This is a genomic window from Bacillus sp. Leaf49 (assembly GCF_001426125.1).
Classification (GTDB): Bacteria; Bacillota; Bacilli; order Bacillales; family Bacillaceae; genus Bacillus; species Bacillus altitudinis.
The window spans coordinates 1-115343 of record NZ_LMRK01000024.1 but is presented as its reverse complement, the minus strand read 5'-3'; the positions used below and the strand labels follow the sequence as shown (position 1 = coordinate 115343).

General features: G+C 41.7%; 122 protein-coding genes, 20 tRNA genes, 1 riboswitch and 2 other annotated features (1 of these 145 running past the window's edge). Of the genes, 43 read left to right on the top strand and 99 right to left on the bottom strand.

Annotated elements, in window-relative coordinates:
* A protein-coding gene (brnQ, locus tag ASG46_RS18195) for a branched-chain amino acid transport system II carrier protein (RefSeq protein WP_035391117.1) crosses the window boundary here: on the top strand, nt 1-355 show its final stretch. 989 nt of this gene lie to the left of the window's left edge; the window shows 355 of its 1344 coding nt (coding positions 990-1344); the start codon falls outside the window, past its left edge; the stop codon is at nt 353-355.
* A gap of 40 nt (nt 356-395) precedes the next feature.
* Here the strand turns inward: brnQ and ezrA are convergent, their stop codons facing one another.
* The gene (gene ezrA, locus ASG46_RS18190; protein ID WP_035391116.1) at nt 396-2099 is read right to left on the bottom strand and encodes a septation ring formation regulator EzrA; all 1704 of its coding nucleotides are present in this window, start codon (nt 2097-2099) and stop codon (nt 396-398) included.
* Between the two features lie 336 nt (nt 2100-2435).
* On the opposite strand from ezrA, the gene hisJ reads away from it, so the two are divergent.
* Nucleotides 2436-3251, top strand: coding sequence for a histidinol-phosphatase HisJ (gene hisJ / locus ASG46_RS18185; protein ID WP_035391115.1), 816 nt, complete (start codon nt 2436-2438; stop codon nt 3249-3251).
* Here hisJ and refZ read toward each other — a convergent pair.
* Nucleotides 3221-3886: a forespore capture DNA-binding protein RefZ gene (gene refZ / locus ASG46_RS18180; protein WP_008343081.1), complete on the bottom strand. Its 666-nt coding sequence runs from the start codon at nt 3884-3886 to the stop codon at nt 3221-3223. The genes hisJ and refZ overlap by 31 nt on opposite strands.
* A gap of 126 nt (nt 3887-4012) precedes the next feature.
* On the opposite strand from refZ, the gene ASG46_RS18175 reads away from it, so the two are divergent.
* Entirely contained in the window at nt 4013-4513 is a 501-nt protein-coding gene (locus ASG46_RS18175; protein WP_017358302.1) for a GAF domain-containing protein, read from the top strand.
* 310 nt (nt 4514-4823) lie between these two features.
* On the top strand, nt 4824-5426 hold the full coding sequence (rpsD, locus tag ASG46_RS18170) for a 30S ribosomal protein S4 (protein ID WP_007501777.1): 603 nt from the start codon (nt 4824-4826) through the stop codon (nt 5424-5426).
* 302 nt (nt 5427-5728) lie between these two features.
* Here the strand turns inward: rpsD and ASG46_RS21385 are convergent, their stop codons facing one another.
* Complete coding sequence (locus ASG46_RS21385; RefSeq protein ID WP_231493310.1) at nt 5729-5788, bottom strand: putative holin-like toxin; 60 nt, start codon at nt 5786-5788, stop codon at nt 5729-5731.
* Nucleotides 5789-6082: 294 nt separating this feature from the next.
* Here ASG46_RS21385 and ASG46_RS18165 point away from each other — a divergent pair, with 294 nt between their 5' ends.
* Nucleotides 6083-6646, top strand: a complete 564-nt coding sequence (locus ASG46_RS18165; RefSeq protein WP_056705513.1) for a hypothetical protein — start codon at nt 6083-6085, stop codon at nt 6644-6646.
* An 8-nt stretch (nt 6647-6654) separates the two neighbouring features.
* On the opposite strand, the gene ASG46_RS18160 is transcribed toward ASG46_RS18165, so the two are convergent.
* The 3 genes from ASG46_RS18160 to ASG46_RS18150 form a co-directional block, all read right to left on the bottom strand.
* Nucleotides 6655-7254 carry a cysteine hydrolase family protein gene (locus ASG46_RS18160; protein ID WP_138826271.1) on the bottom strand — a complete coding sequence of 200 codons (600 nt, stop codon included), beginning with the start codon at nt 7252-7254 and terminating at the stop codon, nt 6655-6657.
* Nucleotides 7255-7303: 49 nt separating this feature from the next.
* A complete protein-coding gene (locus tag ASG46_RS18155; RefSeq protein WP_035702043.1) occupies nt 7304-7516 on the bottom strand; it encodes a hypothetical protein in 213 nt (70 codons plus the stop codon).
* 95 nt (nt 7517-7611) lie between these two features.
* Nucleotides 7612-8190, bottom strand: coding sequence for an esterase/lipase family protein (locus ASG46_RS18150; RefSeq protein ID WP_410551929.1), 579 nt, complete (start codon nt 8188-8190; stop codon nt 7612-7614).
* Nucleotides 8191-8461: 271 nt separating this feature from the next.
* On the opposite strand from ASG46_RS18150, the gene ASG46_RS18145 reads away from it, so the two are divergent.
* Complete coding sequence (locus ASG46_RS18145) at nt 8462-8803, top strand: antibiotic biosynthesis monooxygenase family protein (RefSeq protein ID WP_007501790.1); 342 nt, start codon at nt 8462-8464, stop codon at nt 8801-8803.
* 128 nt (nt 8804-8931) lie between these two features.
* Here ASG46_RS18145 and tyrS read toward each other — a convergent pair whose 3' ends face one another.
* Nucleotides 8932-10200, bottom strand: coding sequence for a tyrosine--tRNA ligase (tyrS, locus tag ASG46_RS18140; RefSeq protein WP_056705501.1), 1269 nt, complete (start codon nt 10198-10200; stop codon nt 8932-8934).
* A gap of 53 nt (nt 10201-10253) precedes the next feature.
* Nucleotides 10254-10489 (bottom strand) — a binding site (T-box leader).
* A gap of 59 nt (nt 10490-10548) precedes the next feature.
* A complete protein-coding gene (gene acsA / locus ASG46_RS18135) occupies nt 10549-12273 on the bottom strand; it encodes an acetate--CoA ligase (RefSeq protein WP_056705497.1) in 1725 nt (574 codons plus the stop codon).
* Nucleotides 12274-12428: 155 nt separating this feature from the next.
* Between acsA and ASG46_RS18130 the strand changes: the two genes are divergently transcribed.
* From ASG46_RS18130 to ASG46_RS18120, 3 genes are read left to right on the top strand one after another with little or no spacing between them, the layout of a single operon-like run.
* Entirely contained in the window at nt 12429-13061 is a 633-nt protein-coding gene (locus ASG46_RS18130; RefSeq protein ID WP_056705495.1) for a GNAT family N-acetyltransferase, read from the top strand.
* A gap of 38 nt (nt 13062-13099) precedes the next feature.
* Entirely contained in the window at nt 13100-13741 is a 642-nt protein-coding gene (locus tag ASG46_RS18125; protein ID WP_047945275.1) for a CBS and ACT domain-containing protein, read from the top strand.
* Nucleotides 13738-14898 (top strand): acetoin utilization protein AcuC, encoded by a 1161-nt coding sequence (locus ASG46_RS18120; protein WP_008343057.1) that lies wholly within the window; start codon nt 13738-13740, stop codon nt 14896-14898. Before ASG46_RS18125 ends, ASG46_RS18120 begins: the two co-directional genes overlap by 4 nt.
* A gap of 43 nt (nt 14899-14941) precedes the next feature.
* Here the strand turns inward: ASG46_RS18120 and ccpA are convergent, their stop codons facing one another.
* The 11 genes from ccpA to ASG46_RS18065 form a co-directional block, all read right to left on the bottom strand.
* Complete coding sequence (gene ccpA, locus ASG46_RS18115) at nt 14942-15943, bottom strand: catabolite control protein A (protein ID WP_008343056.1); 1002 nt, start codon at nt 15941-15943, stop codon at nt 14942-14944.
* A 450-nt stretch (nt 15944-16393) separates the two neighbouring features.
* A complete protein-coding gene (locus tag ASG46_RS18110; RefSeq protein WP_017358315.1) occupies nt 16394-17470 on the bottom strand; it encodes a bifunctional 3-deoxy-7-phosphoheptulonate synthase/chorismate mutase in 1077 nt (358 codons plus the stop codon).
* Nucleotides 17471-17684: 214 nt separating this feature from the next.
* Nucleotides 17685-18008: a bacillithiol system redox-active protein YtxJ gene (gene ytxJ, locus ASG46_RS18105; protein WP_007501805.1), complete on the bottom strand. Its 324-nt coding sequence runs from the start codon at nt 18006-18008 to the stop codon at nt 17685-17687.
* A 30-nt stretch (nt 18009-18038) separates the two neighbouring features.
* Nucleotides 18039-18509: a YtxH domain-containing protein gene (locus ASG46_RS18100; RefSeq protein ID WP_017358316.1), complete on the bottom strand. Its 471-nt coding sequence runs from the start codon at nt 18507-18509 to the stop codon at nt 18039-18041.
* Between the two features lie 29 nt (nt 18510-18538).
* Nucleotides 18539-18955 (bottom strand): DUF948 domain-containing protein, encoded by a 417-nt coding sequence (locus tag ASG46_RS18095; RefSeq protein WP_017367864.1) that lies wholly within the window; start codon nt 18953-18955, stop codon nt 18539-18541.
* A 222-nt stretch (nt 18956-19177) separates the two neighbouring features.
* The gene (gene murC, locus ASG46_RS18090; RefSeq protein WP_008343047.1) at nt 19178-20476 is read right to left on the bottom strand and encodes a UDP-N-acetylmuramate--L-alanine ligase; all 1299 of its coding nucleotides are present in this window, start codon (nt 20474-20476) and stop codon (nt 19178-19180) included.
* A 302-nt stretch (nt 20477-20778) separates the two neighbouring features.
* The gene (locus ASG46_RS18085) at nt 20779-23535 is read right to left on the bottom strand and encodes a DNA translocase FtsK (protein WP_056705492.1); all 2757 of its coding nucleotides are present in this window, start codon (nt 23533-23535) and stop codon (nt 20779-20781) included.
* 196 nt (nt 23536-23731) lie between these two features.
* Nucleotides 23732-24337 carry a YtpR family tRNA-binding protein gene (ytpR, locus tag ASG46_RS18080; protein ID WP_007501813.1) on the bottom strand — a complete coding sequence of 202 codons (606 nt, stop codon included), beginning with the start codon at nt 24335-24337 and terminating at the stop codon, nt 23732-23734.
* 16 nt (nt 24338-24353) lie between these two features.
* Nucleotides 24354-25166: a DUF1444 domain-containing protein gene (locus ASG46_RS18075; protein WP_008343044.1), complete on the bottom strand. Its 813-nt coding sequence runs from the start codon at nt 25164-25166 to the stop codon at nt 24354-24356.
* Between the two features lie 18 nt (nt 25167-25184).
* The gene (locus tag ASG46_RS18070) at nt 25185-25505 is read right to left on the bottom strand and encodes a thioredoxin family protein (protein ID WP_003217665.1); all 321 of its coding nucleotides are present in this window, start codon (nt 25503-25505) and stop codon (nt 25185-25187) included.
* On the bottom strand, nt 25492-26520 hold the full coding sequence (locus ASG46_RS18065; RefSeq protein ID WP_019743715.1) for a PTS transporter subunit IIC: 1029 nt from the start codon (nt 26518-26520) through the stop codon (nt 25492-25494). The genes ASG46_RS18070 and ASG46_RS18065 overlap by 14 nt, the downstream gene beginning before the upstream one ends.
* A 200-nt stretch (nt 26521-26720) precedes the next feature.
* On the opposite strand from ASG46_RS18065, the gene ASG46_RS18060 reads away from it, so the two are divergent.
* Nucleotides 26721-27167: a YtoQ family protein gene (locus ASG46_RS18060; protein ID WP_007501817.1), complete on the top strand. Its 447-nt coding sequence runs from the start codon at nt 26721-26723 to the stop codon at nt 27165-27167.
* Nucleotides 27168-27210: 43 nt separating this feature from the next.
* On the opposite strand, the gene ASG46_RS18055 is transcribed toward ASG46_RS18060, so the two are convergent.
* On the bottom strand, nt 27211-28284 hold the full coding sequence (locus ASG46_RS18055) for a M42 family metallopeptidase (protein WP_017358321.1): 1074 nt from the start codon (nt 28282-28284) through the stop codon (nt 27211-27213).
* 199 nt (nt 28285-28483) lie between these two features.
* Between ASG46_RS18055 and ASG46_RS18050 the strand changes: the two genes are divergently transcribed.
* Nucleotides 28484-28798: a PepSY domain-containing protein gene (locus ASG46_RS18050; RefSeq protein WP_003217759.1), complete on the top strand. Its 315-nt coding sequence runs from the start codon at nt 28484-28486 to the stop codon at nt 28796-28798.
* Between the two features lie 40 nt (nt 28799-28838).
* On the opposite strand, the gene ASG46_RS18045 is transcribed toward ASG46_RS18050, so the two are convergent.
* The 3 genes from ASG46_RS18045 to trmB form a co-directional block, all read right to left on the bottom strand.
* Entirely contained in the window at nt 28839-30536 is a 1698-nt protein-coding gene (locus ASG46_RS18045; RefSeq protein WP_056705489.1) for an NAD-dependent malic enzyme, read from the bottom strand.
* Nucleotides 30537-30609: 73 nt separating this feature from the next.
* Nucleotides 30610-31458: a YtnP family quorum-quenching lactonase gene (locus ASG46_RS18040; protein ID WP_035391091.1), complete on the bottom strand. Its 849-nt coding sequence runs from the start codon at nt 31456-31458 to the stop codon at nt 30610-30612.
* A 116-nt stretch (nt 31459-31574) separates the two neighbouring features.
* Nucleotides 31575-32216 (bottom strand): tRNA (guanosine(46)-N7)-methyltransferase TrmB, encoded by a 642-nt coding sequence (trmB, locus tag ASG46_RS18035; protein ID WP_025207815.1) that lies wholly within the window; start codon nt 32214-32216, stop codon nt 31575-31577.
* A gap of 188 nt (nt 32217-32404) precedes the next feature.
* Between trmB and ASG46_RS18030 the strand changes: the two genes are divergently transcribed.
* Nucleotides 32405-32680 carry a YtzH-like family protein gene (locus ASG46_RS18030; RefSeq protein WP_017358323.1) on the top strand — a complete coding sequence of 92 codons (276 nt, stop codon included), beginning with the start codon at nt 32405-32407 and terminating at the stop codon, nt 32678-32680.
* Here ASG46_RS18030 and ASG46_RS18025 read toward each other — a convergent pair.
* The 4 genes from ASG46_RS18025 to thpR all read right to left on the bottom strand — a co-directional run bounded on the left by ASG46_RS18025 (nt 32677) and on the right by thpR (nt 36251).
* Entirely contained in the window at nt 32677-33477 is an 801-nt protein-coding gene (locus tag ASG46_RS18025; protein ID WP_026050132.1) for a phosphotransferase family protein, read from the bottom strand. The two genes, ASG46_RS18030 and ASG46_RS18025, sit on opposite strands and share 4 nt — an antisense overlap.
* Nucleotides 33478-33761: 284 nt before the next feature.
* Nucleotides 33762-34691: a YegS/Rv2252/BmrU family lipid kinase gene (locus ASG46_RS18020; protein WP_050827575.1), complete on the bottom strand. Its 930-nt coding sequence runs from the start codon at nt 34689-34691 to the stop codon at nt 33762-33764.
* Between the two features lie 47 nt (nt 34692-34738).
* A complete protein-coding gene (locus ASG46_RS18015; RefSeq protein WP_056705485.1) occupies nt 34739-35674 on the bottom strand; it encodes a hypothetical protein in 936 nt (311 codons plus the stop codon).
* Between the two features lie 25 nt (nt 35675-35699).
* The gene (gene thpR, locus ASG46_RS18010) at nt 35700-36251 is read right to left on the bottom strand and encodes an RNA 2',3'-cyclic phosphodiesterase (RefSeq protein WP_056705564.1); all 552 of its coding nucleotides are present in this window, start codon (nt 36249-36251) and stop codon (nt 35700-35702) included.
* Between the two features lie 93 nt (nt 36252-36344).
* Here thpR and cysK point away from each other — a divergent pair, with 93 nt between their 5' ends.
* Nucleotides 36345-37274 carry a cysteine synthase A gene (gene cysK / locus ASG46_RS18005; RefSeq protein WP_056705481.1) on the top strand — a complete coding sequence of 310 codons (930 nt, stop codon included), beginning with the start codon at nt 36345-36347 and terminating at the stop codon, nt 37272-37274.
* Nucleotides 37275-37330: 56 nt separating this feature from the next.
* On the opposite strand, the gene ASG46_RS18000 is transcribed toward cysK, so the two are convergent.
* Both ASG46_RS18000 and pepV read right to left on the bottom strand, forming a co-directional pair.
* Nucleotides 37331-37951, bottom strand: coding sequence for a Type 1 glutamine amidotransferase-like domain-containing protein (locus ASG46_RS18000; RefSeq protein WP_046344245.1), 621 nt, complete (start codon nt 37949-37951; stop codon nt 37331-37333).
* A 27-nt stretch (nt 37952-37978) separates the two neighbouring features.
* Complete coding sequence (gene pepV / locus ASG46_RS17995; RefSeq protein WP_056705478.1) at nt 37979-39379, bottom strand: dipeptidase PepV; 1401 nt, start codon at nt 39377-39379, stop codon at nt 37979-37981.
* A gap of 94 nt (nt 39380-39473) precedes the next feature.
* Between pepV and ASG46_RS17990 the strand changes: the two genes are divergently transcribed.
* Entirely contained in the window at nt 39474-40772 is a 1299-nt protein-coding gene (locus tag ASG46_RS17990) for an NCS2 family permease (RefSeq protein ID WP_056705477.1), read from the top strand.
* Between the two features lie 369 nt (nt 40773-41141).
* Entirely contained in the window at nt 41142-41363 is a 222-nt protein-coding gene (locus ASG46_RS17985) for a DeoR family transcriptional regulator (protein WP_008356419.1), read from the top strand.
* Between the two features lie 270 nt (nt 41364-41633).
* Here ASG46_RS17985 and ASG46_RS17980 read toward each other — a convergent pair whose 3' ends face one another.
* Both ASG46_RS17980 and ASG46_RS17975 read right to left on the bottom strand, forming a co-directional pair.
* The gene (locus tag ASG46_RS17980) at nt 41634-42350 is read right to left on the bottom strand and encodes a pseudouridine synthase (RefSeq protein WP_041093418.1); all 717 of its coding nucleotides are present in this window, start codon (nt 42348-42350) and stop codon (nt 41634-41636) included.
* A 16-nt stretch (nt 42351-42366) separates the two neighbouring features.
* A complete protein-coding gene (locus ASG46_RS17975) occupies nt 42367-43989 on the bottom strand; it encodes a putative polysaccharide biosynthesis protein (RefSeq protein ID WP_017358331.1) in 1623 nt (540 codons plus the stop codon).
* 175 nt (nt 43990-44164) lie between these two features.
* On the opposite strand from ASG46_RS17975, the gene ASG46_RS17970 reads away from it, so the two are divergent.
* The 4 genes from ASG46_RS17970 (at nt 44165) to ASG46_RS17955 (ending at nt 47961) form a co-directional block, all read left to right on the top strand.
* Nucleotides 44165-45436 (top strand): NAD(P)/FAD-dependent oxidoreductase, encoded by a 1272-nt coding sequence (locus tag ASG46_RS17970; protein ID WP_056705474.1) that lies wholly within the window; start codon nt 44165-44167, stop codon nt 45434-45436.
* Entirely contained in the window at nt 45433-45630 is a 198-nt protein-coding gene (locus tag ASG46_RS17965) for a hypothetical protein (RefSeq protein ID WP_056705471.1), read from the top strand. The genes ASG46_RS17970 and ASG46_RS17965 overlap by 4 nt, the downstream gene beginning before the upstream one ends.
* A gap of 140 nt (nt 45631-45770) precedes the next feature.
* The gene (opuD, locus tag ASG46_RS17960) at nt 45771-47303 is read left to right on the top strand and encodes a glycine betaine transporter OpuD (protein ID WP_056705466.1); all 1533 of its coding nucleotides are present in this window, start codon (nt 45771-45773) and stop codon (nt 47301-47303) included.
* A 133-nt stretch (nt 47304-47436) separates the two neighbouring features.
* Entirely contained in the window at nt 47437-47961 is a 525-nt protein-coding gene (locus ASG46_RS17955; RefSeq protein ID WP_017358334.1) for a CbrC family protein, read from the top strand.
* A gap of 31 nt (nt 47962-47992) precedes the next feature.
* Here the strand turns inward: ASG46_RS17955 and ASG46_RS17950 are convergent, their stop codons facing one another.
* The 7 genes from ASG46_RS17950 to ASG46_RS17920 form a co-directional block, all read right to left on the bottom strand.
* Entirely contained in the window at nt 47993-48175 is a 183-nt protein-coding gene (locus ASG46_RS17950) for a sporulation protein Cse60 (protein WP_003217582.1), read from the bottom strand.
* Nucleotides 48176-48276: 101 nt separating this feature from the next.
* Entirely contained in the window at nt 48277-48588 is a 312-nt protein-coding gene (locus tag ASG46_RS17945) for a rhodanese-like domain-containing protein (RefSeq protein ID WP_017358336.1), read from the bottom strand.
* Nucleotides 48589-48642: 54 nt separating this feature from the next.
* Nucleotides 48643-49326 carry a YesL family protein gene (locus ASG46_RS17940; protein WP_035702083.1) on the bottom strand — a complete coding sequence of 228 codons (684 nt, stop codon included), beginning with the start codon at nt 49324-49326 and terminating at the stop codon, nt 48643-48645.
* Between the two features lie 24 nt (nt 49327-49350).
* The gene (locus tag ASG46_RS17935; RefSeq protein ID WP_056705463.1) at nt 49351-50640 is read right to left on the bottom strand and encodes a Gfo/Idh/MocA family protein; all 1290 of its coding nucleotides are present in this window, start codon (nt 50638-50640) and stop codon (nt 49351-49353) included.
* Nucleotides 50641-50658: 18 nt separating this feature from the next.
* Nucleotides 50659-51183, bottom strand: a complete 525-nt coding sequence (locus tag ASG46_RS17930; RefSeq protein ID WP_056705460.1) for a hypothetical protein — start codon at nt 51181-51183, stop codon at nt 50659-50661.
* On the bottom strand, nt 51180-52292 hold the full coding sequence (locus tag ASG46_RS17925) for a glycoside hydrolase family 88/105 protein (protein WP_056705458.1): 1113 nt from the start codon (nt 52290-52292) through the stop codon (nt 51180-51182). Before ASG46_RS17925 ends, ASG46_RS17930 begins: the two co-directional genes overlap by 4 nt.
* Nucleotides 52293-52310: 18 nt before the next feature.
* Nucleotides 52311-53276, bottom strand: coding sequence for an ABC transporter permease (locus ASG46_RS17920; protein ID WP_008343019.1), 966 nt, complete (start codon nt 53274-53276; stop codon nt 52311-52313).
* Nucleotides 53277-53507: 231 nt separating this feature from the next.
* On the opposite strand from ASG46_RS17920, the gene ASG46_RS17915 reads away from it, so the two are divergent.
* A complete protein-coding gene (locus ASG46_RS17915) occupies nt 53508-55808 on the top strand; it encodes a helix-turn-helix domain-containing protein (protein ID WP_019743703.1) in 2301 nt (766 codons plus the stop codon).
* 35 nt (nt 55809-55843) lie between these two features.
* Here the strand turns inward: ASG46_RS17915 and ASG46_RS17910 are convergent, their stop codons facing one another.
* Nucleotides 55844-56215, bottom strand: coding sequence for a winged helix-turn-helix transcriptional regulator (locus tag ASG46_RS17910; RefSeq protein WP_008343017.1), 372 nt, complete (start codon nt 56213-56215; stop codon nt 55844-55846).
* 154 nt (nt 56216-56369) lie between these two features.
* Between ASG46_RS17910 and ASG46_RS17905 the strand changes: the two genes are divergently transcribed.
* A complete protein-coding gene (locus ASG46_RS17905; protein WP_056705455.1) occupies nt 56370-57557 on the top strand; it encodes an MFS transporter in 1188 nt (395 codons plus the stop codon).
* A gap of 13 nt (nt 57558-57570) precedes the next feature.
* Nucleotides 57571-58410, top strand: a complete 840-nt coding sequence (locus tag ASG46_RS17900) for an aldo/keto reductase (RefSeq protein ID WP_056705452.1) — start codon at nt 57571-57573, stop codon at nt 58408-58410.
* A 44-nt stretch (nt 58411-58454) separates the two neighbouring features.
* Here the strand turns inward: ASG46_RS17900 and ASG46_RS17895 are convergent, their stop codons facing one another.
* From ASG46_RS17895 to ASG46_RS17870, 6 genes are all read right to left on the bottom strand, one after another.
* Entirely contained in the window at nt 58455-59954 is a 1500-nt protein-coding gene (locus tag ASG46_RS17895; protein ID WP_056705449.1) for an extracellular solute-binding protein, read from the bottom strand.
* 25 nt (nt 59955-59979) lie between these two features.
* Nucleotides 59980-60840, bottom strand: coding sequence for a carbohydrate ABC transporter permease (locus ASG46_RS17890; RefSeq protein WP_098680761.1), 861 nt, complete (start codon nt 60838-60840; stop codon nt 59980-59982).
* Between the two features lie 218 nt (nt 60841-61058).
* Nucleotides 61059-61811, bottom strand: a complete 753-nt coding sequence (locus ASG46_RS17885; RefSeq protein ID WP_056705446.1) for an NAD-dependent epimerase/dehydratase family protein — start codon at nt 61809-61811, stop codon at nt 61059-61061.
* A 52-nt stretch (nt 61812-61863) separates the two neighbouring features.
* Nucleotides 61864-62766 carry a dienelactone hydrolase family protein gene (locus ASG46_RS17880; protein WP_056705443.1) on the bottom strand — a complete coding sequence of 301 codons (903 nt, stop codon included), beginning with the start codon at nt 62764-62766 and terminating at the stop codon, nt 61864-61866.
* Nucleotides 62767-62896: 130 nt separating this feature from the next.
* Nucleotides 62897-65311 (bottom strand): leucine--tRNA ligase, encoded by a 2415-nt coding sequence (gene leuS / locus ASG46_RS17875; protein ID WP_056705439.1) that lies wholly within the window; start codon nt 65309-65311, stop codon nt 62897-62899.
* A 97-nt stretch (nt 65312-65408) separates the two neighbouring features.
* Nucleotides 65409-65630, bottom strand: a binding site (T-box leader).
* 102 nt (nt 65631-65732) lie between these two features.
* A complete protein-coding gene (locus tag ASG46_RS17870; RefSeq protein WP_008343006.1) occupies nt 65733-66062 on the bottom strand; it encodes a DUF4257 domain-containing protein in 330 nt (109 codons plus the stop codon).
* Between the two features lie 425 nt (nt 66063-66487).
* On the opposite strand from ASG46_RS17870, the gene ASG46_RS17865 reads away from it, so the two are divergent.
* The gene (locus ASG46_RS17865; RefSeq protein WP_041507632.1) at nt 66488-67291 is read left to right on the top strand and encodes a PAS domain-containing protein; all 804 of its coding nucleotides are present in this window, start codon (nt 66488-66490) and stop codon (nt 67289-67291) included.
* Nucleotides 67292-67375: 84 nt separating this feature from the next.
* On the top strand, nt 67376-68074 hold the full coding sequence (locus ASG46_RS17860; protein WP_045034181.1) for a sunset domain-containing protein: 699 nt from the start codon (nt 67376-67378) through the stop codon (nt 68072-68074).
* Nucleotides 68075-68134: 60 nt separating this feature from the next.
* On the opposite strand, the gene ASG46_RS17855 is transcribed toward ASG46_RS17860, so the two are convergent.
* From ASG46_RS17855 to ASG46_RS17820, 8 genes are all read right to left on the bottom strand, one after another.
* Nucleotides 68135-69445 carry an ABC transporter permease gene (locus ASG46_RS17855; protein WP_045034182.1) on the bottom strand — a complete coding sequence of 437 codons (1311 nt, stop codon included), beginning with the start codon at nt 69443-69445 and terminating at the stop codon, nt 68135-68137.
* Nucleotides 69435-70133, bottom strand: coding sequence for an ABC transporter ATP-binding protein (locus ASG46_RS17850; protein WP_007501890.1), 699 nt, complete (start codon nt 70131-70133; stop codon nt 69435-69437). The genes ASG46_RS17855 and ASG46_RS17850 overlap by 11 nt, the downstream gene beginning before the upstream one ends.
* A gap of 21 nt (nt 70134-70154) precedes the next feature.
* Entirely contained in the window at nt 70155-71150 is a 996-nt protein-coding gene (locus tag ASG46_RS17845; RefSeq protein ID WP_045034183.1) for an ABC-2 transporter permease, read from the bottom strand.
* A complete protein-coding gene (locus ASG46_RS17840; protein ID WP_007501894.1) occupies nt 71144-72022 on the bottom strand; it encodes an ATP-binding cassette domain-containing protein in 879 nt (292 codons plus the stop codon). Before ASG46_RS17840 ends, ASG46_RS17845 begins: the two co-directional genes overlap by 7 nt.
* Complete coding sequence (locus ASG46_RS17835; protein WP_024719312.1) at nt 72015-72407, bottom strand: GntR family transcriptional regulator; 393 nt, start codon at nt 72405-72407, stop codon at nt 72015-72017. Before ASG46_RS17835 ends, ASG46_RS17840 begins: the two co-directional genes overlap by 8 nt.
* Before the next feature lie 17 nt (nt 72408-72424).
* Complete coding sequence (locus ASG46_RS17830) at nt 72425-72604, bottom strand: hypothetical protein (RefSeq protein ID WP_008342991.1); 180 nt, start codon at nt 72602-72604, stop codon at nt 72425-72427.
* Between the two features lie 265 nt (nt 72605-72869).
* Nucleotides 72870-73202, bottom strand: a complete 333-nt coding sequence (locus ASG46_RS17825) for a hypothetical protein (RefSeq protein ID WP_056705436.1) — start codon at nt 73200-73202, stop codon at nt 72870-72872.
* Between the two features lie 150 nt (nt 73203-73352).
* Nucleotides 73353-73628, bottom strand: a complete 276-nt coding sequence (locus ASG46_RS17820; RefSeq protein ID WP_019743687.1) for a YtzC family protein — start codon at nt 73626-73628, stop codon at nt 73353-73355.
* A 152-nt stretch (nt 73629-73780) separates the two neighbouring features.
* Here ASG46_RS17820 and ASG46_RS17815 point away from each other — a divergent pair, with 152 nt between their 5' ends.
* Together ASG46_RS17815 and ASG46_RS17810 are read left to right on the top strand one after the other, a co-directional pair.
* Entirely contained in the window at nt 73781-74746 is a 966-nt protein-coding gene (locus tag ASG46_RS17815) for a TIGR01212 family radical SAM protein (RefSeq protein WP_056705431.1), read from the top strand.
* A complete protein-coding gene (locus ASG46_RS17810; protein WP_056705428.1) occupies nt 74743-75321 on the top strand; it encodes a tRNA (mnm(5)s(2)U34)-methyltransferase in 579 nt (192 codons plus the stop codon). Before ASG46_RS17815 ends, ASG46_RS17810 begins: the two co-directional genes overlap by 4 nt.
* A 19-nt stretch (nt 75322-75340) precedes the next feature.
* On the opposite strand, the gene ASG46_RS17805 is transcribed toward ASG46_RS17810, so the two are convergent.
* From ASG46_RS17805 to ASG46_RS17795, 3 genes are all read right to left on the bottom strand, one after another.
* Nucleotides 75341-76117 (bottom strand): sporulation protein, encoded by a 777-nt coding sequence (locus ASG46_RS17805; protein WP_035702113.1) that lies wholly within the window; start codon nt 76115-76117, stop codon nt 75341-75343.
* A 265-nt stretch (nt 76118-76382) separates the two neighbouring features.
* Nucleotides 76383-77462, bottom strand: coding sequence for a tetraprenyl-beta-curcumene synthase family protein (locus ASG46_RS17800; RefSeq protein WP_041507625.1), 1080 nt, complete (start codon nt 77460-77462; stop codon nt 76383-76385).
* A 29-nt stretch (nt 77463-77491) separates the two neighbouring features.
* A complete protein-coding gene (locus ASG46_RS17795) occupies nt 77492-78271 on the bottom strand; it encodes an alpha/beta hydrolase (RefSeq protein WP_007501904.1) in 780 nt (259 codons plus the stop codon).
* A 45-nt stretch (nt 78272-78316) separates the two neighbouring features.
* Between ASG46_RS17795 and ASG46_RS17790 the strand changes: the two genes are divergently transcribed.
* Entirely contained in the window at nt 78317-78832 is a 516-nt protein-coding gene (locus ASG46_RS17790) for a gamma carbonic anhydrase (protein ID WP_056705425.1), read from the top strand.
* Nucleotides 78833-78973: 141 nt separating this feature from the next.
* Here the strand turns inward: ASG46_RS17790 and asnB are convergent, their stop codons facing one another.
* On the bottom strand, nt 78974-80872 hold the full coding sequence (asnB, locus tag ASG46_RS17785) for an asparagine synthase (glutamine-hydrolyzing) (RefSeq protein WP_008342976.1): 1899 nt from the start codon (nt 80870-80872) through the stop codon (nt 78974-78976).
* A 148-nt stretch (nt 80873-81020) separates the two neighbouring features.
* On the bottom strand, nt 81021-82223 hold the full coding sequence (metK, locus tag ASG46_RS17780; RefSeq protein WP_008342973.1) for a methionine adenosyltransferase: 1203 nt from the start codon (nt 82221-82223) through the stop codon (nt 81021-81023).
* 195 nt (nt 82224-82418) lie between these two features.
* Nucleotides 82419-82553, bottom strand: a riboswitch (SAM riboswitch).
* 226 nt (nt 82554-82779) lie between these two features.
* Here metK and pckA point away from each other — a divergent pair.
* The gene (gene pckA / locus ASG46_RS17775) at nt 82780-84366 is read left to right on the top strand and encodes a phosphoenolpyruvate carboxykinase (ATP) (RefSeq protein ID WP_007501908.1); all 1587 of its coding nucleotides are present in this window, start codon (nt 82780-82782) and stop codon (nt 84364-84366) included.
* A gap of 40 nt (nt 84367-84406) precedes the next feature.
* Here pckA and ASG46_RS17770 read toward each other — a convergent pair whose 3' ends face one another.
* From ASG46_RS17770 to ASG46_RS17745, 6 genes are read right to left on the bottom strand one after another with little or no spacing between them, the layout of a single operon-like run.
* A complete protein-coding gene (locus tag ASG46_RS17770; RefSeq protein WP_017358362.1) occupies nt 84407-84649 on the bottom strand; it encodes a DUF2584 domain-containing protein in 243 nt (80 codons plus the stop codon).
* Between the two features lie 39 nt (nt 84650-84688).
* Nucleotides 84689-85483 carry an alpha/beta hydrolase family protein gene (locus ASG46_RS17765; protein ID WP_056705422.1) on the bottom strand — a complete coding sequence of 265 codons (795 nt, stop codon included), beginning with the start codon at nt 85481-85483 and terminating at the stop codon, nt 84689-84691.
* Between the two features lie 26 nt (nt 85484-85509).
* Nucleotides 85510-86991 (bottom strand): phytoene desaturase family protein, encoded by a 1482-nt coding sequence (locus tag ASG46_RS17760; protein WP_056705420.1) that lies wholly within the window; start codon nt 86989-86991, stop codon nt 85510-85512.
* Complete coding sequence (locus ASG46_RS17755; RefSeq protein ID WP_056705418.1) at nt 86988-88115, bottom strand: glycosyltransferase; 1128 nt, start codon at nt 88113-88115, stop codon at nt 86988-86990. Before ASG46_RS17755 ends, ASG46_RS17760 begins: the two co-directional genes overlap by 4 nt.
* On the bottom strand, nt 88100-88846 hold the full coding sequence (locus ASG46_RS17750; RefSeq protein ID WP_008342962.1) for a lysophospholipid acyltransferase family protein: 747 nt from the start codon (nt 88844-88846) through the stop codon (nt 88100-88102). The genes ASG46_RS17755 and ASG46_RS17750 overlap by 16 nt, the downstream gene beginning before the upstream one ends.
* Nucleotides 88815-89543 (bottom strand): carotenoid biosynthesis protein, encoded by a 729-nt coding sequence (locus ASG46_RS17745; RefSeq protein ID WP_017358367.1) that lies wholly within the window; start codon nt 89541-89543, stop codon nt 88815-88817. The genes ASG46_RS17750 and ASG46_RS17745 overlap by 32 nt, the downstream gene beginning before the upstream one ends.
* Nucleotides 89544-89716: 173 nt before the next feature.
* Here ASG46_RS17745 and ASG46_RS17740 point away from each other — a divergent pair, with 173 nt between their 5' ends.
* Genes ASG46_RS17740 through ASG46_RS17730 form a run of 3 tightly spaced genes read left to right on the top strand, consistent with a single transcriptional unit; the run spans nt 89717 to nt 92285 of the window.
* Nucleotides 89717-90718: an ABC transporter substrate-binding protein gene (locus ASG46_RS17740; protein WP_046527566.1), complete on the top strand. Its 1002-nt coding sequence runs from the start codon at nt 89717-89719 to the stop codon at nt 90716-90718.
* Between the two features lie 15 nt (nt 90719-90733).
* Nucleotides 90734-91504 (top strand): ABC transporter ATP-binding protein, encoded by a 771-nt coding sequence (locus ASG46_RS17735; protein ID WP_046527567.1) that lies wholly within the window; start codon nt 90734-90736, stop codon nt 91502-91504.
* A gap of 34 nt (nt 91505-91538) precedes the next feature.
* Nucleotides 91539-92285, top strand: coding sequence for an ABC transporter permease (locus ASG46_RS17730; RefSeq protein ID WP_370648334.1), 747 nt, complete (start codon nt 91539-91541; stop codon nt 92283-92285).
* Between the two features lie 30 nt (nt 92286-92315).
* On the opposite strand, the gene ytkD is transcribed toward ASG46_RS17730, so the two are convergent.
* Nucleotides 92316-92792 (bottom strand): RNA deprotection pyrophosphohydrolase, encoded by a 477-nt coding sequence (gene ytkD, locus ASG46_RS17725; RefSeq protein WP_008342951.1) that lies wholly within the window; start codon nt 92790-92792, stop codon nt 92316-92318.
* A 246-nt stretch (nt 92793-93038) separates the two neighbouring features.
* Here ytkD and ASG46_RS17720 point away from each other — a divergent pair, with 246 nt between their 5' ends.
* Together ASG46_RS17720 and ASG46_RS17715 are read left to right on the top strand one after the other, a co-directional pair.
* Nucleotides 93039-93692: a TerD family protein gene (locus tag ASG46_RS17720; RefSeq protein ID WP_056705416.1), complete on the top strand. Its 654-nt coding sequence runs from the start codon at nt 93039-93041 to the stop codon at nt 93690-93692.
* 22 nt (nt 93693-93714) lie between these two features.
* Nucleotides 93715-94497 (top strand): AIM24 family protein, encoded by a 783-nt coding sequence (locus tag ASG46_RS17715; protein WP_045034187.1) that lies wholly within the window; start codon nt 93715-93717, stop codon nt 94495-94497.
* A 193-nt stretch (nt 94498-94690) separates the two neighbouring features.
* On the opposite strand, the gene ASG46_RS17710 is transcribed toward ASG46_RS17715, so the two are convergent.
* The 4 genes from ASG46_RS17710 to ASG46_RS17695 all read right to left on the bottom strand — a co-directional run bounded on the left by ASG46_RS17710 (nt 94691) and on the right by ASG46_RS17695 (nt 96358).
* On the bottom strand, nt 94691-94999 hold the full coding sequence (locus ASG46_RS17710; RefSeq protein WP_017358369.1) for a hypothetical protein: 309 nt from the start codon (nt 94997-94999) through the stop codon (nt 94691-94693).
* A 43-nt stretch (nt 95000-95042) separates the two neighbouring features.
* A complete protein-coding gene (locus ASG46_RS17705; RefSeq protein WP_008342944.1) occupies nt 95043-95447 on the bottom strand; it encodes a phage holin family protein in 405 nt (134 codons plus the stop codon).
* Between the two features lie 157 nt (nt 95448-95604).
* Complete coding sequence (locus ASG46_RS17700) at nt 95605-95796, bottom strand: hypothetical protein (protein ID WP_008342942.1); 192 nt, start codon at nt 95794-95796, stop codon at nt 95605-95607.
* Nucleotides 95797-95920: 124 nt separating this feature from the next.
* A complete protein-coding gene (locus ASG46_RS17695) occupies nt 95921-96358 on the bottom strand; it encodes a Dps family protein (protein WP_056705413.1) in 438 nt (145 codons plus the stop codon).
* Between the two features lie 131 nt (nt 96359-96489).
* Here ASG46_RS17695 and ytzI point away from each other — a divergent pair, with 131 nt between their 5' ends.
* Nucleotides 96490-96636 (top strand): YtzI protein, encoded by a 147-nt coding sequence (ytzI, locus tag ASG46_RS17690; RefSeq protein ID WP_017358370.1) that lies wholly within the window; start codon nt 96490-96492, stop codon nt 96634-96636.
* Between the two features lie 8 nt (nt 96637-96644).
* Here ytzI and ASG46_RS17685 read toward each other — a convergent pair whose 3' ends face one another.
* Nucleotides 96645-97082 (bottom strand): FixH family protein, encoded by a 438-nt coding sequence (locus ASG46_RS17685; protein WP_056705411.1) that lies wholly within the window; start codon nt 97080-97082, stop codon nt 96645-96647.
* A 123-nt stretch (nt 97083-97205) separates the two neighbouring features.
* Entirely contained in the window at nt 97206-97679 is a 474-nt protein-coding gene (locus ASG46_RS17680) for an S-ribosylhomocysteine lyase (RefSeq protein WP_008342935.1), read from the bottom strand.
* 128 nt (nt 97680-97807) lie between these two features.
* Here ASG46_RS17680 and yidD point away from each other — a divergent pair, with 128 nt between their 5' ends.
* Complete coding sequence (yidD, locus tag ASG46_RS17675) at nt 97808-98032, top strand: membrane protein insertion efficiency factor YidD (RefSeq protein WP_008342933.1); 225 nt, start codon at nt 97808-97810, stop codon at nt 98030-98032.
* Nucleotide 98033: 1 nt separating this feature from the next.
* Here yidD and ASG46_RS17670 read toward each other — a convergent pair whose 3' ends face one another.
* Nucleotides 98034-98600 (bottom strand): beta-class carbonic anhydrase, encoded by a 567-nt coding sequence (locus ASG46_RS17670; RefSeq protein ID WP_056705408.1) that lies wholly within the window; start codon nt 98598-98600, stop codon nt 98034-98036.
* A 213-nt stretch (nt 98601-98813) separates the two neighbouring features.
* On the opposite strand from ASG46_RS17670, the gene ASG46_RS17665 reads away from it, so the two are divergent.
* Nucleotides 98814-99806, top strand: coding sequence for a metal ABC transporter solute-binding protein, Zn/Mn family (locus ASG46_RS17665; RefSeq protein WP_056705406.1), 993 nt, complete (start codon nt 98814-98816; stop codon nt 99804-99806).
* A 77-nt stretch (nt 99807-99883) separates the two neighbouring features.
* Here the strand turns inward: ASG46_RS17665 and ASG46_RS17660 are convergent, their stop codons facing one another.
* Nucleotides 99884-100126 (bottom strand): type B 50S ribosomal protein L31, encoded by a 243-nt coding sequence (locus ASG46_RS17660; RefSeq protein ID WP_017358374.1) that lies wholly within the window; start codon nt 100124-100126, stop codon nt 99884-99886.
* 175 nt (nt 100127-100301) lie between these two features.
* Between ASG46_RS17660 and ASG46_RS17655 the strand changes: the two genes are divergently transcribed.
* The 4 genes from ASG46_RS17655 (at nt 100302) to ASG46_RS17645 (ending at nt 103146) form a co-directional block, all read left to right on the top strand.
* Nucleotides 100302-101633 (top strand): cytochrome ubiquinol oxidase subunit I, encoded by a 1332-nt coding sequence (locus tag ASG46_RS17655; protein WP_017358375.1) that lies wholly within the window; start codon nt 100302-100304, stop codon nt 101631-101633.
* A 22-nt stretch (nt 101634-101655) separates the two neighbouring features.
* Complete coding sequence (locus ASG46_RS17650) at nt 101656-102702, top strand: cytochrome d ubiquinol oxidase subunit II (protein ID WP_169476099.1); 1047 nt, start codon at nt 101656-101658, stop codon at nt 102700-102702.
* A 68-nt stretch (nt 102703-102770) separates the two neighbouring features.
* Nucleotides 102771-102929, top strand: coding sequence for a DUF1540 domain-containing protein (locus tag ASG46_RS20785; RefSeq protein WP_008360682.1), 159 nt, complete (start codon nt 102771-102773; stop codon nt 102927-102929).
* A 25-nt stretch (nt 102930-102954) separates the two neighbouring features.
* Entirely contained in the window at nt 102955-103146 is a 192-nt protein-coding gene (locus ASG46_RS17645; protein WP_017358376.1) for a hypothetical protein, read from the top strand.
* Nucleotides 103147-103251: 105 nt separating this feature from the next.
* Here ASG46_RS17645 and menC read toward each other — a convergent pair whose 3' ends face one another.
* The 6 genes from menC to ASG46_RS17615 all read right to left on the bottom strand — a co-directional run bounded on the left by menC (nt 103252) and on the right by ASG46_RS17615 (nt 110695).
* Nucleotides 103252-104376, bottom strand: a complete 1125-nt coding sequence (gene menC, locus ASG46_RS17640) for an o-succinylbenzoate synthase (RefSeq protein WP_008342917.1) — start codon at nt 104374-104376, stop codon at nt 103252-103254.
* Nucleotides 104363-105823 (bottom strand): o-succinylbenzoate--CoA ligase, encoded by a 1461-nt coding sequence (locus ASG46_RS17635; protein WP_048003422.1) that lies wholly within the window; start codon nt 105821-105823, stop codon nt 104363-104365. Before ASG46_RS17635 ends, menC begins: the two co-directional genes overlap by 14 nt.
* A 70-nt stretch (nt 105824-105893) precedes the next feature.
* Nucleotides 105894-106712 carry a 1,4-dihydroxy-2-naphthoyl-CoA synthase gene (gene menB, locus ASG46_RS17630; RefSeq protein WP_008342913.1) on the bottom strand — a complete coding sequence of 273 codons (819 nt, stop codon included), beginning with the start codon at nt 106710-106712 and terminating at the stop codon, nt 105894-105896.
* Between the two features lie 14 nt (nt 106713-106726).
* Nucleotides 106727-107557: a 2-succinyl-6-hydroxy-2,4-cyclohexadiene-1-carboxylate synthase gene (gene menH, locus ASG46_RS17625; protein WP_019743670.1), complete on the bottom strand. Its 831-nt coding sequence runs from the start codon at nt 107555-107557 to the stop codon at nt 106727-106729.
* Nucleotides 107542-109284: a 2-succinyl-5-enolpyruvyl-6-hydroxy-3-cyclohexene-1-carboxylic-acid synthase gene (gene menD / locus ASG46_RS17620; protein ID WP_056705402.1), complete on the bottom strand. Its 1743-nt coding sequence runs from the start codon at nt 109282-109284 to the stop codon at nt 107542-107544. Before menD ends, menH begins: the two co-directional genes overlap by 16 nt.
* Nucleotides 109277-110695, bottom strand: coding sequence for an isochorismate synthase (locus ASG46_RS17615; protein WP_008342907.1), 1419 nt, complete (start codon nt 110693-110695; stop codon nt 109277-109279). Before ASG46_RS17615 ends, menD begins: the two co-directional genes overlap by 8 nt.
* 383 nt (nt 110696-111078) lie before the next feature.
* Here ASG46_RS17615 and ASG46_RS17610 point away from each other — a divergent pair, with 383 nt between their 5' ends.
* The 3 genes from ASG46_RS17610 (at nt 111079) to ASG46_RS17600 (ending at nt 113433) form a co-directional block, all read left to right on the top strand.
* Complete coding sequence (locus ASG46_RS17610) at nt 111079-112017, top strand: 1,4-dihydroxy-2-naphthoate polyprenyltransferase (protein ID WP_017358382.1); 939 nt, start codon at nt 111079-111081, stop codon at nt 112015-112017.
* Nucleotides 112018-112134: 117 nt separating this feature from the next.
* A complete protein-coding gene (locus ASG46_RS17605; RefSeq protein WP_017367914.1) occupies nt 112135-112869 on the top strand; it encodes a TraR/DksA C4-type zinc finger protein in 735 nt (244 codons plus the stop codon).
* Between the two features lie 87 nt (nt 112870-112956).
* Nucleotides 112957-113433, top strand: a complete 477-nt coding sequence (locus ASG46_RS17600) for a TspO/MBR family protein (RefSeq protein ID WP_008342900.1) — start codon at nt 112957-112959, stop codon at nt 113431-113433.
* A gap of 76 nt (nt 113434-113509) precedes the next feature.
* Here the strand turns inward: ASG46_RS17600 and ASG46_RS17595 are convergent.
* The 20 genes from ASG46_RS17595 to ASG46_RS17500 all read right to left on the bottom strand — a co-directional run bounded on the left by ASG46_RS17595 (nt 113510) and on the right by ASG46_RS17500 (nt 115321).
* Nucleotides 113510-113581, bottom strand: a tRNA-Glu gene (locus tag ASG46_RS17595).
* Between the two features lie 7 nt (nt 113582-113588).
* Nucleotides 113589-113679, bottom strand: a tRNA-Ser gene (locus ASG46_RS17590).
* A gap of 3 nt (nt 113680-113682) precedes the next feature.
* Nucleotides 113683-113757 (bottom strand) — tRNA-Asn (locus ASG46_RS17585).
* A gap of 6 nt (nt 113758-113763) precedes the next feature.
* Nucleotides 113764-113840, bottom strand: a tRNA-Ile gene (locus ASG46_RS17580).
* A 16-nt stretch (nt 113841-113856) separates the two neighbouring features.
* Nucleotides 113857-113930: transfer RNA gene (locus tag ASG46_RS17575), tRNA-Gly, on the bottom strand.
* An 11-nt stretch (nt 113931-113941) separates the two neighbouring features.
* Nucleotides 113942-114017 (bottom strand) — tRNA-His (locus tag ASG46_RS17570).
* A gap of 24 nt (nt 114018-114041) precedes the next feature.
* A tRNA-Phe gene (locus ASG46_RS17565) sits at nt 114042-114114 on the bottom strand.
* Between the two features lie 16 nt (nt 114115-114130).
* Nucleotides 114131-114207, bottom strand: a tRNA-Asp gene (locus ASG46_RS17560).
* A 15-nt stretch (nt 114208-114222) separates the two neighbouring features.
* Nucleotides 114223-114299, bottom strand: a tRNA-Met gene (locus tag ASG46_RS17555).
* Nucleotides 114300-114308: 9 nt separating this feature from the next.
* Nucleotides 114309-114401: transfer RNA gene (locus ASG46_RS17550), tRNA-Ser, on the bottom strand.
* 7 nt (nt 114402-114408) lie between these two features.
* Nucleotides 114409-114485 (bottom strand) — tRNA-Ile (locus tag ASG46_RS17545).
* 4 nt (nt 114486-114489) lie between these two features.
* Nucleotides 114490-114563, bottom strand: a tRNA-Met gene (locus ASG46_RS17540).
* A 26-nt stretch (nt 114564-114589) separates the two neighbouring features.
* Nucleotides 114590-114662: transfer RNA gene (locus ASG46_RS17535), tRNA-Ala, on the bottom strand.
* An 8-nt stretch (nt 114663-114670) separates the two neighbouring features.
* Nucleotides 114671-114747 (bottom strand) — tRNA-Pro (locus ASG46_RS17530).
* Nucleotides 114748-114754: 7 nt separating this feature from the next.
* Nucleotides 114755-114831, bottom strand: a tRNA-Arg gene (locus ASG46_RS17525).
* A gap of 11 nt (nt 114832-114842) precedes the next feature.
* Nucleotides 114843-114928: transfer RNA gene (locus ASG46_RS17520), tRNA-Leu, on the bottom strand.
* 12 nt (nt 114929-114940) lie between these two features.
* Nucleotides 114941-115012 (bottom strand) — tRNA-Gly (locus tag ASG46_RS17515).
* 30 nt (nt 115013-115042) lie between these two features.
* Nucleotides 115043-115125 (bottom strand) — tRNA-Leu (locus tag ASG46_RS17510).
* Nucleotides 115126-115132: 7 nt separating this feature from the next.
* A tRNA-Lys gene (locus ASG46_RS17505) sits at nt 115133-115208 on the bottom strand.
* 37 nt (nt 115209-115245) lie between these two features.
* Nucleotides 115246-115321 (bottom strand) — tRNA-Thr (locus tag ASG46_RS17500).
* Nucleotides 115322-115343 lie beyond the last annotated feature (22 nt).

The window sequence follows — 115343 nt, the reverse complement described above, 5'->3', positions numbered from 1 at the left end:
CATTTCAAATTTTGGACTTGCTCATATTATCGCTTTTTCAGTACCTGTGTTAACTGCGATTTACCCGTTAGCAATTGTGATTATCGTTTTATCACTTGCTGACAAATGGCTTGGTCATAGAAGACCTGTGTATGTCCTTACTTTGATTTTAACTGGCTGCGTCAGTCTGTTTGACGGTTTAGCAGCGGCTAAACTGCCTATCGGTCCTGTGAAAGATCTCTTTCAAACGATCTTGCCGCTATATGACCTTGGCATTGGCTGGATTGTACCTGCCATACTCGGAATCGTGATTGGATTTGTCATCTCTCTATTCACTTCTTCTGCTTCAGAAGAACGCCAAAAACAAGTTTCATAACATGGAAAAAGCTGAAGTCCATTTTAGGACTTCAGCTTTTTTATTGATGCTGATATTCTTTTTCTTGCTGAGTTAAAAGCTTCTGGACGGCTCCAGGTGATGCTTTTTCGACAGCAGCTGCTGCCACTTCAAATGAATCGTTATAATCATAGGCATAAAATCTTCGTTCTGCCTCTTTTAATTGCTCTGAAAGAATGTGGTTTTGACTTCTAAACCGGTTGCCGTATTGTATAATCCGTTCAATTTGATCCACTTTACGAAGCATGTCATGTGTTTCATCAACGACATGTCTGACTGTTTCAGAGGCTTCTTTTAATTGCTGGTTCACTGCTGGCATATTCAGCGGCAAATTCTCTAGCTGCTCCTGCACTTGCTGAACCATCTCCTGCGCTTTTTCAGCACGGTCTTTGATGTCAGCAGGTACACCTGGAATGTTGCTTTTGTGCAGCTGGCGCACTGTATCTGTCAGCATGGTTTTAAGTTCAGCCAATGTTTCTCTTGCCTGTAATTCTTCTTTTCGTAACGATTGAAGGTGATCTTTAAACGCTTCATGAAGCGTTTTGGCATCCTCAATAAAGGTCTCAAGCTGATTGATTTCATCCATTAATAATGTGTATGCGACATGGTCACGATCAAGCTTCTCTCGTATTTGCTTCATGAGCTTTTCAATTTCTTCTAATCGTTTTTCGAATGCTTTCTGCTGATCCAGCTCTCCTGCTGTAAGCTTGTAGCTTTCTTTCACAAGAGCCGTTTCTGCCTTTGTCTGCGTGTGGTCTTGTTCAAGTTTTTCAAATGCTTCGGTCAGCTCAGGCATTTTGCTCTTGATTTCCTGACCTGCTTCTACTTCTGCTTCTAGCTGATCATACAGCGTCTGAATCGCATCATCAATCATTTGCAGAATGCTTGATGCTTCATCTAAATTGAGTTCATCAATCAGCAGTTTCTCCGCCCGGGTCAGCTGTTTATTCAAGTTCTCCAGCTCTTTTGTGATCTGGATGTGCTCTAGCTTGTAGCCTTTGTCTGTCATTTCTTTATAACCGTCTTTCAGCTTCGTCAGCTGACCTGGCACCGTTTGTTTGCAGTCTGCGATGAGCTTCGGTACATCATTGATATATAATTGTAGCTGATCGAGTCTGCGGTCTTGCTCAAGCAAAATTTTCCTTGCTGTCATGTAGTTTCCGTTTTCTGTCTCTTCTTCATACTGCTTGATCCCTTCCCAGGCCTCGTCCAAGTCCTGCTCCATTTTGTCATAAAGGGTGCCATATAAATGGCTGTAAGCAAGTAGATTTTTTCGTACCGTTTGATATTGCTCTTTGACCTTCTCGATGTCTTTTCGGTTTTGCTCTTCACTTGTGACAAGGTCTGCAATCTCTTTTAAAATGTCTTCGATGTTTGAATCAGCAGCGGTGAGCAGATCTCCTATATGTGCAAGAACTTGCTTCGCTTTGGAGAATCGATATTTATCAGAATACTCCTCTGCATCATATAATAGCTCCTCTACCTTTGGAAGATGGGCTGTGACGATATCGTCCCACTCTGCACGCCATCTTTCAAAAAACTGCTCTGTTTCTCCGGTCATTTTTAAATGTTTGATTTTTGAAATTTCTTCTACAATTGATCTGTTTAAAATTTCAATTTTCCATGCTTCCAATCGGTCAATCTCTTTATATATATTTTTTCTGAGGAAATAACCGACTGAAAACAAAGCAAGCAAAATGACAATTAAACCGATGATAAACTCCATAATGAGCCCCCTTGTTGTGATCTAAGTGATGTCAGGGTAGTGTCCCGAGTAGACCTGAGAACCCTTTCGTGTCCGCTTTGCATTTGTTTTTTATAAGCAGGATTGTATTTTTGCCAATACGATCCATTCACGGTTTTATGTATGTTTTTTCAAGAAAGTCATTCAGGCTTTCTATCATTTGATCACATGTATTGATGTGACCTGTTTTTATGTATGCGGAAGCTGTCGTTTTCATTGTTATTATGATACCATGTAACCAGCATTTTTGGTCATGATTTTTCATTATTTTCGCTGATAAACATGACGTTTTTCAAAATATCGACAAGAGGTGACGACATGTTGAAACAAGATGCACATTTACATACGCCATTTTGCCCGCACGGTACGCTTGATCCTTTTCATTCTTATATTGAAAAAGCAATCAAAAAGGGATTTGATTCCATCACCTTTACCGAGCATGCCCCGCTGCCTCCTTCGTTTCGAGATCCAACGCCTGAGCAGGATAGTGCCATGAAGCTTCAAGACCTTGAAGCCTATTTGACGAAGCTGGATCAGCTGAAACAGGAATACAAAGGACAGTTAATAGTAAAAACTGGGCTTGAGGTCGACTATATCAAAGAGTATGAAGAGGAAACAAGTGCCTTTTTAGACTGCTACGGCCCTGAACTAGACGATAGCATTTTATCTGTTCACTTTCTTCCTGCTGGCAATGATTATATTTGTCTTGATTTTGATGAGCACGCCTTCAAGCAGCTGATCAGCATCTATGGCAGCACCGAACACGTCTATCAAAACTACTATGAACAAATTCATTCTTCTATTCTATCATCTTTAGGTCCATATAAGCCAAAGAGAATCGGTCATATCACCCTTGTCCAGAAATTCAAACAACTTTTCCCATACGAAATGTCGCCAGAACTATGTCAAAGGGTTACCCTTTGTCTTGAAGAAACGGCAAAAAAAGGCATGTCCTTAGATTTTAATACATCAGGTCTTCGTAAAACATATGCCAGAAGTATCTATTTAGATCAATGGATGATTGATCTTGCAAAACAGAAAAAAATTCCGCTCATATTCGGGTCTGATGCCCATCAAGCGGAAGATCTCGGGTATGCATATGATCAATTTGAAGACATCATGAGTTTCAGGTGAGGATCAAGTGCGGGTTCATTTGGTTCTAACAGATGATGAAGCGACCGGCTCAGTTCCTTATAGTACGTTTGATAAAAGTAAGGCTCATTTGGGTTGATATAAAGCACCTCTGTTAAATATTGCGGCTGCAGATAAGGCATCATCAGAAGTGATTTTAGCTGGATCATAAATGATGAGAGTGACAGCTGCTTACAAATCACATGGGTGCTTTTTCCTTTTTCAATGATAAGCTGAAACAAGTATTTTTCCTTTGTTAAATAGGTGGACATGATTTCCCTGATCAGCGTTGAATCAATGGTCACTTCTCGATAAACGAAACGGGTTAATTGACGATTTTCATGCTGATAAGATAAAATATCAAAAACCACATGAAGTAAACATTCTTTTGCATGACGGGTTTCCATGTGCTGGATGTGCGATTCAATCATCTGAATATAGCCTTCATAAAAATCGGATACGAGCTGCTCAAGCAGCCCTCCTTTTCCTTGAAAGTAATAAGATATATGGGCAACGTTGACGTTTGCTTCCTTCGCAATCTCACGGACAGAGGTTCCAGAAAATCCTTTTTGGTTAAAAAGTCTGATGGCAGCTTCAATAATACGGTCTTTTGTTTGCACGGTTGTTGATGTTTTCATCCGCTCACCCCTCTTCATGTGTACATACTTCAAGGTGAAGGCGGAAGTTCCTTTAATCATTGCTCGACAAATCCCACATGCGAAGCGCAAGTTATGTATTTTTGAGATAGAAAGTAGGAGATTTTCATGTTTCATGTCGAAAAACAGTCTGGTGATCCATCGAAAGACTATCAATTACTCATCAAGCAAGTAGAAGCGATTACGGATGGTGAACCTGATCTCATTGCCAACCTAGCCAATGCTGCGGCGCTGCTTTATCACTCGCTTCCTGAAGTCAATTGGGCAGGATTTTATTTAGCAAAAGGCGGAGAGCTTGTGCTTGGTCCATTCAACGGACTGCCCGCATGTGTACGCATTCCTTCTGGAAAAGGGGTTTGCGGTACAGCATTTGCGACAGGTGATGTACAGCGTATCGCTGATGTGCATGCATTCCCTGGTCATATTGCATGTGATGCCGCATCGCAGTCTGAAATCGTGATCCCTCTTAAAGTAAATGGACAAATCATTGGGGTACTCGACATTGACAGTCCAGTGAAAGATCGTTTCAATGAAATAGATGAAACGTACTTAGTTCAATTTACAGAGGTTCTCCAAAATGCGTTATCAGCCTCTACTGATGCGTCATGATGCTTGAAAAGCAGACAATGTGTCTGCTTTTTTATTTTGCTTTCTTCCCGGATGAATGCCGACCACGTTTGACATTCTCCTCTTTAAATAGGTTGACTTCTCCTATCTGGCGTCATATAATAGAGTTTGTGTGAAATATGGCAGCCTTTTTGTTCGGCTTTTTTGTATCATTTTGTTCCTTCTATATGGAGGTGCATCTTGTAACTCCCTGCTGCTGGAGCGAGGATGCATGAAAACATAATGACGGAAAAGACAAAGAACAGACGGTTTTTATTTTTCACAAATAAAAACAATAAGGAGGAGTCACATTATGGCTCGCTATACAGGTCCAAGTTGGAAGATTTCCCGCCGTTTAGGCATTTCATTAAGCGGAACAGGTAAGGAACTTGAAAAACGCCCTTACGCTCCAGGCCCACATGGTCCAGGACAACGCAAAAAACTATCTGAATACGGTTTACAATTACAAGAGAAGCAAAAGCTTCGTCACATGTACGGTGTCAACGAACGTCAATTCCGTACACTATTTGACAGAGCTGCTAAACTTCCTGGTAAACAAGGTGAAAACTTCATGATCCTTCTTGAAACTCGCCTTGACAACCTAGTATACCGTCTTGGCCTTGCTCGTACGCGCCGCCAAGCTCGTCAGCTAGTAAACCATGGTCACATCCTTGTTGATGGAAGCCGTGTAGACATCCCATCTTTCTCTGTGAAACCAGGTCAAACGATTGCTCTTCGTGAGAAATCTCAAAACCTTGCAGTTGTGAAAGAATCAGTTGAAGTGAACAACTTCGTACCTGAATACCTTACTTTCGATGCTGAAAAGCTTGAAGGAACTTTCACTCGTCTTCCAGAGCGTTCTGAATTAGCGCCTGAAATCAGCGAACAACTAATCGTTGAGTTCTACTCTCGTTAATTTCATTGCTCTCTCAGAGAGTGATCAAACAAACCCTAGAGACCTTGATTGTTCAAGGATTTCTAGGGTTTTTTGTTTGTATTCCATCATGTTCTAACACCTAACTAGATGAGAGTGGATGTATGACAGTGTTTAACAAAATCCTTTTTATGTTATAATACAAATAGATGTAGCGTAAATTAAAAGAAGCCAGGATGCTGTCACATCCCGGCAATGCACAAATGCTTGGCTCAAAGTGAGCTGGCTAGAAGGTACACAATAAATGGACCTACCCTACAAGTTGTCTAGGCTCAAAGGGTGGTCTATTTCTTTTTGTCTATATACGTCAACAAAGCAAGAATAAACATCCCAAATAAAAACATAAGGGACAACGCTTGAAAAGTTGACATAGGCTGCACCCCCTTTCAAGGGGATTTAGCCAAGACCACCTTTGAGTACGCCGTACATTTGTACGCTCTCTATTATACATGAAAACATTGGAAGTTACCTTCCATATTTAAAAACCTTTCTTTGCAGCATAACCACCTTCACGCTTCATTACGTGATTGTCATTCCCACATGCAACTATAGGAAAAAAATATCATTTAGCTGCCGTTTGTCTATTGGTACAATGATGATAGAGATTTTTTTCTAACGCACTAAGCTGGAGGAATTCCATGTTTTTTACCATAGTCATGATTTTCGTTCTCTTTTTCTTGTCTATTTTCGCCTATTCTCTTTTAAGAAAAAAGCAGGTCATAGATGCACCCCCAAACCTACTGGCTACGATATCGTTCATATTACTGCTTTATTTTTCTCTCTGTCTCGTGATCGCTGTTCCAAGTGTCATTCTGTGCATCGTTGCTTTAGGGATAAACTATCTTTTTGGAGATTACATCACATATGATTCATTTTTCTCTTTCATCTCGTTCTCTTTATTGGTGAGTGGAATCGTGGTTTTTTGGTCGCCTTTTCTTCTTTTCATAGGCAAAGGGCTGGCTTATTTACTCAAATTCCCTTCATGGCTGACTTTTGCTTTGGAGTGGATCAGTTCTTGGATCGTTTTACACCTCTCGATTAAGTATGTCCTTTACATAAAACTAGTAAATATCTCCATTTTGGAGCACGGCACACTCATTTTATCTTTCTTTGTCAGCTTCTTATTTATTGGAATAGATCTCATATACTCAAGTATTGAACAACGAAAACAGCCGCTGGATGAACAAGCAAAAAGCTCCTAGAGATGATTCTAGGAGCTTTTGCTTGCCCAATTTGTGATGAGCTGCTCTGTTGTCAGGACAGTCGCAAATTCATCATGCAGTGTTGCAAGTGAAAGGCGATGGATCATTTCTGGATCATAGTATGTACCGGTTTGATCTGCGAGTCCAAAGGCGGCTGTTGCATCCGACATGAGGTATGTCTCAAAGCCTAGGTTTCCACTCATTCTTGTTGTGGTAGATACGCAGTGCGGTGTTGTAAGTCCAGCAATCACAACAGTGTCGATCTCGTTTGATCTTAGTTGTTCCTCTAAGTTTGTACCTATAAAGCTACTGTTGACTTTCTTTTGTATGACCGTTTCTTCATCTAGCGGTTTGGCGATCTCTTTGAAGGAGTGCCCTTCATTTGCTGGATGAAATAAGGAGTGCGGCTGATCCGATGTATGCTGAATATGAATGACTGTCCAGCCTTTTTCTCTCCAAAACGTCAATAGACGACTGATATTCTTCTCTGCATCTAGGTTATTCCGTTCTCCCCATTTTTCGTGCTCGAATGCTTTCTGTACATCAACCATAATCAAAGCCTTTTGATGTTGTTGCACAAATCCCCACCTCCAAAGAATCTGAATCATTACTTGTAGTGTAAGGAATGGTGGTTGATTTGTACATGTTTTTATTTGGCTATGTACGATGTTTTGTCTGTTTTTGCAGTAAAAAGACAAACCACACACTGGCTATTAAGTAATAGATACCAATGATGGATGTACAATTAGATATGACTTCTGCCCATTGCACTGATTTGACGATTGCCATCCAGATCATATAGATAATCAGAAATGAACATGGGAAATAGAGAAAGTAGCCTAAGAAATATTGTTTGAGTTTTTGCGTCATCTTTTATCCTCCTAAAAACCTTCTGCAACACCTAGTAGACCCTATATAACCATGACATCAAAAAAGACAGCACAAATCGCTGTCTTTTTCATTTTTTAATTCGTATTCTGTCCTCCGCCATTCAATCCTTCTTTCACATAGCCTTTGACTTGGCTTGAGGTTAATAGACCGATATGTCCAACGCCGTGGATGAGGACGTTTCTCGCGCCAATTAAACGTGAGAGGCTGTTGACGACAATGAGATCGGCTGAGCTATAGACAGATGTGTAAAGAATTTTTTGATTTGGATCGGTGCCTGGTAATGCTCTGAGTGATACGAGTCCATTCGCTCCACCAAGTGTGACGACGTTTTCAATTTTATCTCCGCCGTCTAGGTTTTTAATATAGTATAACGTGTTCGCACCACCCATACTATGAGCCACAATATCTACTTTTTTGGCGCCCGTTTTGGCTAGTACATCTTTGACGAATCTAGAGAGCCTCGGGCCATTGTTCAGGTTATTACCTGTTTTGTCTATGAAATCGATTGCAAAAAGTTGGTTTTGATCCCAGCCCTGTGTCACTAAGTATCGTTTGATCGAAGCAAAGTTATAAGACGCACCGCCCATGCCGTGTACCATTACAACCGGATTATGCGCAGCCGCTTTGACTTCTTTCGGCTGGATGAAGACCATTGAACCTAGCACTAAGGCAAGCGCAATCAGAATTTGCAAACTCCTTTTCTTTAAAACGATCATGTTCATTCCCCCTTAATTTTCTGATACGTCTCTATTTTAAACAAGAAAAATATGACAGAAAAGTGAACAAGGTAATATTTATCAGATGATTTTACAGCACAATACCTAATGAAAAAGCACCATGGTCTTTTTGAAATTAAAACAAAAAGACTACGGGCCTCTCTATCTTTCATATATAATGTGAATAGACAAAAGGAGGTTCTACTAGATGCTATTTACTCAAACACCTGCACCACCTTACTATGCAGTCATTTTCACATCAAAACGAACAAATGTTGAGCAGAAAGAATACGCTGCTGCTGCTCAAAAAATGGAACAATTAGCGAAAGAACTAGACGGGTTTCTTGGAATAGAAAGTGCACGAGATGAACATGGTGTTGGAATCACTGTCTCTTACTGGGATTCATTAGCAGCCATCAAAGAATGGAAAGCACATACAGCACATCAGCGTGTTCAAAAAAAAGGAAAAAAAGATTGGTATGAATCCTATACAACCCGAATTTGTAAGGTAGAACATGCTTATACAAACGAAGATTCACTTCTTGAATAAGAAACAGACAAATGAGAGAAAACCGCTCTGTAAAAGCCTAATTCCTACTTCTGAATAAAAAAGAAAAGCACCTCAATGTATATGAACATTTGAGATGCTTTTCATGATACTTACTGTTTCATAAGGATTTATTTATACGTCACAAGGAAGTATTTCTTTTTCCCTCTTCTTAAGACCGTAAATTGGTTTTCAATTCGGTCATCTGCTGAAAGGACATAGTCTTTGTCGGTTTGTCTCTCTCCGTTGATGTAGACCGCACCGTTTGTAATATCTTCACGTGCTTGACGTTTTGATGGAGACAGTTTTGATTCGACAAGAACATCAACAAGTGTTAATTCTTCTGCACTGTCTTTCTCCATTGATGGCACATCTTTAAAGCCTACTTTCACTTCTTCTGCTGTAAGAGATTTGATCTCGCCTTTAAATAGCGCATTTGAGATGTTGACTGCCTGTTCTAGTGATTCACGGCCATGCACAAGTGTTGTGACTTCTTCTGCCAAACGGCGCTGTGCTTCACGCTTTTCAGGGGCTGTTTGCACTTTTTCTTCGTACGATGCGATCTCTTCTTTTGATAGGAACGTAAAGTATTTTAAGTATTTCACGACATCACGGTCATCTGTGTTAATCCAGAATTGGTAGAATTCATATGGTGATGTTTTTTCTTTATCTAACCAGATGGCACCACCTTCTGTTTTCCCAAACTTCGTGCCGTCTGCTTTTGTCACAAGCGGCATTGTGAGACCGAATGCTTTTGCGCCTTCTGCTTCAGACTTACGGATCAACTCAAGTCCAGATGTGATATTTCCCCACTGGTCACTTCCGCCGATTTGCAGCTTACAGTTTTCATTTCTGTAAAGGCTCAAGAAGTCTAACGATTGCAGAATCACGTAGCTGAATTCTGTGTACGAAATCCCTGTTTCAATACGGGAGCTGACGATATCTTTTGCGAGCATGAAGTTGACACCGAAGTTCTTTCCAATATCACGAAGGAACGTGATGACATTCATTTGACTGATCCAGTCATAGTTATTCACGATGACAGCTGGGTTGTCACCTGCTTCAAAATCAAGGAATTGAGAGAGCTGGCCTTTGATTTTCTCTGACCACTGTTCGACGATTTCTGCTGGGTTTAGTGAACGTTCTGCTTTTTTGAAACTTGGGTCACCAATCAGTCCAGTTGCGCCGCCAACAAGTGCAATCGGATGATGACCTGCTTCTTGGAATCTGCGCAATGTTAAAATTGGCAGTAAGTGACCAATGTGCAAGCTGTCAGCTGTTGGATCAAAGCCGGAGTATAGCTTGATTTTTTCTTCTGCTAATAATTTTGTTAAACCTTCTTCATCTGTTTGTTGCTGAATTAATCCTCTGAACGATAATTCTTCCATCAATTGACTCATATCCAAATCTCCTTTTTTTACAATTCAACATAAAAAACGCCCCTTCGAATGAACGAAGGGACGATATATATCGCGGTACCACCCTGCTTAAAAGACAAAACAACACGTCTTTTCACTTACACTGATAACGGACAGATCCGTTCTTTCACTAATCAGATAGCATATGCTCCTTTTCGTAAAAGCGGTTCGTGAGGGTAATTCGAATATCTCTTTGTACTGACTCGCACCAGCCGTCAGCTCTCTTGGACAGGGAAAGATGATTCTACTGAATCTCAGTCAAAACCTTTTCATATTCAACTAAAGTCATTTTTAACATACTTTTGATATCAAGTCAACTGATGGAAGTGATTAATCTTCCATTGTCGAGAGATCGCCAGCAGGTAAATTCAGTTCCCACGCTTTTAGCACACGTCTCATAATTTTACCGCTGCGTGTTTTTGGCAATTTGTCTTTAAACTCAATTTCTCTCGGTGCTGCATGTGCAGCGAGTCCTTTTTTCACGAACGTACGAATTTCTTCTTTCAGGTCATCAGACGGTTCGTATCCGCTTCTAAGCGCTATAAATGCTTTAATAATTTCACCGCGCACAGGATCTGGTTTTCCGATGACACCAGCCTCTGCAATGGCCGGATGTTCCACCAGTTTACTTTCTACCTCAAATGGACCGACCCGCTCTCCTGACGTCATGATGACATCGTCGACACGTCCCTGGAACCAGAAGTATCCGTCTTCATCCATATAAGCTGAATCTCCTGAAACATACCAATCTCCCGGCATAAAGTAAGATTCATATTTTTCAGGATTGTTCCAGATCGTATGCATCATAGACGGCCAGCCTTTTTTGATGGCAAGGTTCCCCATCCGGTATGGCGGAAGTTCATTTCCGGCATTATCCACAATCGCGGCTTCAACGCCTGGAATTGGTTTCCCCATCGAACCTGGTTTGATATCCATGCATGGATAGTTACAAATCAGCTGTGCACCTGTTTCTGTCATCCACCAAGTGTCATGAATTCGTTTACCGAATACAGCGTCTCCCCAGCGGATCACTTCTGGATTAAGTGGCTCTCCTACACTTAACACATGACGTAGTGAGCTGAGATCATATTTTTGAATGAGATCGTCTCCTGCTCCCATCAGCATTCTGAAGGCTGTCGGTGCACTGTACCAAACGGTCACACCAAACGATTCAATGGTTTCGTACCACGTATCAGGGTTGAACCGACCGCCTAAAATCACATTCGTCGCTCCATTCAGCCACGGAGAAAAAATACCGTACACCGTCCCTGTTACCCAGCCTGGATCAGCTGTACACCAGTAGACATCTTCTTCTTTCAAATCAAGTACCCATTTACCCGTCTGGCCTTGCTGCACCATTGCCCCATGAACATGGAGCACACCTTTTGGCGTACCAGTGGACCCTGACGTGTAATGAAGCAGGTATCCATCTTTTTCATCCATCCACTCGATTTCAAGTTCCTTCGCTGCCTGCTCAAATGCTTCTTCAAAGTGAATCGTCCGCACACCACCTGCATCCTCTTTTTCACCACCGACAATGATGACGGATTCAAGCTTTGGAAGTTCTGCAAACGGAATCCGCTCAAGCAGATCAGGCGTTGTCACAATCACTTTTGCCTCACTATTTTCTAAACGATCTTTGACGGCACCTTCCATAAATGCCTCAAATAACGGACCGACGATCGCACCAATTTTGACAGCACCAAGCAGTAGAAAATAGAGCTCAGGTGATCTTGGCATAAAGATAAACACGCGATCCCCTTTTTGCACATGTGCCTGTTCTCTTAATAGATTTCCTGCTTTGTTTGTCTTGATTTTCATATCCCTGAACGTATACTTTTCATCCCGCTGTGAATCTTTGTAGTGAAGCGCCACCTTGTTTTTACGAAACGAGTCCGCATGTCTGTCAATCGCTTCATAAGCTGCATTTACTTTTCCTGTTTCATACCAAGAGAAATTTTTTCTCGCTTCCTCCCATGAAAATTCTTTGTATGCTTGCTCATAATCATTTAAATGATAGTCCCCTTTTACTGATGGTAGCGTTTCCACTTTCATCAAACAGTCCCCCTTTGCATACGTTTACAATGACCATTATAGTATAGATGACTTTTTTTCTCAATTTTTAAAAAACTTCTAATGAAACCGTTTTAATTATTGCAAGATTTAAGATAGAATAGAGACGACTCACTAGAATTTGAGGCGGTGGATACGTGGAGCATCCTAAAACTTATTATTCAAAAACCATTGAGCGAGAAACAGGTTCCATCCTGATTGAAGGACCGGTACCTGCATCAGAGCTGGCGAAATATACGTTTCATGAAGGACTAACAGCATTTCGCACGCCTGAGGAACAGAAACAAGCACTTGTTGAAATAGCAGATCTTCCTGAAGGACGTATTATCATTGCTAGGGTGGATGAGCTTGTCGTAGGCTATGTCACGTATTTGTACCCTGATCCGCTTGAACGCTGGTCAGAAGGCAACATGGACAATTTAATTGAGCTCGGTGCCATTGAAGTCGCTCCTCCATTCAGAGGCTGCTCACTTGGCAAGCATTTACTGGATGTGAGCATGATGGATGAGCAAATGGAGAATTACATTATCATTACAACTGAATATTACTGGCATTGGGATTTAAAGGGGACAAAGAAAAACGTGTGGGAGTACCGCAAAATGATGGAGAAAATGATGAACGCAGGCGGTCTTGTCTGGTTTGCAACAGACGAGCCAGAGATTAGCTCACATCCAGCCAATTGTTTAATGGCACGGATCGGAAAACATGTGAGTCCAGATTCAATCGAGCGTTTCGATCGTCTTCGCTTCCATCAGCGCTTTATGTATTAACGTTCAATTCGTTTTTTTGGCAAAGGGGATTGGTAAACATGATGATTGAACAAATTATGGAGCGTGATGTGATCACGCTGCGCAAAACCGATACGATTGAAGAAGCCATTCAAAAAATGAGTGCACATCACATTCGGCATATTCCCATCGTATCTGAGCAGGGATCTGTCATTGGGATGGTGACAGATCGGGATATTAAAAATGCCAGTCCAAGTATTTTTGAAACAGAGAAAAGGCAGCTTTTTATTCAGCGGCCGGTTGAAGACATCATGGTGCTAGAGACGATTACCGCTCATCCGCTTGATTTCGTTGAGGAGATTTCAAGTGTCTTTTTTGAACACGGAATTGGCTGTCTTCCCGTTGTGAGACGTGGCAAGCTTGTAGGGATCATCACAAAAACAGATTTACTTCGTACGTTTGTAAGACTAACAGGTGCAGATCAGCCTGGATCACATTTAGAGGTTGAAGTAGCGCAAGTGACAGAGGGTCTTGCAGACATTACGGCCATTTTAAAAGAGCAGCATATTCAAATGCTGAGTGTACTCGTGTACCCACATGCCAATGAAGCCTCTAAAGTGCTCGTCTTCCGCCTTCAAACGATGCATGCAGATCATGTGACGAAGCTAATTCGTGCAAAAGGCTATAAGGTGCTATGGCCTATGGAGCAGACGATCAAATGAAGGAAGCGACCTTTGTTTTTTCACCATCTTTTCAAACGTACCAGTTTCACCAAGATCATCCCTTCAATCAGCTTCGCGTCTACTTAACTTATGATCTTCTTCAAAAAATGAAGGCGTTAACGGATGATGAGATTGTCGCACCTCGGATGGCGACGCTGGAGGAGTTGAAGCTCGTCCATACAGCAGACTATATTCAAGCAGTACAGCGAGCAAGTGAAGGAAAACTGTCCACCGTAGAGGGGGAACGTTATGGTCTTGGCACTGAGGACACCCCGATGTTTGCAGGGATGCATGAGGCAGCTTCTCTCCTAGTTGGCGGGACATTAACAGCGGTTGATCAAGTGATGCTTGGGCATTCGCAGCATGCGCTCAATCTTGGCGGCGGGCTTCACCATGGATTTAAAGGGCGTGCTTCTGGCTTTTGTATTTATAATGACAGCTCTGTGGCCATTCAGTATATTCAAAAGACATATGGCGCTAGAATTTTATATATTGATACAGATGCTCATCATGGCGATGGTGTCCAGTTTAGCTTCTATGATGATCCAGAGGTATGTACTGTTTCCATTCATGAAACAGGGCGCTATTTGTTCCCTGGAACTGGACAAGTACAGGAAAGGGGTCATGATAAAGGCTATGGTTATGCATATAATATCCCGCTTGACGCATTTACAGAAGACGAATCATTTTTAGAAGCCTATCGAACAGCAGTGACAGAGATTGCTGCTTTTTTTAAACCAGATGTCATTTTGACGCAAAATGGAGCAGATGCCCACTATTACGACCCTTTGACGCATTTATCTGCTACCATGAAAATATATGAGGAAATTCCTAGAATTGCCCATGAGCTGGCGCATCAATATTGTGATGGAAAATGGATCGCTGTGGGCGGAGGCGGCTATGATATTTGGCGTGTCGTCCCAAGAGCATGGAGCCGCATTTGGCTTGAGATGAAAGGCATTACACCACCAGATGCGCTTCCTCAGGAATGGATTCGGGCATGGGAAAAACAATCTCCTGTTCCGCTTCCATCCACATGGCTAGATCCTGACGATTTATATCCACCGATTCCAAGAAGAGCAGAAATTACAGAAAAAAATGCGCAAACGGTAGAAAAAGCACTCATGCCTGTTAGACGAGAAAAGAAAAAGGCATAAAAAAAAGCAGGCGTCCACTGATCAAGTGAGCCTGCTTTCTTTTTTATTTCGTCGATTGTCTTTCTTCAATTCTATGTGGCAATTCAACAATTTGATCTTCTACTTGTTCTTTGTTCATGAGCTTTGTCAAAAGTCTCATCGCAACAGCGCCAATATCATAAGTAGGCTGAACAACTGTTGTCAATTGAGGGCGCACCATGAGGGATAGTCTTGTGTTATCAAAGCCAATCACTTCTAAATCTTCAGGAATTGATACGCCTCTGTCCTGCGCTCCATGAATGACACCTAGCGCCATTTCGTCAGTCGCTGCAATCACAGCCGTCGGCTTGTCAGATTGCTCAAGCAGATTAGCGAGCGCTTCAATACCAGAGTCATATGAGTAGTCTCCTTCAGCAACAAGCGCTTCGTCAAACGCGATACCAGCTTCTTCAAGCGCACGCTTATAACCAGCAAGCTTTCTCATAGAGTTAATTGGTTCTGACATTGGTCCAGATACAAACGCAATTCGTTTATGTCCTTTTTCAACTAATAGCTGAACTGAATCATAAATGGCTTGTTCATAGTTAATGTTGACTGATGGTGTTTGTGCCTGCTCTTCAACAGATGCTGCAAGTACAATTGGTACAGGAGAGCGCTTAAATTCTTCCACATGCACATCTGTAATGTTTCCGCCCATAAAAACGATTCCATCTACTTGTTTGCCAAGCATTGTGTTTAACAAATGAAGTTCTTTATCAGTATTTTGGTCTGAGTTGCTCAAAATAATGTTGTACTTGTACATCGTCGCAATATCTTCAATTCCTCGTGCAAGCTCTGAATAGAAGATACTTGAAATATCAGGGATGATGACCCCAACTGTTGTGGTCTTTTTACTTGCAAGGCCTCGTGCGACTGCGTTTGGACGGTAGCCGAGACGATCAATTGCTTCAAGTACCTTTTTTCTTGTTGTTGGTTTTACGTTTGGATTACCATTAACAACGCGTGATACCGTTGCCATACTTACGTTTGCTTCTCTTGCTACATCATATATTGTAACATTATTCACATAAATCACTCCTTCAAATACACTTCATATCTATAGCATTCACCAATTGGATAGAGACATGTCAGATACGAGGAAAATAATATCCTATTTGTCATTAAAACGATGAAAAGAGACACATAATTTTTCAATCTACATCAAAATGACATTCTTTTATGAAATTATACACGTTTTTTCTTCATATGAAAACGTTCCCTTTCTTTTTATAACTAAATTAAACAAACTTTAATGAGCTTGTTACCTGTAAATTGAATCATATTTCACCAAAAATCGTCGCGAACGTCAGCTATGACAATGATCTTAGCAGATTCTATCGAATTTTAAAAATGAAAACATTGTGAACAAGCATATTTTTAGCTTGCAATGTGCTCTCTTCCTTTCATTGCCAATCTTAATCGTATTTTTTCATGAAAAAACCGCCGGGCTGTCATCCGGCGGCTTTTCTATTTATCATTACGCATGAATGTTGACAAGTGGTCTTAACGCATCTAACCATTTTTCGAATTGTGGAATGTCCATTTGCTGCGCTGAATCAGATAGGGCAACAGATGGATCTGGATGCACTTCTGCCATCACACCGTCTGCTCCAATCGCAAGAGCTGCTTTAGCTGTTGGAAGAAGTAGATCTCTTCGTCCAGTTGAGTGTGTCACGTCAACAAAGACTGGTAAATGTGTCTCTTGTTTCAAGATTGGCACAGCCGAGATATCTAGTGTATTTCTTGTGGCTGTTTCGTATGTGCGGATGCCTCGCTCGCAAAGGATGATTTGGTCATTTCCTTGTGCGATGATGTATTCAGCTGCATTGATGAATTCTGAAATTGTTGCTGCTAGACCGCGTTTTAAAAGAACTGGTTTGTTCACAGAACCGGCTTCTTTTAAAAGCTCGAAGTTTTGCATGTTACGTGCTCCAATTTGGATGACATCGATATGCTCAATCGCTTCTTCAATATGAGCAGGATTCACGATTTCACTAATAACTGCAAGACCGTATTCATCTGCTACACGTTTTAGAATTTTTAGACCGTCTACGCCAAGTCCTTGGAAGTCGTATGGACTTGTGCGAGGCTTAAATGCGCCGCCACGAAGAAGTTTTAGTCCCTGCTGTTTCGCTGCTGCCGCTACTTCTGCAACTTGCTCGTAGCTTTCAACGGCACATGGTCCAACGATGAAACGTTGTTTTCCGTCACCGATCGCTTCTCCATTGATATTTACAATTGTATTTTCAGGTTTTTTCTTACGAGAAACAAGAAGTGCTTTGCTGTGGTCATCTTCTTGAAGCTCTAAACCTGCTTTGAAAATTTCTTTGAAAATATGTTGAATCGTTGAATTTTCAAATGGGCCATCATTTTCTTCAAGAATTTGATTAAGCATTGTGCGCTCTCTGACAGGGTCATAACGGTTGACACCTTGCGCTTCTTTTGCCTTTCCAATTTCTTTTACAATGTTTCCTCTTTCATTGATCAGTTTTAAGATTTGAAGATTTAGTTCATCTGCTTGCTGTCTCAATTGTTCCAATTCATTGTTGCTCATTTTTGTCATCCTTTCCTCTGCCCGCTCTCGCTTTTTATTTTTGATCTCTTATAATAGGGTTTATTATAAACAAAGATTTCGGAATTGTCACGAAAAAATTCTTTATTACCCAAACGCTTTTAAGCGATAAAGTATTATGTGTAAGATTATAGCATACTTTTGATGCAAGTAAACCTTTTTTATAAAAAAAACGTCAGCAATCGCTGACGTTTTTCTACATGTTATGTTCAAGCGCTTCTTTTGTAATGCTTGAGTGAGAAGCATGCCACTTTACTTTGCCACCGCTAAAGATGAGTGCCTGCGGGCTTTCGTGCTTGATCCCTGACTTTTCAGTCACATAGGATGAAAGCTCTCTTGTGTTTTGAATTTGCAAGAAATAAGCAGGAACATCCTCATGTTCTGACGCAAACGCTTCAAACTCTTGAAAAGCAGCTTGGCTGATTGGACATGTCAAACTGTGCTTAAAAAAGACAAAGGTTCCGTCTTGATTCGTTAGTTGATCAAACTGTTCTTCTGTTTCTATGAGTTGTTTAGACATGATGTGCTCCTTCCTAACTTAAGCAGCGAGTTAGCCTTTCGTAGATTGTTCTACTTTTGCTTTGACATCTTTGATGCCGTCTTCAATGTCTGCTTTTGCTTCTTGTGCTCTTACTTTTGCTTCATCTGCTACATCTGAAGCTTCATTTGCAATATTTGCTGCAGCATCTTCTGCTTCGCTTTTTACTTGTTTAGCTTTTCCAGCTGTACGATCTTTTATGTCTTTTACTTTGTCTAAAATCTGGTTTGACTGCTCTGCTACGAGCTGAGACAATTCAGATGTTTTGTCTTTCGCAATCGTCACATATTCAGTGCCTTTTTCCTTTGCATCTGTTGTGAGACGATCTGTTTTTTCTTTTAGGGCATTCGCTTGGGTGTTCAAATCATCGCGAAGCTCTTTCCCTGACTTTGGTGCTAAAAATAATGCCGTTGTTGCACCGATAATGCCACCGATAAGTGTTCCGATCAAAAAGTCTTTGCTATTGATTCCGTCTTTGCTCATGATTATTCCTCCTATGCGAAAATGGTTGATTATTGTTGTTTACGTTGTTTCCATTTTTTATAGATTTCAAGTGCTGCGTTACTCCAGCTTACCACATCCGTGACTTTCTCCTGATTTCGTTCAACGGATGAAGAAACCGCACCAGCTGCCTGCTTTATGCTTGTATTAAATTGGTTGATCGAGCCGCCAATTCCCTGCACCGCATCCACAACTGTGTTAAGTTTTGCCGATTTGTCTTGAATATCTTCAGCAAGCTGATTGGTCTTATGTAGCAACTGTGCTGTCTCTGTGGTGATGCCTTGCATCTGTCCTTCAAGACCTTCTAAAGTTGATGCGACATTCTTTAATGTCAGCTGTAAGGATTTCAATGTTTTGGACAAGTAGATGACAAGAATGAGGAAAGCGATTGCGATGAGTGCAACGCTTAAATAGAGAATAATAATCATCTGATACCTCCTTTGCTGCGGGCATATTCAATTCAATACCCTCTCGTTGTATCATTCAAACATCGCCTAGAATGACCGATTGAATAATAATTCTACACTTATTCGCCAATTCCTGTCCACAGCGAACGAAAAAAAGCGGCACATCTTGTCACATTTAGCCCCTTTGTCACATTTTATTCAAAATAAAAAGCGCCGATTGAATCGGCACTTTTTGACAGGCAATTATACTGCGACTTTCTCATAAGCACGAAGATACTTTTGAATATCTCCTGCTCCCATAAAGACCAAGATCGCATTTTCATGTGCTTTCAGCACAGATGTCTCTTCTTCTTCAATCAATTGGGCTTGCGGAATTTTTTCCCGCAAATCTTCAATGCTTAGTTTCCCAATGTTTTCACGAGCTGAACCGAAAATATCACAGAGGTATACATAGTCTGCTTTTTTCAGACTGTCCGCAAATTCACTTAAAAATTGCTGTGTACGAGTGAAAGTGTGCGGCTGGAAGACTGCTACAATATCACGGTCTGGATACTTCTGGCGAGCTGCTTCGATCGTGACTTCAATTTCAGTCGGATGGTGCGCATAATCGTCAATTAAGACTTGTTCACCGACTACTTTTTCATTAAAGCGTCGTTTCACACCTCCAAATGTCGTTAAAGCACCTTTGATGAGCTCTACATCAATGGCCTCATAGTGGCATAATGCAATGACCGCTAATGAGTTAAGGACATTGTGGTTTCCGTAAGCAGGAATGTAGAAGGTATCATAAAACGTATTACGTACAAATACATCAAATGTCGTGCCTTCTGTGTTTTTCACAACATTTCGTGCTTGGAAATCATTTTCTTCATTGAATCCGTAGTACACAACAGGTACTTTTGCTTGGATCTTGAGCAGATGCTCGTCATCACCGCAAGCGATGATGGCTTTTTTCACTTGAAGTGCCATGTTTTGAAACGCATCAAACACGTCATCAATATCCGTGAAATAATCAGGGTGATCAAAATCAATATTGGTCATGATCGCATAGTCTGGATGGTAGCTGAGGAAATGCCTGCGGTATTCGCACGCTTCAAATACAAAATACTCGCTGTTTTCTTTCCCCATTCCAGATCCATCACCGATTAAGTAGGAAGTTGGTTTTGCCGCTTGCATCACATGTGCAAGCAGACCTGTTGTCGATGTTTTACCATGAGCACCCGTAATTGCAACGTTTGTGAATGAATCCATGTATTCTCCAAGAAATTTATGATAACGAATAACAGGAATCCCTTCAGAAAGAGCACGCTCAATCTCAGGGTGTGTATCTGGGAATGCATTTCCTGCAATCACCGTCATCCCTGGCTGAATATTATCTGGGTCAAATGGAAGAATTTTAATATTTCGTTCTTCTAATGCTTTTTGTGTAAAGATATGTTTTTCGATATCCGATCCTTGGACAGTATACCCAGTATCATGAAGAATTTGGGCCAGTGGACTCATACCTGTCCCTTTTATTCCAACAAAATGATAAACAGTCATAATTGTACCTCCAACAAACGTCTATCTGACTTACAGTATATGACGCTCATTTCAATTTGCAACTTGTGATTTTTGTCTCTAGCTGATCACAAATCGCAGCTCCAAATAAAGATTTTTTTCCGATCTTCCTATTCTAATCAATATTAACTATGATTAGTATCCGACAACTTTCCCATTTCTAACACCTGCTTTCGCTCATTTTCATTAAAAAGCGTTCAGACAGGCATGCGAAAAGCGTCCAATTCAAAAATTGCACCTATGTGCTATCATACCATGTTTATCAAAAAAATGAAGTGGTTTGTTTAGATCAATTGTTCTAAGTCACTCAGTGTCATGAGGACCTCTCTTGGCTTACTGCCTTTTGCCCCAGAGATCATTCCTTCACGTTCCATCATATCAATCAATCTTGCTGCTCGATTGTAGCCAATTCTAAATCTTCTTTGCAAACTGGATGTACTTGCACTATTTTGCTCGATGGCGAACCGGCATGCGTCCATAAACAATTCATCTTCGTCTGTAATGGCAGAGCCTTGGAGCATCAATTCTTCCTGTTCAAAAAGGAACACAGGTTTGCGCTGTTTTCTCACATGCGCTACCACTTCATCAATCTCTCGATCTGATACAAAGTTCCCTTGTAGTCTTGTCGGTTTGCCAGAGCCATTTTCTAAGAACAGCATGTCTCCTTTTCCGAGAAGCTTTTCAGCACCTGCCATATCAATGATCGTTCTTGAATCCACTTGGCTTGAAACAGAGAAAGCAATTCTTGTTGGGATGTTTGCTTTAATGAGGCCTGTAATGACATCAACAGAAGGTCTTTGCGTCGCAATGAGTAAGTGAATCCCGCATGCTCTTGCTTTTTGGGCAATTCGGCAAATGCTTTCTTCGACTTCATTTGGTGCGACCATCATTAAATCAGCCAGCTCATCAATGACAACGACGAGATATGGCAGTTTTTCACCCATTTGTTTTTCTTTCACCAGTTCGTTAAATCGTTTGATTTCTCTCACACCAGAGTGTGCAAACAGTTCGTAGCGTCTTTCCATTTCATCTACTACCCATTTCAAAGCAGCTGTTGCTGTCTTGGCATCAGTAATAACCGGGCTCACAAGATGCGGAATGTGATTATACGGTGCCAGTTCGACCATTTTAGGGTCGATTAACAGCATTTTCACTTCATCAGGTGAGGCTTTAAACATCAGGCTCACGAGAATGGTATTAATACAGACACTTTTCCCTGAACCTGTTGCTCCGGCAATTAAGCCGTGCGGCATTTTTTGCAAATCAACCACAACGGGCTGACCGGAAATATCCAATCCGAGTGCCGCCGTTAATGGAGATGGATTGTCTCTGAAGGCACTGCTTCTGATCATTTCTCTTAAGAAAACCATTTTACTGTGAAGGTTCGGCACTTCGATTCCAATCGTGTTCTTCCCAGGAATCGGCGCTTCGATTCGAATATCTTTTGCAGACAAACTGAGTTTGATATCATCTGACAGGTTTGTAATTTTGTTCACTTTCACGCCTGGTTCAGGATGTACTTCAAATCTTGTAACAGAAGGACCTTGCGTCACATGAACAACACTTGCTCTGACATTGAAGTTTTTCAGTGTGGCATTGAGCAGTTCTGCCCGTTCTTTCACCCATGTTCCGTCCTCTTCTTTTTGTGCTGGCGGAACGTCTAGAAGAGCTAAACTCGGAAATACATAGCCTTGTGCATCTGCCGTTTTCTTCTGTCCTTGCACGCGCTGATCACTTTTTAACATCATGACGTTAAAAGGAACGGTGGAGGTTTGACCGCTTGAGTGCTTTGGCTGTGGAGAAGACGGTTTTGGTTCTTCACGATTCGGTGCTTCTCGTTTTACTTCGGGCGTTTCTTCATGCTGCTCTGCCATATCCGCGGCGATCTCTGCTTGTCCAGAGTCAGCGAATTCATCTGATGCTTCTTCAACTGGCATGACTTCATCATCTGTTATTTCTTCTTCCGGCATAGAATCATCATCTTGCGAATCCTGTATGATCACCGGTTCTTCATGTTCAAATGCTGCCGCTGACACGTCTGCTTGACTTTCTTCTATCCATGCAGACTCTGTTGTTTCCTCCATAGCCTCTATGTTCTTCTCTTCCAGCATCGCAGTTTCTTCTACTGGGCTTTCTATCTCCATGTCGAGAGCTGGTGATGCGCTTTCAGCTGTTTCAAATGTAAAGCTCTCTTTTTTCTCAGCATCATCTTCAAGCGGAATCATCGGCTCTTCTTGTTCAATGGTGACTGCCTGTTCTTGCTCCATCTCTAGAGGCTCGTTAGATGCTTCAGCTTGCTCCATATGTAAGAATGCTTCCCGATCGTCTTTGGTCTGTGACAAAGCTTGATCTTGATCCTCTGTCTCACTGAAAGGCTCGTCATATAAACGTTCCATCGTTGATTGAACGTGATCTTGATAAGCGAGTTCCTCTTGCAAAGTAAGCGGCGTCGTGACAGGTTGCTTCTGTACTTGTTCTTCTGTTTGGGCTGACATCATGTCTTCCAACCGTTGTTCTTTTCGTATAGACGGGATGTTCATTTGCTGTCTTACATTCCGTTCACGCTCTGCTTCTTCTGATAACAGTGTGACACGCTGTGACGTTTCTTCTGCCGATTTCATTTTGACAGAAGATGTGTCTTCTTTGGCTGCTGCATGTTTTGGACGCATATCCTGGTGGTAGCCATAGATGGGTGAAGGGATTTGCTCTGGTTTAAAAGGCTTTTTATTGAGATCAGGCTGCACCGTTTGTTTTGGCTGATAGGTCGTCTGCTTTGCCTTTGGCTGACTTGGCCGCGTGCGCCTTCTTTCTTGCTGCTTTGCTGCCTCACGTGCAGGTTCATCTGGAACGAGAGGAAAGCGGAAATTGCCTTTTGGATATTCATAATACACTTTCGTATCTTCAACTTTTTTATATTCTTTATGCTGTTCAACAGCTGGCTGCTTTGGTGCAATCGGACCTGTTTCAGGCCTCTCAGCTTTTTCTTCTTTTTTTTCTTCTCCTAAAAATACACTAAAAAATTTATCTAACCAACTCATCATTTATCACTCACTTTAACTCCCCTTACGTTTTCTTGGGCGATTTTTAGTATACCATTGCTTTTTCATGCAGAAAAGCAAGAAAAGTGCTACGCTTTGCTGTTCATGCTGTCTGTAGATGAAAAAAAGTCACTAAGTACGTACTTAGTGACTTTTGGTATAACACATTCTTCGCTCATTTGTACCCGTTTATGGGAGGTTACGCTTCAAATGGTTCGCCAGCTTGGCGGCTTCCTTCTAGAACAAGGATTCCTTTTTCAGCAGGCGCATTCGGAAGATCTAATTCTTTTGCAGAACAAATCATTCCGCTTGAAGGAACACCTCTTAGTTCAGCATCTTTGATCACCAAACCGCTTGGCATCACAGCACCGACCTTTGCAACCACAACATATTGACCTTGATCAACGTTTGGTGCACCGCACACGATTTGTAAGGTTTCATCGCCAACATCTACTTGGCAAATGTTCAGTTTATCTGCATTCGGATGTTTTTCTTTTTCCTTCACATAACCGACCACAAACTTAGGTGATAGATCAACTGTTAATGTTTCACTGACACCGTTGCGGTTCAAAATTTCATTGATATCTTGAACAAGCGTTTCAGAAAGCGGTACAGATCCGTTTTCTTCAATTTTCATGTAAGTAGATGCATTGAAAATATTAAAACCTGTTGTTTCTTTTGTGTCTTGATTGAAGATTCTTACGACATCTCCAAACGTTTCATGACCTACTTCTTCTCTTGTTACATCTTTTAATGAAATAAGGAGTGTGTCGCCGACACCTTCTGCATTATAAAAAACGTTCATTCTTCAAAATTCCCTTCTACTGCTGTTTTGGTCTGCTTTTCGCAAGAATAAAGATCGGTTCAAGCTTGCCTTCGTCATATAAAAATGACAAGGCGGTAATCGGAACCGTGCCGCTGGCGAAGAAGCTCATCGACATTTGCCCTAAAATATCATAGCCTGATTCATTGCGTACATCTGCAATGATGAACACATCTTGATGGGGAACGGAAATAGCCATTTGCCCCTCTACTTTTTGCGCGTATTCTTGTAAAATCGATTCATTTAAAATTCTGCTTGCATCGTACCCGTCGTTTGCACGGAAGAAATAAAAACGGTTGCCCGCCACTTCATCCATTTTCACGACAGTCTTTAGTGACCGGACGTTAAAACTTGCGGTTTCTCTGATTCGTTCTTTAGTCCAGTTTTCCTTTTGCAGCATCTTCTCGTCAATTAATCTGTAGGTGCTTCCAAGGTCAAGTGCATAGTAGATTCTTGTCTCTGCTGTATGCTCATCAAAAACGAGCGGAATCTCATCACTTGATGTTTCTGGAAAGGACGTTGAACGAATGACCGGATAAATGTGCTTCTCTTTACCTGAGATGTGCTGCGCTTCACCTTTCATAGCGCTGAGCGCCTCTTTCACATAATAAACGATCTCATCCAGTGTTTCATCAGGCTTTACTTCCCACTTTGCAATAATCGGTGGGAGCTCAAGCGTGATACCCTTTCCTGTATGTTTATCTTCCACACGAAGCGTATCTTTTTCCCTGTCAAACTGGTGGGTCCAGCTGTCGTTCGTCAGACGGCTTTTCAATTGATTGGCAAGCTGTCTTGATGTCATTTTCGCCATGATAAGACCCTCCTTTCGTTATTTAGAAAGAGAATCTGTTAAAAATGCTTCAATCTCTTCCTTTGTCTTACGATCTTTGCTGACAAAACGGTTGATCTCTTGTCCGTTTTTAAAGACTAAAAAGCTTGGAATTCCGTAAATTTCCCACTCTGCACAAGTATCGATGAACTGATCTCTATCCACATAGAAGTATTCAAATTCTGGATAGTTTGCTTCAAGCTCTGGCAAAAACGGCTCAATAAATGTGCAGTCCGGGCACCAGTCAGCTGAAAATAGTAATACGGTTAAGTCTTCTTGAATCACTTTTTGTAATTCTTCGTTTGATTCAATTTTTTTCATGTTTGATTCCTCCAGTTTGTATACTTAAATCTCCGAATTGTATATAGCCTTTCTTTCTCATCCATTCTGATACTACCAAACTAATCACTGCCGGGCCAACGATATGCAAAAGAGCAATTGCGAGGAAAACGGATGGATGAAATCCCATGACTGTGAGTGTCATGAGCTGGCCGACAAGACCGCTCGTTCCCATACCCGCTCCTGCCGCATTATTGACCATCCCAAAGCCAATAATACCAATTGGCGCAAGGATCAGTCCTGCAATCGTCGGCGGAATGAGAATGAGCGGATTTTTCACAATGTTCGGCAGCTGTAGTTTTGATGTTCCAATGCCTACCGCAGCAAGACCGCCAAAACGATTTTCTCTAAATCCTGCAGCAGCAAAGCCGACCATCTGCGCACAGCAGCCAATCGTTGCCGCACCAGCAGCAAGACCGCTTAAATCAAGCATCAGCGCAAGCGCAGCACTTGAAATCGGTGAGCTAAGAGCAAGTCCAACAATGGTTGCAACCAGCATGCCCATGATGAGTGGACTTTGGTCAGTCCCCCATACGATCAGCCTGCCGAGCCCTGTCATCACCGCCTGAATCCCAGGGCCGATGAAAGCAGCGGTGAGAAAACCTGTGATAATCGTAACAAGCGGCGTTAAAATAATATCAATTCTTGTCTCACCACTGATCAGTTTGCCTAATTCCACACCAATGAGAGCAGCCACGAAGCTTCCAGCAGGTCCCCCAAGCTCTGCTCCAGCGGCACCTGAAACAACACTTGCGAAAATAATTAAAGGAGAAGCGTTTAAGCGATAAGCAACCGCTACGCCAATTGCTGGTCCCATCAGCCCCATTGCGAGCGTTCCCATTTCCACGATGAGAGGAAATGATAACAGGCCGCCTGCTGTTTTTAAAATCAGCCCTACCACTAATGTAGCAAATAGACCTAAAGCCATATAAGAGAGTGCATCAATAAAATACACCTTTGGCGAAAGGGAAATACCCTTTCTTTTTAAATAAGTCATCAACGTCGTCTTCCTGCTTTCTCATAGGAAAGACGAAGAGGCCTGTCCTTCCCATTATATGTAGTCTTCTTACGATGAAAAATAGTCTCTACCATGAATATCATAATCATATTTTTTTTGCTTTATCAAGCACTTCTTGTGTAACATGAAAAGAAACAGGGCAAACCTTTACTAAGTTTGTGCACAAGGAGGAAATTGTTATGCAATTAACGGTTTATTTAGCTGGAGAAATTCACAGCCAGTGGCGCGATGAAATTAAGGAAAAAAGCCAGTCTTTGAAACTGCCAGTGACGTTTGTTGGTCCAATGGAGAATCATGACCGATCAGATAACATCGGAGAAGATATTTTAGGCGGACAGCCAAATGCCATCTTGAAAGACGATGCGGCTTCTGATTTGAACAATTTCCGCACCGAACTATTATTAAATAAGGCAGACGTCGTCATCGCCCGCTTTGGTGAGAAATATAAACAGTGGAACACGGCAATGGATGCTTCTTCTGCCATCGCCAAAGGAAAACCCCTTATTTTGATTCGTCCTAAAGAATTACATCATCCCCTAAAGGAACTATCAAACAAAGCAAATATCACTGTCGAAACAGTGAATCAAGCAATTAAGGCGTTGTCATACGTGTTTGAACAAGAATAAGAAAAAGGCTGTGCTCTTAATGAGGCAGCCTTTTTCTTATCGTTTACACTTGTTGATAAATCGAATCCACCGTGCTTTGATCACAATTTTTCACAAGACGAACAATTAATTCTTTTGCCGCTGCATAATCATCCACATGCAAGACAGAGTGACTTGTATGAATGTAACGCGCACATACACCAATAACAGCAGATGGTACACCTTGATTTGAGATATGAACACGTCCAGCATCCGTACCGCCTGGCGATACGAAATATTGATATGGAATATTGTTTGTTTCGGCTGTATCGAGGACAAATTCTCTCATGCCTCGGTGCGTAATCATCGTGCGATCATAAATACGAAGAAGTGCACCTTTTCCAAGCTGGCCAAATTGTGATTTGTCTCCCGTCACATCATTTGCGGGACTCGCATCTAGAGCAAAGAACAGATCAGGCTGAATCATATTCGCAGCTACCTCAGCCCCTCTGAGCCCTACTTCCTCTTGGACGGTTGCGCCTGAATATAGCTGACATGAAAGAGCTTCGTCTTTTAATTCTTTCAATAATTCAATGGCAAGTCCGCACCCATAGCGGTTATCCCAAGCTTTGGCTAAAATCTTTTTCGGATTGGCCATTGGGGTAAAGACCGTTGCAGGAACGATTTGCTGCCCTGGGCGAACGCCAAGCTCTTTCGCTTCTTCTTCACTGTCTGCACCAATATCAATCAGCATATCTGACGGTTTTACTGGTTTGCTTTTTTGTTCTGGTGTCAGAAGATGAGGAGGTGTGCTCGATACAACGCCCGGAATTGGCCCGTGATCCGTATGAACATCCACACGCTGCGCAAGCATCACTTGACTCCACCAGCCGCCAAGTGTTTGAAAACGAATCATTCCATTTTTCGTAATGGATGACACCATAAAGCCGACTTCATCCATATGACCAGCCACCATAATCTTCGGCGCGTTCTCTGGGCCTTTGCGGACACCAAACACTCCGCCAAGACGATCCTGTATGAGTTCATCGGAATATTTCTCAAGTTCCTTTTTCATAAAAGCACGCACATGGTGCTCATTACCTGGAGTCCCTTGTAATTCTGTTAAATTTCGGAAAAGCGACATTGTTTCTTCGTTCATTTGACAGTTACCCTCATTTCTATGTAATGACCATATAAATTCCTATAAAAATAACACTCACTTTATACTATAAGAATTCTTTCGGTTTTCCAAGTATCTCTCCAGAAATTTTGAATATGCTTTCAAGTATTCGGATTTCTTAACATCGCTGGACAAGTTTTGTATAATGGAAAAAACAGCAATACGGAGGTGCAGCACGTTGAAGTTAAAACATGTTCTGATTGGTGCGAGTATTGGCGTAGCCGCTGCAATTGTTGCAAAGAAAGTCTTTTTCCCGACGTATATCTCGTCTGAAAAAGCGTTAAAAATTGTGAAATCCGCTTTTAAACAGCGCGGCCCGATTGATGGCTCTTGGATTTATACTGTACCAGAACCGTATACCGTAAATGGTGAAACGATTGATGTGTACAAATCTGGCATTACACGCTCCGCCTTTGGCGAGCTGGAACAGTATGAAGTCATGATTGATGCAAAAACAGGCATGATCGTTGATGTCATTGATTCTGTTGCTTAATAAGAAAGCTTCGCAAAGACAAGTCCTTGCGAAGCTTTTTTTAGATGGCTTTGATTTTTTTGTATACAGGGTGCCACATGGCGTCTTGCACAGCCTGAATGAGATCATGAGGGGTTTCTTCCGCAATTCCTTCGTCAATCGCTGCTTGTGCCACACGGACAGCCACTGTCGCTGAAACTGTTCTGAGCTGATCAACACTTGGGAGCATCGCAGCACCCGGTTTTCCGACATTGACCATGCTCGCAATCGCTTCAGCACTCGCAACAAACATGCTGTCTGTCATGAGGCGGGCTTTACACACAATCGTTCCAAGACCAAGCCCTGGAAACACAAGGGCATTATTTGCCTGCCCAATTTCATATGTCACACCACCATATTCAACCGGATCAAACGGGCTTCCCGTTGTGACAAGCGCACGTCCTTCTGTCCATTCAATGAGATCTTCCGGCTTTGCCTCTGAAAGAGGTGTCGGGTTAGACATCGGTAAAATCGCTGGCCGCTCTACATGTGACGCCATTTCTTTCACTATTTCCTCTGTAAATGCCCCACCTACAGTTGAGGTACCAATTAAGATCGTAGGTTTCGCCTGCTTCACGACCTCTAACAAATCAATTGAATGCTTTGGACCATTACGTGCATAATCCTTCACTTCATCAGAACGTCTTGCATACGGCTTTTGGAATGGCTGAATGTCAGGTGAATCATCTGTGAGCAATCCCGTTTTATCAATACACCAGAAATGATCATATGATTCCTCTTCTTTGACACCATCTCGCACGATGGCATCACGAATTTGCTCGGCTATACCAATCCCTGCTGTACCTGCTCCAAAGATCACGATTCGGTGATCTTTCAGCGGAACCTTCGATGCTTTTGCACAAGCCAGAACGGCAGCAAGTGAGACGGCTCCAGTTCCTTGAATATCATCATTAAACGTACAAATACGGTCCTTATATTTTTCCAAAATGGCGCGCGCATTTTTTGTACCGAAGTCTTCCCAGTGAAGAAGTGCATTTGGAAAAGTCGCACGGGCAAGCTCAACATATTGATCAATAAACTGATCATAGCGCTCTCCTCGAACGCGGGAGTGCTGATTTCCCACATAAAGCGGATCATTTAAAAGGCTTTCCTGGTTGGTCCCAGCATCAAGCACCACTGCCAGCACACGGCTAGGATCAATCCCTGCTGCGGCTGTATAAACAGCCAGCTTCCCGACTGAAATGGCAATTCCGCCAACACCCCAGTCGCCGATGCCTAAAATTCCTTCTGCATCTGTTGCGACAATGAGATCAATTGATTCATCCACTCCGTAAGATGCAAAAATTTCTTCCATTCCTTCTAGGTCATCAATGGATAAATAAATTCCTCTTGGCTTTCTATACTCGTGGCTGTAACGCTGAATCGCTGTTCCTACGGTCGGTGTGTAAACAATCGGCAGCATTTCTGCCAAATGCTCATTTAATAATTTATAAAAGAGCACTTCATTTCTGTCATGAAGCGCAGTTAAATAGACATTTTTCCCAAGTGCATCTGGCTGTGCTTTGAACTGTTCATATGCACGCTTTGCTTGATCTTCTAGTGTTAACACCTTCGGCGGCAGAAATCCCTTTAACCCAAGCTCTTCCCGCTCTTCCTTTGTAAATGCGACTCCTTTGTTTAAATAAGGGACAGACATGACTTCGATCCCTCTTAACGGTGTCTCGATGACATCACCATGTACACGATAAAATTGATTCACCTGCACTCTTCCTTTCACAAGTTCATTTTGTCGTTATTTTGTGTGAAAGGCGAAAAAACATACAGATGATCTTTTATCTTCCGGTTTCTCTTTTGACCTCATGGGTCATTGCCCCGTCTTCATCCCACTTTACAGCACGGTAGATGGCATCATGATAAAACAAGTACCATGCATTGTTTTCTTCGGCAAATGCCTGCCATTTTTGCTTCGCTGGGATCGAGGTCATTGGATAATCATCGTATGCCAAGACCCAAAGCGGGTTTTTATGAGCGTGTGTCGGCATGATATCCGCTAAATGAATAGCTGTTTCTCCCTGACTTGTGAGCGTTAAGATGCTATGCCCATTGCTATGTCCACCTGTATGATGCAGGCGAATGCCTTCTGTTACTTCGATGCTATCTTCAAATGTCATGACTTGATCGGCAACAGGCTCCCAGTTTTCTTTCCAATATGTATTTCTTGAGCGGATGTTCGGTGCTCTCATTTCGTCCCATTCAATTTTGGACGTGATGATTTTTGCCTGCTGAAAAACAGACACGAGCTCATCGCCTTCACGTTTTGTCAGCCCGCTTGCATGATCAAAATGCAAATGAGTCATTAAGACGTAATCTATATCAGATGGGCGCAAACCGAGAGCCGCAAGTGATTCTTCTATTTTCGTTTCCTCTGTGACGCCATAATTGCGTTTTTGTTTCTCTGTCAGCTTCCCTGATCCGATGCCGGAATCTACTAACAGATGAAGACCGTTCCACCGTATGAGCATTGGATCACACCGTAATTCAATTTGATTTCGATCATTCACAGGGTATTTTTTTGACCATAATGGCTTTGGCACCACGCCAAACATGGCACCGCCATCCATGTGTGTATCTCCCCCATTTAACCAGAACAGTTCCATTTCACCTATTTTCATTGTCTCCATTGCTGTCATCCCTCCTTTTTCTATCGTAGCAAATACAAAGGAAAATCGCATGTGCTAATCTTTTTATCAAAAAAAGCTGACCGCAATCGTTCGTTGCAGCCAGCTTTGTTCGCTTGTTATTCAGGGAATTTCACTTCTGATCGATAGATCGGTTGTCCCATGGAAGAGAATTTCTCTTCATATTCTGTCATGACATTTCCTTCGAGGCCATCCTCATGTAAATCAAGGCTCACATACGTTAAAAGGAGTCCGTAAGACGAAAAGCTTTTCAAGGAATATTCAAATAGTCCGCGGTTATCGGTTTTGAAATGTAATTCACCGCCTGGACGGAGGATCTGTTCATATCGCTTTAAAAAGGCTTTAAACGTCAACCTACGTTTTTCATGCCTTGATTTTGGCCACGGATCAGAGAAGTTTAAATACACCCGGTCAATCTCATTTTCCGCAAAGACATCTGTCAGTGTCTCTGCGTTGATGTTCAGAAGCTTTACGTTTTCTACATCTGTTTCTTTGATTTTATCGACTGCCGTCACAATGACACTTTTAAATAATTCAATGCCGATATAGTTTATCTCAGGATGAAGCTTGCCCATTCCGGCAATAAAGCTCCCTTTTCCTGTACCGACTTCGATATGGATTGGATGATCATTTCCAAACAGCTCATGCCATTTCCCTTTGTATTGTTCAGGGTTGGCTAAAGCAATATGAGCATTTTCAGCTAAGTAATCATCCGCCCACGGTTTATGTCGCATTCTCAATTTGATACACCTCTATTTTCTTTACATTTTATCAAGATACCATGAAACATAAAGAGCCGCAAGACAGCAACTTATCCGCACATATGAAAAAGACCAGCTGCTATTTGGGCTGGTCTGCTTCATGTATAAAATCAAAGCTGAATGCACAGTTTAACCACATAAATGACACGCTTGAAAGGAGCATACGTATGGGATTAAACCGCCAACATCAGCTTCAATTAATCAAAGATATTTTAACTGATCACCAGCTGGATTGCTGCGGGACTGTTGCAGAATATGAACAGGTGGGACGCGTGATTCAATTAATGCTGGCAAAAGAAGATTTGGATGCTGACGTTCGTCAGCTACTAACCGATATTTATGATTACAGCCAAAAAGGCACCTCTGTCAGTTCAATTGATGCACATATCGAAGCGCATCAATCTCATCTATCTAACTGGGTCGAGAACATTCCACTGTCTTAATGGATGTTTAACCGTTTTAAGAGTGCATGTAGCTCGGCTTGCACTTCTTTTTGCGCCTTTTCATTTCCTTTTCTTTTATGCCAAACGACAAACGAGACAGTTTCAGCCAGCACATACCATGCCATGCGTTTTCGCAAGTTGTCGGTCAGCGGAGCACCATACATAGAGAGCCAGCTTTCCCAGTTCTCTTCTTCAACATAATGGTATAAGAGCGGTCCAAGATCAATCGCTGGATCTGCAATCATTGCCCCGTCCCAATCAATTAAATAGAGCTGATTTTCATCTGTCAGCAGCCAATTATTATGGTTGAGGTCACAATGGCATACGACCTTATCCTCGAAATGAACTGCGTCCACATGTTTCTCTAAATACTGGATGGCGCGCGTGATATCATGTGAGTCAATCTGCTCTTTTAAGATCGATGCCTTGAGATGCATCAAGATCGATGCCGGGTCAAGCGAGTGCTTTTCTAATCGTTTCAGCATATCGAGCAGCTCTTTTGATGTATGAATTTTTCTTAGCTGCTCCGCTACAGGACGGTCATTCATGTCCTTTGGCTTCAGCTCTCTGCCGCTCAGCCAGTGCTGTGCAGTGATGACATCCCCATTTTCCATTCGTTTTGTCCAGACAAGCTTCGGCACAATGCCTTCAGCTGACAAAACCGCAAGAAACGGTGACGTATTGCGTTTTAAAAATAGCTTTTGGTCATTGTGTGTTGCGAAGTACGCATCTCCCGTAGCGCCTCCAGCAGGAGAGATGTGCCATTCGCTACCTAATATTTGTCCCAACCAGTTCATATCAATTTTCAACCCATCATTTCTTAAAATATTTTAAATCATGCTTTTTTAGTCGACAAAATTCAGCCGATTGAGATCAATTGGCTGTTTATTTTTTATTTATATGATCATAAAAACAAAAAGGACAGCTATTGAGAATGAGATGCTAAACAATAGCCGTCCTTTAGATTTTATCGCTACCTTCTTATACTCGTCAAGCAAAACTAGAAAAACAGGACAAGAACCTTATGAAAAGGGAAGTCTTTTTTCATGTTTCTTTTGCTCGTGCGCACACTGGCTGCTTCTTAGCCACGTAATTTTAACGATCGCTCACTAGCCTTAACAAACACTGGAGTGGCGCCAATCACTTCTCCATCGGCGTGAAATAAGATTTTTTCATCTGCCTCCAAGTAGGCTTCTTCATGCTGAAAAAGGGTGACTCCCTCCATTACAAGGTGCTTTTTAAAAACCATTGCACTTAAAAATAAGAGAACTTTCAATGGATTCAAATCCGTGACAACGAGCGTTTGAAATCCTGATTGCCTCGCACTCGCTTCCGGCGCTGCTTCCAGCCCGCCCCCATAGTAAGGGTGATTACATACGATCACAAACCACACTTGGCGAAAAACTTTTCTCTCATTTTCAATAAAAAGAGCAAGGTCAAACGGTTTGAATGACCATAACGAATGTAGAAAAGACAGCGGGTAGATGATAAACCCGAGTTTGAGTCGGTTGAGCCACTTTTTCCCTCTAAAATGGACCGTTCTCTTCAAGACATGCGCATCAAACCCAACACCAATATGATTGAGAAAAAAAACAGATTGCGGACTTTCTGCATGATCTTGAAAGGAACCGAGAGAAAATGTTTTCGTCAGCATCCTCTTTTGTTTTCTCACTTCTTTGATCACATCATGACGCTGGATGCCCAGCCCCTTCGCAGCATCATTCCAATGACCTGCTGGGACAAAGCTTAGCTGCACATGATCGATTTCTTTTAAACCATTTAGCACTTCATGAATTGTGCCGTCACCGCCAATGACGATCAACCGTTTCAATCTGTCGTCTTGCATAGCGCTAATCTGTCTCGCCAAAACTTCGGCATGTCCTTCATGCTGGGTAAGAAACGATCTGTAGGAGATCTCTACCTTTTGTAATTCTTTCTCTATGCTTCTCCAAGTGCGGAGTCCTTTTCCTTGTCCTGCTGCTGGATTGACGATAAAGTACCATTCATTCATATATTAGCTCCACTCAGGTCTCATTTTTTGGTGACCTTGATATGCCTTTAATCGAGCCATTCCTGCCTTCTCTTGCTGTCTGATTCACCGTAAGCGAGCAATGCCTTTGTCGCTTTGAATTGCTGGTGCTTTGTCGGCGCGGTGTTTTTCCGCTGCTTGTCAAACCAATCCTCCGCTTTCTTCTTATCGACAACCTCCATCCCGAATGGAACTTCGGGCAAATCAATATACGAGGTGCGGCTGATGAGGATTTTTTTCACAGGAAGCTCTACACCACTTTGCTGTAAAATTTTTGACACAACAGTTCCAGAGCGAAGAAGGCTTGCACAAGGGTTTAAAACGGATTGAACAGCTTTTCCCGTCGCCCGCTTTTCCCAAAAACGTTCCTTCGATCCAATATATACGCTGTCTGGCTCTGCTTCTAAGAATGATAAACAGATGACTTCAAGCGGTGTAATGAGCACTGGACACAATTCCATCTCAGCTTTTTGAATGAGCAGCACCGGCTTGTACATCACAAAATAAGAATCTGGCAGCTGCCTTGCAAGCATCCGCAGCTTTTCATCATAGCGAATGTGATGGGAGACAGTTGAAATATGAGAAATCGTCGAGCTGGCCCATTTTAACTGAACATCGTAAAGATGATCTTTAAAAAAGTGAATCAGCTTCGCTTCATCGGTAGGAACGTTTGTAAAAACACCTTGTTCTATATCTGTTGGCTCGTTAAAAAGACTCAGGTCCCGTTCCTTTTTCATATCGGCTTCTTTTTGCTTTCTTTTTAAGGAGAATTTCTTTCTCTTTTCTTCCTCTTGTTCAGGTGCTTGCTCGGTGGCTTGGTCAGCCTGCTTTTGCACCTGCTCTTTTGAAGCCTTTTTTAACTCGTCCCATCTTTGTTTTTTCAACCGAATAAACTGATTGATGTAATGATGCGGGTCTTGTTCATATCGTGATATATAATCTTGGATTTTAATAATTTGCGCCATCTGCTGCTCACTCCAACCTCTAGAATCATTTATGTAGTGTAAATTGTTTGATCGCGTGATAACGCGGGGTTTCTTTTAGACGGATTTCAAATAAAGCGATACTAGAAACCTCCATCGAATATGGTTCTTTCCGTAAGGGTGCTTGTTCTATATAGGACTGTTCTCTATTCCATTTGCGCGCAATCGTCATATGTGGATGAAAGGGTCTCTTTTCGACAGGATGACCTGCTGTCAAAACGGCTGCTTTCACTTTTTCTCTTAGATCCATCAAAGGCTTACTTTCACTAGGCTTTGCAAAAAAGACTCTCGGCCGCTCCTTTTGGCCAAATATCCCTACTTCATTCAGCTTCAGCGGGAAAGCAGACACCTCAGGAGACAGCTGTGCAAGTAGCTCAGAAATCTTATTTAAACGGCCCTCTGGAATCGCACCTAAAAACACAAGGGTGACATGATAATCAATGGGTGCTGTCCATTTTTGAAAGGATAGTCCGCTCCTCTTGTCTATATCCGCTTTCATTTGATACGCGAGTTGTTCAGGGATTGGAATCCCGATAAAATAATGACGGCTTTCGGCCATATTTTCACCTGTCCTTTTTAACAAACTTTACGAATCCCCATTGATGATAGTATAACTAAAGTAATGCGGAATGAGAAGAAAGGGTGTCACATGATGAAGGTTGCACAAAATATAGCTGAATTAATAGGTCATACACCACTTGTAAAATTACAGCGCCTTCAGCCAGAACATGGCGCTGCTGTTTATTTAAAACTGGAATCATTTAATCCTAGCGGAAGTGTAAAAGATCGGGCTGCTTACAATATGATCCTTGAGGCAGAAAAACAAGGAAAGCTCACAAAAGGGGCAACGATTATTGAACCAACGAGCGGGAATACAGGAATTGGCTTAGCGATGAACGCTGCTGCAAGAGGCTACAAAGCCATTCTGATCATGCCTGATACGATGACCCAAGAAAGAATCAATATTTTAAAGGCATACGGCGCACAGGTCGTTTTAACCCCAGGGGAGGAAAAAATGCCAGGCTGTATTCGCAAGGCAGAAGAATTAGCTGCTCAAATTCCTAACAGCTTTATTCCCATGCAATTTGACAACGGTGCGAACCCCGATGCTCATAGAGGGACAACGGCTGTAGAAATTATCGATGCAGTGCAACAGATCGGGCAGCCGCTTGCCGCTTTTGTCGCAACTGCTGGAACGGGCGGAACCATTACAGGCACTGGAGAGGAACTCAAAAAAGCATTCCCGGAATTGACGATACATGTGGCAGAGCCAAAGGGGTCTCCTGTTTTATCAGGCGGGAAACCTGGCAAACATAAGCTTGTTGGCACAAGTCCAGGATTTATCCCACATATTTTAAACGAACAGGTGTATGATGAGATTGTGCAAGTGAGTGATGAAGATGCTTACGACATCACACGAAAGCTCGCCCGTCTTGAAGGTATTTTAGTCGGTCCATCATCTGGTGCGGCATGCTATGCAGCGATTGAAGCAGCCAAGCAAATGCCAAAGGATCACATTGTCATTTGTATGACAGCAGACACGGGTGAACGTTATTTATCAAGTGATGTGTTTCAAGATTAAAAAAGGAACAGGGCGTATGCTCCTGTTCCTTTTTCTTCGTTTCATATGAACAACTCCTACAAGACCGTCTTGACCTCAGTCTGTTCGCCTGTCACAAGTAAAACTTGTTCATCAGTGAGCGGGCATAAAGAGAGCGTATTTTGATCTTTCTCTATGATGTGCTGCGCGGCTTCACCTAAATAAGGATTGTTTATATGCGGTACCGGATAGCTGCTGATCTCATTGAATCCTTCAAAGGAAGATAATTCTAGCGCTTTCTCCTGATCATCCATCAGTGAGATGTATTCAATGCTTGGCGCCATGATAATACTCCCCGCAGATTCTCCGATATACAGCTTGCCTTTGCCGATCTCTTCTTTCAATACACGATCGAGCCCGTGCTTTCTTAATTCTTGCAGCAAATAAAAGGTATTGCCGCCAGATACATACATGACATCATTCTTCCTAATGATCTGTGTGATCTCCTGAACCGTTTGCCCGGTCAGTTGAACAGTCTCTACACGCATTTCTAATTGATGAAAGGCTTCTTTTGCTGCATCGACATAGTGCGTGACTTCTTCCACTTCACTGGCTACCGGAATGAATGTCACACTTTTTCCTTTTAAGGTGTCGCCTGCAAAGTCAGACAAGAGAGAATAGCTGTCTTTGAATGAAGAGCATAAGAACATTTTTTTCACGGTGAATCCCCTCTTCTCTTTCCTTTTTTATTTCGCCAATTCATACATGGCTTGTGCATATAGAGCAGTTGCTCGTAGTAAATCATCGATTTCGATATATTCATCCTTTTGGTGTGCGCAATCAGGTCTTCCAGGGAATAGAGGGCCAAAGGCAACACCTGCTTCTAATGACCTTGCATACGTTCCTCCCCCAATCGCAATAAGATGGGCAGGATCTCCTGTTTGTTCTTCGTAGACACGCTGTAATGTTTTCACAAGTGGATGGTCTTTTGAGACGTGATGAGGCGGACTGTCATCAAATTTCTCAATCGCTGCCCCTTTTATTCGTTCAATCCCTTTTTTGACTTCCTTACCGTCCGCTGTTACGGGATAGCGGACATTCAGCCCAAGCTTCGCTTCTTCGTTTTGCGAATAGCGGATTGTGCCCACATTCAAGGTCAAGTCACCACTAATATCATCCTTACAAGCGATGCCGAGTTTTTGTCCTCTTGTGTCTTGATTAAATAAAGCCTTTATTTGTGATGTAAATGCGAGCCCTCTTTCATCTAATTCATGCTCACATAAGAAATTCGCCATATGAATGCCCGCATTTGTGCCATTCGCCGGCTCCATTGCATGAACTGATACACCTTTTAATGTGAATGTCAGTCCATCTGCTGTATGGTTTGCCTCACCGGTTAACTGATTTTCCGCAAGATAGGCTGTAAAAGCCGTTTTTAATGCTTCAGCATCGTGATCGTTTGCTGCTGCCACAATTGCGCGAGCCTCATCTGGAACCATATTGAGACGCATGCCTGATGTGAATTGCTTGAGGATGTAACGCTTGTTTTCTTCTGATTGTTCGTATGTAAAGGATACGATGGCATCTATGATCCCTTTTTCAGCATGAATAATTGGAAAATCAGCATCTGGTGCAAACCCAATTTGTGGCATCGCCTCATGCTTGAAATAGTGATCGACGCAGCGCCAATCGCTTTCTTCATCTGTGCCAATGATGATTCGAATCTTTTTCGACAGCGGCAGACCGGCATCTTTTAACATTTTCAATGCGTAAAACGCCGCCATGGTCGGCCCTTTATCATCAATGGCTCCTCTTGCAAAGATTTTATTTTCTCTTATGTCCGCTGAAAATGGTGGGGTTGTCCAGTCGTCACCCGCAGGCACGACATCCACATGGCATAGCACACCGACGATGTCTTCGCCTTCTCCATATTCAATATGACCAGCATAACCATCAACATTTTTCACTTTGAAGCCCTCGTCCTGCCCTTTTTTGAGCATATACTGAAGAGCCTCATCCACTTTTTCACCGAACGGTTTTCCTTCTGTGCCGCCTTCTTCATCCAAGACACTTTCAATTTGTAAAAAAGATTGTGTATCTTGAATCAAACTGTCTTTTTTTCGTATGACTTCTGCTTCCCAATTCATTTTTCCATTCCTCCTTGAAAAAAGGTTGCAATCCACCCTTAAAACGAATATTATATTAAGTGTTTTGTAATAATGTTCGTAAATGGAGGATTTTATGTTTCAGTTAAAAGAGAACCAAACCAACATAAAGAAAGAATTACTCGCTGGTATGACGACATTCTTTACGATGGTATATATTGTAGCCGTCAATCCAGGAATCCTTTCAGATGCAGGCATTCCTTTTGACCAAGTCTTTACTGCAACCATTATCGCTGCTGTTGTCGGTACACTCTGGATGGCACTCTTTGCAAACTATCCAATTGCCATTGCACCAGGTATGGGGCTGAATGTCTATTTCACCGTCACTGTTGTCGGTGGTGGGGGCCTCAGCTATCAAACAGCATTTAGTGCGGTATTTGTTGCTGGAATACTCTTTATTATTTTATCGTTAACATCCCTTAGAAAACAACTCATTGAGGCGATTCCAGATAATTTAAAGTACGGGATTACAGCAGGTATCGGATTATTTATTGCATTCATTGGGCTAAGACAGTCTGGAATCATCACTGCTGATCCACAAAATCTTGTGAAGCTTGGCAATTTAAGCTCACCTGTTGTCATTTTGACACTCGTTGGTTTAATGATTTCTGTCATATTAATGGTTCTTCAAGTGTATGGAGCGCTGTTTATCGGCATGTTAGCAACCACATTAATTGCACTTGCAACAGGCCAGCTTCATTTTCCTAAAGTGCTAGTGGATACCCCAGCACTGCCTGAAGGAATGCTGATTACAAATCCATTCGCTGCGTTTGGCGATGTATTTTCCCATCACTTGTATGCTGTTGTCTTCTCCTTTTTACTTGTGACGATTTTTGATACAACAGGAACAATGATCGGGGTTGCGGAACAAGCAGGTTTAATGAAAAATGGTCAGCTCCCAAAAGTACGCAGAGCCTTACTTGCTGACTCTGCTGCGACGACAATTGGCTCAATGTTTGGAACAAGCCCAACCACAGCTTACATTGAATCCTCATCAGGAGTTGCTGCTGGCGGAAGAACTGGACTGACCTCTTTAACCGTTGCTGCATTGTTTATTGTGGCTTTGTTTTTTGGTCCACTCGTTCAAGCCATTTCGTCTTTGCCGTCCATCACTTCACCTGTCTTAATCATTGTCGGCTGTTTGATGATGAATTCAGTGTCACGTATTCGCTGGAATGAGCTTGACGAAGCATTTCCTGCTTTTCTTGTGATTCTTTCCATGCCGCTGACATCTAGCATCTCTACAGGAATTTCACTAGGATTTATTTCATATCCACTTGTGAAGCTGGCAAAAGGAAAATGGAAAGAAGTGCATATTCTTGTGCTCATTTTTGCTGTCTTATTTTTCGTGCAGCTCTTTTTCTTAGAAGGATAACCAAAATAAAAAGACACATTTCTCATTTGAATGTGTCTTTTTTGTATGAATGATTTTTTATTTTGTAAATTTTCTGTGTTTATTTTTTGATCTTTCTTAAGTGGCAATTTTCTTTATATGCCTTGTGTTTATTGGGTTGTAACCGGATTCAAATCATGATATATAACATATTTCAATTCATGAAGACAAGTTTAAAAACACGTAAAGTTGACTTTTTGGTGGAACTAGATGCATAATAACGTGTATAATAGAATAAAACATTAAGAAACACGAACATTTACCATTGTTGCATGTCCTTATGTCGCAGTTTTAGTGTAGTAAGTTGTGGTTAGTCAAGTCCATCCGATCTTATTGATAGGGAGTGGTTTTTTGAAACCTTCAACAAACCGTATGATGACTCGAATAAAATCAGTTTATATGTTCATTCAAGAGAAAGGTCTTGTGACGACACAAGAACTGGTTGATGAATTCGGGATCACACCTAGAACCATCCAAAGAGACTTAAACGTGCTTGCCTATAACGATCTTGTTCATAGTCCAAGCAGAGGCAAATGGGAAACAACGAGAAAAAAAGTAAAAATATCATCATAAGCGAATAATGAACTTCCATATAACAAAAAGAACCGGCGGTCGCCGGTTCTTTTCATTTTGTTGACAAAGGGCTAAAATGAACTTGATTTTAGCCCTTTGTCTTCTTTTTAGCGTGATAGAAAACCTTTGCAGCCCTAGGAAGGACGAGTACTGGAGCGGAGCGAATTTGACATTCGTGAGCACCAGCGCGCAGGACTGCGGGCGAATGCGAGGGTTTGTCTACACGCTAAAAGAACCGGCGATATGCCGGTTCTTTTCATTTTCTCTATATTAATCACGATTGATTAAGCTGTCTAACTCTTCCTCCGTCAATTCACGGTATTCTCCGGGCGCCAAATCTTCGTCTAATGAAACAGCCCCCATCGAGAGCCGTTTTAAAAAGATCACTTCATTGCCCACTGCTTGTGCCATCAGCTTCACTTGATGGTACTTCCCTTCAGTAATCGTTAACCGGATTCGTGTATCTGCCTCTTGGTTGGCATCTACTTCAACCTGCGCCGGCTTCGTTCGGTAGTCGTCTAAAATCACAACTCCCTCTTCTAGACGAGTGATGTCTTGATCTCCAAGCGGGTATTTTAGATGAACTTCATACGTTTTCGGGACGTGCTTTTTCGGAGATAACAATTGATGAGCAAGCTGGCCGTCATTTGTAAGGAGGAGGAGACCGACTGTATCCTTATCCAGTCTCCCCACAGGGAATGGCTCCCTTGCAATATCCTCTGGCTCTAGTAGATCGACAACCGTCTCATCTCGCAGATCCTCCGTTGCTGAAATGACACCATCTGGCTTGTTCATCATGAGATAAATGAATTCTTTATACTCTACACGCTCTCCATGCACGAGCACTTCATCATTTGTTGGATCGACATGATCTTTCACCTGCTTCGCCACTTCTCCATTCACTGTGACAGCCCGGGCCTTGACCAGCTTCTTTACATCTTTCCTTGAACCAAAGCCGGTATTGGCCAGCAATTTATCAAGCCTCATGCTTCTCCACCTCTTCTTAACTCTTTTTTCTTAAAAATGATGGCATCCGGCTGCCAAGTACACGCTCTAACAATCCAACTTTATAAGATAAGAACATATACACACCGCCGCCAGTGATCATTGAAATCAAAATAACAATACCCGCTTGTATGATTCCGCCTTCATATGAAATGACTTGACTCACAAGCTGACATGTCACATAAGCCACTACAGCCATGATTGCCGTTAAAATACCAATTAAAATAAACCGTTTGAAAATCCTGCGGAACGAATAGCCTGCATGGCGCTTGATCATGATGAACATATACAAAATCGAGGCACTGTAGCCTAATGCCGTTGCAAGCACAGAACCGTTTCCTTGCAGCCAGCTAATCAGCGGGATATTGAGAACCGTTTTAATGATGATCCCTAACAAAAGACTGACGATCGCAAATTTTTGTTTGTTAATCCCTTGTAAAATCGCTGCGTTAATGGTGAATAAAGAAAACAGTAACGCAACAGGTGCATACCAAAACAAAATAGAAGTCCCAATCTCAGGATGCACAGACGGATAGAAAAACCAATAAACTGGTCCAGCCAATGCCGAGATACCAAATGAAGCAGGCAAAACGAAGAATAAAATGACCTGCATCGTTTGATCAATTTGTCGATTCAGCAGCTTGTAATTTCGCGCTGTAAAGGATTCCGTTATGGTTGGAATCAATGTTAAACCAAATGCAGTTGCAAGTGACACAGGAATCATGACAAGCTTCGGTAAATATAGCGTCACAATAGACAGAACCGCTGTACTAATATCCTGATGTCCTGATGCAATCATCGCTCTGTTAATTGTATTTGTATCAATATAAGAATAAATTGGAATGGCAAGGCCAACAAACACATAGGGTGCTGCATAACTGAACAGCTCTGTAAACATTTGCTTATAAGATAATCCAGAATAGTCCCCTGTATTCGGCTGCATTGCCAAAAGCCGATCTTTCCGCTTCAGCCAATATAAATAAAGCGTAAATAGACCGCCAAACGCACCAATGAGTGCGGCAAATGTGGCATAACCAACCGCAATAACAAGACCGCCGTCAAGCACTTTTAAAATGATAAACGTCGCTGTTAATAGGAAGATGATTCTGACAAGTTGTTCGATGACTTGGGAAACAGCTGTCGGGCCCATCATCGAGTGGCCTTGGAAAAACCCTCGCACAAGACTCATAATGGGTACAACCAATAGACCCAAACTGACCATCCGAATCACATAAACCACTTGATCAACCGTCAAACCGCCAGTTTCATTCGATCCTCCAAGCTGAATCTTGGCAAAGATCGGTGCGGTCAAATATAAAATAGAAAAGGCGATAATACCGGTGACAAGCATGACCGACATACCCGCCCTGAACATTTTTCTTGTTGTCTCATAATCGCCGATTGCATTATATTTAGAGACGAATTTCGATACCGCTGTTGGAAAACCGAGCGTAGCAATACTTAAAAAGATCGTATACTGATTGTATCCATATTGGAATAGCGCACCACCAGTCGCTCCGACCATTGCGCTAAATGGAATTAAGTAAATCATACCAAGAATACGAGAGAGATAAGTCCCTATCGTTAAAACCAACGTACCACGAAGCAGTTTATTAGACATGCGCTTAACCACCATTTTTCTAATGAATATTCAACTTAACTATTTTAACACATCATTTCATCGCACAGGTAACAAATCCAATACAGAAGTCACAAAACCAATCAATTCATATTTCAGCCTTCCCCAATCTTCGTTATAATAGAGAAATGACTGAAAGTAGAAAGAGGAATGTAACATGAAACATTATGATGTCATTGTCATTGGCGGTGGGCCTTCTGGACTGATGGCCGCGATTGCATCGGCAGAACACGGTGCATCGGTTCTGTTAATTGACAAAGGAAACAAACTTGGCAGAAAGCTCGCCATTTCTGGCGGTGGACGCTGCAATGTGACCAATCGCCTTCCAGTAGAAGAAATTATCAAGCATATTCCCGGAAACGGACGTTTTCTATATAGTGCATTTTCTGAGTTCAATAACGAGGATATTATTTCGTTCTTTGAAAATCTAGGTATTGAACTAAAAGAAGAAGACCATGGACGTATGTTCCCTGTCTCAAACAAAGCACAATCTGTTGTGGATTCCCTATTGGATAGGCTCCGCGTGCTCAATGTGACCATTCGAACGAATGAAAAGATTAAAACCGTTCTGTATCAAGACGGACAAGCAGCTGGAATTGTTACAAATAATGATGAAAAAATTTCAAGTCATGCCGTTGTCATTGCTGTTGGCGGGAAAAGTGTGCCTCATACAGGCTCTACTGGCGATGGCTATGCATGGGCAGAAGCCGCTGGCCATACCATTACAGAGCTCTTCCCAACAGAAGTACCCGTCACGTCAGATGAGCGTTTTATTAAGGACAAAGTGCTTCAAGGTCTTTCATTAAGAAGTGTGGCCGTGAGTGTTTTAAATAAAAAAGGAAAACCCGTCGTCACTCATGTCATGGATATGATCTTTACACACTTTGGCTTATCAGGTCCTGCCGTTCTGAGATGCAGCGGATTTGTTGTGAAGGAACTGAAAAAGCAACCGGGCGTCCGTCTTCAAATTGACTTATACCCAAAGCTCAATGACGAGGAGCTATTCCAAAAGCTTCATCGCGATCTAAAAGATGAACCAAAAAAAGCCATTAAAAATGTCCTGAAATCTTGGATGCAAGAACGCTATTTATTGTTCCTTTTAGAACGAAATGGCATTGATCCGCAGGAGACATTTTCTGGTCTCGCTAAAGATAAACTCCGCGCTTTTGCGCATGATTGTAAACATTTCATCGTCCATGCAAATGGGACGCTTTCTTTAGATAAAGCCTTTGTTACAGGAGGCGGCGTTTCTGTTAAAGAAATTGAACCGAAGAAAATGGCATCTAAAAAAATGGCGGGTCTTTATTTCTGCGGAGAAATTTTAGATATTCACGGTTACACAGGCGGTTACAATATTACGTCAGCACTTGTCACAGGCAGGTTAGCTGGCATGAATGCCGCACTAGAAGTAAAGGAGAGATTCCAATGATTAGACGTGCACTTCCGATTGTCCTTGCAGTTGTCATTAGTTTGACAGCCGCTTTCTTTATGAAGCTGTCCATTACCCCGTTAAAAGTCGCCATTATTTTAGCGTTTACGATTTTCGCTGTTTGTTTAAAAGAATATGTCTACCGTCTGCGCAAACGAATTGAAGAAAAGTCATCTTCACATATCGATGGTTGATAAATGGAAGCAAAACATGTTACGGTAAAATAGAGGTCGAGTGAGAAACTCGCCTCTTTTTGTTTGAAAATAGTTGAGACAGGGGATATTAAATTAAATCCTCTGCTTAAACGTGTAGAACAACAGGAGAGTGAGATGGTGTGAAAAACGTATCAAGTGTATTTTGGATTGTGATTGCTATCACATTTGTTGCCGTTCTATGGGGAGCCCTTTCTCCAGAATCACTGCAAAATGTGACAGATCAAATTCAAACATACATTACAAATGACTTTGGCTGGTATTATTTATTAGTCGTATCGCTGCTAGTCGGCTTTTGTCTATTCTTTATCTTTAGCCCTATCGGAAAAATTACGTTAGGTAAGCCAGGTGAAGAGCCTGAATTTGGTCTATTTTCTTGGTTTGCGATGCTATTTAGTGCTGGAATGGGCATTGGGCTTGTTTTTTACGGAGCCGCTGAACCGATCAGCCACTTTGCCATTCAATCCCCAACAGGCGAGACGGAAAATGCACAAGCCTTCCGTGATTCCCTTCGTTATACCTTTTTCCACTGGGGACTTCATGCATGGGCCATTTATGCAATTGTCGCCCTTTGCATTGCATACTTTAAATTTAGAAAAGATGCACCTGGATTAATCAGTTCCACCTTATACCCAGTATTCGGAAACAGAATTCATGGATGGATTGGAAAAACCATTGATTGCATCGCAGTATTTGCAACGGTGGTAGGCGTAGCTACTAGTTTAGGACTAGGTGCCGCACAAATTAATGGCGGATTAAACTATTTATTTGGTATTCCAAATAACTTCCTAACTCAGCTCATCATTATTGCAATCGTCACGGTCCTGTTCCTTCTCTCTGCTTGGAGCGGTATTGGTAAAGGGATTAAATATTTAAGTAACACAAACATGATTCTTGCTGCTTTACTCATGTTCTTTTTACTCATTGTTGGACCAACTGTGTATATTTTAAATTCATTTACTGATTCAATCGGACAATACTTATCAAATATTGTACAAATGAGCTTTAGATTATCACCAAATGATCCTGAAAAAAGAGAATGGATTAATGGATGGACCATCTTCTATTGGGCATGGTGGATCTCTTGGTCGCCATTTGTCGGTATTTTTATTGCAAGGGTTTCACGCGGAAGAACCATTCGAGAATTTTTAATTGGTGTCTTAGTGGCTCCTTCCATCCTCGTGTTCCTTTGGTTCTCAATCTTTGGCGTATCTGCGATGGACTTGCAACAGAACAATATCGTCGATGTTGCAAACATGTCTACTGAAACGATGCTGTTTGGTGTTTTAAATGAATATCCACTTGCCATGATTACTTCCATTCTGGCACTGATCTTAATTGCGGTATTCTTTATCACATCAGCAGACTCAGCTACATTTGTTCTCGGAATGCAGACAACCTATGGATCATTAAATCCAGCGAATAGTGTAAAAATCAGCTGGGGTATTATCCAGTCAGCAGTAGCAGCAGTGCTCTTATTTTCAGGCGGTCTGCAGGCCTTGCAAAACACAGCCAAACTTGCTGCTTTACCGTTCTCTGTTGTCATCATTTTAATGATTGTATCTCTGTACAAATCATTAAATGAAGAACGAAGAGCGATTAAACAAGCAAATAAGTACAATAAACCAAGAAGTCCAAGAGTAAAAAAAGCATAATCATCACAAAAGAAAAGTCGTTCCTCATCCGAACGGCTTTTTTTCTCGTTGAAATAATTGAAGATTGTCATGACATCGTGTATTCCGATAAAATAGTGTTGAATCATCACTTTTCTACATAATGGAGGTTTATATGACGTTACCTACGTTCAAGTACAACCCAGACCCAGTTTCATTACATGTGATTAAAAAAGAGCAGACGATATGCCCCGTTTGTGAGAAAGAACGAGATTATGTATATCATGGTCCTTTTTATTCTGTTGAAGACGTTTCTGGCATTTGTCCTTGGTGCATTAAAGATGGATCAGCTGCTCAAACATATAATGGAATGTTTCAAGACGATGTGAGTTGTGATGACGTCGATCATGAAGAATATATAGATGAACTGATCTACAGAACGCCGGGTTACCGCGGATGGCAGCAGGAATATTGGTTAAGCCATTGCGGGGATTTTTGCGCGATTGTGCAGTATGTTGGATGGAAAGAGATTGAGCATTTAGAGGAAGAACTCTCAGAGGATATTGAAGAGATTTGCAGTGGTGGACATTTCACAAAAGAGAACCTGAAACAATGGCTCGTGAACGGAGGAGACTTGCAAGGCTACCTCTTTCAATGCGTTCACTGCAAAAAGCATCGTTTACATATTGACGCTAGTTGATCATGGCAAAAGGACCTTTCAGCAGGTCCTTTTATTTTTTATATAAAATGAGCGCTGAAAAACAGTAGAGCTGCTCTCCTCCTTGCTCACAGATCACCGCCACATTGTATTTAATGTCAATAATTTGGTCGTCGTCCATTCCTTTTAAAAAAAGATTGATTTCGCTTTGCAAATCTTTCTCGTGTTCTTCATCAAATACAGCTACCTTCAGCACACATGCCACTCTCCCTTCTCTTGCTACTCTATTTTTATGCAAATAGAGACGGACATATGAACAAAAAAAGCCTTCCATCTTGTCGATGAAAGGACTTCTGTTTACAGCTTCGGTTTTGTTTCTCCTGTCCATGCAAGCATGCCGCCAACGACATTGGTTGCTTGATAGCCTTGGTCTTCTAAGAAATAGCAGACATTCTCACTGCGTTTACCAGAACGGCAAATAATATAATACTCTTGTGTCTTATCAAACGCATCTAGCTTCTCAGGAATATCGCCCATTCGAATATGGACTGCCTCTGGAATCATGCCTTCTGCTACCTCTTCATCCTCACGCACATCGACGAGTTGAATGGCTTCTTCTTGCTCTAGCTTTTGCTTTAATTCTTCTATTGAAATTTCTTTTACTGACACGACTCTCATCTCTCCTTTTATTCACGGTGACACCATTATAGCAAATCATACACATCACTGCGTATTCACCCGCTTGGATTGAAGGAAAGACGGGAATCGTTTCTTCACATCAACTGCCGGCTGTTCGCTTTCAAACTCTATCTTTTTAAACACTTGATAGGCTAGCCACATGTGGCCATATGCGAGAATGCTGATGCTAAAAAATGGCACGATCCCTGGCAAATAAGCAAATAGGATAAAGAGAATAGCCGAGAAAACGAGCATAGAGAGCGTATATTGCAAATACGAGATCCCAAGTAGAAGGGAAAATTTCAAATAAAGACGCTTTTTCCAATCATAATGAGCCAGCAGCGGAAAGATATAAAACAAGCTGACAATAAACAGAAAACCAAAGATATAGATCGCAAAGCGAAGCACGTGTAAAAACCAGCTCGTTGGATAAATATAAGCAAGGTCTACATAAATAATTGTCCCGATGATGACCAGCACCACTCCAATGACATTAGAGCGTACAAATTCTTCGCGGTATACTTTCCAAAAGGTTTGAAAGACGCTGACTTGCTCATGCCCTTGTATCCACTTTCTCATCACAGAAAATAACGCTGTTGTTGCAGGCATGAAGCCAAAGATTCCAAGCCCAAGTAAAGTGAACAAAAGCCATAACAAATTTGTATAGGCGAGTCTCATCACCCACTCACACATACGCAGCATTCTGCTCATTGATCCGTCATGATCCATCTCTCGTCCCTCCTCTCTTTCTCGTTACACCGTCTCTTTTTGAAACAATTCTTCTATTTCAATCGGGCGTTTTTCTGCAACTGAGCGCCACATGCCTTCGCCAAGTGCAATGGAATAAGCCCCCGCCTCTGCTCCTGCCGAAATGTCATAAGGAATGAGCGGATCTTTTCCTAAAAATAAATCTGCTAATAATAGCGGATCTCCGCCTCCATGACCACCTGATTGCTTCACAACTTCAATCGTTTCTTTTCCACCAAACATCGGGTAGTATGCAATTGTCTGTTCAGGGAATTGAAAAGGGATTCTCGATGGCACATGAAACTCATTTGTTTCAATCCGTCCCTTCGTCCCGTTAATCGCAAGCCGGTAGCCTTCATATGGCGCTGAAAATTGAATCGAGTAACTTAACAAAGCCCCCTGATCATAAGCCACTGACGCCACATATGTATCCTCAATATCAATTTCTTGATCAAAAATACAGGCATCCGGGCGATAATTCGAGTATTGCTTTGACTGCTGCTCACCTGATTCAATATGGTCATCCTCCACCTTTGTGCGCTCTACCCGCGGATTCCACCTTGCTTCATAATGACAGGTATCTCTTACATGACACGTTCCACAATATCGATTCTCTTCACCCTGCAAAGGATTCCAAGGACTTTCATCCCCATAATAATTCAGTGCGCCATAGGCAAATACTTGCTTCGGCTTTTGATCAATCCACCAGTTGACCAAGTCAAAGTGATGGGTCGATTTATGAATAGACAGACCACCTGAATATTGACGCGAGCGGTTCCACCTTTTGAAATAACTCGCTCCGTGATACGTATCAATGAGCCAGCTTAACTCAACAGACGTGACCCTCCCAATCTTTCCATCTAAAATGAGCTCTTTTATCTTTCGATGGAATGGATTGTAGCGATAATTAAAGGTGACGGTGACCTTTCCTTTGCTTTCTGCCTCTTTTTCCATCACCTCTTTGGCGTCTTTTACTGTTGTGACCATCGGCTTTTCCGTTATGACATCCAGATCATGATCCAGTGCCTGCAGGATATATGTGACATGTGTATCATCTCGCCCCGCCACAATGACGATATCTGGTCTTGCTTCCTTCACCATCTGACCAAATGCATCCTCATGAAAAAATGAGACGCCCCTTAGTGATGGAAAACGCTCCTGACAAAGTGTATACCGCTTCTCATCTACATCTAGGAGCCCTGTAATCCTGTAATGCTCGTTAAAATCCTCGGTGAGCGGTTTGATAAACATATTGAAAGCACGGTGACTGAGCCCGCAAACGGCGACCCTTTTCACATTCCCCCACCCCTTTTTCTATTGGTTTTCACGAAGCTGCTTCATGAGAGACAGTGCCTCTTTAGATTTCTCCCCATACACAGGAATGAAGGCGACCATATCTCGATGTAATCGAAAGGTATAGCCATTTAGCTGCTTTGTTCCTTTCTTGATTTGGACCGCATAATCGACTGTATTTCCCGTCTTTGCATCTTCTACCGTATATGGTCCTGCCCCTTCGCCATCTACCCGCATCTCTTCAAGCAGCTGAAAGCTTTCAGGATCATCATATGTTCTAAACATTTCTTCCGGGACAAACATCACGTCCCCCTCTTTTGCAGTTATTTCAACAAGAAGTTTTTCAGGAATTGCAGGGAAGATGTGAACATCGTATGTCTCCTGATTTGGTTGAAAAGCTTTCTCCACTAATTGGTCTTTCATTGCTTTTGACATGTCAGAAAAAATAAGGACATCAATCCCCTCTGTTTTCCCCTGACAGGCGGACAAATAAAAGGCAGCGATGAAGCTGAGGAGCCATGCCGCAGCCTTTTGATGCCGCCTCATACCTTTTGAAACACAGACAGCTTTTCTAGTTCAGTTAACGCCATAATAAAAGCGCCTGCTCCATGCAAATCATTCGTGCTCCGCTCTCTGCCAACGTAATAATCATAAAATCCCGCAGATGTTCCAATACAAATATCGTTCACTGTAAAATCGCCGTTGTCTTTTTCCTCCGTTTTATACTCAATCAACCCTTGATACGCTTTGACCACGTGATCAACATATCGAAGACTGACATATCCTTCATTCATGGCTTTTGCCATCGCATACATGAATAGACATGACCCTGAGCTTTCAAGCCAATTGTCGCTATGACTTCCTTTATCAATGATTTGATGCCATAGACCCGTTTTGTCGTCCTGATACTTTGCTACACTTTCCAGCATATCTGTCAGTGTGTCCTTCCACAATTTTCGTCCTTCATGACCTTCTGGCAAATCTTCGATCATATCGGCTAACGCAAGGACATACCAGCCAAAGGATCTTGCCCAAAATTCTGGGGAACAGCCCGTCTGTTGATCAGCCCATGGCATCACTTTCCGTTCATCCCATGCATGATAGTAAAGGCCCGTTTTTTCATCTTTGGTATGCTTTCTCATGAGATGCTCTTGATGGATGACCATGTCCACCAGCTCCGATTCTCCTGTCAACTGGGCATACTTTAAAGCAAAAGGTCCACCCATATAAAGACCATCTAGCCACATTTGATAGGCATAATTGTCTTTATGCCAGAAACCACCCTCAGACGTGCGATTCAGCGTCCGGTAAAGCCCCCGAAGCTTTTCTGCTGCCTTCACATACCGCTTCTCTCCCGTTCTTTCAATCAGCGGGAATAAAATGAGCCCTGCTTGAATGGCATCAAGCTCGTCTCTGCGGAATAACAGATTCCCATGGTCATCAATGAGTGAGTCAGCATAATTTTTCACATAATCAAAGTACGCCTCGTTTTCTGTTGCTTCGTAAAGCTTCATCACTCCGCAAAGGAAAACCCCTTGATGATAGTGCCACCTTCCAGCTGGCGGAAGTTCAATCGGTGTATACGCTTTCATTATTGTTTGTGCTAATTTCTCTGCATGCTCAAGCGGTGATCCCTTTTCAATCGATAATGTCATTGGTCTTCATCTCCCCTTTTAATAAATCCCTTCTTCTCCAAACTTCTTCGCTAAACGGTTCGCCATCATGACCAAAATAAGTCCAACAGCTGCTTTAAATAAACCAACAGCAGTACTATAGCTGAATTGTCCTTGCTTCAGACCAGCTGTATACACATACGTATCAAAAATCTCTGCGACTTCCCTGTTGGTCGCATTGAGTAATAAATAGACATGCTCAAATCCAAGTTCTAATGTATCACCAATTTTTAAAATGAGTAGTACAACAATGACGCTTTTAATCGCAGGAAGGGTGATGTGCCACATTTGTCTGAGTCTGCCGGCTCCATCCATTTTTGCTGCTTCATATAGCTGCGGATCTACTGCTGTAATCGCTGCAAGATAAATAATGGTTGACCAACCCGCTTCTCTCCAGATTACCTGCAAAATGTACATGGGTCTAAACCATTCTTGACTAAGAAGGAAGTTAATCTTTTCTCCTCCGAAGAAAGCAATCAATTCATTGATTAACCCGCCATCTACCGTTAACAAAACAAAAGATAAGGACACCACAATCACCCATGACATGAAGTGAGGAATATAAATCATTGTCTGAACAAATTTCTTAAACAGTGCCAATCTGACCTCGTTTAAAAGAAGGGCTAATAAGATTGGAATCGGAAAGAAAATCACGACATTCATGGCAAATAAAATGAGCGTATTTTTTAATAAGATGAAAAATGTTGGTTCTGTAAATAAGCGAATAAAGTGTTTGAAGCCAACCCACTCACTGCCAAGAATTCCGAGAAACGGCTGGTAATCTTGAAAGGCAATGATCAGCCCCCACATAGGGACATATTTAAAGACAAGAAAATAAAGGAGCCCTGGCAAAATCATTAAATACAGAAATTTTTGACTAAGCAATTGATTAAGTAAGCGCTTTCTCTTTTCTTTTTTCAAAGCTGCCGCAGGCACACCCTTGGCAGTGACATCCTGTGTTTTCACAGATAAAGCCTCCCCTCATGCTGATGCATGTGTTAACTGTATCTTAAGGATGAAAAATCCGTCTACAATCATATCATCAGATCATATTTACTCAGGGGAAGCTACTCAAAACGTTACATAAAACATAAGAAAATGATCCTAATCTCAGAAAATGATTATTGACAAACCTACCAGATTTTTGGATTAATAAACTAAGGGGAAAAGATTGTTTCGTTTGAAATGGGGGGTTTTATGAAAAGAAAGCAGTATAAATTTTATTACAAGCTGGTGACGTTTTTTTTCGTGCTTAGTACGATTCCTGTTATTATTGTCGGTATTTTTTCTTATCAGCATTCGCAAAAAACTGCACTCGAAAATATTTCAAATGAAAAGCTGGACAGCGTCAAACAAACGCAATCCAATATTGAGCATATTTTAAAGACAGTAGATCATTCTCTCACTCACTATGTCAGTTCGCCGCCTCTCCTTCAAACACTGGCAGAACCTTTAAATCCAGACCAATTCCAACTTTATAATCAAGTCCAGCAAGAACTGAATTACCTGCAAACCTTCGACACCGATCTCTCCAATATTACACTTGTTAGTAAAATGGAAGATTGGTACATGAACAATTCTGGTCTTTATCATGTATCAAACGGAGATCAAGAGAAAGCGTTAACCTCTTACCTCAATATTCCGAGTCATTCCAGCTGGGCACTTGAAGAAAATAATCCACTTGTCTCAACAAAAGAAGGAAAGACATCCTTTTGCAAATACAATGTGAATTTAATCAAGCAGCTTCCGATGAATAGTGTCCAAAAGAAGGGGATCGCCGTCGCCAGCATTCCAAGCTGCGTGATTGCTGACAACATGCCTGACTTCTCTCAATCTGATAGTATGTTTGTCATTGATACAAACGGAAAAGTGCTGCTACATAATCGAAAAGAACAAATTGGTGACTCGTTAAAAAATCAAGATTTCGTCAAACATGTCCTGTCACTTGAAGAACGATCCGGACAATTTGATATGAAAATCGATGAACTAAACTATCAAATTACGTTTCAAAAATCAGATTATAACGAATGGACATACTTATCCTTTGTCTCCATTCCAGAACTAAAGCAGCAAACGAAATCAATCGGGTGGATCACCTTTATTATTTGCTTTATTTTGTTAGCGCTTTCATTATTATTTTCATGGTTTGGCTCTAGACACTTTTATAAACCGATTCGCTTATTATACGAATCCTTTGCACGTAATGAGTCGTTTTTGCATAAACAGCCTTTCCAAAATGAATTTGAGCTCATCGAATCGAGCATTAAACAAATGAAAGATCAAAACAATGATCTAGAGGAACGGATTGAACAGCAAGTAACACACTTACAGCAATACTTTATGGTGCGGCTGCTGCTTGGCAAGCTGACGGAAGAAGAGATTCACAACCGATTTCAAAGTCTAGGCTTTCCTCGTGACTGGTCCCATTTGTCCATGCTTGTGACCCAAATCGATACACTAAAAGGAACGCCGTATGAAAAAAAGGATGCAGACTTGCTTTTATTTGCGATAAATGGACTGATTGAGCAGATTATTCCGCTAGAGGAGCACCTTCAGCCGACCGTTGTCAATCAGCATCAAACGACGATTGTCCTCAATCAATCGAAGTCAGAAGAGGAATTTACTGAATATTTAAATCAATTAGCCGAAACAATTCAGCAGCGGATTGAGGAAGAGCTGGGCTTGTCGATCAGCATTGGGATCAGTCGCTCATTTAAAGAGCTCTCTATGGCCAAACATGCTTATATTGAGGGAAAAGAAGCCTTAAAATATAGGCTCAAAGCAGAGAAAAAATCCATTCTTTTATACGAGCACATTCAGCAAGGAAAGACGTTTAAGACTCATTTCCCAAAACAACTGCAGCATGATTTATTTGATGCCATTAAAGCAGGCGATCAAGGCAAGGCAGATCACTATTTACATGTGCTTCTGCAATCCATTTTTTCTAAAAATGCTGGACCACATGAGTACCAGATTGCTCTCGCTCGTTTTTTAAACAATCTCATCGAGCTGATGCATTTGCTAGGCATTGAATTGTTTGAAGTCGAAGATAATAAAATGCTCTATGATACGATCTTTGAGTTTAAAACGTTTGAAGATACAGAAGCGTGGCTGAAACATGAGATCATTCGACCCATCATTGATCAGCTCGGCGCGCGTGAAGACTCTCAATATAAAAATATCTCTGAGAAAATCATTCATATCATTCATCAAGAATTTGACTCAGATCTGACATTGGACGAAATCGCTACACGCCTGCACTACAACCCAAATTATTTAAGCAGTATTTTTAGAAAAGAAATGGATATCTCCTTTAGTGAATATCTCTCGTCTTACAGACATCATGTCGCCAAAAACTGGTTGGTGGAGACGGATATGTCGGTGAAAGAAATTTCGGAAAAGCTAAAATATAAAAATCCGCAAAATTTCATCCGCTCCTTTAAAAAGCTGGAAGGCACGACACCTGGGAAATACCGTGATCAGAAAAAAGGCACATAAAGCAAAGTCCCGCTCTCACAAGAAGCGGGACTTTTTTATTTAAACTGTTCATTTAGAATACTGTCTTCCAGCACTGAAAGCGGCTCGCCATACACTCGTTCAATATGGGCTGCCCCCCAATCACATAACGCATTTAAAATTCGCTCAAGTGACTGTCCGTATTCACTTAATTCATATTCCACTTTGGGCGGCACTTGTTCATATACAATGCGGTTAATCACACCGTCATTTTCAAGCTCTCGCAGCTGCTGTGTGAGCATTTTTTGCGTGATATTTGGCATGAGGCGCTTCAGTTCACTCGTCCGCTTTTTCCCATGTGTTAAATGACATAAAATGACACACTTCCATTTCCCGCCGATCACTTCAAGCGTTGCTTCCACAGAGATATTATATTTCTTCTTTTCCAACGTCGCTTCACTCCTTTTGATGCTGAACAGGCACTTTTTAGTACCTATATTACAAAAAAGTACGTACTTTTTTTTCTGTCATCTATGTTAGATAATAACTCTTGCCGATCGGCTTCGTCTATTAAAATGTCATGAAAGAAGGATGTGAATCACGATGCAAAACAAACAAAATCACTTTGCCCTTCTCGCACTAGCGATTAGTGCATTTGCTATAGGTACAACTGAATTTATCTCTGTAGGTCTCCTGCCGATGATCTCAGAGGACTTTGGCGTGAGTGTCAGTCAGGCCGGCTGGACCGTTTCTTTATATGCGCTCGGTGTTACCTTTGGCGCACCAATTCTAACCTCACTTACGTCAACGATGAAAAAAAAGACATTGCTTTTGCTCATTATGCTCGTCTTTTTGATCGGAAATACACTCGCCACGATTGCCCCGACTTTTTCTGTACTCTTAATCGGACGAGTGATTTCAGCCCTATCACATGGCGTATTTATGTCGATTGGCTCGACCATTGCCGCAAGCCTAGTGGTGAAAGAAAAGCGGGCAAGCGCTATTGCCTTTATGTTCACTGGTTTAACAGTCGCTACTGTGACCGGTGTGCCATTCGGTACGTTTCTTGGTCATGAGCTCGGCTGGCGGACGTCATTTGGTGTGATTGTTATGATTGGCCTAATCGCACTGATTTCTAACTATTTCCTTGTTCCGTCTCAATTGAAACAGGGCGTGAAAACAACGTTTAAGGATCAAGCATCCTTATTAAAGACGAAAAGAATGTTGCTTTTATTTGTCATTACTGCTACAGGGTATGGAGGAACTTTTGTCGTCTTCACCTATTTATCCCCACTCTTGCAGCATGTGACAGGTCTTGCGCCTGGAACAGTTGCCTTGATCCTGCTGTTATACGGGATGACCATCGCCGCTGGGAATGTCATTGGCGGAAAAGCAGCGAATAAACAGCCAATGAAGGCACTGATTTATATGTTTATCATTCAAAGTCTCATCTTGTTTATCCTTAGCTTTACTGCTGGATTTATGACACTCGGGATTGGAACTGTGATGCTGATGGGACTGTTTGCTTTCATGAATGTACCCGGCCTTCAAGTTGCCGTCGTTGATTTTGCAGAAAGGTATACACCTGGAGCTGTCGATGTTGCTTCCGCTCTGAATATCGCTGCCTTTAATGCGGGTATCGCCATTGGTTCATTTTTAGGCGGCATCGTGACAGATACCCTTGGGCTTGTGCATACCGGCTGGGTTGGCGGCATCATGGTGCTCATAGCGGCCATACTCACGATGGTGAGTCATCAAATCGAACAAAAAGAATACAAACAAACCATTTAAAGGAGACTTTCATATGAACGATTTACAAAGTACAAAAACATTAAACAACGGCGTCCGCATGCCCGGATTTGGTCTTGGGGTCTTTCAGGTTGAAGAGGGAACGGAATTAATTGAAGCTGTTAAAACAGCCATTCAATTAGGATATCGCAGTATTGATACAGCTTCTATTTACGGCAATGAAGAAGGTGTTGGACGAGGCATACAACTTGGTCTAGCAGAAACAGGCCTTCGCCGCGAAGACATCTTTGTGACATCCAAAGTGTGGAATGCCGATTTAGGATATGAAGCGACACTAAAAGCATACGAAGACAGCCTGAAAAAACTTCAGCTTGATTATCTTGATCTGTATTTAATTCACTGGCCAGTTGAAAGGAAATACAAGGAAGCATGGCGCGCGCTTGAAACGCTGTACCGTGAAGGAAAAGTCAGAGCCATCGGTGTGAGTAACTTCCAGCCGCATCATCTAGACGAATTATTGAAAGATGCGGACATCATTCCAGCGATTAATCAAGTCGAGTTTCATCCAAAACTCACGCAGGAAACGCTGTTTACGTATTTGAAAACACATGGCATCCAAATGGAAGCCTGGTCACCACTTATGCAGGGAGAGCTGCTGCACCACCCGCTGATCACTGAGCTTGCGGGCACATACAGCAAAACACCTGCTCAAATTATTTTGCGCTGGGATGTGCAAAAAGGCGTCATTACGATTCCTAAATCAACGAAAGCCCATCGTTTAAAAGAAAATGCCGATATTTTCGATTTTGTCCTATCTGATGAGGATATGAAGCGCCTGTCTGCCTTAAATGAAAATAAACGAATTGGTCCTGATCCCGACAACTTCGACTTTTAATGAAAACACCCCCGCTTTTTACTAAGCGGGGGTCTTCATGTTCATCATTTTGATTTTTTAAAAGAAGCTTCATATTCTTCTATGATTTTATTTCCACCATTTGATTTCCACTTCTCTACATCTTTCTTAAATTGTTCTTCGTTGATATCACCAAGAATGAACTTATATGTCGCATCATCGATGATTTTCTTCAATTCATTTCCTCGCTCTGATGCTGTTTCTGAATACAGGCTTTCAGCAGGGTTAGCGACAATGATGTTTTTATTGTCTTCTTCTAGCTCTTCATATTTTGTACGAACTGCATCGCCTTTATTTTTCAAGTAACGTTTATCAATCCCTACGAGGCTGACAAGCGGCTGTACATCTGTCTGCCAGCTTTTCACTTGGCTTTCTTCCCTCACAAATGTATTTCCATCTTGTTTGTTATAGTGCTTTCCATCAATCCCATACGTCATGAGACCATACACGTCTTCTTCTGCAATACGGTCAAAGAAAGCCAAAATTCTCTTTAACTCTGCTTCTGATTTGACACTTGTTTTAGGGAAGGCGAAGATGCCATTATGGCCGCCTGATGCCCATACACGTTCTTTGCCATCTGGACCTTTGATTCGGTTGATAATATCCACTTCCATGTTCTTATCTGTTGCATCATCTCTTAAGTTCACTGCATCTACCATATTTCCAACATAGATACCCGCTTTTCCTTGTGAGAACAATTCTTGCTGCTGCGTTTTGCTTGTGACTGGGAAGTCTTTGTTTATATAGCCATTGTCACGCAGCTTTTTCATATATTTCATTGTATTCATATATTCATCTGTCATAAAGTCTGGCGTAAATTTGCCGTTTTCTTCTTTCCAATCTGTTGGCATTCCTTCATAAGAACCGAGCGTTTTAAATGCACCGTAAATCAAATCATTACGGTCTGTAAAACCAATTGTATCGTCCTTGCCATTTTTGTTCGGATCTTTTTCAGTAAATGCCTTGGCTACTTCATAAAGGTCATCCAGCGTTTTTGGTGTATCCAAATTTAAATTTTCAAGCCAATCCTTTCGAATGACAATCCCTTGTCTTGAAAGTGGTCTCTCTCTATAAATGCCATAAAGCTTCCCATCGATAGAGGCATTTTTATTAATCAGTTCGTTCATCTTACTTAAATTTGGATAATCCTTTAAGTATGGACCGATTTCCCAGAACATGCCTGATCTAAACGCATTGATAGCAGATGAATTCTTAATGTCTTGAATCGTCACAATTTGCGGGAGGTTCCCTGCGGCAAGTGCTGAATTTAAACGGTCTTCTTTCACCGCATCAGGTACCCACGTAATATCAAGCTCTGTATTTGTGAGCTTCTCAATCTCTTTTAACACTGACTCTTTCGGCGGCTGCTGATGATACAAAATCGCCATCCATGTCAGCTTCACCTTTTTGTCTAAATCAACCTTTTCATCTGATGAACTTGCCCCTTTACTTGAACAAGCTGACAGAATACCGCTTGCGGCAAATAACAAAACAAAGGCAATCAGCCATAATTTCTTTCTCCCCATAAGATCCCTCCGTTATTCCATCTTTTTAACCCTTTACAGAACCTAGTAATGCCCCTTTGTTGAAATGCTTTTGAATAAATGGATAGACAAGCAGAACGGGAATGGTCGCCACGACGATGACCGCCATTTTAATGGTTTGGTCTGGCGGCGGTGTTGATGAGCCCATATCTGACATATCTCCCTGCATACCGCTTGATACAATGACGATTTGTCTTAACAGGACCTGAATTGGCCATTTCACCGAATCGTTTAAATATAAAATGGCTGTCATGTACGTATTCCAATACGTCACGGCATAAAAAAGTGAAATCGTCGCAATAGCTGGCAAAGAAAGTGGCAGCACGATTTTAAAGAAGATCCCTAAATCGTTACAGCCGTCCATCTTCGCTGATTCTTCAAGGCTAGCCGGTATGTTTTGAAAGAAGTTTTTCAAAATGATCAAATTGAATGCATTGATGGCCACTGGCAGAATGAGTGACCAGTAAGTATCAAGCAGCCCAAGTGTTTTCACGACGATAAACGTCGGAATCATCCCTCCGCTAAACAGCATCGTGAAGACAACGAGAAACATGAGGGTTCTTCGGCCCTTTAGCTCTTGACGAGACAGCCCATACGCCATAAGTGAGGATAAAAACATGCTGACCGCTGTTCCAACGAGTGTCACAAGAATGGATACAATCAGGCTGCGATACACAATATCTGTAGAAAAGATATAGCGATAGGCCTCTAGAGAAAACGTCGTTGGAAACAAAATAAACTTCTTTGAGATGACCTCTTCTACTGTCGCAAAAGAGGCGGCAATGACATGGATGAACGGGAGCACACATATTAATGCGAACATGAGTAGAAAAGAGTAATTAAATACATTGAACAATCGGCCTTTAATAGAACGATCTATGTTCATCACGCCCTTTCTTTGTAAGCGTTATCATTTCGTCTGAACATAAGCTGCAGCCTTTGACGATATCGTGATTAAAATGTAACAAACGGGGGAAGAAAGCGTCTATAATCATCATGACAGACCACAGAGATGATCATGCCATTCGTGCTTTTAGCCTCATCAATGAAAAGAAAAAGATCATGAGCTAATGTCATGATTATGCTCTATGCCTGATCGTTTTCTTTCAGAATTTCTGCCGTATTGACATCAGGCCTGTAGCCTAACTCCTGCTGCGTTGCCTCAGTAGACCAAGGTTTTCCTTCGTTTTCTGATACGGCATAATAAGTCCCAAATGGAACGTCCGTTTCGATGGCGGCCTTGATCATGCTAAAAAGATCTTCATGTGAAAGAAGCGTTCGTTTCGTTCTTTTTTTAGTGTGCAATCCTTCCATCTCATCTGTCACGACAGTTCCAATTCTCAAATTGATGACAGACATACCTGTTTGATCGTGAAACAAACGCCCAAGCTGTTCGGAAGCAAATTTTAAAATGCCATACACATTTTTCGTTGCTGGTACATCATCAGTCGTAATTTCTCGCCCTAGTAAGGAGTGACCATCTTTTTCATAGCGATCTGTCACATGGTTACTGCTTGCAAAAATGACTTTTGGAATGCTTAACCTGGTCGCTGAACGAAACATATTATACGTGCTTATCCAAAACACATCATTCATTTTTGCAAACTCCTTTTCATTCATCACATCATGCGTCATGTCTGTGTTTAAAAGATGAATGATCACATCTGTATCTCTTGGAATGGCTTGAAACAACTCCTCTTCAATTGCCGCATTTGCAAAAATGACTTCTTCTACACATCTTGTTTGATCAATGATGGTCAGGTCATACTCCGAAGAGAGCTCTTTAGTTAATAAACGTCCGATGACACCACATCCGCCAATCATGGTGATTTTTTTCATCTGCTTCCTCCTTCATCTTCTATCGGAGTAGTATGTCCATGCCTTCTATTGATTACAGCCACTTTTTCAAAAAACGTGTAGCCTCGTGGCGCATAGCAGCCGTTTCAAAATGACCTGCATGTAGACCTATAAGCTGATAACGTTCCTTTAAGGAAGCAGCTTGATAGGCTTGACTTAATGTCTGTTGAATTCGTCCAACGCCTTCAGCTGGTGTAAGCTGATCATGCTTTCCAACTAAGCTTAAATGCGGTCTTGGGAAAATCATTTCTTGGATGTCAGCTGCTGTAAAGTGCTTAGCTAAGCTCGGTACATAATAGTAAAAACCGTGTCTATCTAAATGATTTGTTTCAATCAATGTGTGATGATCAACCTGTGCGCAAAGATCCACACACACACTGACCCTCTCATCAAGTGCTGCCGTCCACCATGAAAGAAGGCCGCCCATTGACATCCCAAAAACAGCTAAACGCTCTGGAAGCACATCAGAGCGGGACAGCAAATAATCAATTGCACACATGCTCTCATACAGCATCATGCCCCACATCACTTTTCCTGTTAACAGCATTTCTTTGAAAATTTCACTTTCTGTTCTTCCCCTTCTTTCACCAAATCCCGCATGATCAATCGCCAACACACTATAGCCCTTTGAAGTGAATTCTTTTGCGTATGAAGGCGTTTGCAAATAATGAGCCCCCTTCAATAACTCTTCTTTCCCATCCACATAATTCCCACCATGAGAATGCTGAAACAAGACAACAGGCCTTTTTTTCACTGTATCTTTCGGCTTCACAAAATAAGCCGGAACTTCCTCCACCCCATGAATAGAGAGAATGAGTGTTTCTACTAAGTACGATTCACGTTCCTCAATCTTTAACGTATACGCCTCCACACGATGGCGCTCCGGCATTTCCCCTAATAAACTGAGCAGTTGTTCACGTTTGCTTTCCTTTTCCATTGACGTCACTCCTCATTTTCTTGATCAACTTGTTAAATACGAGATTGATGGAGGAATTACCTTGTTTTCGACAAAATTATGTCCCGGGAAATAAACAACACCCATCGGCTGATACCGATGGGTGCGTTCATTAGTTCGCGACAATATTGACAAGTTTTCCAGGAACCGCAATCACTTTACGGATTGTTTTCCCTTCAAGCTGTTCTTTTATCCGTGCATCACTTTTCGCAAGCTCTTCTAGTTGCTCTTTTGTTGCATCAGCAGGAACCGTTAATTTTGCTTTCACTTTTCCATTTAGCTGTACGACAATTTCCACTTCATCATCGACAAGTTTTGACTCATCATATTGCGGCCATGCTTCATAAGAAATAGACCCTTCATGACCAAGTTTATTCCAAAGCTCTTCCGCTACATGCGGTGCAATCGGAGAAAGAAGTTTCACAAATCCTTCTGCATATTCTTTCGGCAGTGTGTCAGCCTTGTATGCATCGTTGATGAACACCATTAATTGTGAAATCCCAGTATTGAAACGTAAGCCTTCATAATGATCCGTTACCTTCATGACGGTTTCATGGTAGCTGCGCTCTAATGCGCCGCCAGATTGCTCTGTCACTTTATCACTGATGGAGCCATCTTCATTTGTAAACAGACGCCATACACGATCTAGGAAACGACGAGCACCATCAAGACCTGTTTCAGACCAAGCAATCGATGCATCTAAAGGTCCCATGAACATTTCATACAGTCTTAATGTATCTGCACCATGAGATTCTACGATATCATCTGGGTTGACAACATTCCCTTTTGATTTACTCATTTTTTCATTATTTTCACCAAGAATCATTCCTTGGTTGAACAATTTCATGAACGGTTCTTTTGTTGGAACAACACCAATATCATACAAGAATTTATGCCAGAATCGTGCATATAGCAGATGAAGCACAGCATGTTCTGCTCCACCAATATACACATCAACCGGAAGCCATTTCTTCAGCTTTTCAGGAGATGCAAGTTCTTCTGTGTTATGTGGATCAATATAACGTAAGAAGTACCAGCAGCTACCTGCCCATTGTGGCATCGTATTGGTTTCACGGCGTCCTTTTTTACCTGTCACTGGATCGACGACCTCTACCCAATCTTTAATATTCGCTAAAGGTGATTCACCTGTTCCGCTTGGCTTAATCTCCGTCGTCTTAGGCAAAATCAGTGGAAGCTCTTCTTCTGAAACAGCTGAAGATGTTCCGTCCTCCCAATGAATAATTGGAATTGGCTCTCCCCAGTAACGCTGACGGCTGAACAGCCAGTCTCTTAAACGATAAGTGACTTTCTTTTCACCTTTTTGATGTTCTTCCAGCCATGCAATCGCTTTTTCAATTGCTTCTTCTTTCCCTAAGCCGTTTAAGAAATCAGAGTTGATGTGCTTTCCATCACCTGTGTAGGCTTCTTTGTCAATATCTCCACCTTCGACAACCTCTTTGATTGGAAGATCGAATGTTTTGGCGAATTCATAATCACGCTCATCATGAGCAGGAACTGCCATGATCGCTCCAGTGCCATATGTGGCTAACACATAATCTGCAATCCAGATCGGCATCTTTTCCCCATTCAATGGATTGATGGCATAAGCACCTGTGAAAATGCCCGTTTTCGTTTTAGCAAGATCTGTTCGCTCTAAGTCACTCTTAGACTGAATTTCTTTGATATATGCTTCAACTGCTTCTTTTTGAGCAGCTGTTGTAATTTTTTCAACTAGTGCATGCTCTGGTGCAAGAACGGCATATGTTGCACCAAATAGTGTATCAGGACGTGTTGTAAACACAGTAAACTGTTCGTCATGTCCTTCTACTTCGAAGTGAACATGTGCACCTTCAGAACGTCCAATCCAGTTGCGCTGCATATCTTTGATGCTTTCAGGCCAATCAATGTCTTCTAAATCTTCTAACAGCCTGTCCGCATATGCTGTAATTTTTAGCATCCATTGCTTCATTGGACGTCTTTCAACAGGATGCCCTCCGCGCTCACTTTTTCCATCAATGACTTCTTCATTTGCAAGGACTGTACCAAGTGCTGGGCACCAGTTTACAGGTACTTCATCAATATACGCCAATCCTTTTTCGTACAATTTCAAGAAAATCCACTGGGTCCATTTATAATAATTCGGATCTGTCGTGTTAATTTCTCGATCCCAATCATACGAGAAACCTAATGATTGAATTTGGCGGCGGAAATTATTAATGTTCTCTTCTGTAAATTCAGCTGGATCATTTCCTGTATCCAGCGCATATTGTTCCGCTGGAAGACCAAATGCGTCCCATCCCATTGGATGAAGAACATCGTATCCCTGCATACGTTTCATACGTGATAAAATATCCGTTGCTGTGTATCCTTCAGGATGCCCTACATGAAGCCCTGCTCCTGATGGATAAGGAAACATATCTAGCGCATAAAACTTTGGTTTATCTTCCGAGTCAGATGTGGCGAATGTTTTATGTGTCAGCCAATAATCCTGCCACTTTTTTTCAATTTCCCGATGCTGAAAACTCAATGTGAAAACCTCCTTTAATATGTACGGCTTTATCTGCTCAGATGACCACTGCAAGAATTCAGATTTTTCTAAAATCAACAAAAAACCCTCATCCCTGGAAAGGGACGAGAGATTTTTTGGTTCCCGCGGTACCACCCTTGTTAGCGTCATGAACTGTTCATACGCTCACTTAATATCTTTAACGCAGACATGCGACAGAAGCTTTAACGCAACTGCAACTCTGAGGCGAGTTCAGAAGCAGATTTGATTGACTTTCACCAGCCGTCAATTCTCTAAAGACAAATACTGCTTTCCTACTACTCCTCTTCACTGTTCTTATCGTAACCGTCATCTAAGTAGTATTTTATAGAATTATGATCATAAGTGCAAGCAGGTTTGTATACAATGGGAATGTACCCTAGACTAGGGTAAAGTGAGGATATTATTCGTGTGGAGATCGGTTATGACGGTTGGAGCCTGCATCCTGTGAACGTTCTTCTCTCACAAAATCGAAGCTTCGCAGAACTGCTTCTCCTCCGTAACCTGAAATAATGGATAAGATGATCAAGTGCAGACTAGATTCGGGATTTGAGGATAAGACAAGCAGTGTAGCAGCAATCATCCCAACGAGCCAATCTTCAATAAACCCTAGATAAATAAACTTCTTTGTCATTCTGGGCTTCTCTAGCCTGCCTTTTTTCTTTACGTGACCGAGAATGCCCATGACCCCTCCAATGGCGCAAGCAATAATGACTTGTTGCAGCATTTTCATCACCTTCCTAAAGCCCTTAGAATAGTAAAGCGACTTCAGGCTGTCCAGCCCCCTGTAATGCCATTCTGCTGTTCCGTCATAATCCATGTAAAAGGTCTATTCTCTCTAACGAAGAAAAAAAGCTTGTTTCTTCCATTATATGTGAATGACCCAAAAACAATCTTGATGCATTGGAATCATTTTCACCTAATCCATATTAACTATTTTTGTCATTTTATGAATTATTCTCAAATGATCCCTTCTTTTTCTAATGAAAAGTCTCCTTACTTACTCTATTCTAATGGAGGACAAACTATGATGACAAATTTAACAAAGCGATTGCAATCATTGAAACAGAACATATGTTATGTTACGTTTAAAAAGAATTCATTTGGTTTTAAAAAAACCATCTTAAATGTCTGATAGCAGCAGCAAAGGAGGGTAATATGGTCAGCTCGAACATCTTCGGCTTGCAAAAACAGCTTGAACTCATAAAAAAAGCGCTGGATCATGCGCGGATTGGTGTTGTCATTACAGACCCTTCTTTAGAGGATAACCCTATCGTTTATGTGAATCATGGCTTTACACAAATGACTGGATATAAACCAGATGAGATTCTTGGACGTAATTGTCGATTCCTCCAAGGAAAAGACACAAATCAAGAGCAACTTGCCTTAATACGTCACGGAATTCAAAACAAAACACCTATTACCACACAGCTCAAAAATTATAAAAAAGACGGTACTTTTTTTTGGAATGAACTCAATATAGATCCTCTATACATTGAACAAGATGACAAAACATTTTTCATTGGCTTTCAAAAGGATATTACAAAGCAGAAAGAATATGAACAACTCCTAGAAGATTCCTTACAGGAAGTCACCTCTCTGTCGACGCCAATTGTCCCAATCAAAAATGGTGTTTCCGCTCTTCCACTCATCGGAAAATTATCAGAAGAACGCTTTGATGCCATCGTCGCGAAGTTAACTTGTATATTAGAAGATTCAAAGGATGATTATTTAATTGTCGATCTTTCTGGTTTAATTGATGTCGATGATTCCGTTGCAGCGCGAATTTTCAAACTGCATCACCTGCTGAACTTAACTGGAACTGAACTCATCATCACTGGGATCAAACCACAGCTTGCGATGAAAATGAAAGACTTAGATACAGACTTTCAGAATACGATCACTTATTTAACGGTAAAAGAAGCAATCAAAGGATTAGCATTAGCTGAAAACCCTGTTTAAACAGGGTTTTTTTAATTGAACCGCTCCTCGAAATGGAAAAATGAGGTATGATAGGTATAAATAGCGATATAGGGGGGCTGCCAAATGATGATGTTACTCATCATAGGTCTTTTATGTATTTGTTTCGCCATAGGATATGCCGTCAATTTCTTATTACTTAAACACCAAAATCAACAAATCTTTTCAAAAAAACTCTTCTATCCTTTTTTGACCATTGGTCTTGTTTTTTCTATTATGTCATTACCGTTTGCCGGCACAGGTGCTCCGAAAGCACAAGCAGATCCATCTTCTGAACAGCTGCTGAAAGAGCAAAAACAATTAGCATCTGACATCTCTCGTCTGAAGGAAGACAAAGAAACGCTGACGGCCTCTTTAGAAGACGTGACCAAAGAAAAAGAAAAGCTATCCAAGAAATTAGAAAACATCACCTCCGAAAAGAAGACAGTCAAACAGCAAGAAAAAACCATCCATGAGCTTGAAGAGAAAATAGACAAGCTCACCTCTACAAACGAAACACTCAAAAAAGAACACCAGAAAGTAAACAAAGACACCACGTCATCGGCCCAGCGATCTGCTCCTAAAGATGATGGGTCGAATACTGGCGGTCATGAGTCACAAAAAGAAACAAAAAAAGAATCTGCCGCCTGTAATATTAAAGGAAGTGTCAACGGCATATATCACACACCGAGCAGCAGATACTACTCACGGACAAAAAACGTGACCAAAATGTTCTGCTCCGTAGAAGAAGCTGAGCGTGCAGGGTACCGGGCACCAAAGCAATAGACATCTTTTGACGATAAAAAAACCTCCTGTCAGCCCAATATAGGTACAGGAGGTTCTTCTTTAAATTTCTCTTCTTAATGCTGTTAATACATTCGTTTTTGTCGCCTTACGTGCTGGATTGAGTCCAGAAATAATGGCGACTCCTGCACTAATCACTGTTGCTGTGACCACAAGGCTTAGCGGAATATAGGAGAAGGTGATCGAGAATTGATCACTGGATCCCCCTTCAGACATGGAAGACAAAATCGCTGGAATGATTAAATTCACTGCAAAACTAACGATGTACGAGATGATGATCCCGATGATCGATCCAATCACCCCAATATAAGCACTTTCCATGAGGAACATTCGCTTAATAATGGAAGGATTCGCACCGATGGCTTTCATGATCCCAATCTCTTGTGTCCGCTCTGTTACAGCCATTGTCATCGTATTGAAAATGCCGATCGCCGAAATAATCACCGCAATACATCCAACAAAGATGAGTCCAATTTTAAAGACTGTAAAGAACATATCCATTCCTTCAAGCTGATTCGTCACAGAGATGACTTGATAGCCGTCATCTGTCAGCTTATCCGTGAGCGCACCGACATTGTCGAACTTATCAGCATAGACAGACGTCATTTTTTCGACATTTCCTGCATCAGGAGACAGATCGAGCACTTGACTAAATTCTTTTTCATAAGCATTCGGAATAAGAATTTTATGATCCTGCTGCCACTCCAAATTCGGTTTCTTCAATACACCGACGACACGGAAATCGAACGTCTTTTCTTTCACCACTTCATTTTTTTCATTAAATTTTGGTACCTTGATTTGAATGACTTTGTTTAAAATTTCCTTCGTATAGCCTTTTGGCTCTTCCGGTGTCTCTTCACCATTTGATATCTGATTCATTTCTTTTTCATAGTCTTTTCGTTCTTTTTCCGTCCAAAGTTGTTCTGCCATATGATACCCAACTACAATTTCATTCGCCGATGTTGGGACTTTTCCACGGTCTAGTTCAAGGCCTGCCTCTTTTTCTTCTTTCATATCTGTCAGTACAGCCTGCGTATCACCTGAGCGATTATCGAGCTCGACGTGAACCGATGGAATGATTGACGTTCTTGCAACGACAGATTTCGCATGATCATATTTCTTTAAATCGTCGACCTTGACGTCACCTTTTTCTTTGCCTAACACTTTAATTTCTGTGATAATTTGTTGTTTCATGATTTCATCTTGAGCGGATTTTTGCAGACCAAAACCAACCGACGCTAGAACGATTAAGAAAGAGCATGCCATTGTCGTTGCAAGTATGGTCATAAACACACGCAATCGATTTTTCTTCATATTTCTTCTGATGAATTTGACCTGATCTCTAAATTTCAATGGACTGATCCCCTTTCTTTAATACACCATCATGAAGCTGGAACGTTGTGTCTGCGATTGAAGCGACTTCATCGTCATGTGTAATGATGACAAATGTAATTCCTTTTTCACGATTGAGCTGCTGGATAAAGGCTAGAATTTCTCCTTCAGTTTCTGAATCCAGACTGCCTGTTGGTTCATCTGCTAAAATAATAGACGGATTAAGGATCAAGGCTCTTGCAATACTCACACGCTGCTGCTGTCCACCTGATAGTTCATTAGGATAATGTCCTGCGTGATGTTCAAGACCAACTCGTTTCAGCATTTCCTTTACTTTCACTTTTCGCTCAGACGGCTTCACACCTTTTAAAGTGAGCGGAAGTTCAACGTTCTCATATGTTGTTAAACTCCCGATCAATTGAAAGCTTTGAAAGATAAAGCCAAAATGATCTAACCGAAAGTCTGCCCATTCTTTCTCATTAAAACCGGTCACATTGGTGCCATCAACCATAATTTGTCCGCTTGTTGGCGTAATATATCCCGAAATTAAATTCAGTAAAGTGGATTTCCCCGAACCGCTTCGTCCGACGATACATGCAATTTCGCCTCTTTTAATAGACAAGTCAATGTCTTTGAGCACAGGAATCTCGTTCTCCCTGCCCTTTTTCCCAATTTTAAACACATGATCTAACGATTGAATTTGAATCATCTCTACTCCCCTGCTCTCTGTTTATCTTTTTCGATAGATTAAGAAATAACTCGTCAGTGCGCCTACAGCTCCACCGATGCACATGCCAGCAATATAACCAAAAATGGAGTTGTCTGAAGAAAATCCAACCCAGCCAAATCCTAGAACACCGAAGGCAATGACCAATATCTGAATGGGCCTATCCATTTTGGGGTAAACAAAGAATCGTCCATTTCGTTCAACTGGATGTTTAATAAAACTGAATAAACCAATGAGATAAAATACGATTAGCATCACAATGGGCACGATAAATTCTACACCTGTAAACCAAATTGGATTTTCAACTAAATTACGAAATTGAAAACGGTCTGTTATATAAGTAATTGGAGCAATGGGCATAATAAAGTAGTCATAACTGACATCAACCCAACTTCTATCCGTTTTTAATAAATAGTCTAAATGAAACATCGGAAGCCAAATTAATAAATAAGGTAAAATTGATGTACTGAATGTAACAATGGCTTGACTAATTGCGCTTCCTGTTAAAGCACCTGCTGCAAGACACAAACTATAAAACATTAAGGTGGACACAAGTGCAATCAAATAACCACTGTTAAACGCAATCGTCTCTTGTGGTTGAATGCATAAAATGAGTATATAAGTAAAGACATATGACAATACATGAACGAGCGTGATAATTCCGGCACCTAGGAAAAACTTTGTGTGATAAATGGTCGTTCTGCTAAACGGCAAAGATAAAGTAAAATCAATTTGCCCTTTATTTCTTTCAAAACCCAACTGGGTAATTGCAAAAATTAAACTCATCGTCCATGAAAGGATGATAAAAATATCAGAACCGAAATCATAATAAAAGTAATTATCGAGTGGAGTACAAGTCGGATCGTTTAAACAAGTTTGAAAGGATGAGTATTCCATTAAAAAGGATAATGGCGTCGCAAAGATCGCAACAAGCATCACTAAAATGAATGTCAGCTCAGACTGCTTCCATTCCTTATATAACAATTGCCGCTTTACCATCTGCGTTTCCCTCCAAACTTCGCAATGAATACTTCTTCTAAATTTACAGGCAGTTCATGCCAGACTTTTGGTTCAAGCGATTTCAAATACTCTTTTGCTTCTTCATCTGTTTTGAGTACAAGTGCTGTATAGAACACACCCGCTTGATCTAAAATGGCAACGCCTTTTTTTCTAATACTTAAGTTCATATCCTCTTCAAATGCCATCTGGATTTTAACGTAGTCATTCTTTAATTCGTCTAAATCCATAACACTTGTGAGCTGATTTCCTTCCAAAAACCCGATTCGGTTACACATACGCTCAATATCCTCTAAACGGTGAGATGTAATTAAAATCGTTGTTTGTCGTTCTGCCACCTCGTCAATCATCAGCTGAAGAACGTCATTTCTTGTGACTGCATCAATCCCGTCTGTCGGCTCATCTAACAAAATGACTGCTGGTTTGATGGCAAAACTTAAAATGAGGGACAGCTGCTTCTTTAAACCTGTCGACAATTCACGGTATTTCACTTTTTCCGGAATCTCATACCGGTTCACAAGCTCATTGGCATATGTCACGTCAAACTTTGGATACAGTTGTTTTAACAGCTTCACAAGCTGTCCATAATTGTACCGGTCAAAGTAGGGATTTACGACTGGCATATACACAATATTTTGCTTCACTAACGGGTGGTCTTTTACGAGTACATCTTTAAAATAAATCTCTCCTTCATCTGGAAGAAGGATTTGCTGAATCAAGCGAAGAAGTGTTGTTTTACCAGAGCCATTCCGGCCAAGCAGACCAAAGATCTCTCCTTCGCCTATCTTGAAGGAAACGTTGCTGAGTACTTCACGTCCATTTAATTTCTTTGATACATTTCTGACCTCAATCAACTTGTTTTCCTCCTTTTAGACTTGAGCTGATCTCCTCCAGCCACTCTTTGAGTTGATGAATATCAATACCGGCATAATGAGCTTCAATAATGAGTTGCCTTAATTGCTCCTTCATCTCTAACACCTTCCCTTCATTCAGCTTTAACTGTGCACCTTCTGTCACATACGTTCCACGGCCTCTTAATGTTTCAATAATTCCTTCCCGTTCAAGCTCTTTATACGCTTTGCTGACGGTGTTTGGATTCGCAATAATAATGGTGGCAAGCTCTCTCACAGAGGGCAGTTTGTCACCTGGTTTCATCACGCCTTTTAAGCACAAAATTTTTAACTGCTCAATGATTTGTTCATATATTGGTGCAGCGCTTCTTGGATCTATTTGAATCATGATGGCTCCCTCTTTTCTCATTCATGCTTTTGCAGTCCTATCGCTTGATCATGTCCTTGCATTAAAGGGACCGAATTTGGAATAAAATCTTTTTGAACTTCAAAACCAATGAAAACGAGAACGAAAAAAAATGTACATGCTAACGCAACAGCCAGCACCATCCACTTTAAATTGATTGGTTTTTTTTCTTTTTTCATGGTTAAACACCTTTCTTCACGTTTAAGTGTCTATAGTGTATTAGTTGATGTAGTACACCTAATACAATATAGACACTTAATTGAAAAGTCAAGAGACTTTAGAAAAAAATTGGCAGACGAACCAGATAAAATGACGAAGCTACTTAAAAGCTTTCGGAAGCTAGGTTTGCTTCTGGTTTAGGGTGTTCAACACGTTAATAACTTTCATAATCGCCTGAAAAAGTGCATAATAAAAGACCCCGAATATTGAGGTCTCTACAATGTTTTAATTAGATACTATTACTTTGTTTTTGGACTTGCTTTTGAACAGGATTAGCACCCACCATACTAATAAAAATATATAGCCTATAACTGTAAAGATAGACCAAACTGCACCCTGTCGCAATTGACTAAATAAGTGTTCAAATTCATTCATTCCTTCTACTCTACCAATGCTATTTATCAGGCTAATCATCGGAATTGTAACAGTAAATCCAATGGTTAGAATGGACAATCCCCTATGTTTATTTTTCACAACACTGAATATTGCGGTTCCTAATGTTGCTAAGAAAAACAAGTAATATAATGCCCAAAACCAATCAGGAAGAGTCTCCAACATTTCTTCTACCCCCTTGAAGATATTTGCAATTTCTATATATAACATACTTTAACAGAACAAAAACCTATTACAAATATATATCCAAAAACAACAATCTTTGCGAAAACAGCCAAAAAATAAAAACAGACCCTTAAAAGAAGGATCTGTTCATCATTCGTTCTCGTATGAAATACCTAAAATCATTTGGTTTTGCAGACTTTGAATTTGTACACGCGTTCTGTCTAAACGTTCTCTTTGCTGATCATTGGCGACATCTTTTAACTTTTCTAATTCATTCACCGCATCCTCAAGCATGAGCTGTGCTTTTGAAAATTCTTCTTCGTTATAATGTTCTTGGCGAGAGCTCAAATCAAACTGTTCGCTTGCAAACTCGAGAGTCTCAGTGCTTTTTTGGACAAATTCGTCGATTGATTTTCTTGTTGCCATCTTGCCATTCCTCCATTTCATCATCGTTCTCGCCTATTTTGCCCACGTAAAGCTTTTTCACTAAAGAAAATGTTGGACAGATTCAATTGTCCTCTTTCGTGATTTTTGTTAAACTTTAAGGATGCCTATTATTATGCAAGGAGGTTACTGACTTGGATCAGCATAACCCTTTTTTATATTCAAACAGCGAAAAACGTTATCACACATGGAATTATCATTTGCGTGAGCACTTTGGTCATAAAGTATTTAAAGTCGCATTAGACGGCGGCTTTGATTGTCCAAACCGTGATGGTACTGTCGCACATGGAGGCTGCACATTTTGCAGCGCAGCAGGATCTGGTGATTTTGCAGGGAACCGGGCGGATGATCTCATCACTCAATTTAATGAAATCAAGGACCGGATGCATACAAAATGGAAAGATGGAAAATACATGGCGTATTTCCAAGCTTACACAAACACACATGCGCCGCTGCCTGTTTTAAAAGAAAAATACGAAACCGTTATGAATCTGGATGGAGTGGTTGGTTTATCGATTGCCACAAGACCTGATTGTCTGCCAGATGACGTGGTGGAATATTTAGCTGAGTTAAACGAACGGACGTATCTATGGGTTGAACTTGGTCTACAAACTGTACATGAGCGGACAGCGATGCTCATCAACCGTGCTCATGATTATGAATGCTACGTAGAAGGTGTAGAAAAACTGCGAAAACATGGCATTCGAGTCTGTTCACATATCATCAACGGTCTTCCTCTTGAAAACCGAGATATGATGATGGAAACAGCAAAAGCTGTCGCTGATTTAGATGTACAAGGAATTAAAATTCATCTGCTTCACCTGTTAAAAGGAACACCGATGGTGAAGCAATATGAGAAAGGCAAACTAGAATTTCTCAGCCAAGAGGAATATGTTCAGCTTGTCTGTGACCAGCTGGAGATCCTGCCGCCAGAAATGATTATTCATCGTATTACAGGCGATGGTCCCATTGAATTAATGGTAGGCCCAATGTGGAGTGTGAATAAATGGGAAGTGCTCAATGCCATAAATGCTGAGCTTGAAAGACGTAACAGTTACCAAGGCAAACGCTTCGTCAGATTGGAAGAAGTGGCAAAATGATTTTAAAACGGATGCTCCCTTTTAGTAAAGAGCTGTTAGAACGTGCTTGCCAAAAAGGCGATATTGTCATTGATGCAACGATGGGAAATGGCCATGATACACGCTATTTAGCTGACCTTGTCGGGAAGAATGGACAAGTTTTCGCATTCGATGTACAGAAGGAAGCCATCGAGCAAACAAGCAAAAGACTTGGTGAGCACTACCCTTACGTTCACCTTATCCATGACGGACATGAACAACTTGCTGAGCATCTGCCAGCCGAAGCTTATGGTCACATATCTGGTGCAGTGTTCAATCTTGGGTACTTACCAGGAGGCGATAAAACCGTCACAACTCATGCCCATACGACCATTGAAGCGATCAAACAGCTCATGGACTGGCTAAAACCTGGTGGTCTGATCGTTCTTGTGATTTACCACGGTCATCCCGAAGGAAAAAAAGAGAAGGACATCCTTCTTGATTATTGCAAAACACTCCATCACGAAGAAGTACAGGTGATCTCTTATCAATACATGAATATTCAAAACGATCCGCCCTTCGTGGTAGCCATCGAAAAAAAACTCAAATCCTCTTAATGGATTTGAGTTTTTTTATTTAATAAGCGTATTGGTCAATGATTTCTTCAAGCACTACTTCCAGCTCTTCTACATCTGCAAGCTCTGATTGAGTAAAGCGGACACGTACAAGCTGTTCTCCGTCATTATACATTTCTTCCAGCCAGCCACGCAGCCCTCTTGCTCTACGGTCGACTTCAAAAATGATATCTAACCCCTCTTCATCAATGAAGAAAATCACCTCTAACTCATCAAGCATTTGACGATAATAGTCGGAAGTCGGTATGAACTCAAATTCTTGAACAAAGGGAAGGCGGCGCCTAAAATAAGGTGCTTCTTCGCAGTCTGCTTCATGAAGGTGAAAGCCTAAGTTTCCAACAGCTTCAAGCACACGATTCACCCAAGGGTGTGCGTTTACAAAAATGCGGTCATGATCAAATTTATCAATACCACCTTGAATATCAAGGTCTGTCACAACAGCAACCTCTACTTTACCTACAGTCATTGGTGTATCAAGAGGAAGGTGAAACGAGAATGTAAACTGCTGAGCTTCCCCAGGCTGAATCGTGAATGATTCAGTCACTCGGACAGAATGGATGGTTGTGTGTTTTCGTTGCTCTTCATCATCTTTTACAATGGTGTACCATGTTTTCAACTTTAAATCAATATAGCGGATATCTTGAGGCACTTTTCCGCCCTTCACATGGACTGTTCCCTTTACTTCTTCTCCCGGTTCATACGCATCTTTCTCCAAAATTGTATCCACTTTTGCTGCACCGATTCCTACACTTGCTGCAAACTTTTTAAAAAATGACATATTCGACCTTCCCCTTTTTTAAGTTTTTCAACAAATATACGTCATAAGGAGTAGATACGATTCATTCAATCCATACTTTTCTCCTATTTTTCGTACACTAAGAATATTATCGGCAGCAAATAAGAGGATTGTAATGAAAAAAGAGGATACGTCTGATCATGGTTCGCCTTAAAAAGGGTACATCGCCCCAGCAAAACCGTTCAAAACAAAAAAGCTTGTAGAAAACCATTTTGTTTTCTACAAGCTGATGAGCTTACTTTATCCTTTATGAAGATTTCTTCCAAGGCATTTTCTGATAGGTTCGATAGGCTCTGCCATTGATATAGAAAAAGAACGATGTTTTCCCGCTTGATTTGATCAACCGCTTTGCCAGCTTGTTCATCTCTTTTTGGGCTGTCACTTTTTCATCAGACAAATAGACCGCAAGTAACCCTCTATTGATTAGTTTGTGAAAATTCTCGTGTGGAATGCCTTTCAGCTGTTCATCCGCTTTTTCAATAAAATGCTGTAGTCTATCCATCATCTCATGATGAGAGTTGTAGTACGAGCAAAAATTCAAATCGCCTTCCAGCCTGTCCTCTTCTTGGTCGATTAAATAGTCCAGTAAGATGTGCAGACCTTGGATATAAGGGAAATAACTTTCGTAAATTTGCTTCGCCTGCTTCTCTGTAAAATCAGGCTGCAGTGCATAAGCCACAAGACAGAAAATACCCAGCGTTGATCCTGCACATGCGGAAAACTCATACCACTCCATCTTTGGTAAATCCTTTTCATACTGGCGGAACCATGACTCTAATCGAGGTTCACGCTCATGAGGAACCACATGCTTATGTACTTGTAAATCACTATAATAATCACACAGCGTATGTAAATAGGGCTGAATGATCGGATAATGCGCTAGACGTGACAGCACATCTTGGCACGTCCTGACTAGCGCATGCAGGTACCCATGATCCTCTTGATCATCACGGAATTGATAATACGGCTTAAGCTCCGCATGAATATCGAGTGCATCTCTCATTGCCTGATGCAGCATATGAAAATCCTTTGGATCAAGTGATGTACTGCGGTCACACAAATTATCTAAGTAATCGCTAATCGTTTGGTACGCCACAATGAATTCAATACACGTTTCCTTCGCTTCACCTGCAAGAAGAGATAAAATTCCCCCGCCTTCACAGTGGAAGGTTTTACTGGATATGCTCGCTAGTGCCTGCGTTCTCAGTTCTTCATTTTCAATCATTTCTGCATGAGCCCGCCACTTTTTTAGCTCCTGATGAACTAGCGGAAAAATATCTTTATACACCTTCGTCATCAGTGCAAAAGGACGTTCTGGTACTGACAAATCAATCCACCCCCAACTTAAGCTCACAATCAAATATATTGATCAGTAAAGGCTCTTGCCGCCTTAAACACTTCTTCTCGCTCGGGCTCATTAAAAATTTCATGATAAAGCCCTTCCCATTCACGGTATGATTTATTGGTTGATTCAATGCCATTGAACCATTTCATCACTCTTGTTTTATCTACAATCTTGTCATCGCCTGCCTGCATGAGCAGGAGCGGAATCGACCGAAAGACATTCGTTGGCTGCATCGCCGCATCGATATTTTTCACCAGTTCTCGATACCAGCGAACCGACACCTTCGTCACATAAAGCGAATCATTGGAATCTGCCTCTATCACATCTTGATTCCGTGTGGCAAGTTCGATCGACAGCCCGGATTCGACTTTAAAAGACGGCGCCAGCACATTTAGCCCTTTTGACGCAAAATCCATCAGCTTCTTCGGTTTAAATTGCAGACCTAAACAAGGTGATGATAAAATAAGGCCATCAATCTTCGTATGGGTATACTGCTTGAACCATTCAATCGAAATCAGTCCCCCCATACTATGTCCAAGTAAAAATGTCGGAAGTCTAAACGACTTCGCATGTTCAATCCATTCATCCACTGTATCAATGTATTCTTGAAAAGAACGAATGTGGCCTCTCGCACGTGTCGATGTCCCTTGCCCAGGCAGGTCACCCATGACGACGTGATAGCCTGCATTTCGCCACATTTCGATCAGCCATTTATATCGGCCATGATATTCACTAGCACCATGTACAATGACAATTGTACCAACCGGTCTTTCAGCATGCCAAGTCCACAAAGTAAACACCTCACAAATGTTGTATTAAGAAAGGAAGTCGAAAAAGTGATTTATCCATATCATCAGTTTACACCTGATATTCATGAATCGGTCTTTGTTGCAGAAAACGCCACCATTACAGGTGATGTCACAATTGGAGAATATTCAAGCGTTTGGTTCCAAACGGTCATTAGAGGCGATGTAGCTCCTGTGAGAATTGGAAAAAACGTCAACATTCAAGACTTATCCTGTCTGCATCAAAGTCCTGGAAAAACACTTCTTATTGAAGATGGTGCTACCATTGGACACCAAGTCACATTACATAGCTCTATCATTCGAAAAAATGCCCTCATTGGCATGGGATCCATCATTCTCGATGGTGCGGAAATTGGCGAAGGAGCCTTTATTGGTGCAGGTAGCCTTGTCCCGCAAGGAAAAGTCATCCCAAAAGGTTCACTTGCTTTTGGCCGTCCAGCCAAAGTCGTTCGCCAGTTAACAGATGAAGATATCCAAGACATGGATCGTATCCGCAGAGAATATGTAGAAAAAGGACAATACTATCGTTCCCTTTTATCGCGTTAACATCATACATGTATCTTCACTTTATCATGTTTTTTTCAGGATATTAAGCAATAACTGTGTACCGCTTGTTATTTTACCCTTTTCCACTACTTTCTATCATGACAAAAAAGGTTTTCAGCACAAAGCTGAAAACCTTTTTCATTAGCTAAAAATAACTTCTTTCGGTTGGTGATTCAACTGCTCTGGATCAATGCTGCGCTCTACATAGATGCTATGCCAAATCATAAAGATCAGGACAGTCCAAATCTTACGGCTATGATCTGCTTTTCCAGCACAATGATCATTTAATAAATCAAGAACATATGCCTTGTTAATGTATTCATCTGTTTGACTGTTTTTAATGATATCTTTCGCCCAAGCGTTCATCTCATTTTTCAGCCAATGACGAATTGGCACAGGGAAACCTAGTTTTTTACGGTTTAACACATGGTCTGGTACAATGCCTTCTGCTGCTTTACGCAATAAATATTTCGTTGTACCGTCTTTCGTTTTCAACTCTTCTGGAATTTTAGAAGCTGCTTCAAATACGACCTTATCAAGGAATGGAACACGAAGCTCAAGAGAATTCGCCATTGTCATCTTATCTGCTTTCAGCAGGATATCCCCGCGCATCCACGTATGGATATCAACATATTGCATTTTGTTAATATCACTGTAGCCTGCACTTTCTTCGAAGTATGTTTTCGTCACGTCACGATACGTGATGTTCGGATCATACTGCTTTAAGAGGTTTTTCTTCACTGGCTCTTCAAAGATTTTCGCATTGCCGATATAACGTTCCTCTAATGGCGTACAGCCGCGAACGATAAAGCTTTTCCCTTTCATTCCTTCTGGCATTAAACGAGCCAGACGAAGAAGAAGCTTTTTCAGCATGGATGGTACAGATTCAAAAGGCTTTAGAGACAGCGGCTCACGGTAAATATTATATCCACCGAATAGCTCGTCTGCTCCCTCACCTGAAAGAACAACTGTGACTTGTTTTTTCGCTTCTTTTGCCACGAAATACAATGGAATCGCCGCTGGATCTGCCAAAGGATCATCTAAATGCCAGACGATCTTTGGAAGCTCATTCATATATTCCTCAGGAGAAATCACAGCACTAAAGTTTTGCAATCCCAGCTTATCAGCTGTTTCTTTTGCTACATCTACCTCACTGAATCCATCCTGCTGGAAACCAACAGAGAATGTCTTCAGTTCAGGGTGAAATTCCTTTGCGACTGACACGATGAAAGAAGAATCGATCCCGCCTGATAGGAATGAACCAACAGGCACATCACTTCTCATATGGACTTTTACAGAATCATAGATAGCATCACGTACTTCTTCTACTAATTTCTGCTCTTGTGTTTGTTCAGGTTTGAATTGAACTTTCCAGTAAGTCTTAAATGCAATGTCTTGGCCTGGACGCAGTGTAAACTGATGACCTGGCTCGACTTTATGCACTTTTTGATCAAGTGTATTTGGCTCAGGAACGAACTGAAAAGACATGTACTGCTGCAAAGCAGTCTCATCAAATAAAATGTTCTCATTCACAGCCATTAAGCTTTTGCGTTCAGAAGCAAAGTACACTTGGTCATCCATTTGTGTAAAATAGAGCGGTTTAATGCCGAAAGGATCTCTTGCGCCATATAATAACTGCGCTTCTTTATCCCAAATTAAAAATGCAAACATCCCGCGAAGCTTCGATGCCGCTTCTTCTTTATAGTGGCGATATGTGGCAAGAAGGACTTCCGTATCAGAATCTGTGCTGAACGTATAGCCTTTTTTCACAAGCTCTTCTTTCAGCTCCACATAGTTATAAATTTCTCCGTTGAAAATAATCCAATATTTTTCATCTTCATAAGAAAGCGGCTGCTTTCCGTGTTCAACATCTATAATACTTAAACGTCTAAATCCAAATCCTACATGCTCATCATGAAAGTACCCCTCATCATCCGGACCTCGATGAACGATGAGACGATTCATTTGCTTAATTAACTCTTCCTGCTCAGTAGTTTCGGACAATGGACGGTGATTAAATACACCAACAAACCCACACATATTATTGCCTCCACGTTATGTTATTTCTTAAAAGTAGACCTATAATTAGACAGTATTTTGTCCAATTTTGTTTCACATTTTTACGCTTTTTGTAGAATTTTTTTTAATCAAAAGGAAAACCGCTTAAAATAAGCGGTTTTGTATGTTGTTATTCTCCTAATGCTTCCTTGCGAAGCGTGTCGGCTTTATCCGTTTTTTCCCATGGAAGATCCAAGTCATGACGGCCAAAATGTCCGTATGCAGCGGTTTGTTTATAGATCGGACGACGTAAGTCAAGCATTTTAATAATGCCAGCTGGACGAAGATCAAAGTTTGCACGTACCACTTCAATTAATTTCTCTTCAGAGGCTTTTCCTGTTCCAAATGTATCAATTGAAATGGAGACAGGCTGTGCAACACCAATTGCATAAGCAAGCTGTACTTCACATGAATCTGCAAGACCAGCTGCTACGATGTTTTTCGCTACATAGCGAGCCGCATATGCTGCAGAACGGTCAACCTTCGTTGCATCCTTACCAGAGAAAGCACCGCCACCGTGACGAGCATACCCGCCATAAGTATCAACGATGATTTTACGTCCAGTTAAACCAGCATCCCCTTGAGGTCCACCGATGACAAAGCGGCCTGTTGGGTTGATGAAGTATTTTGTTTCTTCATCGATCAGTTCACTTGGAACGACAGGGCGGATGACATGCTCTTTTAAGTCGCTTTGAATTTGTTCAAGCGTCACTTCTGGTGCATGCTGTGTAGAAATAACCACCGTATCAATACGAACTGGTTTGTTTTGTTCATCATATTCAACTGTTACTTGAGTTTTTCCGTCTGGACGAAGGTATGCAAGTGTTTCATTCTTGCGTACTTCTGTTAAACGGCGAGATAATTTATGTGCAAGAGAAATCGGCAATGGCATAAGCTCTTCAGTTTCGTTGTTTGCAAAACCAAACATCAGACCTTGGTCACCTGCACCGATCGCATCAATTTCTTCTTCAGTCATTGTTCCTTCACGTGCTTCAAGCGCTTTGTCTACACCTTGCGCAATATCAGCAGACTGTTCATCAATTGATGTAAGAACCGCACATGTTTCCGCATCAAAACCATATTTCGCACGTGTGTAGCCAATTTCCTTAATCGTGTCACGCACCGTCTTTGGAATGTCGACATAAGTAGACGTTGTAATCTCACCGCTTACTAATACGAGACCGGTTGTTACAGAAGTTTCACAGGCAACACGTGCATTTGGATCTTTCTTTAAAATTTCATCCAAAATGCTGTCTGAAATTTGATCACAGATTTTATCTGGATGTCCTTCGGTCACTGATTCTGAAGTAAATAAACGACGATTTTGACTCATAATGGCTATTTCCTCCTGTACAAGACCACATCATCCCAAGATGAGGCCTCCAATATGATACGGAACTCGTTCCCTCTTATATTTCAACATGTTTATATTAGAGATGTTATTGGCAATTTGTTCATATGATATCCCAAAAATAAAAAAACCATTTCCTTCATTGCGAGGAAAGGGTCTGAGATCGCATGCCTTTCACTCTTATCGCTCAAGGTGTTCTTGTACCTTGCATCAGGTTAGCACCTTGGTTTCTCAGCATGTTCATGCCTTTTTCATAAGAAACCGGTTGCTGGGCTTCATCGGGCCTGTCCCTCCACCAACTCGGGATAAGAGTATCCGTTCAATAAGATATCTTATCTTAAACCCTTGCGTCATGTCAATGGTTCATAGGAATTATCTCCCCTTTTTTTCACCTCATCATTAGCATCACCAAAAAGCATATTTTCATAGCAGAAATGAAAAAACACACACAAAAATGTTTAAATAGTATAGACTATTATTATCAATGTGTTATACTAATCAAAACAAACAAATTCAACGGTAAAGGAAGGGTTTTTTTATGAACTCAGTGGATTTAAAAGAAGATTTGCAGTCATTGCTCTCATTAGAAAATACGCACCAAAATTTATCTGTTCCGAAACTTGTTGAAAAGATTTTGGCACGTAATGAAGGCGTTTTAACTTCAACTGGTGCTGTCCGCGCCACAACGGGTGCCTACACTGGACGTTCGCCTAAAGATAAATTCATCGTAAAAGAAGAAAACTCTGAACATAAAATTGATTGGGGTCAAGTCAATCAGCCGATCTCGAAAGAGGCATTTGATCGTTTATATACAAAGGTTGTGTCATACTTAAAAGAACGTGATGAACTATTTGTCTTTGATGGTTTTGCCGGTGCTGACGAAAAATACCGTATGCCAATTACAGTTGTAAATGAATTCGCTTGGCACAATCTCTTTGCAAAGCAGCTATTCATCAGACCTGATGGATCAACACCATCATCAAACGAAAAACCTTTCACCATCTTATCTGCACCTCACTTTAAAGCAGATCCTGAAACAGATGGCACAAACTCTGAAACGTTTATTATCGTTTCTTTTGAAAAACGGACGATTCTGATCGGTGGAACAGAATATGCAGGAGAGATGAAAAAATCCATTTTCTCTGTTATGAACTACCTGCTTCCTGAACAAGATATTTTATCAATGCACTGCTCTGCTAACGTCGGTCAAGAAGGCGATGTTGCTTTATTTTTCGGCCTTTCAGGTACTGGAAAAACGACGCTTTCTGCAAGTGCAAGCCGCAAGCTGATTGGAGACGATGAGCATGGTTGGTCTAACACAGGTGTCTTCAATATTGAAGGCGGATGCTATGCAAAATGCGTGAACTTAAGTGAAGAAAAAGAACCACAAATTTACAAAGCCATCAGCTTCGGATCAGTGCTTGAAAATGTAGTACTTGATGAAGAAACACGTGAAGCAGATTATGATGACACATTCTTTACTGAAAATACACGTGCGGCTTATCCAATCGAAATGATTGATAACATCGTGAAACCAAGTATTGCAGGTCACCCATCTGCCATCGTCTTTTTAACAGCTGATGCATTCGGTGTTTTACCTCCAATCAGCCGTTTAACGAAAGAACAAGCCATGTACCACTTCTTGAGCGGTTACACAAGTAAATTAGCGGGAACTGAGCGTGGCGTGACGTCACCAGAAACAACGTTCTCTACTTGCTTTGGTTCACCATTCTTGCCACTTCCTGCTCATGTCTATGCTGAAATGCTTGGTAAAAAAATCGATGAGCACGGTGCAAAAGTATTCCTTGTGAATACAGGCTGGACTGGCGGCGGCTACGGTACGGGTAAACGAATGAATCTTGCTCATACAAGAGCAATGGTGCAGGCAGCGATCGAAGGAGATCTTGACAACGCTGAAATGATCACTGACGACATCTTCGGATTACACATCCCGCTTCATATTCCAGGAGTGCCAGATGAAGTACTTCAGCCTGCTAAAACATGGGACGATCAAGAGGCTTACAAAGAAAAAGCAAACTTCCTTGCAAATGAATTTAAAAAGAACTTCAAAAAATTCAGCCATGCAGCAAGTGATATTGAAGCAAAAGGCGGACCACTCGTCTAATCAAAAGGAAAAAGCTGAGGGAATGAATCCCTCAGCTTTTTTAGTTCGTTGAATGCAATGACACAAGACGGTACGTCACCTTCGTGATATTGTCTGTGAGCTCCAGCTTTTCAACATGTGCTGTTCCCGTTTTTTCTCCGTCTTTCGTTTTACGCACCTCAAGCGGAATATTTAATGGATAAATGCGGTACCCTTCCTTCATGAGCTCAAACACATTTTCTTCAATTCTTGTCTCTTTTCCTTTTGTGACAATCATTGTATTAAATTCAACAGGCATTCCCATAATGAAAATCCCCCTACTTTCTATATTTCTTTCTACCGTTTATTTTACCACATTTCCGCCTTTTCGGCTGTGCATCCATGTCGTCAGCCGTCTGACAATCTCCCGGTTATGCTGTGGCGGGAAATAATGATGATATCCATGAAAATACCATGTTTCCACAGATTTGCCATGCTGACGCAGGGCATCTTCTAATAAATACGCATGCTCAATGGATACATTCTCATCCAGCTCCCCATGAATGATTAGGACAGGTGCTTCAATTTGGTGCACATGATTCAAAGGCGTTCTAGCCTCATATGCTTCTGGTACCTTATGCGGAGGACCTCCTATCACACGCTTCATCATTCTTCTCATATCCACACGTTCTTCATAGGTGAGCTTCATATCACTTACGCCTCCCCATGTCACAAAGGAAGCGGCCTCATGCTTCATTTCAACAGCGGTCCATATGCCCATAATTCCGCCGCGGGAAAAACCAAAGATATGAATGCGCTCCCGCTTCACCTTTTGATGATGTTTCAACAGCTGAAATGCAGCAAATGCATCTTTCCGGTCTTCTCCGGCAAAATCCTCGTTCCCTTCGCCTCCTTGATTCCCTCGGTAGAAGGGCGCAAAGACGACAAACCCTTGCGCAGCAAATTGCACAATTCGGCCAGGTCTAACCATTCCCACATTTTTAATGCCGCCCCGTAAATATAAAAAACCGTCATAGAGACCTTCTCCGGCCGGTTCAGCGAGCAGCCCCTTCATCCGAAGTCCATCGGCCTCATATGTCACTGTATATAAGTGAATATGCGGATGTGGCGACGGGAACTTTCTCTTTTCCACAATCACTTGAATTCTCTCCTTTTCATTCGGTGTTACGTTAAATGCTTGATAATGGCCTCTGCGACGAGCTGTCCTGATTTTGTCACCATCGGAGTGCCGCCGCCTGGATGACTTGTGCCGCCAACAAACCAAAGTCCTTCAATATCCTTTGATTGATTATTGATGCGAAAAAATGCCTGCTTGAATGAGTTTGACGACATGCCATAAATGGCCCCATGATACGCTCCCGTTTTTTGCTGTAAATCAAGCGGGGTTTGTACCGCTTCAAATTCTACAAGCTGGTCAAGATCAAAGAGACCCTTTTCCTTTAGTTTTGTTTTCATATGCTGGCCATATGTCTCCTTTAGCATGTCCCAATTTTGCTCTTTTGTCACATATGGCGCATTGGCTAATACAAACAAGTTACTTCTTCCTGGCCCTCCGCTTAAAGCTGGCTCTGAATGACCTGAATAACAGATGTAAAGCGTCGGATCATGAGGAAGCTGTTTTTTCTGAAAAATATCCTTGAATTCTTGTTCATAATTCTCTGGAAAAAACACGTTGTGATGAGACAATTGTTCATAGACTTTAGGGACGCCCAACAAAAGAACAAAACCTGATAACGATGGCTCAATGTTTGCCAGTTTTTGATTTCCAAAGCTCGGGCGGTCTTCTTCATCAATTAATTGGCGATAAACAGTCAGTGCATCTGCCCCCGCAATGACTTGATCTGCTTCATATAACTGCTGATCCGTTTCAACTCCTTGGATTCGCTTATTCTTCACATGAATCTTTTTGGCTGATTCATTGAGATGAATTTGGACACCCAATTCCTTTGCCAGTGTCTCAAATGCCTCAACTAAACGATACGTACCGCCCTTAATACCATAAATGCCTTTTTCTCCTTCTAAATAAGCCATCATATTAAAAATAGCAGGTGCCTCGTATGGAGAAGAGCCAATGTAAGTCGCATACCGGCCAAACATCGCCAATGTATGAGGATGACGAAAATATTGACGTAGCAAGCGCTGAACGGATGTAAAAGGTTTGACTGCAAGAAGGGCTTTCATTAACTTGATATCCGCTTTATCCTTCCAGCTCAATAATAAACGATTTAAAAACTGATCCTCTGCCATTTGAAAAAGCTTCTTCGATTCCTGTAAAAATGCCCGGTATCGCTTTGCATCCTCTGGACTAAAAACTGCAATTTGTGATTCCATTTGCTCAATATCTGGCGTAAACTCGACCGTATGTCCATCTGAAAAAACGTTTTTAGTAAGGGGGAAAATCGGATAAAACGTCACATAATCCTCCATTCGTCTATGACAGGAGGTAAATACTTCTTCAAAATACGCCTTCATTGTAATGGTACTCGGTCCTAAATCAAAAGAGTAGCCAGACGCTTGATGGCGTTGTAATTTCCCGCCTAAAGAAGCTTCTTTTTCTAAAATGGTGACCTGGAAACCGCGTGACTGTAAGCGAATCGCAGCCGATAACCCGCCAAGTCCGCCGCCAATAATGATCACTTTTTTCATTCGTACCTTCTTCCTTTCCATTCATAGCCTTCTTTTTTCAGCCCAATTTTCATAGAAGCAAAACCAATGGCCATCAGGCTCATGATACTGACAGGCAATAAAAAGGCCATCGTAGATGTTCTTCCATTTTCGATATCAATGACCGCTTTAATGGATACACCCAGCCCATAGCAAAGAAGGGCTAAACAGAGATTGACCACATCAAAATGAATCAGTGCGATCATAAAGCAAATAACAGGAACTACATAAAGGACGGAGTATAAACAAAAGACACTGCTTAACAAAGCAATGTTTCGATTCACTCCCGGGAACAAATTTTTCCGATATCCTTCCCATACTTCCTGTCCACTCTCATACATTCTCATGTAGACAAAAGAATGAATACTTGCGAGTGTGAACGGAAAGCCCTTCGCTTTTACTCGTTTAGCCAAAGCCATATCATCCACAAGAGAATCCTTGATCGCTTCATGACCACCTATTTCGTGATAACAGTTCTTTTCAATGGCAATAAAACCGCCATGTGCTGCGGCAAAAGCAGGATGTTGAGATGTTCTGACCCACTTCACTGGCAGATGACAGCCAATCGTAAACATCATCATAGGAACGACAAGATGCTCAAAAGGCGTTCCCGTTTTTTGCTCTGGGAAACCTGAAAGCATGCCCGTTTTTTGTATGCATAACTGCTTGTACACCGCTTCAATAGCTCCTTGTTTTAAGCGGACATCTGCATCTAAAAATAACAGCCAATCAGAAGATGCTGCCTCAGCAAGCTGGGAACAAGCATATGATTTTCCAAGCCAGCCGCGCTTCAATACTTGACCTGACTGCACACGAATCCATGGATATGTCTCTGCGAAGCCCTCTGCAATCATTCTCGTCTGATCTGTCGAGTGATCATCCAGCACGATCAACTCTTTCGGATGGAGACGCTGATCAACAATCGACTGAAGGCAGGCTTCCAGCCGTTTTTCTTCATTTCTCGCTGGAATGAGGATCGATAATGAAATGGGTTCATCAGGTGAAAGAGATGCCGGCTTGAGTACAGGAAATTGCTTCATATTCCAAATCGTAAACATCAATTGGCAGAGCAGCAAAACACTGATGACAATTAAGAAGACCGCCATGTTTTCACCCACTTTTTAAAGGAATCAAACGCATCACTAGTTGACCGGCTTGTCCTTGTTACCTGCCTAAATTGTTCGTTTGTTGAAAAATCTGGATCAGCAATAACCTGTGCTTGATGTGCGTTTAACTGTGTTTCAAGCAGGTCTCCGAGTAAACTTGTTACTTCCTTACTGCGAAGTGATCCGCCAGCTACTAGGACATCTTCTCCAAACTCAACCGATACCGTCGGTTTTTGAAATTGATTAAATGTATAATGTAGCGTTACAGGTTTGATGACGACCTGCTCAAATTGCCTGACTAAAAAAGAAGCTCCGCCTTCCAGTTCAAGCGGCCTTATGTCTTGGTGCATAATTTTCCCCTGCGGGAAGAGCCACACAGCCCCGCCAGCCTCCATCTTCTCCTTTGCAGTCATTAATGCCTGCTTGACACTTTTCAATTTCTCTTTATGAACTGGAAATGCACCAAGTTTTTGAAAAAAAGCATATTGCTTCAACTGCTTCTCTTCCATCATCATGGCATGATCCAGCTCAGACATTTGTTCTATTAAAAGAAAAATGATCAGTCCATCCCACCATGAACTGTGATTAGCAAGATAAAGAACAGGATGCTTCTCCTTTGGGTCAACCGTACCTTTCATCATGACACAGCGAAAATGTTTGTTCAGTAAATATCGTTCAAGATAAAAATAAAAGAGTCGTCTAAACGATCGGTTTTTGTCGCTTTCTTTCAAATCGAACCCTTCCTTCACACAAGATGACAATGATCAGTGCTAAATAAAAAATGACATCCAGCCCGCCCTTTAATGCTAAAAGACCAAAGAAGAACACCATGGCCTGATAAATACGTCCATTCCAGCGCAATGCCTGCTGATCAATGGATACGAGCGGGAACAGAAATGAAAGTCCTGCTCCAATGATACCCCAGCTGACAAAATTCTCAAAAGGGATACCAAAGAAACCTCCGCCGTCATACCACACCCAAAACTTTCGTTCAGCCGCTACCGGATCTAATATGAGATCAAGCAGTACAATCCATATACCCGTTTCGACGGCTCGCTTCCACTTCGATTGTTGTCTTGATAAAAAAAGACTATTTAAAAACACACCAACCCATGCAAAAGCGATCGTCAAAGGCACTCCCGCCACAAGAAATCCAAGCGTCGGATAATAATCATAGGCCCCAAATGGAAAATCAGTTGTGATCCCCACCCATTCAACTGTAAATGTCAACACACCCACAATGGCTGCTCTTACGATTACAAAGCTCCATGCCCCGTAGATATTTCGGCCAATCTCAATGACGCAGCAGGCGTAAAGCACAAGAAAGATACCATTCGCAAACTGAAGCCATGCCGGCACTTCAAAAAAGACCATTAAAATAAGACCCACTACATACCATCCAACAAATACCCAACTCAATCTATACACGAAACCGCTCCTTTATTTCTACCAAATTCAAGAAAGCATTCATGCTTCTAGTATAGAAAAAAAGACACGTTCTATAAATAAACAATGCGCTTCTTATTTCATCTAGGCACTCACCAAAAATCCCTTTTGACATACTTTAATTAGTGACCTAGAACAAAGGAGGCGAATTACTCTTGAATCGTTCCATTAAAGTCAGACTGGCATTCATATTCGTTGTCCTGCTCTTTATTCCATTTGTCGCCTGTAAAAAAGACCAAGAGCAGACCGTACAAGTAGCCGAGGTGACCCATTCGGTCTTCTATGCACCGCTTTATGTCGCCCTATCCGAAGGATTTTTCAAAGATGAAGGCTTAGAGGTTGAATTAAAAACCACTTGGGGCGGCGATAAAACAATGACAGCTCTCTTATCCGGCGGCGCTGATATCGCTCTGACCGGATCTGAATCTTCTATTTATGTGGAAGCACAAGACACGAAAGACTCTGTCATGAACTTTGCACAGCTGACACAAACAGACGGTACATTTCTTGTTTCAAGGGAAAAAATCAATCAATTCTCTTGGGATCAATTGAAAGGAAAGGACTTTCTCGGTCAACGAAAAGGCGGCATGCCGCAAATGGTCGGTGAATATGTCCTGAAAAAAGAAGGCATTGATTTGAAACAGGATCTTCGCATGATTCAAAATATTGATTTTGCCAACATTTCAGGTGCTTTTTCCTCTGGAACTGGCGATTTTGTGCAGTTATTCGAACCGACAGCTTCCTTAATTGAAAAAGAAGGCAAAGGGTACATTACCGCCTCCTTTGGTGAGGCTTCCGGCAAGGTGCCTTATACCACCTTTATGGCAAAGAAGAGTTACTTAGAGGAAAACAAAGAGACAGCTGAAGCCTTTACTCGTGCCATTTACAAAGCGCAAAAATGGGTCAAAGCAAAGAGCCCAGAGGAAATTGCCGAGACAATCCAATCTCAATTTCCTGATACAGACCTTGATGTCTTATCAACAGCCATTAAACGCTACAAGCAGCAGAACTCCTACGCAACAGATCCCCTTCTAAATGAAGAGGAATGGAACAAATTACAGGAAATCATGAAGGCAAGTGGTGAACTACCGGAATTTATCCCGTACAAACAACTTGTCGATTCATCCATTGCAAGGAAGGTCACAGATCACAAATAGAACAGGAGGTAGCACATGTCTTTCCTTCAAATTGACCATGTGACCCACACGTACTTCTCTTTAAAAGAAAAAACCACGGCCATCAAACACATCAATATGGAGATCACTCAAGGTGAATTCATCTCATTTATTGGTCCCAGCGGCTGCGGGAAAACAACCTTGCTGTCCATCATCGCAGGCATTACGCCACCCTCTGAAGGTCGAATTTTAATCGAAGGAAAAGAACCGAATCAACAGGAGCATCAAATCGGTTATATGCTCCAGCAAGATTATTTGTTCCCATGGAAAACGATCAAGGAAAATGTCATTCTCGGGTTAAAAATTGCAAAACAAGATTCACATGAAGCCACCTCAGCTGCCCTTAGCTTACTGCCAAAGCTTGGACTGCATGATGTCGAAGAAAAATACCCGAAGGAGCTGTCAGGCGGGATGAGGCAGCGTGCGGCTCTCGCCCGAACGCTTGCAGTTGATCCCGGCCTGCTTCTGCTTGATGAGCCATTTTCAGCACTAGATTACCAGACGAAACTGACATTAGAAGACCTCGTCTTTCACACATTAAAAAACTATCAAAAAACGGCTGTTCTTGTCACGCATGACATCGGCGAAGCCATTGCGATGAGTGATCGCATTTTCTTATTCTCAAAGCATCCCGGCTCTATCCAGCGAATGTTTACCGTTCCAGATGATCTGAGGACGCTCTCTCCTTTTGAAGCGAGACAGACAGCAAGTTTCCAAGAGCTCTTTCAAACGATTTGGAAGGAGCTGAAGACAGTTGAAACACAGTGATCTTTTACATGAAGCCTATCGAAAAAAAATTCGAATGGAAAAACGCATGACGCGAGTCTACCAGTTGATCATTTTCGCCAGTTTCTTTTCGCTTTGGGAGCTTGCGAGCCATTTCAGACTGATTGACCCGCTCATTTTCAGTTCACCATCTGCTGTCTGCCAATTGTTTTTACAAAAATTATCAGATGGTTCATTAATCAATCATATGAGCATTACGCTATTTGAAACAGTGCTCGGCTTTCTACTTGGTACTTTTTGCGGCATTTTATTAGCCGCCGCCTTATGGTGGTCCACCCGTCTTGCAAATGTCCTTGATCCTTATTTGGTTATTTTAAATGCGATGCCGAAAGTCGCTCTCGCCCCCATTTTAATTGTTGCCCTTGGACCAGGCATGATCAGCATTGTCGCGATGGGTGCCATTATCAGTGTGATCATTACCACCATCGTCATTTATACAGCCTTTCAAGAAGTCGATGAGAATTATTTAAAAGTCATGAAAACCTTTGGCGCAAAAAAAAGAACGGTCTTCCGTGAGGTCATTTTGCCAGCAAGTATTCCAACGATGATCTCTGCCATTAAGGTCAATGTTGGTCTTTCTTGGGTTGGGGTCATTGTGGGAGAATTCCTTGTATCCTCAAAAGGACTCGGCTATATGATCATCTATGGCTTTCAAGTCTTCAACTTTACACTCGTGTTCTTAAGTCTTTTCATTATCGCCGTCTTCGCCACCATCATGTATCAGCTTGTTGAATGGCTGGAGCGCCGTTTTCTGCAAAAATAAAAAGCACAGGGTCATTTCCCTGCGCTTTTTTTAACGAATCAAACCGTTCTTTTCTAAATAAGCAAGACTTTGTCTCAAGACATCATCTTTCATAATAAAACTGAAATTTTTATTTTTTGCGATGGATCTTGGTAAGTCTGCGAAAAGAACGGGTCCTTTCGTTTCAAAATACGTGTCCTGCTTGACGAGCCTTTCAATATCGGCGAAATAAATATTTTTGACAATGACTTTCTCTCTGCCAAGCACCTGATATTGACCAATATACGTTAATTCACGAACAACAGCACCCGTCTCTTCGTGAATCTCTCGTATAGCGGCTTGATCTGCTTCTTCATTTGGCTCTACTTTCCCTCCTGGAAACTCGTAGCCTCGATCCTCATGTTCAGTAAGTAGCCATTTTCCTTGATAGCGGCAAATAGCCCAAACATGCTTAGGATGACTTGAAAAAGGCTGCTCTTCAAAAGAGAGCTTGACCGTATTATGATAATAGTCTTTAAATACATGCATGTGAAATCCCTCATATCCTGTCCTTGCTTCTTGTAAAACATCATACCACAGATCACATTTCTCTGAAGAATTTTTATGAAAAGTGAAACAAACGAGTGCTTCTATCTCGTCTGTATGTAAAATAAGTATTCTTGCTAAAACCTTTTTATCATCTCCATCCTCATCCCATTTTAATCATGAAACCTTTTGCCCATGACGACGTAAATCAATAAGTGTTTGTCCTACACAGACGAGGAGGAAACCAGCATGAGCATCACAAATGGATCAAAACAAGAAAATAACAAAGCATGGCCAATGAGGCAACATGAGAAAGAAGACGCTTCTCTTGAGGCAGTGAAGAAACACCTCATGAAAGGACAAAAGTTAGATTTAACAAAAGACAATCCAAATATAGATCAAATTCATATCGGACTTGGCTGGGACTTATCTGGTCAGCCAATTGATTTAGATACGCAAGTGTTTCTCTTAAATGAAGAGGACAAGCTTCTGTCTCCAAAACACCTGATCTATTATCATCAGCAGCAAAGCTTAGATGGAGCTGTTCGCCATCTAGGTGATCATCAGGTCGGCGGAGGCCATCGGGACAATGAGATCATTATTATGCAGCTGAGCAGAGTCTCACCCGATATTCAGAAAATCGTCGTAACAGCCACGATACATGATGCACACGAGCGGGCACATCATTTTGGACAGGTGACCAATGCATACTTGCGCCTTTCAGATCAAATCACACAACAGGAGATTTGTACCTTTCAGTTAACAGAGGATTATTCATTTTGTACATCCATCATTTGTGCTGAACTAACGAGAGTTGAGAACGAATGGAAAATCACCGCAACCGGACAAGGTACGACCCTTGATTTAAATGACTTATGCCGCATCTACGGATTCACATCTTGACGAAGAAAAGGAGCTGGCACGAATGGGATTTCATTTCAACACGATCGAAGAATTGACCTTACAAGCAGAAGGCAACGGGATCTTTTTTGCCAAAAAAGGCGCTATGATTGCCGATCAAGGTACATTTCAATACCGTAAACGATTACTTGGGACGAATAAAGGTAATATGGTCAGCCAAGTATTTAATCATATTAGCAGAAAATTAACAGGTGAAAACCTTGAGATGATGGAAGTGAGTGGACAAGGCACTTGCTACTTGGCTGATTCTAGCGAGCATGTGACCGTCATCAATCTTGAGCCGAACGGTCCTTGGCAACATGTTAGCGTGGAAAGTGAAGATTTACTTGCCTTTACTGAAGAATGTCACTATGGCGTGACACCAGTAGGCGTTGGGATTTTATCACAGAAAGGGCTATTTACTTCAAAGCTCTCGTATCAAGGTCACGGGGCGCAGGTTGCCATCAAAACAAATGGAAACCCGCTGATTTTAAAAGCACCTTGCCGTGTAGATCCTGACGCCATTGTCGCTTGGACGGGCAAAGCACCGAAAGTCAAATTAGATGTGAACTGGAAAACGTTCATTGGACAAACATCAGGCGAATCCTACTTGTTTGAATTTCATGAACAGGACCAAATTGTGATTATCCAGCCATCTGAACGAACATCTGGAATGCGGGTCGGGATAGATGATAACCGGTACAAACCCCAGAGTCAGAGTACCTCACACGAAATCACCAACTCACAGCAGGAAAATAGAGGCGGAATCAGTGATCTAATCAGCGGTATCTTACAGCCTCGAAAATAAAAGCATGTAGAATGTCTCTACATACTTTCAGATCGTTGACAAAAGGCTAAAATGAACTTTCTTTTAGCCTTTTGTCTTCTTTTCAGCGTGATAGAAAACCTTTGCAGTCTAGGAAAAACGAGTACTGACGCGGAGCGAATTTCACATTCATGAGCACCTGACAAAGAATGCGAGGGTTTGTCTACATGCTTTTTCAATTCATCAGTCCATTGGTCTCAATAAAGTTCTTTGTCTCTTCGTTACCGAGATCATGAATCATCGAGTAAATCTCTTTTCTTTTCCTGTCCATTTCGTCGTTTGGACTATCATAATGATATTCAAGAAATGGAACATGCGCCCGAAAGAAACCTTTCCAATCTGTCATATACTGTTCATCAAAATACTCTCTTAACTGCAAGATTTGGTCATCATCTGCTTCTATCTGAAATTGCCAAGCAGCCGCGTCTCTGTGCTGTGAGATTGATCCGTCTTGAACGGATACATAGTATGTGTGTGTCGCCATCTGATTCATCCTTTTTCCTTTAGTATGACCAGATATGAAGAAATTACGGCTTTTTGCGCAATTTATTTTTAATCATGTCTAACACATCAATAAACAACTGTGGAATGGGAATTCCGAGAGCTCTGGCTGTTGAGACAATCTGGTACGATTCATAAATAATATAAAAGATGAGCGCTAAATCCTTAATTGTCCCCCCAGTCTTCAGCATGACATCGAAGAAATGTGCCATGGATATTAAAGAGATCGTCACAACCTTTCGAACAAGCCTGGTCAAAAAACGCTTCATCGTAAGTTGTCCAGTCACAGATTCTCTTAGGCTTGAACAAATTAATTCTATAGCCATGAGTGTCACTAATATCATGAGTAAATATCCTGCTCCACCAAACAGAAAGCCCATTGCCGACAAACTGACTGTAAACAACGAAAAGATGCCTAAATCCTTGCTCACTTGGCATCAACATCCTTTCATAGTGGAACTTCTTACCTCAATAGTATATGCCGCATTTGATGAATAGCTTGGACGACAAAAAATAAAGGCATGGTCAGCTGTTCAAAAAATTCGTGAAGCGCATAAAAAGAGCCGCCTGTGACGGCGGCTTTCTTGGTTAAACTCTGACATCAATAAACGTAGCGTCTGAATCTTTGGGCTGAACAGCTTGAGGCTGCTGCTGCACTTGATCGAGCATCACCATGGCTTGGGCTGTGTTCGTGGCAAGCTGTGAATTCAACAAACTGATATTAAGTGTTTTTTGAATACTCGCCACTTGCTGGCTCATCATTCCTGCAATTGAGGACATCTTCTCCCCTCCCTTCCCTTTTCTCTTCGGCTGAAAGCCCCATCAATTCAATGGGCTGTCTGTCACAAATCCACAAAAAAAGAATGCCGATCTGTTTGATGATCGACATTCCTTTCACATTCGCTTATCCTAAGTATGCTTTTAGCATCCAGTTGTGTTTTTCAATGGATTGATGAATCGCAAGCAGCATATCACCTGTTGTTTCATCGCCAACTTCTGCAGCCAGCTCCATACCTTTCTTGAGTTCTTCTGCAATGTTAGAGAAATCATCATACAAATTTTTCACCATTTGCTCGGCTGATTCATTGCCTTCCGCTTCTTGAATGCTAGAAATTTCTAAGCACTCTTTCATTGTCGCAACAGGTTGTCCATTTAATGCGAGCATACGCTCAGCCAAATCATCGATATAAGTGGCTGTTTCTGTATATAATTCTTCGAATTTTTCATGGAGTGTAAAGAAATCTTTTCCCTTTACATACCAGTGATAGTTATGTAATTTTACGTAAAGCACAGTCCAATCTGCTACTTGTTTATTGACGACGTTTAATAATTTTTCAGACATGTTGATTCCTCCTTATGTAGTTGCGTTTAGTATGGGATTACCCTTTTTTTATTATACTGAAACCTGCCATCATTTTCTTCTATTTTGACCGCATGAAATATATGTTAATATGGAAATAAGGAGGGAGTTAGATGCTGTTACTTGGGATTATCAGCTTTATCATTATCTCAATCGTTGTCTTTTTATCACTGTGGACGACATCAAAGGCTTATGATTACAAGCATAAAGTCGATTCACCACAGGATGCTGAACCAAACCAACGTCCTAACCCAAAATAAAACCGCTTTCAATGATGTGAGGTATCTTCTTCTTCAGTAGATGAACTCTCTTTTTTCACATCACCTACATGGATGTTTGTCTTCGGCATATTATGCTGCTGTTTAGCTGTCACATGGACTTGTATGATATAAAGGCCATCTTGTTTGAAAGCTGTATGCAATTCATATACACCTTTGTTCTCTTTCTTTGGCTGAATCATCTTGCTGTTATCCTTGTCGCCATCTTTCCACACTTCAAATTGAACATCATCTGCATCATCAACAGGCGTATCACCATATGTGACAGCTGCTTTTACGATAACGTTTTCATTTTTCTCCACTTGCTCCGGCCCTGTTAGTTTGACTTCTAATAGCTCAGGCACTTCTCCCTTGTCATTGCTCGCTGCCGAGTTTCCACATGCACTAAGTAATGCGAGCATCAAAATGATTCCTACCATTTTCCACATTCGTGTATCCCCCTTTTTTTACTGACATGTCCATTTTAACAAATATCCCCTATTTTAACAGCTCTCGTTTCATTTCATATAAAAAACCGGACATTCAATATGTCCGGTTCATCATCTTACTGATTATCCAAATACTTTTAATAGCTCTTCTTGATCCTGAGACAGCCAGAAACGCATTAAACGTTTTGCTCCTTCAAGATCATGAAGCTTCGCTTGACCGCACTGCTCTTCATTTGCAGCAGGAATTTCTGTTACTTCCACTGCATCTTTGAATGTTGCATCAAGCAGTTCAACGATCTCTCTTGGTGTCGGTGCACCGCTGACAACTAAATAGTAGCCAGTCTGGCAGCCCATTGGAGAAATATCAATGATATCAAAATGATCGTATTTCTCTGAGTGTGTTCTAATATTAAACGCAAGTAAATGCTCTAATGTATGAATCGTATCAGGTTTCATTGCCTGCTTGTTTGGCTGACAAAAACGGATATCAAATTTGTTCACTTCCCCATCTGATCCCACTTTATGAACGCCGCAATGACGAACGTAAGGTGCTTTTACAGCATTATGGTCAAGTTCAAAGCTTTCAACTGAAGGCATTAATCACCACTCCTATAATTGCAATTTCCTATATTATAACATATTGTTCCGACCAGTTTAGTTTATAAAACTTCCCTTCCTTGTCCTTTTTTCTTATACTGTGAAAAGACAGACAAGGAGGAACCTCTATGAAACAAATTTTTATCGGCATCATTCGCTTTTATCAAAAATGCATTTCCCCTCTAACACCGCCGAGCTGCAGGTTTTACCCCACTTGCTCAAACTACGGGCTAGAGGCGATCAAAACGCATGGCGCTTTAAAAGGCGGCTGGCTCACGATTAAACGAATTTTAAAATGTCACCCGCTGCATCCTGGAGGCATGGATCCGGTCCCGCCTAAAAAGGAAAAATAACTTACTTTTCTTCATAACCGTTGACAACTAAGTCAAGCTTACCTGTTCCAGGATCAATGACAAGACCATGTACAGGCACATCAGATGGAAGAAGCGGATGATTTTTAACGACAGATACACTGTCTTTCACACTTTCTTCAACTGAGCTAAAGCTTTTGAGCCACTGTTTAAAATCGATTCCTGAGTATTCCAGTACTTCAATCCGTTTTTCTGGAATACCACGCTCAATGGCTTTATTTAAGAGTGTTTCGCTGTCTATTTTACTCATACCACAATCGTGATGCCCAATGACGTACACCTCGTCAGCATTCAATTCATAAACAGCCACTAAAATGCTTCGCATGATACTTCCAAATGGGTGAGAAACAAGAGCGCCAGCACTTTTGACAATCTTAATATCGCCATTTTTCATGTTCATGGCACGCGGAAGCAGTTCAACAAGTCTTGTATCCATACATGATAGAATGACAGCTTTTTTCTGTGGAAACTTCGTTGTTGTAAACTCTTCATATCGCTTCTCTTCAATAAATTGTTGGTTATATTCGATGATTTCGTCTAAAAGTTTCATAAGTTTGTCCATTCCTTTTTCTTTTTTTAAAAATAAATATAGCACAATGTTTTAAATTTCGTCACGTTTTGACGTCTATTTTTTTAGAGGAAACATCTTCTGATGAAAATTTTTTATTTTCCTCTTTTCAAATCGTAATTATTACGATACAATAACTCAGGACATTAAATCGTAATCATTTCTATCTAATAGGTTGAGAGGAGACATTCTTAGATGAAAAAAATCTTTTTTATTTTAACAGCTGCTTTATTAGCGGTCGGTCTTGCCGCTTGCTCAAGCAGTGCGGGGACAAATGCTTCAAAAGGAAAAGCAGATGGGAAATTAGCCATTTACACGACGATCTTCCCTATTCAAGATTTCACTGAAAAAATTGGCGGCTCTCACGTGAACGCTCAAAGTGTGTACCCTGCCAATGCAGATGCACACAGCTTTGAACCAAGTTCAAAAACGATGGTTGAAATGGCTGAAGGAGATGCCTTTATTTACAGCGGAACAGGTGCTGAAGCATTTGCTGATAAAACGGCTTCTACGTTAAAAGACCAAGGCGTGAAAACAGTGAAAGCAGCCGAAGGCATCAAGCTATTATCAACACAAGAAGAACATGCTCATGAAGAAGGTCAGGACCATGATCACGATCATGAAGGTGAAGATCATGACCATGATGGACACGACCACGGAGATAAAGATCCCCATGCATGGCTAGACCCTGTTTATGCACAGCAAATGGCAAAAAACATTAAAGACACACTCGTTTCACTAGATCCAGATCATAAAGACGAATACACAAAAAACTATGAATCACTAAAAAAAGAATTACAATCGTTAGATCAGGAATTCAAAACAACGTTATCTAAAGCAGAACATAAAGAAATTCTTGTTTCTCACGCTGCATACGGCTACTGGGAAAAACGCTATGGCATTGAGCAAATCAGTGTACTAGGACTCTCTGCTTCTGAAGAGCCTTCCCAAAAACAGCTTGAAAATATCGTACAACAGGCAGAAAAGCATCACATCAAGTATGTCATTTTTGAAAATAACGTCAGCAGTAAAGTATCAGATACGATTCGCAGTGAAATTGGGGCAAAAAGCCTTACACTGAAAAATCTAGAATCCATTACAGAAGATGATGCTAAAAATGGCGAAAGCTATGTCAGCTTAATGAAACAAAATTTAAACACATTAAAAACAGCTTTAAATGTTAAATGAATTCATGAACCCCGTGCGATCAGCCGGGGTTTTTTACTGCACAAAAAAACACACCATGATCAGGTGTGTTTCTTTGTTTACATTTGATATTTTTTCTTAAACTGCTCCGCTCTGCCGCCTTTTTCTCCGAATTTCTGGCGTCCTGTATAAAATGGATGCGTATCAGAGCTTGTCTCTACTTTAATGACAGGATAAGTCTTCCCATCTTCCCACTCTACAGTCTCATGTGATGTTTTTGTTGATCTACTTAAGAAGCGGTAACCGCTGTTTACGTCCATAAATACAACTTCATGTGAGGTTGGATGAATATCTCTTTTCAATGTCAAAACTCCCTTCATCATTAAAACGTAATTATTACGTTTTATAGTTATATTCTACTCCCCCTTTTACAACTTGTCAAAAAACAAGCTTTCTTAGTCAGGAAGAATAATCTAAAAATGGTGGAGAATAATAAACACCATCAAAAGAGATGCGATAAGAAAGGCGGAGAAAAAATTGACTGATCTCGTTTTAGCTAGAAGTCTGTTCGGCACAACAATGGGCTTCCATATTATTTATGCCTCGCTTGGCGTAGGCATCCCGCTAATGATTTTGTTAGCTGAACTCATCTTTCAAAAAACGAAGGACCCGCATTATGCCATCATGGCCAAACGATGGACAAAAGCGCAGGCTGTTCTGTTAGGTGTTGCCATTCCAACCGGTACCATTGCTGGTACGCAGCTTGCCCTTCTATGGCCTGGTTTTATGGAGGTCATCGGAAAAGTCATGTCACTGCCATTTCAAATAGAAATTTATGCTTTCTTTATTGAAGCATTATTTATGTCTATTTATGTGTACGCAGCAGATCGTTTATCACCAGCCATGCGCATCATTACCGTTATTTTCGTTGTCATTGGTGCAGCAGCTTCAGCCATTCTCATTACAAACGTACATGCTTTTGAAGGAACACCTGCTGGCTTTCAAATGGTCAATGGAGAAATAACGAATATCGAACCTTGGAAGGCATTTTTCAATCCTAGTTTTGTTGTAACTGCTACTCACGTCGTACTGTCTGCTTTTACAACAGGCGCTTTTGTCATTGCTTCTGTCGCTGCATTTAAAATGTTGAAAACAAGAAAAAACGAAAAGCTCTATACCTTTCATCGAAAAGCCCTTTTTCTTGGACTGATTGTAGGCGGACTTTTCTCTTTTCTCACAGCCTTAAACGGTCACGAATCAGCTCAGCTTCTGTATGAATATCAGCCTGAAAAATTAGCGGGTGCTGAAGGTTTATTTGAAACGCAATCACATGCGCCTCTGGCCATTGGCGGTTTTACTGATGCCAATACGCAAGAAATCAAAGGAGCGATCGAAATCCCTTGGGCACTTAGTTTTCTTGCAGGAAATAGCTTTGATACTGTGGTTAAAGGGTTAAATGATTTTCCTAGGGACGAGTGGCCGCCTTTATTTATTCACACATTATTTAACGGAATGGTCATTATCGGCTCATTGCTCATTTTCTTTGCTGTGTTAGCACTGTTTTACCGCAAAATTTTAAAACGCGACCATTATCCAAAATGGCTGCTTGTCCTTTATTTATTTGGCGGGCCTCTTAGTCTTTTGGCGATTGAATTTGGCTGGATCTTTGCCTGTACAGGCCGTCAGCCATGGGTGATTTATCGAATGCTCAAAACCTCTGAAGTCGTCACATCATCAGGATCTATCGGTACACTTTTCATCCTTTTTGCCATTGTCTATCTCATTTTAGGCATCGCAACTGTGATTGTACTGACGTACTACTTTAGAAAACATTCAATTGAAGAAGACTTACGGTTAACAGAATCTTAAAAAGGGAGCGATCTTGATGCAAATGGATGTAACAACTGATGCACTCATTGCAATCACCATCTTATGGGGATTCGTGTTTATCTATGCAGTGATGGCATCAATGGATTTCGGTGCAGGATTTTGGTCAATGATTTACATGAACAAAGAGCAGACAAAGGCCGCAAATATCGCAAATAAGTATCTTTCTCCCACTTGGGAAGTAACAAACGTCTTCATTGTGGCCATCGTCGTTGCCTTGTTTAGCCTGTTTCCAGGTGCAACATTTGTGCTAGGCACTGTTCTATTAATACCCGGCAGCATTATTTTGTTGCTTCTAGCACTGCGAAGCGGATTTCTCGTCTTCTCTCATTCACTGCCTAAAAAATATAGAAAAGCCGTGACATATATTTCAGGAATTAGCGGCTTTATTATTCCGTCCATCCTCATCATGGTTCTCCCCATTACACATGGTGGATTCATCTTTCAGGAGAATAATGTCTACTCATTAGATTTAGGATTGGTCTTTACAAGCGCAAATGTCTATTCTTTCGTAGGTTTTGCGATTTTCAGTACCCTTTTCCTCTCATCTTTGCTTTTAGCTGATTTTTCTAATGTTGCAAACGAAGATGAGGCTTATAACATTTATAGAAGAGGAGCACTGATTACAGGTCCGCTTTCTCTCATGATGGCTTTCTTTATCATGCTCACACTGAGAAGTGAGGCCAATTGGCTGTTCACAAAAATGATGCAGAACATCCCGATCCTGCTTGTTTCTCTGCTCATGTTTTTGCTTGCAGGTTTGGCTCTATTTTTACCAAACAGCCGCTTTAAACATCGGAAAGGGAGACCACGTTTAGCGGTTATCGCCATTACAATTCAATATTTCTTAGCAAGCTATGTGTATGGACATGCGCATTTGCCCTATATGGCCTATCCTGATATTACCATCATGTCTGGGTTTACAGATCCCGTCACATTTAGGGCATTATTTATTACGTATATTGTAGGGTTTATCATCCTATTCCCTGGGTTCTACTTCTTCTGGAAATTGTTTATGAAAGATAAGCGTTATATTCGTCAGGAAGATTAACATGAATGAACGCCCCTTACTTCGGTTACATTATAGATGAAAGACATACTCAAAAGGAGGTCATCTGTATGAGTCAAAAAATCCTTTGTGAAGTAAACAACTGTTCCTACTGGAATGCTGGAAATCGTTGTGGTGCAGATGCAATTTATGTCGTCAGCCATACAGGAAATACGGCTGAGAAAAGTGAAGAAACTGACTGTAAAACGTTTAAACCTCAAGACCTTTAAGTCTCATTAAAGGAGGCGCTTCGTTTTGAAAAACGATCGGCTTGCTCAAACGTTTCTTGAAGAAATTCAGGACGCGGACGAGGCTGCATTTTATCAAGCAGCTCACTCCTTTTTAAATCTTTGGGATTATGAATACGGACATGTTTCCGACATGCCCAATGACATGCATCAGTATATTGGCCAGCTTGCTTACGACAGCGGGCTTGTAGAAGAGTAAGAAAGAGCGGATGACCGCTCTTTCTTTTTGTTCAGACAGGAAGGAAAAACTTTCCTCAACTATACAGTGGTTCTATGGATGGTGCAAATGGCGATTCATTCGTTTTCATTTCACAAAATCATGTTTTGTAAACACATCAATTTTATCTGAGAAAGAACGAAGCGCTTGATAATCAACTTCTACACCCATACCTGGAGAACGCGGTACTTCAATAAACCCATTTTCAACTTTAATTTCAGGAAAAATGATATCCTGCTCCCAATATTTCGACGATGCTGAAATATCCCCAGGAATCGTAAATTGCGGAAGTGATGCAAGTGCCACGTTTTGCGCGCGAGAAATGCCTGTTTCAATCATTCCCCCGCACCATAACGGAATCTGCTGCTCCTTGCAGAACGCATGAATCTTAAGTGCTTCAGTCAGCCCTCCAACTCGTGAAGGCTTCACATTAATAATCTGACAGCTTCCAAGTTCTACAGCTTTTCTCGCATCATCTAAAGAACAAATACTTTCATCCAAACAGATTGGTGTTTTTAAATGCTTTTGCAAATGCCGATGATCGACAATGTCATCTGCGGCTAAAGGCTGTTCAATCATTAATAAACGAATATCGTCGAGCTGCTTCAGTTTGCTAATATCTTTTAATTCATAAGCAGAGTTTGCATCCGCCATTAACGGAAGGTGAGGGAAAGACTCTCTTATCTTTTGTAGAAGTCCAATATCTTGTCCAGGCTTAATCTTCACTTTCACACGCTGATAGCCTTGATCAACAAACTGCTCGATTTGCTGAATCATATCATCTATTGGTCCTAACCCTGCAACGACACCAGATGGAATTCTATCTCTAGTACCGCCTAAGACGTCACGTAAGGACTTATTTTCTCGCTTCGCATAAATATCCCACACAGCTGCCTCAATTCCCGCTTTGGCCATTCTATTGCCTTTAAAATGGTACAAGCTGTCTGGTATGTCCGAAGGATGTGTAAAAGATCGAGTCAGCACGTTCGGGATAAAGAAAGCCCTCAGCATGTGATAGCAGGTCTCGATGGTTTCTTCTGTATACCACGGAGAAGAGAAGGCAGATACCTCTCCCCATCCAGTTAATCCTGTTTGATCTTTGACCTCGACAATAATAAACTCACGCTCTGAAATAGTCCCAAGGCTTGTTGTAAATGGCTGTTTGAGTTTCATCGTGACATGATATAAGATCACACGTTCAATTTGAATCATCTAAAAACCCCTTTGATTTGAGTCTGTGCCTCTGCAATTTATTCGACGCATTCCTTGGCAGCTCATCCACAAAGTGAAAAGCGGCGGGCCATTTATACTTGGCTAATTGCGACTGACACAAAGCATAGAGCTCATTCTCCGGAATCTGCTCATCTGTCACAAGGAAGGCAGCAGGTACCTCTCCCCATTTTTTATCATACATACCCGTCACTCCGGCTTCCTTTACATTTGGATGTGTTAAAAGAACTGCTTCAATTTCTGCTGGATAAATATTTTCTCCGCCAGAAATAATTAAGTCTGACCGCCGATCAAGCACAAATAAAAATCCGTCCTCATCTACATAGCCAATATCACCCGTTTTCAGCCAGCCCTGCTCAAATGCAGCAGCTGTTGCCTCTTGACGATAAAGGTAGCCTTTCATGACATTTGCACCTTTTACCATGATTTCACCATGCTCAAAAGGACGACACGGACGGTTCTCATCTTGAATCTTTAATTCACACCCAAAAAGGGGTTTTCCCGCTGATCCAAGCTTTTCCACACTAAATTCTGGCGCAAGTGTCACAATTTGCGAGCAGGTCTCCGTCATACCGTACGATTGAAACACAGGAAATCCTTTCTCCTTACTCTCTTGAAGCATCGCATATGGCGCAGGGCCTCCGCCTAACAGCAGGCAGCGCAAAGAAGACGGACATTCTTCAAGTCCACTTAATAAACGGGACAGCATGGTTTGAACAACTGACAACATCGTCACTCGATGCTGTTCAATAGCATTCTTGACTTCATCGACATCAAACTTTTGATGAAGCACGACAGTCATACCGTATATGACAGATTTAAATATAGCGGATAAACCGCTTATATGAAAAAGAGGCAAGGCAATGAGCCAGCGGTCGTCCTCCCTGATCCCTAAATTCAATGCCGAGGAAACAGCACTATGAAAATGATTGCCAAACGTTTGCTCCACCCCTTTAGGGCGTCCTGTTGTTCCAGATGTATACATAATCGTCGCCGTCTCATTTAAATCAATATCATGTACGACCTTCTTTTCCATATCATGATCTGCATCAGGTAAAGTCTCTATTGTATAAACAGGTAAATCACCATGATGCTCATTTGCATATGCAGGCTCTGTTAATAAAGCCATGACTTTCGCATCTTCCAGCTGAAAACGTCTCTCTGCTTTTGTTAACTTATTGTTCAATAACACAATCTTGAAGCCTAATAAAAAACAAGCGTGAACAAGCATGACCATGTGAGGATGGTTGTTCATTAAAATCGCAACCGTATCCCCTTTTTTAAAAGATGCACGTGTCAGTCGATTCGCAAGTTGGTCTACATCATTCGCTAAATCACGAAATGTCCACTCGTTGTCTTGATAAATGAGTGCGACCCGGTCTGGCGTTAAATACGCACGGTGCAGCAGCCAATTCGGTTGCTTCATCATGACACCTCCTTTTCATAAAAGAAAACAGCTCAGTCTGATGCACTAAGCTGTTTTCATCCATATCATTGAATCAAGGGAAACGAGGGAACTGACCGAAGTCTGGCTTCCGTTTTTCCTTAAAGGAATCGCGTCCTTCTTTTGCTTCATCTGTTGTGTAATAAAGAAGGGTCGCATCTCCTGCAAATTGCTGAATACCAGCTAATCCATCTGTGTCCGCATTAAATGCAGCTTTCAAGAATCGTAAAGCAGTCGGGCTCTTTTCTAGCATGTCCTCACACCACTTCACTGTTTCTTCTTCCAGCTGCTCTAATGGTACAACTGTGTTGACAAGTCCCATATCAAGCGCTTCTTGTGCATTGTATTGACGGCATAAGTACCAGATTTCTCTTGCTTTCTTATGACCCACAATACGTGCAAGATAGCCAGATCCATAACCAGCATCAAAGCTGCCCACTTTTGGTCCTGTTTGTCCAAAAATCGCATTGTCTGCTGCAATGGTAAGGTCACACACGACATGAAGCACATGCCCGCCGCCAATCGCATAGCCCGCAACCATCGCAATAACTGGTTTTGGAATGACACGAATTAAACGCTGTAAGTCTAGGACGTTTAGACGTGGAATTTGATCGTCTCCTACATAGCCGCCATGACCGCGTACTTTTTGGTCTCCACCTGAACAGAATGCTTTTCCTCCAGCACCTGCAAGGACAATGACACCAACATCTGAATTGTCGCGAGCACGTGAGAATGCATCAATTAATTCACTTACAGTCTTTGGTGTAAATGCATTATGTACATGCGGACGGTTAATGGTGATTTTTGCAATCCCATTATATGTTTCATATAAAATTTCGTCATACTGACGCTCAGTTTGCCATTCAATAGCCATCAATATTTCCTCCTCTAATCTTGCGATAAAATAAACTCACTTACTATTTTACCAAAAAAATGTGGTTGTTCCACATGAACTGTATGCCCGGCATGCTCTACTACTGTGAATTGACTGTATTCAAGCTCCTGCTGCATACGTTTGGCGATGTGACAGAACTTTTTATCAAGTGTTCCGCAAATGAGTAAAACAGGCTGTTCTATCTGCTTTAATGCTTCCCACATAGACGGCTGTGAACCGGTTCCTATACCTTCTAAGCTGCGAGCCAGCCCGTTAGGATCGGCTTTTAGCCTTCCCTCTCTCAGTTGCGTTAGCCTGTCCGCTGGCAAGGATTTCTGCGAAGCAAACAGCGGAATGTTCTCCCAAAAATCCACAAACTGCGCTAATCCTTCATGTCTGATCTTTTGAGCTAGCTGATGATCATGATTCAGCCTCGCCATCCGCTCTTTAAAAGAGTTCAGCCCTGGAGATGTACTCTCAAGAATCAACTTGTTTACACGTTCTGGATAACGGGAGGCAAATGATAAAGCAATACGCCCTCCCATAGAATATCCGAGAATATTCACTTTGTGAAGCTTTAATTGATCTAAAATCTCAACAAGATCTGCCAGCTGCTGGGACATTGCATATCTTCTTATACTCTTTGGTGAGTCTGTGCGGCCATGTCCAAGCAAGCTGACCTGAATCAATCTCGTATGTTTTTCTGTATAAGTATTCAAAAAAGCCCAAGAAGCTGCACTCCCTGTAAAGCCATGTAAACATAACGTGGCATTTTCAGCAGATGGGTTATGGTCTATCACCTCATACGCCACACCATCGTGCATTCGTATTATGAGTGAAGGCATTCTTTTTTCACTTCCCTCAATATCTCGTCCATCATTTGGCGATGTTTGCCCACGCGAGAATGCCGGTCAGTTTCAATCTCAATTAAATGAAGCCCTGGTTCTTGGATATGCGCCAAGTACACATCTTTTAACTCTTCTTTCGTTGTCGGCTTCGAATAGGTTCCCCCATATAGCTTTGATGCATACTCAAAATTCAACCCAGTCGGCGTACCAAAGAGCTTTTCATAATACGGTTCATCGGATGCCTGCGGAAGGAAAGAAAAGATTCCTCCTCCATCATTGTTTAACAACACAACCGTGAGCGGAATGTCCATTAGCTTAGCTGCAAGAAGACCGTTCATATCATGGTAAAAAGACAAATCGCCGATGACTAAAGTGATGGGTTGTTTCAAGGCTGCATATGTTCCAAGAGCTGTGGACACAACACCATCAATACCATTTGCTCCGCGATTCGCCATCATCCGAAACGGTTTTGACTGCGTTTCAAAAAAGGTATCGACATCTCGAATAGGCATACTATTTCCGATAAAGAGCACACTCTCTTTTGGCAAAATGTGCTGCAGCTGACGATACACATTTCCCTCAAATGTCAGGTCCTCATCATTGTATTGATTTGCATGCATTCTAAAAGAAGAATTGACACTCTGCCAGCGTCGTAAATTAGATGTATCCTGACGCTTTTCCGCTCTCATCAAGACTTCTTCTACAAAAGAGGCTGCATGACTTTCAATCATGTATGATGCGCTTAAACCAGGATCTCGATAACCACCCGCAGCATCGACGACAATCTGCTTCACTTCCGCATGCTTTTCCAGCCACTTAAATAAAGGCTTAGACACAGGCATCGGTCCAAAACGAATGACCATTTCAGGCAAGAGATGCTGCTGCAATGCCTCATCTTTTAACAAAGAATCGTATGCATCTATAATGTATTCTTCACTTTCATGTCCATTTCGCAAAAGAGAAAGCGGGTCAGCTAAAATTGGCAGATGCAAAGCTTTTGCAAGACGTAACACTGACGCCTGCTCTTCCGCCGAGTGAAGTTCACCAGCAACAATGATTCCTTTTGCCGCTTTGTTCATGATAGACACTAATTCTGACATAACCCGATCATCAGGACGAGCTTGACCTGCTGCTAAAACTTTGTTCGCAGCTCCTTCTTCTCTATCAAAAGGATCGATAGACAAGTCAGGTAGCAATGGTTCTCTCAGCGGCACATTCACTTGAACTGGTCCCTTTGGCTCCTGCGTTGACACATGACTTGCCCTAGCAGCAGCAGTCTGGACATACCGCAGCATCGTTTGGCTTTCTTCTGGCAAAGCTAAGTCTGTGAACCATTTAACAAACTTACCGAATAAGAATTGCTGATCAATCGCTTGAGGTGCCCCAACCTCCCTCAATTCGTGCGGCCGATCAGCAGTTAAAACAATCAGTGGTACCCGAGAATAATGTGCCTCGACAACAGCTGGGTAAAAGTTAGCTGCTGCCGTACCTGATGTACAAATGAGTAGCACTGGTGTTTGGCTCGCTTTCGCAAGACCCAGTGCATAAAAAGCAGCAGACCGTTCATCCACTAACACATGGACATTGATTTCTTGATGAGCAAGAGCGAGCATCGCAAGCGGTGTTGAACGGGAGCCAGGACAAACAACTGCCTCCTTCACACCACTTTGCACAAATTCATCCATTAATCTGCCAATATATCTTGTCATGATTTGATTATTCAATAGGACGACCTCCAAGAGCAGACAGCATTGGTCTTAATTTCACTTGCGTTTCTTCATACTCCTGTTTTGCAAGGGAATCCTCTACAATTCCACATCCAGCAAACAAACGAACTTGGTCTTCCTCAATAAGACCTGATCGAATGGCGACAGCAAATTCCCCATTGTCCTTAGAGTCAATCCATCCCACTGGCGCCGCATACCAACCGCGTTTCAACGGTTCGATTTCACGAATCACCTCTACCGCTTTTTCCTTAGGATATCCTCCAAGCGCTGGTGTTGGATGAAGCTGTTCAATTAATGAAAAGAGTGAACAGCTGCTTTTAATTTCTCCCACAATGGGTGTAAATAAATGCTGAATGTTTTTCGTTTTATAAAGACTTGGTTGATTTGGCTTATGCACATGATGGCAGTTTGCTTCAAATGCCTGCTCAATCATATTCACGACAATTTGATGTTCAATCAAATTTTTCTCATCACAAAGCAGTTCCTCACCTAGTGCCTGATCTTCTACTTCATCTTGACCACGAACAATGGAACCTGCCAAACACGATGAAAAGACTTCACCACCGCTTTTTTTCACTAAACGTTCAGGCGTCGCCCCGACAAATGCTTGTCTTCCCTGCTCTATAGCAAATACATAACTCGTTGTTTGATGTTTTAGTAATTCTGCTAATAGTGGAGCGAGTTCTATTTGATTTTTATAGTGAAGCAAGACTTCTCTTGCTAAAACAACCTTTTCATATTCGTTCACACGAATGTGTTCTGTCGCTTCATGGATTGCTTTCATCCATTCCTGGACATCTAACTCTTCCATATGCACAAGCTCAGCTTGTCCATGATTTCTGACAGGCAATGCATCAAAATTAGAAGCTTTCTGTTCTAACTCTTGAATGAGCTGATGAACATTCCCGTCCACCTCGTTCCATTCATTGATCGTTAGAAACGTGCCTTCTTTGGAAACAGTCAGCATCATCGATGGCACAAAAAAATGAGCCTCGCCAAATGCTTCCCAGTGACGCGCCTTCTCTTCATATGGATCAAATGAAAATCCTCCAAATAAAAGCGGACCAACTGCCGCTTGCTTTAACTCCTTCTCATCATGAAAATGGAACATATGCTGTTTCAGCTGCTCCCATTCTTGATGGACGATATTGAATCGTTCTTTGCCTTGCTCTGATGATTTAATCACGGCCGCTCTGCCAAGTCCAGAAAATATCATTTGGCTTTCTGGATCAGACCAAAAAAAACGCTCGCCTAAAAAATCCGCTTCGCCGCTTTGGAAAAAGGCAAGAGGATCCAGATCGTCAACTCTTCTGGAGTAGCTTATCAAAACAGCATGGTTGACGTTATTCGCTTCTTCTAATGTCGCAAGCGCTTCCTGCCGGAAAGTACTTTGCACTGTTGTCACCATGATACATTCCTCCAAAATCCATGAAATAACATATAAAAATAAAACCATCATGTAAAAAAATACATGAACATTCGAGTATGTCGAATGACCTGCTTTTCTATTATAAACCTTAACAGATGAACTTAGTAAAGAAAACAGCTTTTAAAACCTCGAATCCTTATTATATCACGCTTTCAAGATTTTTTCGCTCCCGCTTATTGAAATGAGAACATCCCTTAAAAAATGGTAAGACCTGTTCGAAGATCAAGCTTTCTCTCTAGATGGGAACGATTAGCAAACATCTTTTTCTTGTTTCATCGCATCAATATATTGACACCTTTTTGAACTTTGCTAAACTGGAATTTGGACGTGTACGTATTTTTTTATTTAAAGGAGTATATTTTATGCAGCATCAATCGATATCAGATCAGCTTTCACCAATTAAGCCTGATAAAAACTGGCGAATTTGGTGGAATTTACTACGACCGCATACATTAACAGCGGCATTTATTCCCGTTACTTTAGGAACTGTCCTAGCACTTCCGAGTGGTCAAATACATGTTGGGCTATTTTTAGCTATGCTATTTGCATCGATGTTTATCCAAATTGCAACGAACATGTTTAATGAGTACTTTGATTATGTTCGCGGATTGGACAATGAGAAATCTGTCGGTATCGGCGGAGCGATCGTGAGAAACGGTGTAAAACCAAAAACAGTTTTAGGCCTCGCTTATGCCTTATTCGCGCTTTCTTTATTACTTGGGATCTATATTTGCATGATGTCTAGCTGGTGGATTGCACTCATAGGACTAATTTGTATGGCAGCAGGCTATTTTTATACCGGTGGCCCTGTACCAATTGCTTATACACCATTTGGAGAACTTGTATCAGGTGCTTTTATGGGACTAGGCATCATTTTAATTAGTTTCTATATCCAAACAGGAACATTGACATCAAAAGCTGTGCTCATTTCATTACCTATCTCTATTTTAGTTGGTGCCATCTTACTGTCGAACAATATCCGTGATTTAGACGGTGATAAAGAGAATGGACGAAAAACACTTGCTATCCTAGCTGGACGTAAAGCGGCCGTCAACATCCTACTTTCCATGTTTGTGATCTCATATGTACTCATTTTTGTTTATATCTTTATGGATATCGTGGGTCTTTGGAGTCTTCTTGTCTTACTCAGTGTGCCAAAAGCTTATACAGCCATTAAAGAATTTAAGCAAAAAGAAAAACCAATTGAATTAATGAATGCCATGAAATCGACAGCACAAACCAATACGTTTTTTGGTTTCCTGTTAACGATCGCATTGATCTTACAATATTATCTCGCATAACACGAAACGCCTGCAGCCGCAGGCGTTTTTTATTGAAGAATTGCTTCAAATTGGCACAAGTCTTACATAAAAATTTGCTCATACTAACAATATGTTTGATATGAAAGGGTGATCGCTTTGTTATCTAAAAACGAATTACATCAGTTGAAGCAGCGACTTCTCGATGAAAAACAAGAAATTGAAGCCAAAAGCCATGACGATGAACAGAAAGTATCATTTCCTTATGATTCAGTGGGCGAACTGTCAGCCTATGATAACCACCCTGGCGACCAAGGAACAGAACTATTCGAACGCGGAAAAGACATTGCCTTAAACAGTTTGGAACATGAGCATCTGTCCGATATCAATGAAGCACTCCAAGCAATGGCAGACGGCTCTTATGGTTTGTGTAAAGTGTGTAAAGCCCCTATTCCTAAAGAACGCTTAGAAGCCCTTCCCACCGCCGTCACATGCACAGAGCATTCCAAAGAACAGACTGTTTCACAAAACCGTCCCATTGAAGAGGACTTATTAAGTCCGCCCTCAGGGCAATTTGAAAATGAAGAAAGTGCTGCATATGATGGCGAAGATGCCTACCAAGATGTAGAACGCTATGGAAACTCTGATACCCCATCCGATATGGAATTTCCTCCATTGACTTACGATGATGTGTATACACAATCAGAAGATGAAGATTATGTGGAAGACTACGAAGGATTTGCAGCTGCTGATATTGAAGGTAAAGCAAGCAAGGTCTATCCAAATAAAGCACACGAAGCTTATGAAGAAGCATTAGATGAAGAAGGTGTCATGACGGTGTTTGGTGACTTGAAGCCGTACGAAGAAGAACCTTATACTAAAAAAAATCATTAGTCCCCACATATTGGGGGCTTGATGTTTATATCATGTAATAATTGGGAAATAAGTTGAAGAGTGAATTGATTGGGAGGAGATTTCTGGATGGCTAAAAAAAGTATCATTTGGGCGGTTATCGTCTTCTTTATTACATACGCATTATTTTCTATTGCAGGGTTCCTGTTCCCTATCGACAGAGAATGGTATGACGCACTAAATAAACCTGAATGGACACCTAGTGGTGGTGTCATCGGTGCGGTCTGGGCTGTCTTATTCGCCCTCATTTCGTTATCTGCCGCCATCATTTATGCAAAGTATGGTTTTCAAAAAATCACATTACCATTTTGGATTCTTTTTCTTCTAAATTATGTATTCAATCAAGCCTTTAGCTTTTTTCAATTTACACAAAAAGATTTATTTGCAGCTACGATTGACTGCCTGCTTGTAGCACTGACAGCACTCGCGCTTGTCATCGTCTCACGTAAACTAAGCAATGTTGTCCCAATTTTATTGATTCCTTATGTTTTATGGGGATTCTTTGCGACATACTTGTCTTATACGATCTATTCCATGAATATGTAAGAAAAGACCGCTATGATGGCGGTCTTTCGTTTTGCGGAAAATAAAAAAGAGGTCTTTATTAGACCTCTTTAAAAAATGACCCGTACGGGATTCGAACCCGTGTTACCGCCGTGAAAGGGCGGTGTCTTAACCGCTTGACCAACGGGCCAGAAAAATGGCGGAGAAGGAGGGATTTGAACCCTCGCGCCGCTTGCGCGACCTACACCCTTAGCAGGGGCGCCTCTTCAGCCACTTGAGTACTTCTCCATTTGGCTCCGCAGGTAGGATTCGAACCTACGACCGATCGGTTAACAGCCGATAGCTCTACCACTGAGCTACTGCGGAAAGTCATGGTGGGCCTGAGTGGACTCGAACCACCGACCTCACGCTTATCAGGCGTGCGCTCTAACCAGCTGAGCTACAGGCCCATGAACGATATGCAAATGGAGCGGGTGATGGGAATCGAACCCACGACATCAGCTTGGAAGGCTGAGGTTTTACCACTAAACTACACCCGCAAAAATATGTATGGGGCGATTGATGGGAATCGAACCCACGAGTGCCAGAGCCACAATCTGGTGCGTTAACCACTTCGCCACAACCGCCATACTAATATTTATTTGTAAAAGTGGCTCGGGACGGAATCGAACCGCCGACACACGGATTTTCAGTCCGTTGCTCTACCAACTGAGCTACCGAGCCATGTATTCATTTAAAATGGCGGTCCGGACGGGACTCGAACCCGCGACCTCCTGCGTGACAGGCAGGCATTCTAACCAACTGAACTACCGGACCAATAGAGAAAAAATTTGGTTGCGGGGGCAGGATTTGAACCTGCGACCTTCGGGTTATGAGCCCGACGAGCTACCGAACTGCTCCACCCCGCGATGATATCATGGCGGAGGAAGAGGGATTCGAACCCCCGCGGGCTTTGACACCCCTGTCGGTTTTCAAGACCGATCCCTTCAGCCGGACTTGGGTATTCCTCCGTATAGATGGTGGACCTTGTAGGACTCGAACCTACGACCGGACGGTTATGAGCCGTCTGCTCTAACCAACTGAGCTAAAGGTCCTTTATAGCGGCGGAGGGGATCGAACCCCCGACCTCACGGGTATGAACCGTACGCTCTAGCCAGCTGAGCTACACCGCCATGATATAAAATAATCTTTTAAAAAGTGGAGCCTAGCGGGATCGAACCGCTGACCTCCTGCGTGCAAGGCAGGCGCTCTCCCAGCTGAGCTAAGGCCCCATAAAAGATGGTCGGGAAGACAGGATTCGAACCTGCGACCCCTTGGTCCCAAACCAAGTGCTCTACCAAGCTGAGCTACTTCCCGATCTTAATGGCGCGCCCGAGAGGAGTCGAACCCCTAACCTTTTGATCCGTAGTCAAACGCTCTATCCAATTGAGCTACGGGCGCTTATTTTATAATGCCGAGGGCCGGACTTGAACCGGCACGGTAGTCACCTACCGCAGGATTTTAAGTCCTGTGTGTCTGCCAATTCCACCACCCCGGCGTGGATGGTATAAGCGGAAGACGGGATTCGAACCCGCGACCCCCACCTTGGCAAGGTGGTGTTCTACCACTGAACTACTTCCGCATTACAGGATTTCTTTATGTTGTTTGGCAATGCGGGTGAAGGGACTTGAACCCCCACGTCATAAAGACACTAGATCCTAAGTCTAGCGCGTCTGCCAATTCCGCCACACCCGCATGAAAATGGTGAGCCATGAAGGACTCGAACCTTCGACCCTCTGATTAAAAGTCAGATGCTCTACCAACTGAGCTAATGGCTCGCTTTTAAAGCGACTTGTCTATCTTACCATATGAAAGTGGTGCCGGCAAGAGGACTTGAACCCCCAACCTACTGATTACAAGTCAGTTGCTCTACCAGTTGAGCTACACCGGCTTTATCTATCCTAACATTATGT

Bases quoted from the DNA above. Each gene is read 5' to 3' on its own strand.
- ezrA (WP_035391116.1), bottom strand. From the start codon at position 2,099: ATGGAGTTTATCATCGGTTTAATTGTCATTTTGCTTGCTTTGTTTTCA.
- hisJ (WP_035391115.1), top strand. From the start codon at position 2,436: ATGTTGAAACAAGATGCACATTTACATACGCCATTTTGCCCGCACGGT.
- refZ (WP_008343081.1), bottom strand. From the start codon at position 3,886: ATGAAAACATCAACAACCGTGCAAACAAAAGACCGTATTATTGAAGCT.
- ASG46_RS18175 (WP_017358302.1), top strand. From the start codon at position 4,013: ATGTTTCATGTCGAAAAACAGTCTGGTGATCCATCGAAAGACTATCAA.
- rpsD (WP_007501777.1), top strand. From the start codon at position 4,824: ATGGCTCGCTATACAGGTCCAAGTTGGAAGATTTCCCGCCGTTTAGGC.
- ASG46_RS18165 (WP_056705513.1), top strand. From the start codon at position 6,083: ATGTTTTTTACCATAGTCATGATTTTCGTTCTCTTTTTCTTGTCTATT.
- ASG46_RS18160 (WP_138826271.1), bottom strand. From the start codon at position 7,254: ATGATTCAGATTCTTTGGAGGTGGGGATTTGTGCAACAACATCAAAAG.
- ASG46_RS18155 (WP_035702043.1), bottom strand. From the start codon at position 7,516: ATGACGCAAAAACTCAAACAATATTTCTTAGGCTACTTTCTCTATTTC.
- ASG46_RS18150 (WP_410551929.1), bottom strand. From the start codon at position 8,190: ATGGTCTTCATCCAGCCGAAAGAAGTCAAAGCGGCTGCGCATAATCCG.
- ASG46_RS18145 (WP_007501790.1), top strand. From the start codon at position 8,462: ATGCTATTTACTCAAACACCTGCACCACCTTACTATGCAGTCATTTTC.
- tyrS (WP_056705501.1), bottom strand. From the start codon at position 10,200: ATGAGTCAATTGATGGAAGAATTATCGTTCAGAGGATTAATTCAGCAA.
- acsA (WP_056705497.1), bottom strand. From the start codon at position 12,273: ATGAAAGTGGAAACGCTACCATCAGTAAAAGGGGACTATCATTTAAAT.
- ASG46_RS18125 (WP_047945275.1), top strand. From the start codon at position 13,100: ATGATGATTGAACAAATTATGGAGCGTGATGTGATCACGCTGCGCAAA.
- ASG46_RS18120 (WP_008343057.1), top strand. From the start codon at position 13,738: ATGAAGGAAGCGACCTTTGTTTTTTCACCATCTTTTCAAACGTACCAG.
- ASG46_RS18110 (WP_017358315.1), bottom strand. From the start codon at position 17,470: ATGAGCAACAATGAATTGGAACAATTGAGACAGCAAGCAGATGAACTA.
- ytxJ (WP_007501805.1), bottom strand. From the start codon at position 18,008: ATGTCTAAACAACTCATAGAAACAGAAGAACAGTTTGATCAACTAACG.
- ASG46_RS18100 (WP_017358316.1), bottom strand. From the start codon at position 18,509: ATGAGCAAAGACGGAATCAATAGCAAAGACTTTTTGATCGGAACACTT.
- ASG46_RS18095 (WP_017367864.1), bottom strand. From the start codon at position 18,955: ATGATTATTATTCTCTATTTAAGCGTTGCACTCATCGCAATCGCTTTC.
- murC (WP_008343047.1), bottom strand. From the start codon at position 20,476: ATGACTGTTTATCATTTTGTTGGAATAAAAGGGACAGGTATGAGTCCA.
- ASG46_RS18085 (WP_056705492.1), bottom strand. From the start codon at position 23,535: ATGATGAGTTGGTTAGATAAATTTTTTAGTGTATTTTTAGGAGAAGAA.
- ytpR (WP_007501813.1), bottom strand. From the start codon at position 24,337: ATGAACGTTTTTTATAATGCAGAAGGTGTCGGCGACACACTCCTTATT.
- ASG46_RS18075 (WP_008343044.1), bottom strand. From the start codon at position 25,166: ATGGCGAAAATGACATCAAGACAGCTTGCCAATCAATTGAAAAGCCGT.
- ASG46_RS18070 (WP_003217665.1), bottom strand. From the start codon at position 25,505: ATGAAAAAAATTGAATCAAACGAAGAATTACAAAAAGTGATTCAAGAA.
- ASG46_RS18065 (WP_019743715.1), bottom strand. From the start codon at position 26,520: ATGACTTATTTAAAAAGAAAGGGTATTTCCCTTTCGCCAAAGGTGTAT.
- ASG46_RS18060 (WP_007501817.1), top strand. From the start codon at position 26,721: ATGCAATTAACGGTTTATTTAGCTGGAGAAATTCACAGCCAGTGGCGC.
- ASG46_RS18055 (WP_017358321.1), bottom strand. From the start codon at position 28,284: ATGAACGAAGAAACAATGTCGCTTTTCCGAAATTTAACAGAATTACAA.
- ASG46_RS18040 (WP_035391091.1), bottom strand. From the start codon at position 31,458: ATGGAGACAATGAAAATAGGTGAAATGGAACTGTTCTGGTTAAATGGG.
- ASG46_RS18030 (WP_017358323.1), top strand. From the start codon at position 32,405: ATGGGATTAAACCGCCAACATCAGCTTCAATTAATCAAAGATATTTTA.
- ASG46_RS18025 (WP_026050132.1), bottom strand. From the start codon at position 33,477: ATGAACTGGTTGGGACAAATATTAGGTAGCGAATGGCACATCTCTCCT.
- ASG46_RS18020 (WP_050827575.1), bottom strand. From the start codon at position 34,691: ATGAATGAATGGTACTTTATCGTCAATCCAGCAGCAGGACAAGGAAAA.
- ASG46_RS18015 (WP_056705485.1), bottom strand. From the start codon at position 35,674: ATGGCGCAAATTATTAAAATCCAAGATTATATATCACGATATGAACAA.
- thpR (WP_056705564.1), bottom strand. From the start codon at position 36,251: ATGGCCGAAAGCCGTCATTATTTTATCGGGATTCCAATCCCTGAACAA.
- cysK (WP_056705481.1), top strand. From the start codon at position 36,345: ATGAAGGTTGCACAAAATATAGCTGAATTAATAGGTCATACACCACTT.
- pepV (WP_056705478.1), bottom strand. From the start codon at position 39,379: ATGAATTGGGAAGCAGAAGTCATACGAAAAAAAGACAGTTTGATTCAA.
- ASG46_RS17990 (WP_056705477.1), top strand. From the start codon at position 39,474: ATGTTTCAGTTAAAAGAGAACCAAACCAACATAAAGAAAGAATTACTC.
- ASG46_RS17980 (WP_041093418.1), bottom strand. From the start codon at position 42,350: ATGAGGCTTGATAAATTGCTGGCCAATACCGGCTTTGGTTCAAGGAAA.
- ASG46_RS17975 (WP_017358331.1), bottom strand. From the start codon at position 43,989: ATGTCTAATAAACTGCTTCGTGGTACGTTGGTTTTAACGATAGGGACT.
- ASG46_RS17970 (WP_056705474.1), top strand. From the start codon at position 44,165: ATGAAACATTATGATGTCATTGTCATTGGCGGTGGGCCTTCTGGACTG.
- ASG46_RS17965 (WP_056705471.1), top strand. From the start codon at position 45,433: ATGATTAGACGTGCACTTCCGATTGTCCTTGCAGTTGTCATTAGTTTG.
- ASG46_RS17955 (WP_017358334.1), top strand. From the start codon at position 47,437: ATGACGTTACCTACGTTCAAGTACAACCCAGACCCAGTTTCATTACAT.
- ASG46_RS17940 (WP_035702083.1), bottom strand. From the start codon at position 49,326: ATGGATCATGACGGATCAATGAGCAGAATGCTGCGTATGTGTGAGTGG.
- ASG46_RS17930 (WP_056705460.1), bottom strand. From the start codon at position 51,183: ATGAGGCGGCATCAAAAGGCTGCGGCATGGCTCCTCAGCTTCATCGCT.
- ASG46_RS17925 (WP_056705458.1), bottom strand. From the start codon at position 52,292: ATGACATTATCGATTGAAAAGGGATCACCGCTTGAGCATGCAGAGAAA.
- ASG46_RS17915 (WP_019743703.1), top strand. From the start codon at position 53,508: ATGAAAAGAAAGCAGTATAAATTTTATTACAAGCTGGTGACGTTTTTT.
- ASG46_RS17905 (WP_056705455.1), top strand. From the start codon at position 56,370: ATGCAAAACAAACAAAATCACTTTGCCCTTCTCGCACTAGCGATTAGT.
- ASG46_RS17900 (WP_056705452.1), top strand. From the start codon at position 57,571: ATGAACGATTTACAAAGTACAAAAACATTAAACAACGGCGTCCGCATG.
- ASG46_RS17895 (WP_056705449.1), bottom strand. From the start codon at position 59,954: ATGGGGAGAAAGAAATTATGGCTGATTGCCTTTGTTTTGTTATTTGCC.
- ASG46_RS17885 (WP_056705446.1), bottom strand. From the start codon at position 61,811: ATGAAAAAAATCACCATGATTGGCGGATGTGGTGTCATCGGACGTTTA.
- ASG46_RS17880 (WP_056705443.1), bottom strand. From the start codon at position 62,766: ATGGAAAAGGAAAGCAAACGTGAACAACTGCTCAGTTTATTAGGGGAA.
- ASG46_RS17870 (WP_008343006.1), bottom strand. From the start codon at position 66,062: ATGAAAATGCTGCAACAAGTCATTATTGCTTGCGCCATTGGAGGGGTC.
- ASG46_RS17865 (WP_041507632.1), top strand. From the start codon at position 66,488: ATGGTCAGCTCGAACATCTTCGGCTTGCAAAAACAGCTTGAACTCATA.
- ASG46_RS17860 (WP_045034181.1), top strand. From the start codon at position 67,376: ATGATGATGTTACTCATCATAGGTCTTTTATGTATTTGTTTCGCCATA.
- ASG46_RS17850 (WP_007501890.1), bottom strand. From the start codon at position 70,133: ATGATTCAAATTCAATCGTTAGATCATGTGTTTAAAATTGGGAAAAAG.
- ASG46_RS17845 (WP_045034183.1), bottom strand. From the start codon at position 71,150: ATGGTAAAGCGGCAATTGTTATATAAGGAATGGAAGCAGTCTGAGCTG.
- ASG46_RS17835 (WP_024719312.1), bottom strand. From the start codon at position 72,407: ATGATTCAAATAGATCCAAGAAGCGCTGCACCAATATATGAACAAATC.
- ASG46_RS17830 (WP_008342991.1), bottom strand. From the start codon at position 72,604: ATGAAAAAAGAAAAAAAACCAATCAATTTAAAGTGGATGGTGCTGGCT.
- ASG46_RS17825 (WP_056705436.1), bottom strand. From the start codon at position 73,202: ATGTTGGAGACTCTTCCTGATTGGTTTTGGGCATTATATTACTTGTTT.
- ASG46_RS17820 (WP_019743687.1), bottom strand. From the start codon at position 73,628: ATGGCAACAAGAAAATCAATCGACGAATTTGTCCAAAAAAGCACTGAG.
- ASG46_RS17810 (WP_056705428.1), top strand. From the start codon at position 74,743: ATGATTTTAAAACGGATGCTCCCTTTTAGTAAAGAGCTGTTAGAACGT.
- ASG46_RS17805 (WP_035702113.1), bottom strand. From the start codon at position 76,117: ATGTCATTTTTTAAAAAGTTTGCAGCAAGTGTAGGAATCGGTGCAGCA.
- asnB (WP_008342976.1), bottom strand. From the start codon at position 80,872: ATGTGTGGGTTTGTTGGTGTATTTAATCACCGTCCATTGTCCGAAACT.
- metK (WP_008342973.1), bottom strand. From the start codon at position 82,223: ATGAGTCAAAATCGTCGTTTATTTACTTCAGAATCAGTGACCGAAGGA.
- pckA (WP_007501908.1), top strand. From the start codon at position 82,780: ATGAACTCAGTGGATTTAAAAGAAGATTTGCAGTCATTGCTCTCATTA.
- ASG46_RS17770 (WP_017358362.1), bottom strand. From the start codon at position 84,649: ATGGGAATGCCTGTTGAATTTAATACAATGATTGTCACAAAAGGAAAA.
- ASG46_RS17760 (WP_056705420.1), bottom strand. From the start codon at position 86,991: ATGAAAAAAGTGATCATTATTGGCGGCGGACTTGGCGGGTTATCGGCT.
- ASG46_RS17755 (WP_056705418.1), bottom strand. From the start codon at position 88,115: ATGGCGGTCTTCTTAATTGTCATCAGTGTTTTGCTGCTCTGCCAATTG.
- ASG46_RS17735 (WP_046527567.1), top strand. From the start codon at position 90,734: ATGTCTTTCCTTCAAATTGACCATGTGACCCACACGTACTTCTCTTTA.
- ASG46_RS17730 (WP_370648334.1), top strand. From the start codon at position 91,539: ATGGAAAAACGCATGACGCGAGTCTACCAGTTGATCATTTTCGCCAGT.
- ytkD (WP_008342951.1), bottom strand. From the start codon at position 92,792: ATGCATGTATTTAAAGACTATTATCATAATACGGTCAAGCTCTCTTTT.
- ASG46_RS17720 (WP_056705416.1), top strand. From the start codon at position 93,039: ATGAGCATCACAAATGGATCAAAACAAGAAAATAACAAAGCATGGCCA.
- ASG46_RS17715 (WP_045034187.1), top strand. From the start codon at position 93,715: ATGGGATTTCATTTCAACACGATCGAAGAATTGACCTTACAAGCAGAA.
- ASG46_RS17710 (WP_017358369.1), bottom strand. From the start codon at position 94,999: ATGGCGACACACACATACTATGTATCCGTTCAAGACGGATCAATCTCA.
- ASG46_RS17700 (WP_008342942.1), bottom strand. From the start codon at position 95,796: ATGTCCTCAATTGCAGGAATGATGAGCCAGCAAGTGGCGAGTATTCAA.
- ASG46_RS17695 (WP_056705413.1), bottom strand. From the start codon at position 96,358: ATGTCTGAAAAATTATTAAACGTCGTCAATAAACAAGTAGCAGATTGG.
- ytzI (WP_017358370.1), top strand. From the start codon at position 96,490: ATGCTGTTACTTGGGATTATCAGCTTTATCATTATCTCAATCGTTGTC.
- ASG46_RS17685 (WP_056705411.1), bottom strand. From the start codon at position 97,082: ATGTGGAAAATGGTAGGAATCATTTTGATGCTCGCATTACTTAGTGCA.
- ASG46_RS17680 (WP_008342935.1), bottom strand. From the start codon at position 97,679: ATGCCTTCAGTTGAAAGCTTTGAACTTGACCATAATGCTGTAAAAGCA.
- yidD (WP_008342933.1), top strand. From the start codon at position 97,808: ATGAAACAAATTTTTATCGGCATCATTCGCTTTTATCAAAAATGCATT.
- ASG46_RS17670 (WP_056705408.1), bottom strand. From the start codon at position 98,600: ATGAAACTTTTAGACGAAATCATCGAATATAACCAACAATTTATTGAA.
- ASG46_RS17665 (WP_056705406.1), top strand. From the start codon at position 98,814: ATGAAAAAAATCTTTTTTATTTTAACAGCTGCTTTATTAGCGGTCGGT.
- ASG46_RS17650 (WP_169476099.1), top strand. From the start codon at position 101,656: ATGGATGTAACAACTGATGCACTCATTGCAATCACCATCTTATGGGGA.
- ASG46_RS20785 (WP_008360682.1), top strand. From the start codon at position 102,771: ATGAGTCAAAAAATCCTTTGTGAAGTAAACAACTGTTCCTACTGGAAT.
- menC (WP_008342917.1), bottom strand. From the start codon at position 104,376: ATGATTCAAATTGAACGTGTGATCTTATATCATGTCACGATGAAACTC.
- ASG46_RS17635 (WP_048003422.1), bottom strand. From the start codon at position 105,823: ATGATGAAGCAACCGAATTGGCTGCTGCACCGTGCGTATTTAACGCCA.
- menB (WP_008342913.1), bottom strand. From the start codon at position 106,712: ATGGCTATTGAATGGCAAACTGAGCGTCAGTATGACGAAATTTTATAT.
- menH (WP_019743670.1), bottom strand. From the start codon at position 107,557: ATGCCTTCACTCATAATACGAATGCACGATGGTGTGGCGTATGAGGTG.
- ASG46_RS17615 (WP_008342907.1), bottom strand. From the start codon at position 110,695: ATGGTGACAACAGTGCAAAGTACTTTCCGGCAGGAAGCGCTTGCGACA.
- ASG46_RS17610 (WP_017358382.1), top strand. From the start codon at position 111,079: ATGCAGCATCAATCGATATCAGATCAGCTTTCACCAATTAAGCCTGAT.
- ASG46_RS17600 (WP_008342900.1), top strand. From the start codon at position 112,957: ATGGCTAAAAAAAGTATCATTTGGGCGGTTATCGTCTTCTTTATTACA.